We start from the raw sequence: 109,614 nt of genomic DNA, 5'->3' as shown, positions 1-109,614 counted from the left end.
GCTGAAGCTGAACCCCATCCTCGGCTTCCTGATCGCCGGCGTGATCCTGGGGCCGTTCGGCCTGGGCGCGCTGAGCCACACCTTCCCGTGGCTGGACTACGTCACCGTCGACAACCCCCAGGAAATCGCCCAGCTGGCCGAGTTCGGGGTGGTGTTCCTGCTGTTCATGATCGGGCTGGAGCTGTCGTGGGAGCGGCTGCGGCTGATGCGCAAGCTGGTCTTCGGCCTGGGCGCCCTGCAGATGATCGGCTGCTCGCTGGCGCTGGGCGGCATCGCCATGGCGCTGGGCCAGCAGCCGGTCGCGGCCCTGGCGATCGGCGCGGCCCTGACCCTGTCGTCCACCGCCATCGCCGTGCCCGTGCTGGTCGAGCGCAAGCGCCTTCACGCCGAGGGCGGGCGGGCCACCTTCTCGGTGCTGCTGTTCCAGGACCTGGCGGTGGCCCCGATCCTGATCACCCTGGCGATCCTGGGCCGGGGCGACGGCACGTTCGGCCTGCGCGACCTGCTGGCCCTGGGGCCGGCGGTGGTCGGCCTGGGGATCATCGTGCTGTTCGGCCGCCTGGCCCTGCGCCCGATGATGCGCTCGGTCGCCAAGGCCAAGAGCGAAGAGATGTTCATGGCCGCCTGCCTGCTGGTGATCATCGGGGCGGGGCTGGTGGCGTCGCTGTCGGGCCTGTCGATGGCCCTGGGCGCCTTCGTGGCCGGCATCCTGCTGGCCGAGACCGAGTACCGCCACGAGGTCGAGGTCAAGATCGAGCCGTTCAAGGGGCTGTTGCTGAGCCTGTTCTTCGTGTCGCTGGGCATCCGGCTGGACCTGTCGCTGCTGGTCGCCTCGCCGGTCTTCGTGCTGGGCGTCGCCGTGGGTCTGATCGTCGTCAAGGGCGTGATGATCATGGGGCTGGGCCGGCTGTTCGGCCTGTCGAACCGCGCGTCGATCGAGGCCGCCCTGACCCTGGCGGCCGGCGGCGAGTTCGCCTTCGTGATCCTGGACAACGCCATGGCCGCCAGCGTGGTCTCCGACCAGGTCGGCCAGGCCGTGCTGGTGGCCGCGACCCTGACCATGTTCCTGATCCCGGTCCTGTCGGCGGTCGGCGGACGCCTGGCCAAGCGCGCCCCGGCCCCCGTCACCGAGGCGCCCGATCTGGTGGGCCTGCAGAGCGAGGAGCCGGCGGGCCGGGTGCTGGTGGTCGGCTACGGCCGGGTCGGCCGGCTGGTCGGCGACATGCTGGACCGCCACGAGCTGCCCTGGATCGCCATCGACCGCGACCCCAGCTTCGTCCAGCAGGGCCGCCGCGCCGGCCACCGCGTCTATTTCGGCGACGCCTCGCGGGTGGAGCTGCTGGAGCGCTGCGGCCTCGACCATGCCCGCGCGGTGGTGGTGACCATGGATTCGCCGGAAGCCGCCGAGGCGGTGGTGGCCACCGCGCGCGGCCATCGCCCCGACCTGACCATCGTCGCCCGGGCCCGCGACGCCCGCCACGCCGCCCGCCTCTACGAGCTGGGCGCCACCGACGCCGTGCCCGAGACCATCGAGGCCTCGCTGCAATTGTCCGAAGCCGTGCTGGTCGACATCGGCGTGCCCATGGGCCTGGTCATCGCCTCGATCCACGAGCGCCGCGACGAGTACCGCAAGGTGCTGAACCGCCCGGACGCGCTGGGCGGCAAGCGCAAGCGGCTGCGGGACGCGGGCCGGGTCTAGGCGGCGCAGGCCGGACGCGCCACGGCCTCGTCCAGCCGGGTCAGCAACGGATCGGTCACGGGATATATGGTCGGGTTGGGGCTGTAGGTCGTGCGCGCGTCGCGAAACGCGGCGCAGGCGTCGGCCCCGCGTCCCAGCGCGTCCAGGGCCAGGCCGCGCTCCAGCACGCCCTCGGCGATCGCCGTCAGCATATAGCCCTCGATGGGGCCGACGGGCGTGGGGCGCTTGGCCTCGGCGCGCATCAGGACCAGGCCGGCGTCGATCGTCTTCAGCGACACTTCGGGTTCGCCCGCCAGGCGCTGGGCCCTCGCGACCTTGATCAGGTTGACGCCGTCGTCCGGCCTGGCGCGGATCTTGGCCACCTCCGCCCGGAACTCGGCGACGGCCTTCAGGAGAGGGAGGGCCTCGCGCGGCGCGTCGACCCGCATCAGGTCGTCAGCGATCTGCCGGAAGTAGTCGACAGAAAAGCGGGCCGGATAGCCGTCCATCCAGCGGTTGATGGAGATCTCGCCCCGGAACGTTCCGTCCGCGACTGTGAAAGGTTCGTCTTGGGCCAGGGAGACGGCCTTGCTGGCGCTGTCGAGCACGCCGGCGCGATCGCCGGCCGCCGCGGAGACCCTGGCCCCCGAGACATAGGCGTCCATCAGGACGGCCTCGACTCCGTTCTCATCGAAGCCGTCCAGAGGGCGGATGCGCAGCGGGGCGAGCGTGGCCTCGACGCGGGCATAGGTCACGGCGGCGGCCTTGTTGTCGTTCATGCGTTCCTGCGGGGAACCCTGGCGGGCGATCATGCCGGCCAACCGGATGGTCGTATCCGGATCCCGCTGGACTTCGGCCAGGGCGCGCCAATGTTGTTCGCCTCTCCGAAGCAAGGCCAGGGCGGCGGACTGATCGGCGTCACGTTCGACGGTGAGGGACCGGTACATCCGCGCCAGCATCTCTTCGTCGGAGCGTCCCGGAAGAGCCTTTCCGCGCACGATGTCGAGCGCGCCGGTTTCGTCGCCCTTTCGCAGCCGGACCTCCGCCAGTTCCTCCAATGCGGTGTTCGAGGGCGACAGCCGCAAGCGCTCCTCGGCCACGGCCTGGGCTCCGTCCAGGTCGCCCGAAGCGGCCAGCAGGTGCACGGTGAAGGACCAGGCGTTGTCGCGGCGACCGTCGTCGCCGCACTGGGCGATCACCTTTTGCGACATCGCCGCCGCCTCATAGGGGATCGGGCGGTAGTGATCGATGAAGACAGACCAGAAATAGACAGCCATCCGCGCCGACGGGTCGTTCAGCGGCTTGTCGAGGCGCGCGACGCCGGCGGCGCAACGCGTGGCGGCCTCCTTGTCATCCCGGGCCTGGGCCGGACTGGCGAGCACGAGGGCGGCGGCGAGGATCAGGAGGGCGCGCATGCGGTCAAGCTAGACGAGGCGCCACTTCCGGTCGAGCGGATCTCGTCGCTTTGACAACCGGTGATATCCGGATATATAACTGACCCGTCAGTTATATATAGAGCCCCACCATGCAGCCCGGCCAACCCAAGTGGCGACGACGCAGTGAAGCCCGACCCGGCGAGATCATCGCCGCGGCGCTGGTCGTGTTCTCCGAGAAGGGCTTCGCCGCCGCGCGGCTGGACGACATCGCCGCCCGGGCAGGGGTGTCGAAGGGCGCGCTGTATCTCTATTTCGAGACTAAGCAGGACCTGTTCCGGGCGGTGGTGCGCGAGACGATCGCCCCCAACCTGGAGGCCGTCGCCGGCTTCATCGCCCAGAGCCAGATGCCGTTCGGCGACCTGATCCGCCTGGTCTTCGCCCGCATCGCCGAGGTGGTGACCGAGAGCCGGCTGGGGGCGGTGGCCAAGATGGTGATCGGCGAGTCCAGGAACTTCCCGGAGCTGGCCAAGGTCTGGCACGAGGACGTGATCTCGCTGATGCTGGGCGCCATGAGCGGGGCCGTGACCGCCGCCCAGGCGCGCGGCGAGGTGCGGCCCGGCGATCCCCAGCTCTATGTGTTCAGCCTGGCGGGGCCACTGCTGCTGGGCGTGCTGTGGCGCGAGGTGTTCGTGCCGATCGGGGTCAAGCCGGTCGACCTGAAGGCCCTGCTGGCCCAGCACGCCGAGGTGGTCCTGCAGGGCATGCTGGTCGATCCGGCGGAGGGACGCGCATGAGGCCGCGGGTTCGCATCGTCCTGGCCGTCGCGGCGGCCCTTCTGGTCGGGTTCGTCGCCTGGCGGATCTGGGGGCCGGGCTCGGCCCATCCCCGGCGGCTGTCGGGCTATGTCGAGGGCGAGACCCTCTATGTCGGGGCCTCGGTCGCCGGGCCGGTCAGCACGGTGTCGGTGCAGCGCGGCCAGCGCGTGACCGCCGGCCAGCCGCTGTTCGCCCTGGACGCCGCCCAGCTGGTGGCCGCCCGCGACCAGGCCGCCTCCCAGGCCGTGGCCGCCCAGTACCAGGCGCTGGACGCGGAAAAGGGCCAGCGGCCGGACGAGCTGGCGGTCTACGACGCCCAGCGCGCCGCCGCCGCCGCTCAGATGGCCCAGGCCCAGGCCGACTATGACCGCGTCGCGCCCCTGGCGGCCCGGGGCTTCTACGCCCCCGCCCGTCTCGACCAGGCCAAGGCGGCCCTGCGCACGGCCCAGGCCAATGTCCGCACCGTCGAGCAGCAGCGGCGGGTCGGCACGCTGGGCGCGCGGCCGGACGCCATCCGCGCGGCCGAGAGCCAGGCCGCCGCCGCTCGCGACCAGCTGACGGTCGCCCAGGACCGCCTCGATCAGATCAGCCCCAAGGCCCCGGCGGCCGCCCGGGTGCAGGACGTCTTCTACCAGCCCGGCGAGTGGGTGGCGGCCAACCAGCCGGTGGTGGCCCTGCTGGCCGACAACCGGGTGCGGTTGCGGTTCTACGTGCCCCAGTCGCAGGTCGCTCTTTATAAGCCGGGCGCGCGGATCGCCTTCGAGTGCGACGGCTGCAAGAGCGGCCTCGGCGCCCGGATCAATTTCGTCAGCCCCCGGGCCGAGTTCACCCCGCCGGTGATCTACAGCCGCGACGCCCGCGACCGGCTGGTGTTCCTGGTCGAGGCCCTGCCGGACCGTCCGGACGACCTGCCGCCCGGCCTGCCGGTCGACGTGGTTCCGCTGAAGGGCGCGGGCAAGTGAACGCCGCGGTCGCCCAGCCTGCTTCCAAGCGTCTGACCGAGCCGGGCGGCGAGCTGGCCGTCGACGTGCGCGGCCTGGACAAGTCGTACGGCGACAAGCACGTGGTCCAGGACCTGACCATCCAGGTCGGTTCCGGCAAGATCACCGGCTTCCTGGGCCCCAACGGCTCGGGCAAGACCACCACCCTGCGCATGCTGTGCGGCCTGCTGACCCCCGACGCCGGCGAGGGCACGGTGCTGGGCCTGGACTTCCGGCGCCATGCCGAGGAGATCAAGCGCCAGACCGGCTACATGACCCAGAAGTTCTCGCTCTACGAGGACCTGTCGATCCGCGAGAACCTGGACTTCACCGCCCGCATCTACGGCCTGGACCAGCGCCGCCGGCGGGTGGACGAGGCGCTCGAGCGGCTGGGCCTGGCGGGACGCCAGAAGCAGTTGGCCGGCAGCCTGTCGGGCGGCTGGAAGCAGCGCCTGGCCCTGGCGTCGTGCGTGCTGCACGAGCCGCGCCTGCTGCTGCTGGACGAACCCACGGCGGGCGTCGATCCCCAGGCGCGGCGCGAGTTCTGGGACGAGATCCACGCCCTGTCGGCCGAGGGCCTGACCGTGATGGTCTCGACCCACTACATGGACGAGGCCGAGCGCTGCCACGACATCGCCTACATCGCCTACGGCAAGCTGATGGCGCGCGGCACGCTGGACGAGGTGATCGGCCAGTCGGGCCTGACCACCTTCCGCGCCGAGGGACCAGGGGCCGACCGGCTGGGCCGCGAGCTTTCCAAGGCCCCGGGCGTGGCCATGGCCGCGCCGTTCGGCGCCGCCCTGCACGTCAGCGGCCAGGACCGCGCGGCGCTGGAGGCCGCCATCGCCCCCTATCGCAAGCCGCCGTTCGTCTGGAGCGAGGTCTCGCCCACGCTGGAGGACGTGTTCATCCAACTGATGGCGTCGTCGCGGGACAACTTTCAATGAGCGGCGCCCAATCCTCGTCTGGGGCGGCCGACAGGGGCCTGTCCCTGAACCGCATCCTGGCGGTGCTGACCAAGGAGTTCATCCAGCTCACCCGCGACCGGCTGACCTATGCGATGATCCTGGTCATGCCGATCGTCCAGCTGCTGCTGTTCGGCTACGCCATCAACAGCGACCCGCGCGACCTGCCCACGGCGGTGCTGGTGCAGGACCACGGGCCGATGGCGCGCTCGGCCCTCTCGGCCCTGGCCCACAACGGCTACTTCAAGATCGTCCGCGAGGCGTCCTCGCCCGAGGAGCTGGACCAGGCCATAGCCCGGGGCGAGGTGCAGTTCGCCCTGACCATCCCCGCCGACTTTACGCGCCGCGTGGTGCGCGGCGACGACGCCCAGATCCTGGTCGAGGCCGACGCCTCCGACCCCGCCGCCACCGGCGGGGCGATCGCGGCCCTGGCCAATCTTCCGCGTACGGCGTTGTCGCGCGACCTGGTGGGCGCGGCGGCCCCATCTTCCGGCGTGGGGGTCGACAAGGATCCGTTCGAGGTGGTGATCCACCGGCGCTACAATCCCGAGGCCATCACCGCCTACAACATCGTGCCCGGCCTGCTGGGCGTGGTGCTGTCGCTGACCCTGGTGATGATGACCTCGCTGGGCATGACCCGCGAATACGAGCGCGGCACCATGGAGAGCCTGCTGGCCACTCCGGCCAAGCCGATCGAGGTGATGATCGGCAAGCTGTCGCCCTATGTGGTGGTCGGACTGATCCAGACCGTGGTCATCCTGGTGCTGGCGCGGGTGCTGTTCTCGGTGCCGATGGCGGGCGGCTGGGACGCTTTGGCCCTGGGGGTGGTGCTGTTCATCTTCGGGTCGCTGTCGCTGGGCTTTCTGATTTCGACCGTGGCCCGCAACCAGCTGCAGGCGGTGCAGATGTCGTTCTTCTACATCCTGCCCTCGATCCTGCTGTCGGGCTTCATGTTCCCGTTCCGGGGCATGCCGGCCTGGGCCCAGGCCCTGGGCAGCGTGATCCCCGTGACCCACTTCCTGCGAATCGTGCGCGGCTCTTTACTTAAAGGACTGGGTCTGATCGACCTTTGGACTAGTCTTTTCGCCCTGGCGCTATTTGTCGTGGCGATCGCCGCCGCCGCTATGTCGCGTTACCGACGGACCCTCGACTGAGGTAGCGGGCGCCCGCCGCTTCCGACTGTGGAGTTCCTGCACAGGTGCGACATTTTTACACGTTTGCAGGTTGCAAAACGCTCTGAAGGCCTTGCGCTGCGCGGATTCACGTGCGAACCGGTACTATGCTGGCGCTTTTTCCGGGACAGTCAGCCGATACGCTCGGAAGTTGATTTCGTGGGGGCGGTCATGTTTCGCGGCGTCATCTCTAATGGGGCGCTCGAAACCTGACGGGTGTTGCTCTGCTGACACTTTCGCGGATCGTGCGCCTTGGTATAACAATGCTCGGTCGGTCTCGGCCGGTGCAGGGCAATAGAGGGCTCTTGATATGAAACTCCAACTCCTGGCGGGGGTGGCTCTGGCCGCGGTGTTCGCCGCTGGCGCCGCTTCGGCCCAAGAGACCGGCTGGTACGGCGCGGTCGACCTTGGCTACCACTGGCCCGAGGGCATCAACTCCGAATCGGACCTGAGCCTGCGCGATGGCGCGCACGCGCACTGGACCTGGTCGACGGATGAAGACTGGGCCGGCTTCGTCCGCCTGGGCTACCAGTTCAACCCGAACTGGCGCGCCGAAGTCGAAGGCGGCTACCGCCCCGGCGACCTGACCACCGTCATGGGCAACCCGGTCCGTCAGCAGCCGATCGGCCTCTGCACCCCCGGCGTGACCCGTTCGGCCGCCTCGCCGACCTGCGGCGGCCCGTCGGGCTCGATCGACTCCTGGTCGCTGATGGTCAACGTCCTGTACGATTTCGCGCCGGACTCGTGGATCAACCCCTACCTGGGCGCCGGTCTCGGCATCAACCGTCTCGACGTCAGCGCGCTGGGTCAGTTCAGCGGCGTGGGCCCGGTCACCCCGACCAACGCGGCTCAGCAGAACCTGACCGTCGACGACGACGACATCGCCATCGCCTGGCAAGCCATCGCCGGCGCCTCGATCAAGGCGACCGACAAGCTGAAGGTCGACGTGACCTACCGCTGGTTCGCCACCGAAGAGCACGGCTGGCAGTCGACCGGCAACGGCGCGATCCAACCCGGCGCGTTCCAAGGCCAGTACAAGGACCAATCGCTGACCGTGGGTCTGCGTTACTCCTTCGCTTCGCCGCCGCCCCCGCCGCCGCCCCCGCCGCCGCCGCCTCCTCCGCCCCCGCCGCCTCCGCCCCCGCCGCCTCCCCCGCCGCCTCCGCCGGCGTATGAGGCTCGCGAGTTCATCGTCTACTTCCCGTTCGATCAGTACGTCCTGACGCCGGAAGCCCAGTCGGTGGTTTCGGAAGCCGCGAACTACGCGACCTCGGGCAAGGCCACCAAGCTGGTGGTTGTCGGTCACACCGACACCTCGGGTTCGCCGAAGTACAACGCCAAGCTCTCGGAGCGTCGTGCGAAGGCCGTGGCTGACGCCCTGGTCGGCGCCGGTGTCGCCGCCGACACCCTGGCCGTTGACTGGAAGGGTGAAAGCGCCCCGGCCGTCGCCACTGGCGATGGTGTGAAGGAACCGCTGAACCGTCGTTCCACGATCTCGATCAACTTCTAAGATCAAGATCAGGCACTAAGGTTGAGGGCCCGGCGGAAACGCCGGGCCCTTTTCTTTTGGGCCTGCCCAGGAGCGGGACGACGTCGGAAACGGTCGCAAGATGCGCCGTGGACGTCGGATCGCCCGCCGGCCGGGCGCTTGGCGCAGGCAAGTGCTTTTCAGCGCAATCCGGTCCGCGACCGGATCACTTCTTTGTGGCCCGTGACAGGTCGCCGCAGCAGCGTTTGCCTTGGCCGTGCAACCCCTTGATGATGCCCAGCATCTTCCCGGACACCGTTGTTCGTTCACAGCTTGTTAAGAAAAAACTCGCCCGCGAGGCGCATCTCGTCGTTGACGAGTCATTAGCCACTGTGGCCCCATATGTGGGCTGAGGGGGCTCCTCGGCCACAAGATGTAGCGGCTGGACGGGACGTTCCCTTTTCCGGAACACGCTGATTGATTATGGATTTTTGATCATGAACGGCAGTGAAGCGGCGAAGACGACGGCTCTCCCCCTGGTCCGCACCGGCGGCATGAAGGCTGAACGTCCGAAACTGGCGCTGGTGCGCAAGGTCGAGGTCGATCGCTCGCGCGACGCCCTGCTGACCGATTTCGGCAAGACCACCCTGGAAGACCGATATTTGCTGCCCGGCGAATCCTACCAGGACATGTTCGCCCGCGTGTCGACGGCCTTCGCCGACGACGCCGACCACGCCCAGCGCGTCTACGACTACATGAGCAAGCTGTGGTTCATGCCGTCGACCCCGGTGCTGAGCAACGGCGGCGCCGAGCGCGGCCTGCCGATCAGCTGCTTCCTGAACGCCGTCAGCGACAGCCTGGACGGCATCCTGGGCGTCTGGAACGAGAACGTCTGGCTGGCGGCCAACGGCGGCGGCATCGGCACCTACTGGGGCGGCGTCCGGTCGATCGGCGAGAAGGTCAAGGGCCAGGGCCAGACCAGCGGCATCATCCCCTTCATCCGCGTGATGGACAGCCTGACCCTGGCGATCAGCCAAGGCTCGCTGCGTCGTGGTTCGGCGGCCGTCTACCTCGACATCCACCACCCGGAAATCGAAGAGTTCCTGGAGATCCGCAAGGCGTCGGGCGACTTCAACCGCAAGTCCCTGAACCTGCACCACGGCATCTCGATCACCGACGAGTTCATGCACGCCGTCCGCGACGGCCACAAGTTCGGCCTGCGCTCGCCCAAGACCAACGAGGTCCTGCGCGAAGTCGACGCCCGCGCCCTGTGGCAGAAGGTCCTGGAGCTGCGCCTGCAGACCGGCGAGCCCTACCTGATCTTCTCCGACACCGTGAACCGCGCCATGCCGCAGCACCAGCGCGAGCTGGGCCTGAGCGTGCGCCAGTCGAACCTGTGCAGCGAGATCATGCTGCACACCGGCGTCGACCACCTGGGCAACGACCGCACGGCCGTCTGCTGCCTGTCGTCGGTCAACGCCGAGACGTTCCTGGAATGGCGCGACCATCCGATGTTCATCGAGGACATCATGCGCTTCCTCGACAACGTCCTGCAGGACTTCATCGACCGCGCGCCGGACGCCGCCGCCACGGCCGCCTACGCCGCCATGCGCGAGCGTTCGGTGGGTTTGGGCCTGATGGGCTTCCACAGCTTCCTGCAAAGCCAGAACGTGCCGTTCGAGAGCGCCCTGGCCAAGAGCTGGAACATGCGGATGTTCAAGCACCTGCGCCGCGAGGCCGACAAGGCGTCGATCACCATCGGCGAGGAAAAGGGTCCGTGCCCGGACGCCGCCGACCGCGGCTCGATGGAGCGCTTCTCGCACAAGCTGGCCATCGCCCCGACCGCCTCGATCTCGATCATCTGCGGCGGCACCAGCGCCGGCATCGAGCCGATCCCCGCCAACATCTACACCCACAAGACCCTGTCGGGCTCGTTCGCGGTGAAGAACCCCTACCTGGAGAAGCTGCTCGAGGAGAAGGGCCAGAACACCGACGCGGTCTGGGGTTCGATCCTGGAGAACGAAGGCTCGGTCCAGCACCTGGACTTCCTCAGCCAGGACGACAAGGACGTCTACAAGACCGCCTTCGAGCTGGATCAGCGCTGGGTGGTCGAACTGGCCGCCGACCGCACGCCGGAAGTCTGCCAGAGCCAGTCGGTGAACATCTTCCTGCCGGGCGACGTCGACAAGTGGGACCTGCACATGCTGCACTGGCAGGCCTGGGAGCGCGGCGTGAAGTCGCTGTACTACCTGCGCTCCAAGTCGGTGCAACGGGCGTCCTACGCCGGTTCCGACGTCGCGGTGGCGGGGCCCGTCAACGGCTTCGACGCCCCGTCCAAGACCGACTACGAGGAATGCCTGGCCTGCCAGTGAGCCGGCCGGCGCCAGACCTTAAGAATTCCTGAAAATCAAGGGCGTCGCGGGCCTCCGCGACGCCCTTTTTCGTCCGGAACCATACTCAGTGCGAAATGTTCATGACGTGGGGTTTTGTCCCATGGACGCCGTTCGAATTCCGAGTAGGCTTTTCATGGGGAAAGGGTTCTGGGGACCGGAATGCGTGCTTGCACGGCATTTGCTGCGGGATTGGGTCTGAGCGTCCTGGCCATCGCCACGGCGCAGGCCCAACCGAGTCGGTCCGCCAAATCGTCCAGTCCTGCAGATAGGGCGTCTTCCGCCGCCCGCAAGGCCCCGCCCAGCTTTGTCGTCGACATGCGCGCCGCCCGCGCCGCGACCCCCGTCGACCTCGGCGTCCACAACGTGCGCCCCGCCGCCTCGGTCGGTTTCGCCGAGGCGCCCGCCGCCCGGACCGAGCGCGCCAGCGATCCCAGCTTCGCGCTCTCGCCCGCCGGCGCCTATGGCGACGCGGCCCTGCTCGACGCCAACCGCTATTACGAGGGCCGCGGCGCGGTCAATTACCGGTCCAGCGCCGTCGTGGTCGGCGAGGGCGCGCACGCCGTCGACTCGGTCCGCATGTCGGTGGCCAGCGTCGCGCCGGCCGGCCGGACCCGGCCGCTGGCCCTGGTCCGCCCCGACGAGGACAGTTTCGAGGATCGCGACGTCGACGTCACCGTCACTCGCGGCTGGCCGGCCGCCGTCTCGGTCGGCGCCGGCAAGTACGCGCTCGATGTCACGCCGCACGCCGGCTTGGGCTTCGGCGGCGCCGGCGGCTCGGCCGAGGCCGGCGCCACGGTGCGCTTCGGCAAGAAGATGGGAAACCAGGTCGTTGACTCTCTGGGCGTCCAGGACGGCCGCCAGTTCGGTCAGCGGGGACGCTGGTACGTGTTCGCCGCCGCCAGCGGCCAGGCCGTGGGCATGAACATGCTGCGCGGCAGCGAGGGCGACTGGAGCGGGGCCGGCGTCACGTCCGACGCCAGCAGCAAGCTGGTCGGCGACGGCCAGGCCGGCGTCGCCTGGCGCAAGGGCCCGATGCAGGCCTCGTTCGGCTATGTGCACCGCAAGATCAAGGCCAAGGACGTCATCATGGGCATGGCCACCCAGAAGGACGAAATGCTGGCCTTTTCGTTCAGCCTGCGGCCTCACTGGTAGGACGTCTGAGCCGGCGTGATACGCTCGGCGCTTGAGTTTCGGGCCCAGATCATGCAGCTAGCGCCCTTGACCCGCCAAGCCCTTCACCCGAGCCATCAAGCGCCATGAGCGACAGCGAGCCTCCTCGCCCCCGCAAGATCCTGAGCCTGAAGAGCGGCGTCGCCGCGCCGGGCGGGCCGCCGCCGCTGGAGCGCATCCAGCGTCCGGCCGGGCACAAGCGCGTCGTGGTGATGGCGCCCGAGCCCCCGCCCCCGCCGCCGGCTGTCGGCGACTTCAAGTGCAAGCCGTGCGGCACGCGCTTCGATCCGCCGGCCGAGCTGGCCGACGAGGACTCGGTGCGCTGCCCGTCGTGCAACGCCCGGCTGGGCCTGGCTTCGGACTTCCGCGCCGTGCCGCCGAACGTCGACAAGCTGCGCGCCCGCTACCTCAAGAAATAGGCTCTTCCCGGTCGGACACGACGCCCAGCTCGGCGGAGGTTCCCTCCGACAGGGCCAGGCCCGTCGTCGGCGCCAGGATGGGATCCTTGACCGTCCGCCCGCGCGGCGGCTGGCGCTTGAACAGGCCGCGCCACAGGGGCTCGGGCGTCGGGATGGCGCTGGACCACAGCTGACCGCTGATCGCCAGGGCCTCGGCGTCGTCGAAGGTCCGCTTCATCAACGCGGTCTCGAACTTCATCATATTGAAGCCCGAGAAGCTGACCGGGATCGAGGCCGACCAGAGCGGCAGGTTGTGGCGGGCGCAGAAGCCGGCGGCGACGCTCAGCGCCTGGCGGTACGAGAACCGCAGCATGGTCTCGAAACTGCGCCCCATGATCGAGGTCACGCCCGGCGGGGTGGTGCGGGGCGAGGGGTCGAGCACGGTGTTGAAGATCACATAGACCCGGCCGCGCCGCAGGCGCTGGCCCAGCTCGCGCCAGCGCAGCAGGGCGTCGGGCATCAGGAACAGCGGCGCGGCGATGCCGCCGTCGGCGTGCATCTCTTGGTAGTGGGTCATCCCCCCATGGCCGTCGGGGGCCTCGACGTCGATGAGCTTGGGCGGGAACAGGCCGGGCAGGGTGGCCGAGGCCACCAGCACCTCGCGGAACAGCCGCACGGCGTCGTCGCCGCCCTGGGTGGCGATCGCCCCCATGTCCCAGATCGTGACCTTCTGGCTGTCCAGATTGGTGGTGGCGATCAGCAGGCGGCGGCCCTTGGCGTGTTCGCGGGCCACGGCCGCGATCATGTCCAAGTCGATGAACGGCGAAACCAGCCCGTCCAGGCCGTCCCCCCTGAACAGGCTGGGACCCAGGCCGGGGCCCAGGCGCTTGAAGCTGAGCAGGTCGGCCGCGTGGCCGCCGACATAGGCGTCGGCCAGGCGCTCGTCCCACTCCGAGCCCAGGAAGGCGAAGGGGGCGATCAGGGCGCCGGTGCTGACGCCGGTGACGATGGCGAACTCCGGACGGGTCCCGGCCTTGGTCAGGCCCACCAGGGCGCCGGCCCCGAAGGCGCCGCCGGCCGCGCCGCCCGACAGGGCCAGGATGTTGAAGTCGTCGCGGCCCAGCAGCGGCCGCAGCGGGGCCAGGCGGTCGGCGACGTTGCGCAGGGCCTCGTCGGCCTCGTCGACGCTGAGCCGCACGCCGGGAAAGCCGACCGCCTCGACCGTGCTGTCGGCCTGGGTCAGCGGCGCCGGCAGGCGCTTGCCGCGCTGGCCGTTGGCGGCGCGGTCCCAGAAGAAGGTCTGAGCGGTCTTTTTGGAGTCCGGCGGGGTGTTCAAGGCTAGCCCAATTTACGCAAGGTCAGGGGTGACCACTCGAGGCCAGGACCACCCCGACCAGCACCGCGGCGTAGTGCAGGCCGGCGCCGCCGATCACGTGACCGTGCCAGATCGCCCGCCGGAACTTCAGCCGCTTCATCAGGTAGAACACCGTACCTGTCGAATAGATCACGCCACCAAGCGCGAGCAGCAGCAGGGCTGCCCAGCCCATGCCGGCGATCATCGGCTTGACGGCCACCAGGACCAGCCAGCCCAGGGCCAGGTAGAGGCCGACCCAGAAGCGCTTGTCCAGGCCGGGCAGGAACAGCTTGGCGGCGACGCCGACGCCGGCCACCGACCAGACGGCCGTGGTCATGCCGATCGCCCACCAGCCGTGCAGGTTCTGGGTGGTGAAGGGGGTGTAGGACGCGGCGATCATGATGAAGATGCCGGCGTGGTCGAAGCGGCGCAGCAGCGGCCGCCAGCGGGCCTTGGCGAAGTTGTAGGCGGTCGACAGCGACAGCATGGTGATCAGGCCCACGGTGTAGACGCTGATCGCCGCCACCTGACTCAGCGAGCCCAGGCCGAACGCCAGGCCCAGCAGGATGCCGCCGCCCAGCAGGGCGCAGGCCAGGCCGGCCAGATGCACCACCAGGTCGGCGCACTTGGCGCCGGGCGTGGGATAGTGCGTGGTCGGAGGGATCGCCGGAACCGGCGCCGCGTCCGCAACCGGAATGATGCTGGTCGTCTCGCTCATGGCCCCACTCTACGCTCAATCGGTGACATATAAACGCCGATCATCGTGGCGGCGAAAGGGCGTTGGACGCATCTATCGATCAGCCCAGCAGGCCGTGCGCCCCGTCCCAGGCCAGCTTGGCGCCCACGGCGATCAGCAGCACGTAGATGACCTTGTAGAAGCCCTCGGCCGGCACGCGGCGCACCAGCCAGACGCCCGCCCAGGTCGAGGCCAGGGCCAGGGGCAGCAGCACGGCCGCCGTGGTCAGCACCTGGGGCGTGAATTGGCCGAGCGCGATATAGGCCGGCACCTTCATCCAGTTGACGGTGGCGAAGAAGATGGCGCTGGTGCCGATGAACACGTCGCGCGGCAGGCGGCGGGGCAGGACGTAGATCTGGAACGGCGGACCGCCGGCGTGGGCCACCTGGCTGGTGAAGCCGGCGACCGCGCCGCACAGGGCGCCCAGCCAGGGCCGGGCCGGACCGGCCTCGATCGTCTGGGCGACCTTGACCGCCCGCTCGGCCCACAGGCGCTGCAGCGAGAAGGCGATCGAGATCAGGCCGATCGACAGTTCGACCGCCGCGACGGAGACCCGGGCCGCCAGCAGCCAGCCCAGGAAGATGCCGACCGCCGCCGCCGGCAGCATCAGGATCAGCAGGCCCTTGTCCCAGGTCTTGCGGAACGACCAGACGCTGACGACGTCCTGGGCCAGCAGGATCGGCAGGGTGATCGCCGCGGCCAGCACCGGCGAGATGACCAGCGCCATCATCGGCACCGCCACCACCCCGATCCCCGCGAACCCGCCCTTGGCCAGGCCCAGCAGGATCACCGCGGGAATGGCGACGGCGTAGAACAGGGGATCGGTCAGCATGGCCGCTGCTTAGCAGGATCATGGGCGGTTTCCCAAGGGGCGGTGCGGCGACCACTTGCCCCCTACGGGTCGCTTCGCGACCGTCTTCCCCCACAGGGGGAAGAGGACGCCGTGCGACGGTCCTCCGCCCCCTATGGGGGCGGACAGACCGCGCAGCGGTCAGGTGGGGGGCAAGTGCTAGCGGGCAGGGCTCAGGTTCCCGCCGCCCCGTTGCTCTCCCACCCGTCCACGAACGGGAACCGCTCTGCCCAGAAGTCCGCCAGCCTGGGATCGGCGTCCACCCGCCGCACCACCTCGCTCATCCGCGGCGCCACCTCGTAGAACCGCTTGCGGCGCGAGCCCCAGCGGCTCACCACGGCGACATACAAATCCAGGACCGTCAGTTCGTCACCCAGCAGGTACCGGCCCGGCGTCAACTGACTCTCCATCATCGCCCAGCACTCGGCGATGCGGTCGGCCGTCGCCGCCTTGATCCTCGCCCCAGCCTCGACGTCCGGCCCCGCCAACCGCGAGGGATCGTCCCGCACCCAGAACAGCGAGTAGATCGAGGCCGGCACGAACACCATCCAGCGCAGGAACTGGCCGCGCAGGGGCGAATCGAGAGACGGAGCCAGCCGCGCTTCAGGATGCCGGTCGGCCAGCCAGATCAGGATGGCGGCGCTCTCGGTGATCGTCTCGCCGTCGGGCGTGACCAGGGCCGGGATCTGTTTCAGCGGATTGACCCCCGCCACCTTGGCCTGCTGGGCCGCGCCTTCCCAGGTCGGCGCCTCGATCACGGTGTAGGGGCGCCCCAGAAGCGTCAAAACAGCTTCGACCGGCACGGACCCCGAGCCAAGCGCGCCATAGATGGTGTAAGCTTGATTCATCATTCGTTACCCAATTCGCCCACAACATGTTGTGTGCTGCGACCATCTGGCCACTAGATGCGGCCGTGGGAGCCCGATACCAAAAGACTGTAATCGTCCGTCCGATTCGTGTCCGCCTGCCCTGGAGCCGCTCTCGATGTCCGCCAAGCTTGCCACCCTGCCCGGCCTCCTGACCCCTTCCGGCGCCTACAAGCCCTTCCGCTACCCGTGGGCCCACGAGTTCTGGAAGAAGCAGCAGCAGGTCCACTGGATGCCCGAGGAAGTGCCCCTCGGCGAGGACCTCAAGGACTGGGCCGTCAAGCTGAACGATAAGGAACGGAACCTGCTGACGCAGATCTTCCGCTTCTTCACCCAGTCGGACATCGAAGTCGCCGACAACTACATGGAACGCTACGGCCGGGTCTTCAAACCCACCGAAGTGAAGATGATGCTGTCGTCGTTCGCCAATATGGAGACCATCCATATCGCGGCCTACGCCCTGCTGCTTGAAACCATCGGCATGCCGGAGAGCGAATTCGGCGCGTTCATGGAATACCAGGCCATGCGCGACAAGCACGACTTCATGCAGAAGTTCGGCGTCGAGACCAACGCCGACATCGCCCGCACCCTGGCCATGTTCGGCGGCTTCACCGAAGGCCTGCAGCTGTTCGCCTCGTTCGCGATGCTGATGAACTTCCCGCGCTTCAACAAGATGAAGGGCATGGGCCAGATCGTCTCGTGGTCGATCCGCGACGAGAGCCTGCACTGCGAAGGCATCATCAAGCTGTACCACGCGTTCAACGCCGAGACGAAGTGCGTCACCCCCGAGGTCGCCGCCGACATCGTCGAGTGCTGCAAGAGCGTGGTGATCATGGAGGACGCCTTCATCGACCTGGCCTTCGAGGCCGGCGAGATCCAGGGCATGACCCCTCACGACATCAAGCAGTACATCCGGTTCATCGCCGACTGGCGCCTGCGCCAGCTGCACCTGCCGGAAGTCTACGGCATCAAGGAAAACCCGCTGCCCTGGCTGCAGTCGCTGCTGTCGGGCGTGGAGCACGCCAACTTCTTCGAGGCCCGGGCCACGGAATATTCGAAGGCCGCCACCCAGGGCCAATGGCACGGCGCGGAGGGCGTGTGGTCGAGCTTCGACGACATGCTCAAGAAGCGCTCTGAGAACACCCTGCCGGCAGAATAAGAGCAGGCCAAAAGAAGCAGGGAAGCCGGGGATAACATGCCGCCGCCCTCGAAAGGGGGCGGCGTTTCTTTGTTCGGAGTTTGACTATGCGGGTAGCGGTGATCGGACCTGGCGCGGTGGGCGGCGTGATCGCCGCGTGGCTGGCCCAGAACCCGGACCTGACGGTCGAGGTCTGCGCGCGCACCGCGTTCGACCGGCTGGAGGTCGAGACGCCCGGCGGGCCGCTGACGGCGACGCCGCGCGTGCTGACGGCTCCGGACCAGGCGTCTTCGGTCGATTGGGCGATCATCACCACCAAGACCTATGACGCGGCCGCCACCGGCGCGTGGCTGGACCGGCTGGTGGGCGCGGGAACCCGTGTGGCGGTGTTGCAGAACGGCGTGGAGCACGTCGAACGCTTCACGCCCTATGTGGACGCCGAATGGATCACGCCGGCGGTGGTCGACATCCCCGCCGAGCGCAGCGCCCCCGGCCGCGTGCGCCAGCGGCGCGACGGCACGATCCTGGTGCCGCAAGGCGAGGCGGGCGAGGCCTTCGTGTCGCTGTTCGCCGACACGCCGATCCAGGTCGCCACGACGCCGGACTTCAAGACCGCCGCCTGGAAGAAGCTGGCCCTCAACTGCGCCGGGGCGGTCAACGCCCTGACCCTGAAGCCCTCGGGCGTGGCTCGGCGCGAGCCGATCGCCGACATCATGCGGGCCCTGGTCGGGGAATGCGTGGCGGTGGGCCGGGCCGAGGGCGCCGACCTGCCGTCCGACCTGCCCGACACCGTGGTCGAAGGCTATCGTTCCGGACCGGCCGACGGGGTCAATTCCCTGCACGCCGACCGCGCGGCGGGCCGGCCCATGGAGCTGGACGCCCGCAACGGCGTGATCGTCCGCCTGGGCGCGCGGCACGGGATCGCCACGCCGGTCAACGCCATGGTGGTGGCGCTGCTGGAGGCGGCGGCGGAGGGGTGACGGTGTCATCCCGGAAACGGCGAAGCCGTTATCCGGGACCGCCGGAAGCGCCGCGTTCACGCGTCGGTCCCGGATCTTCGCGCTGCGCGCTCGTCCGGGATGACAGTTCTGGTAGGGTCGCCAGCGGGAGGACATCATGAAACACGCCGCGCCCCTGGCCCTGGTCGCCAGCCTGCTGCTCGTCGTTCCGGCCGCCGCCCAGGACTGGAAGCCGGTCTGGACCGACGCGTTCGACGGCTCGGTGCTGGACCTGTCGAAATGGTCCTACGCCGAGGACTGCGGCGGCGGCGGCAACAACGAGCGGCAGTGCTACACCGCGTCACCGGCCAATGTGTCGGTGCGGGGCGGGGTGCTGCGCCTGACCGCCCTGCGCCAGGCGACGACCGGCCTCGCCGATCCCTGGAGCGGCTCCAAGGCGACCCGCACCCTAGACTACAGCTCCGGCAAGATCGTCACCAAGGGCAAGGCGTCCTGGCGCTACGGCCGCGTCGAGGTCCGCGCGCGCGTCCCGGGCGGCCAAGGCGTCTGGCCGGCGATCTGGATGATGCCGGAGACCGGAGTCTACGGCGGCTGGCCGCGCTCGGGCGAGATCGACATTCTCGAGACGATCAATCTGGGCGCGCCCTGCGAGACCTGCGCGGGCGGGCGCGAGAACCGGATCTTCGGCACGATCCATTTCGGCGAGGACGGCGGGGCGGGTCATCGCCACCACGGCGGCTCCATCGCGCCGGCGCCGAGCGCCGACGGCTTCCATGTCTATGCGGTCGAATGGTCGCCGGGCGAGATCGTCTGGCTGGTCGACGGCCAACGCTACTTCCGGGCGGGCCCCGAGGACTGGAAGCCGGCGAACGGCGAGGCGGGAGCCGCGCCGTTCGACCAGCCGTTCCACCTGATCCTCAACCTGGCCTTCGGCGGGGCCTGGCCCGAAGGCGCCAACGCCAAGGGCGTCGACGACGCGGCGCTGCCGGCGGTCATGGAGGTCGATTGGGTGAGGGTCAGCCGGCGCTGAGCGCGCCGGCTGGTCTCGTCTCGATCGCTTACGGCCGGTCCTTCTTGGGGATCGCCGCGATCTCTTCCTTGGACAGCTTGGTGATCTTCTTGGCCATGATCGGCATGGCCATGCCGTAGCCGTCCGACACCCGCAGGTCGAGGTCGAGCGGGCCGCAGACCGTGTCGACGCCGCGCACGATCGACACCAGGTGCACGCCCGGCGAGGTCAGCATGCTGGTGCCGTGCGACAGGTCCACCTGATAGACGTCGCGATTGCGGACCTTCAGATACAGGGTGTCGCGGTCGGGGGCGCTCCAGTTGTCCCAGTCGGACAGCGCGAAGCAGGTGCGCGCCGGGCGGGGCTTGGCTTGAGCGTCGGGCGCGGCCGGATCGGCGAGGGCCGGAGCGGCGGCGGCCAGCAGGACCGTCGACAGCAGACCGGCCCGGATCATGGATTTGGCGTTCATGTCAGTCTTCCTAAACACGTCAGCGCGTCCCCAGGGGAGAGATTGGTCCTCTCCCCCCCGAAGTCAATCGGCGACGCTTGCGGGTTTCAGGCCTTGGCGGGCTCGACTTCGGGCTCCGGATCGTCCAGCTCGCCTTCCCACTTGGCGACGACGGCGGCGGCGACCGAATTGCCGACCACGTTGGTGGCGCTGCGGCCCATGTCCAGCAGGTGGTCGACGCCCAGCACCAGGGCGATCCAGGCCTCGGGCAGGCCGAAATAGGTGAGGGTGGCCATGATCACCACCAGCGAGGCGCGCGGCACGCCGGCGATGCCCTTCGACGTCACCATCAGCAGCAGCAGCATGAAGATCTGCTGCTGGACCGACAGGTGCACGCCGTGCGCCTGCAGGATGAACATGGTGGCGAAGGTGCAGTACAGCATCGAGCCGTCGAGGTTGAACGAATAGCCCAGCGGCAGGACGAACGAGACGATGCGGCGGCGGATGCCCAGCTTGGGCAGGGCGTCCAGGATGCGCGGATAGGCGGCTTCCGAGCTGGCGGTCGAGAAGGCCAGCAGGGCCGGGTCGCGGATCGCGCCGAACAGCGGGACCACCCGCTTGCCCAGCACCAGCCAGCCGGCGATGAACAGAAGAAGCCACAGCGTGCCCATGGTGGCGTAGAAGCCGATCACGAACTTGCCGTAGACCACCAGCATCGACAGGCCCTGGTCGGCGATCGTCGAGGCCAGGGCGCAGAAGATCGCCAGCGGGGCCAGCTTCATCACGAAGCCGGTGACCTTGAGCATGATCTGGGCGCCCTGCTCGGCCAGCTCCAGGATGTGCGGGGCCTTGTTGTCGAGCGAGGCGACGGCGGTGCCGACGAACAGCGAGAAGACGACGATCTGCAGGATCTCGTTCTTGGCCATGGCGTCGAAGATCGAGGTCGGCACCAGGTGGGTCAGGAAGCCCTGCAGGGTGAAGGTCTCGGTCGAGGCGGCGGGGGCCTTGGCGGCCAGGTCGGCGGCTTCGTTCAGCACCAGGCCCGCGCCGGGATGCAGCAGGTGCACCATCAGCAGGCCCAGCAGCAGCGAGACGGCCGAGGCGCTGATGAACCAGCCCATGGTCTTGGCGCCGATCCGGCCCACGGCGGCGGCGTCCTCCATGTGGGCGATGCCGGCCACCAGGGTGGTGAACACCAGCGGGGCGATGATCATCTTGATCAGCCGCAGGAACAGGTCGGTGCCCATCTTGAACCACTTGACCGCTTCGGCGGTCTGGGTCGGGTCGAGATACTGGTTGCAAGCCCAGCCGACCAGGACCCCGAGGACCATGGCGGCGATGATCAGGAAGGCGAAACGTCTATTCATGGGCTCCCCCGACGAGCGCGGGGCTCGTGCGAATTGGTCGAGGCTTTGGGGGCAAGCTTTCCGCCCGCGCGCCCGTCGCCTTGGTCGTTACGACCCTTGTGGCCGACGAAATCGGCTTCGTCCATGCCCCAGGGCCCATGGCAAGCCCACTTCCGGCGTTAGCCTAGAAATGCCCGCGGAACGCTGATATAGGGCGCCATGTCAAACCAAGAAAAAGCAATCGCCGTCGTTGAGCAGCTCAACGTAGAATACGAACGCGCCGTCGACGCCCTGCGGACCGCGCTTCGCGCCTATCTCGAAACCGGAGCCCGCCCCGACCCGCAGACGCGGTTCGACGGCACGTTCGCCTATCCGGAACTGCGCCTGATCTACGATCCCGAGGCCCTGCCGCCCAAGCTGGCGCGCTCGTACGCCCGGGTCAGCCGGCCCGGCGTCTACGCCACCACGATCACCAAGCCCAACCAGTTCAAGGACTACCTGGTCGAGCAGCTGACCCTGCTGCTGAACGACTTCGAGGTCGAGATCGAGATCGACCGGTCCAGCCAGGAGATCCCCTATCCCTACGTGCTGGACGCCACGATCGACCTGAACCAGGCCGACGTGCGCAGCGAGGACATCGCCCGCTTCTTCCCGACCACGGACCTGGCCTTCATCGGCGACGAGATCGCCGACGGGGTCTGGAACCCGGCGATGGAGGAGGCCCGACCGCTGGCCCTGTTCGACGGCCTGCGCACCGACTTCTCGCTGGCCCGCCTGCGCCACTACACCGGCGCCCCGGCCGAGCACGTCCAGCAGTTCATCCTGTTCACCAACTACCATCGCTATGTCGACGAGTTCGTGCGCTGGGGCATCGAGCAGCTGGGCCAGGAAGGCAGCCCCTACGAGGCGCTGTCGTGCTCGGGCGGCCTGATGATCACCGCCAACACCGCCAATCCCGAACTGGCGGTGGCCGAGTCGACCTGGCGCAAGCACCAGATGCCGGCCTACCACCTGATGGCCCCCGGCGGCCGGGGCATCACGCTGGTGAACATCGGCGTCGGCCCATCCAACGCCAAGACCATCTGCGACCACCTGGCCGTGCTGCGCCCGCAGGCCTGGCTGATGATCGGCCACTGCGGCGGCCTGCGCGACACCCAGACCATCGGCGACTACGTGCTGGCCCACGCCTATCTGCGCGACGACCACGTGCTGGACGCCGTGCTGCCGCCCGAGATCCCGGTGCCGTCGATCGCCGAGGTCCAGCGCGCCCTCTACGACGCCGCCAAGGCGATCAGCGGCGACTCGGGTGATCAGCTCAAGAAGCGCTTGCGGACGGGCACGGTGGTCACCACCGACGACCGCAACTGGGAACTGCGCCACAGCCTCTCGGCCCTGCGCTTCAACCAGAGCCGGGCCGTGGCCATCGACATGGAGTCGGCGACGATCTCGGCCCAGGGCTACCGCTTTCGGGTGCCGTACGGGACGCTGCTCTGCGTCTCCGACAAGCCCCTGCACGGCGAGATCAAGCTGCCGGGCCAGGCCAACGCCTTCTACGAGCGGGCCATCAGCCAGCACCTGCAGATCGGCATCCTGACCTGCAAGCTGCTGCTGGAAGAGGGCCCGAACCTGCACTCGCGCAAGCTCCGGGCGTTCGACGAGCCGCCGTTCAGGTGATGGGTTTCAGGGGGCAGGTGGCTCACCCACTTGCCCCCACCTGACCGCTTCGCGCGGTCTGTCCGCCCCCAAAGGGGGCGGAGGTTTGCCGCCGCACAACGTCCTCTTCCCCCTGTGGGGGAAGACGGTCGCGAAGCGACCCGTAGGGGGCAAGCGTTAGCCGCCTCTAGTCCTTCAGAAATTCCGTAATCACCTCCGCCAACGCCGGCTCCATCACCGCGCTCAGGTGGTCCCCCGGAACCCGCGCCCCGCGCGCGTTCCCCATCATCCCCGCCAGCCGCTCGACCGAGCCGTTGTCGTCGTCCCGCTGCCCCGCCACCACCAGGGCCGGCGCGTCGATCGCCGCGATCTCCGCCGCCGACGTCGCCGCGAACGAGGTCAGCACGCCCAGCATCGCCTCCGGCTTCAGCCCGCCCGCCGCCATCATCGCGTGGACCCGCCGGCCGGCCCGGGGGTCCTGGGCCGCGTCGCCGTTCCGGATGCCGTCCTCGAACATCGCCGCCCGCGCGCCGGCCGCCATCAGCCCGCTGTCGCCCATGCCGCCCAGCACCAGCTTCCTGGGCCGCGCCCCGCGCACCAGCATCCGCACGGCCGTGCGCGCGCCCAGCGAATAGCCGACCAGGTCGTAGTCCTTCAGGCCCAGGTGGGCGATCAGCGCTTCCTGGTCCATGGCCAGCACGTCGCGCGGCCAGGCGGCGGGATCGGTCGGGGCGTCCGAGCGGCCGTGGCCGCGCAGGTCGGGAGCGATCACCCGGCGGCCCGTCGCGGCGACGGCGGCGGCGATCCCCGGCAGGAACCAGTTGGTCTCGGCGCTGGCCAGGAAGCCGTGCAGCATCAGGGTCGGCCAGCCCTCTCCAAGCGTGCGGTAGCCCAATGAGACGCCGTCGAAGCTCTGGAAGCGGTGCAGGTCGGTCATCGCGGCACAGTGGCGCGGCCGGGGGCGAACGGTCCAGTCTCTTGACGTCGCGCGGCGGCGTCGCGCAACCTCCGGTCATGGCCAGATACGTTCTCCCCATCGCCCTGTGTGTCGCCGCCGCCGCGTTCGTGGGCGTGGGCTTTGCTTCCGACATGATGGACGACCTCGCGCCCAAGGTGGCGCGGTCCAGCGCCGTCGCCGCCGTGCGCGACGTCTGCTTCGCCCCGGGATCGCACCGCGCCATCCTGCGCGAGGCGCGCCGATCGGACGGCCAGAGCGTCGGCGACGACGCCGTCCCGACCCTCGTGCGCGGCAACGGCGCGATCGACTGGCAGGTGGTCAAGCGGGTGAGCCTGGACGGCCGGCCGGCGTTCATCGCGGTCGGCGAGCTCGGCGGTACGTCGATGTGCCGGGTCTATTTCCAGCAGGACGACGCCCAGGCCATGGCCCGCGCGCTTCCCGGCCAGACGGTCCTGGGCGCGCCGCTGGGCCGGCCCGACGACCAGGGGACCCTGACCCAGCCGGCCGGCTGGCCGTTCGTGGGCTGGCATCTCGACCGCAACGGCGGCTGGAGCGCGGTCGCCTACGCCCACGATCCGCACTCGGCCTGGCGGCAGGTGGAGGTCACGCGCGGGACCTGATGGCGATGCCGTAACGGCCGTCTCGCTTTCGTCACCGCGCGGCGCTAACAAGCCGGCCATGACCCGTCATATCGTCCTGCAAGGCGTCGAGAACTTCCGCGATTTCGGCGACTACGCCGCCGGCGAGGGCCGGCTGAAGAAGGGCGTGCTGTTCCGCGCCGCCCACCAGGCCGAGGCCACCGACGACGACCTGGCCGCCATGGCGGGCCTGAACCTCCGCACCATCGTCGACCTGCGCCGTCCCAACGAGCGCCAGCGCGATCCGTCGCGGCGCTGGGAAGGCTTCGCCGCCGAGGTGATCGACAACGACCTGGGCGTGACCGGCGAGGATCCCTGGCACACCTTCCTGCGGGACTCGGACCTGTCGGTGGAGTCGATCCACGGCTACCTGGTCGACTACTATCGCCGGGCCCCGTTCGCCGAGCGGCACCTGGACCTGTTCCGCCGCTACTTCCAGGCCCTGGCCGCCGGGCGCGGTCCGGTGCTGATCCACTGCGCGGCGGGCAAGGACCGCACCGGCCTGCTGGCCGCCCTGACCCATCACGTGGCGGGGGTGGGCGACGACGACATCGTCGACGACTACCTGCTGACCAACAGCGAGGACTTCTTCGCCCGTCGCGCCCCCCGGATGGCCGACCGCCTCGAGGCCGAGCTCGGCCGCCGCCCGTCCGACGCGGCCATGCGCGCGGCCCTGGGCGTCGAAGCCGAGTACCTGGCCACGGCGATCGCCGAGATGAAGGCCCGGTACGGCTCGCTCGACGGCTACCTGGAACAGGCGCTCGGCCTGGACGCGGCGGGGCGCGAGGCGGTGCGGTCGCATATCCTGCTCTGAGACCCTTCTCCCCTTGCGGGAGAAGGTGGCCTGCGAAGCAGGTCGGATGAGGGGTTGAAAGCCCTGTCCGGACAGTTCTGAGAGACCCCTCACCCGTCGGCCTTCGGCCGCCACCCTCTCCCGCAAGGGGAGAGGGCTCATCAACGGGGCGTGACAAACGCTCGTTTCAAAGCCACGCTCCGCCCAAGCCGCCGCGCAGACGACGGCCCTGTTAACAGGGTGGAACCGCATGAGTGAGTTCTCGGCCGCCGCGGCGGTCCCAGCGAGCGGCGAGCCCGTCGCCCCGCTGAAGTCGGGCCTGCCGCGCGGCGCCCTCGCCTGGATCCTGCAGCAGGGCGCGCGCGACCCCTATGTGATCCTGATCACCATCTACATCTTCTCGCCCTACTTCTCGCGGGTGCTGGTCGGCGACCCAGTGGCGGGCCAGGCCCTGGTGGCCAACATCTCCACGACCTACGGCCTGCTGACCGCCCTGACCGCGCCGCTGCTGGGGGCGATGATCGAGCAGTACGGGCCGCGCAAGCCGATGCTGGGCATCGTGCTGGGGATCATGGTCCCGGCCCTGGTCGCCCTGTGGTGGGCCATGCCGAGCGGCGGCCTGCCGCTGATGGCCACCAGCACGCTGCTGATCGTCCTGGGCCTGGTCTATAACTGGGGCGACGTGCTGAGCAATTCGCTGCTGGGCCGCGCCGCCGGCGACGTTCCCGGCCGCGCCGCCCTGATCTCGGGCCTGGGCTACGCCGTGGCCAACGGCCTGTCGGTGGCCCTGCTGATCTTCATGCTGTGGGGCATGGTGCTGCCCGGCCAGGTCGACTGGCCGGGCGTGCCGCACGCCCCGCTGTTCGGGCTGGACCCGGCCAGGAACGAGCCCAGCCGGATCTCCGGACCCATGGCGGCGGCGGTGATGCTGCTGGGCGCGATCCCGTTCTTCCTGTGGACCCCAGACGCCGTGCGCACCGGCCGCAGCTGGATGACCAGCATGCGGGCCGGGATCGCCATGCTGCGCGACATCTTCGCCAACCTGCGCGGCCACCGCGACGTCGCCGTCTTCCTGGGCGCGCGCATGCTCTACAACGACGGCATGACGGCCCTGCTGGTGTTCGGCGGGCTGCTGGCCGCCGGCCTGATGAAGTGGGGCGCGCTGGAGATGCTGGCCTACGGCATTTCGCTGAGCATCTTCGGGGTGATCGGCGGGCTGGTCGCCCCCTGGCTCGACCGCGTGCTGGGCCCGCGCAAGGCCGTGCAGATCGAGATCGCCGGCTCGCTGGCGGTGCTGGTCGCCACCCTGGGCATGAGCCGCGAGAAGATCCTGTACTTCTGGGCCTACGACCCGGCGGCCCACGCGCCGATCTGGAACGGACCGCTGTTCCGCACCGCGCCGGAGCTGATCTATCTGGGCCTGGGCCTGCTGATCGCGGTGTTCGTCACCGCCCAGTACGCGTCCAGCCGCACCCTGCTGATCCGCCTGTGCCCGCCCGACAAGACCGCGGCCTTCTTCGGGCTGTACGCCCTGTCGGGCACGGCCACGGTGTGGCTGGGCTCGCTGCTGGTGGCCCTGGCCACGGCGATCTTCAAGAGCCAGGTCGGCGGCTTCCTGCCCATCGCGGCCCTGCTGGGGCTGGGGTTCTGCGGGCTGTTTCTGGTGAGGGGCGGCGACCCGGAGACCTGAGCCGGCGGCCCCTAATTCGTAGCTTCCGAGGGCGAGCGGCGGTATCACCCGCCGATGCGTCATGTCGTCCTCATCAGCGCCCCCTGGCGCGACCCGGTCTGGGCCGCGGCCCCCTGGCGGGACGAACCCTTCGCCTGCGCGATGATTTCCGGCGGCCAGGCGGGGCGGTGGTCCTACCTGCTGCGCGAGCCGGACGCGACGCTGGCGGTCACCGCCGACGACCCCCGCGATCCGTTCGCGGCCCTGGCCGAGTTGATCGGACCGCCCCAGGGCATGGACCCCGACGGCCCGCCGTTCCAGGGCGGGGTCGTGGGCCTGGCCGCCTACGAGCTGGGCGACCGGGTCGAGCACCTGGACCTGCCGCGCACCGGCTGGCCCGACCTGGCCTGCGCCCGCTATCCGGCCCTGCTGGCCTTCGACCACCTGCAGCGCCGGGTGCTGGCGATCGGCCGGGGCGGATCGCAGAGCTTCGCGCGGGCCCGCGCCGAGGCGGCCCTGGGCTGGCTGAACGCCGCCTCGCCGGACATGCATGAAGGGACGCTGTGCGACGCCCTGAGCGTCAGCGACGGCGAGGCCTACGAAGCCGCCGTGGCCGAGGTGGTCGAACGCATCGTCGGCGGCGAGATCTTCCAGGCCAACATCGCCCGCGCCTGGACCGGACGCCTGGCCGCAGGCGCCCATCCGTTCGACCTGTTCGCCCGCCTGCGCGCCGACAGTCCCGCGCCGTTCTCGGCCTATCTGCGCCTGCCGGGCCGGGCCCTGGTGTCCAACTCGCCCGAGCGGTTCCTGAAGGTCTCGGGGAGCGACCTGACGATCGAGACCCGGCCGATCAAGGGCACCCGCCCGCGCGGCGCCGACCAGGCCGAGGACGCGCTGCTGATGGCCGAGCTGTCGGCCAGCGCCAAGGACCGGGCCGAGAACCTGATGATCGTCGACCTGATGCGCAACGACCTGGCCCGGGTCAGCCCGCCCGGCAGCGTCGCGGCGCCCGAACTGTTCAAGGTGGAGACCTTCGCCAACGTCCATCACCTGGTCTCGACGGTGACGGGCAAGCTGGCCCCCGGCCTGGCGGCCGCCGACCTGCTGCGCGCGGCCTTCCCGCCCGGTTCGATCACCGGCGCGCCCAAGGTCCAGGCCATGAAGGTGATCGCCGAGCTGGAAACCGCGCGCGGACCCTATTGCGGCTCGCTGTTCTGGGCCGGGGTCGACGGGGCGCTGGAGTCGAGCGTGCTGATCCGCACCGTCGGCCTTGAACAGGATGCGGCGGGATGGCGTTTGGAGGCGAGGGCCGGAGCGGGCATCGTCGCCGACAGCGATCCCCATGCCGAGCGCCTGGAGACCGAAGCCAAGTTCGCCGCCCTGCGCCGGGCCCTGATGGAAGAGCCTCGCGGATGACCTTTCCCCTGGACGATCGCGGGTTGCTGCTGGGCGACGGCCTGTTCGAGACCCTGCTGTGGACCGGCGACGGCTTGCCGCATCTCGACGCCCACCTGTCGCGGATGGCGGCCGGCTGCGAGACCCTGGGCCTTCCCGCCTTCGACCTGGACCAGGCCCGCGCGCTGTGCCTGGCCGCGCCGAACGAGGCGGGGCTGGACGAGGTCCGCGCCGCCGTGCGGCTGACCCTGACGGCCGGCTCGGGCGGTCGGGGGCTGGATCGCCCGGAGGCGCCCGTGCTGCGGCTGGCGGCCAGCGCCGCCGCCGCGCCGCCCGTGACCACGCCGGTCGACCTGGTCCTGGCCAAGACCCGCCGCAACGAGGGCTCGCCCGCCGCCCGGCTGAAGACCCTGTCCTATCTCGACAACGTCCTGGCTCGGGCCGAGGCCAAGGCGGCGGGGGCCGACGAGGCGGTGATGCGCAACAACCACGGCGACCTGACCTGTGCGGCGGCGGCCAATCTGTTCTGGATCGCGGAGGGGCGGCTGTTCACCCCAGCCCTGCATTGCGGCGTGCTGAGCGGCATCGCCCGGGGGCGGGTGCTGGAGGCGGCGCGGACGCTGGACGTCGAGGTCCACGAGGTGGCGACCGGCGCCGAGGCCCTGGACGAGGCCGAGGCGGTGTTCCTGACCAACAGCCTGATCGGCGTGCGGCCGGCCCGGCGTTTCGAGGGCGAGACCTTCGGTCCCCACGCGCTGGTCGAGCGCCTGGCCGACACCGTGCGCGAGGGGGTCAGTTCTTGACCCGGGTCACCTGGTCGGAGAGGCGCGGGCGCAGATAGAAGGTGCGGCGGAAGGTCATGGTCTGGGGGACGATGAGCTTGAACATCGAGTTGAACTCGTAGCTGGCCTTGCTCATGATCACGCTCTGGCTGGCCGGCAGCACCGCGGGCGGGATGGTGATCGGGTCGTTGGCCTTGGGGCAATCGCTCTGCCCGCTCGAGCTTTCCGCCCAGACGACCTTGTCCCTGCCCTGGGCGTCGGAGGCGATGCTGACGATGCACATCTTCAACGAGGACGTCGGGAACGGCGCCATCATCACCTGGCCGGCGACGAAGATGTCGTTCCGGCCGGCGTCGGTGAAGGTCTGCTCGCGCGCCACCACGTCGCCGATCGAGGCGGTCAGGTGGCTCAGGCGCCGCTGGGCCATCATCGCTTCGGTCAGTTCGGCCATGCCGAAATAGAACAGCATCAGCAGCGGCAGGATCAGGGCGAACTCGACGGCCGAAACGCCGCGGCGATCGCGCCAGAAGCGGGAAAGACGGCGGGTCATGTGCATTTGATCGCGACGGGGGTTTCCGAATAGGGCTCGTTGACGAACACGGCCGCGAACATCACCTCGCGATTGCCGTCCGAGCCGCCGACCGCCTCCTGCAGCAGCGGCGTGAAGATCGGCCACTTGTAGTAGCCGCGCACCAGCATGATCGATTTCGGGCCGCCGGTGTCGAAGCAGACGGCGTCGGTCTTGGGCTTGGTCAGGTCCTTGGCCTTGGCGAAGGTGGGCAGGACGCGGACGTCGAGGGTGATCGAGGTTTGGCAGGACGAACCCAGCCAGGACATCTCGTTGCACACCGCCGTGGTGAATTGCGCGCGGGTCGTGGCCTGGTAGTCGCCGGTGCGGATCTTGCGATCGGCGGTCATCATCGCGTTTTCCAGGCTCATCGACACCAGGAAGGTGAGGCCCAGCTCGATGATCGCGAACACCAGGATCAGGAAGGGGATGGCGACGAAGGCGAACTCGATCGCCGCCGCGCCGTCGTCGGCGCGGGTGAAGCGGCGCAGCAGGCCCAGGCGGGCCGGAAGCTGGCGATGGTGTCGGGCTCGATCGGCCATGGCGGCGTCCGCGTCAGCGCCTTTAGGAAACGGCAGGCGGCGCAATCTAGGCCGGGCGTCCCTAATCAGGGGTTTAGGCCGGCGACTTTACGGCGTGGCGGCGGCCGGCGCCGGCGCGGCGGGGGCGGTGGTCGAGCCCAGCAGCGAGCAGCGATCGCCGCAGGCGTAGGTCGCGGCGTTGAGGCCGCGCTGGACCACGACCGCCTGGCTCGGAACGTCGGAGACCACCACGTCGCGGTCGGCCAGGGCCCGTCCACGTCCGTCGAAGGCCAGGACGGTGGTCGCGCCGGCCTTCTTGCCCAGCACCACCAGGGTGCGTTCGTTGATCAGGCTGACGTCGGCCACCGACGGGTCGCCCACCACGATGTCGCGCACCGGGGCGCTCAGCACGATTCGCGCGGCGCTGCCGGCGCTCACCGATAGGGGCGTGGCCGGGCTGTCGGCGAGGGCGGCCGTGGCGGCGGAGAGGCTCAGACCGGCGCAGAGGGCGAGAGTCAGGCGGCGCATGAAGATGTCTTCCCAGGCTTTGTACGCGATGAGATTGCCCCGGAATGGTCAATAAAGAACTAAGCTCGATGCTTGTGTATTCTTTCCGACACTTGAGAAAGCGTTGGCGCACAAGGGGTTTTTCACCCTTTGGCAATGGCATAGTTAAGAGAAGATAATGGTAAACTAAAATAAACCATCGAAAAAATTCGCGAAACTATCCGCTGTTTACTGGGCATTAAGCGAGGTGGGCGAAATTGATCGTGTTTTCGGGGGTGAGCAAGTCGACACGGCTTGAGAGCCCAGATCCACTTACTGACCAGGAGATCCAACATGTCGAAGTTCGTCACCCGCTTCCTGAAAGATGAATCCGGCGCGACCGCCATCGAGTATGGCCTGATCGTCGCCCTGATCGCCGTCGTGATCGCCACGATCGTCACCACGCTCGGCACCAACCTGCGCACCACCTTCGACAACGCCAACAAGAAGGTCGAGGCGGCCAACACCCCCGCCCCGTAAGGCGAGACCTTCCCGAAAAGAGGGCCCCGGCGGAAACGCCGGGGCCTTTTTTTACGTCTGAAGACAGGCGGTTTCCGACCGTTTCAACGATTGCTTCACGCGATTGGCCCAGGGTGGGGCCGATCAACCAGGCTAGGCCGCCATGCAGACCTTTCAGTTCGCCCTGCTGCTCATCTTCCCCGCGCTGGTCGTCGTCGCCGCGCTGAAGGACGCCACCAGCTATACGATCCCCAACTGGATCTCCCTGGCCCTGATCGTCGCCTTCGGGCCGATCGCCTTTATCAGCGGCGCCTCGCTGGCGACCATCGGCGTGTGCCTGGCCGCCGGGCTGATCGCCCTGCTCGCGGGCATGGGCATGTTCGCGGCCGGCTGGATCGGCGGCGGCGACGCCAAGCTGTTCGCGGCCTCGGTCCTGTGGCTGGGCTGGCCCGCGTCCCTGCCGTTCATGCTGACCACCGGCATGGCCGGCGGCGCCCTGACCCTGGGCCTCCTCAGCCTGCGCTCGGGCTGGTTCGAGCCGGTCCTGGCCGGCAGCCCCGCCTGGATCCGCAAGCTGGGCGCCAAGGACGGCGACATCCCCTACGGCGTGGCCATCGCGGTCGGCGCCCTGGCGGCCTTCCCGCAAGGCGCCCTGACCCTGGCCGTCGGCGCCCACGGCTGAGGCGGTCGCGGACCAGGGGCGCCCCGCGTCAGCCTGTCGCGCCCGCCGCCTCGCCTTTCGGAGCGTTGCCTTTAGCCGCTGTTAACCATGGCCGCGCGAGTGTGCGACGCGGCCAGAAGGGCCGTTCGACGATTTGTGCGTGATCGCCTGAAGGCGGCCCGCCTCGACCTGTATCTCCGTCGTTAGAGCCCGGCCGCATGAACCCTCTTCGCGTCATGATCGTTTTGGTCGCCGCCGTCGCGGCCATCGGCCTGGCCGTGGTCATGCAGAAGGCGATGGGCGGCAAGCCCGCGCCCGCGCCGATCGCCGAGGCCGCGCCCTCCAGCAAGCCCATGACCCAGGTGCTGGTCGCCAAGCGCGACCTGGCCATCGGCGACCGCCTGGCCGCCGGCGACGTCGACTGGCAGCCCTGGCCGTCCGACACCGTCAACGCCGCCTTCATCACCAACGGCGCGGCCGCCCCCGTTCCGACCAAGACGACCGCCAAGGCCGCCAAGGCCGTCGGCGACGCGGCCGACCACATGATGGGCGGCGTCACCCCCGAAAAGGCCGTCGAGGGCGCGATCGTGCGCGACCCGATCCTGGCCGGCGAACCCATCACCCCCCGCAAGATCGTCCGCGGCGGCGAAGGCGGCTACCTGTCGGTGGTCCTGGGCCCCGGCAAGCGCGCCATGGCCGTGCCGGTCACCTCCGAGACCGCGGTCGGCGGCTTCATCCTGCCCGGCGACCGCGTCGACGTCATCCAGACCCGCGAGGCGCAGAGCGTCGGCGAGGGCGACGGCGCGTCGGTCAAGCAGATCGTCGCCGAGACCATCATCCAGAACGTCCGCGTCGTGGCGCTCGACCAGAGCACGGCGGCCGAAAAGGACGCCAAGACCATCGTCGCCTCCACCGCCACCCTCGAGGTCGGCCCGATCGAGGCCGAGGCCCTGGCCCGCGCCAAGGCCGGCGGCCCGCTGACCCTGACCCTGCGCGCCTACACCGACCTGGGCGGGCCCTCGGGCCTGGCCGCTCCGTCGCAAGACTCCGCCGTCGTCCGCATCAATCGCGGCGGCCAGACCTCCAGCATCTCGGTTCGCCCATGATCCGCCGGCTCTCATCCGCCTCATTGGCCTCCGCGTCGCTCGCGGCCCTCCTGGTCCTGACGCCGTCGACCGCGGTCCTGGCCGACGGCCCGGCGGCCGGCACCCATCTCTACCGCACGCCGGCCCGCGTCGTGTCGCGCCCCATCGAGACGCCGATCATGGCGCCGCCGGCCGACCAGGTGCTGCGCATCGACCTCACCGCCTCCGGCGCCCAGAGCCTGGCCCTGTCGCGCGGCAAGTCGGCGATCATCGAACTGCCGGTCGACGTGCGCGACATGCTGGTGACCAACCCGGCCGTGGCCGACGCCGTGCTGCGCGGCCCGCGCCGCATCTATGTGCTGGGCATGTCCCTGGGCGCGACCGACGCGGTGTTCTTCGACGCCTCGGGTCGCAAGATCCTGAACCTGGCCATCCGGGTCGAGCAGGACTCCACGGCCCTGGAGGACACCCTGCGCCGCGTGCTGCCCAACGCCAACATCCAGGTGCAGTCGATCCGCGACAGCGTGATCCTGACCGGATCGGTGGCCAACACCGGCGACGCGGGCATGGCCTCGCAGATCGCCGCCCGCTTCGTCGACAAGCCCGACAACGTGCTGAACATGCTGACCATCGCCGGCAAGGACCAGGTGATGCTCAAGGTCCGCATCGTCGAGGTCCAGCGCAACATCATCAAGCAGCTGGGCGTCTCCAGCACCGTGCTGATCAACGACGGCTACAAGAGCTACGGCCTGGGCCAGGGCGCCACGTACGGCGTCAACGGCTCGATGATCGGCGGCGCCGACCTCTGCTACGGCCGCAACAACACCAAGACGACGAACTACACCAACAGCAACGGCTCGACCAACCAGACCGGCTCGAACGGCGGCACCAACGGCGCCTCGTCCAACACGACCGAAACCGTCACGGTGTCGGTCGACCCGGTCACCGGCGGCACGACGACGACGACCGTCACCAACGGGACCGGCGCGTCGAGCGGCACGTCCAACGCCCTGACCAACGCGATCTCGAGCGCGGCCTCTACGGCCTACTCGCTGGCGACCGGCGGCAAGACCAATCTCTGCCTGCAGGCCTTCGAGCGCGTGGGCCTGGTCAAGACCCTGGCCGAGCCCAACCTGACCGTGGTGTCGGGCGAGGCCGGCAAGTTCCTGGTCGGCGGCGAGTTCCCGGTGCCGGTGTCGCAGGACGCGATGGGCCGCATCTCGCTGGAGTTCAAACCCTACGGCGTGGGCCTGGGCTATACGCCGGTGGTGATGTCGGGCGGCCGCATCTCGCTGAAGCTGTCGACCGAGGTCTCGGAACTGACCAGCCTGGGCGCCTTCACCCTGGCCAGCTCCGAGGGCGGCACCAGCCTCAGCGTGCCCGGCCTGACGGTCCGGCGGGCCGAGACCACGGTCGAACTGCCGTCCGGCGGCTCGCTGATGATCGCCGGCCTGCTGCAGCAGCAGACCAAGCAGAACATCGACTCGCTGCCGGGCATGACCAACCTGCCGATCCTGGGCGGGCTGTTCCGCTCGCGCGACTATCTGAACGGCGAGACCGAACTGGTGGTGATCATCACCCCCTACATCGTCGACCCGACCCGGCCCCAGAACCTGCAGACCCCGGCCGACGGCCTGGAGACGGCGGGCGACATGAGCACGGTCCTGCTGGGCCGGCTGAACAAGGTGGTCAAGGCGCCGGCCGGCGCGAACAGCGGGCGCGCTTACCAGGGCCCCGTCGGCTACGTGATCGAGTGAGAACGCGGACATGACGCGACCCAATCCTTCTTTGCATCAAACGGTCTTGAAACTGGCCGCCGCCGGCCTGGTCCTGGCGTCGCTGGCGGGCTGCGCCTCGCCGGGGGGCGGTCCGGAAACGGTCGCCGCCGCGCGCACCGAGACCGCCCAGTGGGCCAATCGCGTCCACGTCGACGCCCAGCCGGACGAGGTCCTGCTGGTCCTGCACGCCGAGGGGCTGTCGGCCAACCAGAACCGGGCCCTGGACGAGCTGATCGGCCGCTGGCTGGCCGCCGAGGGGCGCGAGATCGTGGTCAGCGCTCCTACCGGCGGGACCAGCGGCGAGGTCGCCGGCCGCATGGCCGTGGCCGCCCGCCAGCGCCTGATCGCCATGGGCGCGCCGGCCGCCAAGGTCCGGGTGATGGGCTATGACGCCGCGGGCGCGCCGGGCGCGCCGCTGAAGGTCGGCTTCCTGCACTACGTCGCCCAGGTTCCGCAGTGCGGCGGCTGGGAGAACATCACCGCCACCCGCAACAACACCGCCTACGAGAACTTCGGCTGCGCGGTGACCGCCAACATCGCCGCCCAGGTGGCCAATCCCGAAGACCTGCTGACCCCGCGTCCCGAGGGTCCGATCGACTCCGGACGCCGCGCGACCGTGCTCGACAAGTACCGTCGGGGCGAGGTCACCTCCTCGGCCAAGGACAGCCAGTCCAACGGCATCGTTTCGAAGGCTGTCAACTGATGGTCACGCGCAACGATCACGACCCCTTCGACCTGGGTTTCGAGGCCGACGACGATTTCGCGGCCCCCGGGGCCGCCCCTGGGGCGGCATTGGGTTCCGACCCGTGGCGCGCCGCTCCGGCGGCGCGTTCGGGCGCCGACGACCCGTTCGCCGACTTCCCGCCCGTGCGTCCCCGCGAAGGCGCCACCGCGCCGTTCGCGGACCTGCCGCCGGCCGCCCCGCCCTATACGCCCCAGCCGTCGCCGGCTCCGGCCCAAGCCCCGGCTCCGGCGGTCGCGAAATCGATCCCGATCGACGCCGCCGCCCCGGTCGCGCCCGCCGCCTATCCGGTGGGCGGCGCCCAGGCCATGGTGCAGGAAGTCATCGCCGCCGCCGACGCCGACATGGGCGAGGCGGCCGTGCCGCGCATCACCATCCACGCCTTCTGCGCGCGGCCCGAGACCGTCACCCTGGTCGAGGCCGCCTCGGCCGACCGCCGCATGATCCGCGCCTCGACCACGGCCCGGCCCGGCGGGCTGGAAGCCGCGGTCGAGTACTACCAGAACCAGTCGACGCCCTCGCTGGTGCTGGTCGAGAGCCTGGACGCCGCGCCGCGCATGCTGGCGCTGCTGGACGGCCTGGCCCAGGTCTGCGACCCGGGCACCAAGGTCGTCGTCATCGGCCAGACCAACGACATCGCCCTCTATCGCGAGCTGATGCGGCGCGGGGTCAGCGAGTACATCACCCAGCCCCAGGGCCCGCTGCAGATCATCCGCGCGGTCTCGGGCCTCTATGCCGACCCCTCCGCGCCGTTCGTCGGCCGGCAGATCGCCTTCGTCGGCGCCAAGGGCGGCGTCGGGTCCTCCACCCTGGCCCACAACTTCGCCTGGTCGATGGCCGAGCGCGTCCAGGCCGCCACGGTGATGGTCGACCTGGACCTGCCGTTCGGCACCGCCGGCCTCGATTTCAACCAGGATCCGCTGCAGGGCGTGCTCGACGCCCTGAGCCAGCCCGACCGCCTGGACCCGGTGCTGATGGACCGCATGATGGTCCGCTGCGGCGACCGCCTGTCGCTGTTCGCCGCGCCCGGCACCCTGGACCAGGACTACGAGATCCCGGCCGACGCCTTCGAGGAAGTCACCCAGAAGATCCGCGGCGCCGCGCCGTTCGTGGTGCTGGACCTGCCGCACAGCTGGAGCGCCTGGACCCGCCAGGTGCTGATCGCCAGCGACGACCTGGTCGTGGTGGCCACGCCCGATCTGGCGTCCCTGCGCAACGCCAAGAACATCGTCGACCTGGTCCGCCAGGCCCGGCCCAACGACGCCCCGCCGCGCCTGGTGCTGAACCAGGTGGGCGTGCCCGGCCGTCCCGAGATCCCGGTCAAGGACTTCGGCGAGGCCCTGGGCCTGACGCCGTCCCTGGTGCTGCCCTTCGATCCCAAGCCCTTCGGCCAGGCCGCCAACAACGGCCAGATGGTCGCCGAGGTGGCCCCCAAGTCGAAGGCGGCCGAGGGCATCGATCACCTGGCGCGGCTGATCAGCCGCCGCGAACCGCCGGCGCCGCAGAAGACGTCGGTCCTCTCCAGCCTGTTCAAGAAGAAGTAGGGCATGTTCGGCAAGCGCGATCAGGCCGCCGTCCGCACGGAACAGGCGCCGCCGCCCGTCTCCAACGACGGGCCGGCCATCGCCACGCGCCCGCAGCGCGTCGATCCCGCCGCCAATGAATCGGACGCGCCCGCCGCGCCCGCGCCGGCCAAGACCGCAACGCCCGCCAAGGCGGCCGGTCCCCGCGCCACCAACGGCCTGGAGCAGCTGCGCGCCGCCCAGGGCGCGCCGCCGACCACCAACGTGGTCCGCGAGCAGAGCGACTACTACCACGCCACCAAGACCACGATCTTCAACGCCCTGCTCAACACCATCGACCTTTCCCAGCTGGCCCAGCTGGACCTGAAGGCGGCGGCCGAGGAGATCCGCGACATCGTCGCCGAGCTGGTGGCGATCAAGAACGTCTCGATGTCGGTGTCCGAGCAGGAGCACCTGGTCCAGGACATCATCAACGACGTCCTCGGCTACGGCCCGCTGGAGCCCCTGCTGGCCCGCGACGACATCGCCGACATCATGGTCAACGGCGCGCACCGGGTGTTCATCGAAGTCGGCGGCAAGGTCCAGCTGACCAACGTCCGCTTCCGCGACAATCTGCAGCTGATGAACATCTGCCAGCGGATCGTCAGCCAGGTCGGCCGCCGGGTCGACGAAAGCAGCCCGATCTGCGACGCCCGCCTGCCCGACGGCAGCCGCGTCAACGTCATCGCCCCGCCCTTGGCGCTGGATGGTCCCACCCTGACCATCCGGAAGTTCAAGAAGGACAAGCTGACGATGAAGAACCTGGTCGACTACGCGTCGATCAGCCCGGAAGGGGCGCGGGTCCTGGGCGTGATCGGCGCCTGCCGCTGCAACATCGTCATCTCGGGCGGCACCGGCTCGGGCAAGACCACCCTGCTCAACACCATGACCGCCTTCATCGACCCGACCGAACGGGTGGTGACCTGCGAGGACGCGGCCGAACTGCAGCTGCAGCAGCCGCACGTGGTGCGCCTGGAAACCCGACCGCCCAACCTGGAAGGCCAGGGCGCGGTGACCATGCGCGACCTGGTCAAGAACTGCCTGCGGATGCGTCCCGAGCGGATCATCGTCGGCGAAGTCCGCGGTCCCGAGGCGTTCGACCTGCTGCAGGCCATGAACACCGGCCACGACGGCTCGATGGGCACGCTGCACGCCAACAGCCCGCGTGAAGCCATCAGCCGGATCGAGAGCATGATCACCATGGGCGGCTACGGCCTGCCCTCCAAGACCATCAAGGAGATGATCGTCGGCTCGGTCGACGTCATCGTCCAGGCGGCCCGCCTGCGCGACGGCTCGCGCCGCATCACCCACATCACCGAGGTGGTCGGGCTGGAAGGCGACGTGATCGTCACCCAGGACCTGTTCGTCTACGAGATCAGCGGCGAGGACGCCGACGGCAACGTCGTCGGCAAGCACCGCTCGACCGGCATCGGCCGCCCCCGCTTCTGGGACCGCGCCCGCTATTACGGCCTCGAGCGCGAGCTGGCCGAAGCCCTCGACGCGGCGGAATAGGCGATGCTGTTCATCCTCGCCGGCGTCCTCGGCTTCATCACCATCGCGGGTCTCGGCTTCGTGCTGGCCGGCGGCGGCGACGGCGGCTCGGCCAAGACGGTCAAGCGCGCCCAGCTGATCACCGGCGGCGACCGCACCAGCGTGGCCGCCCGCGCCAAGGCCGCCGCCAACACGCCCGACGCCCGCCGCAAGCAGATTCTCAAGACCCTCAAGGAACAGGATCAGCAGAAAAAGAAGGCGTCGCTGACCATCGCCTCGCGCCTGCGGGCCGCCGGCCTGGGCGACAACGTGCAGATGTTCTGGATCGTCAGCGGCGTGGTCGGCCTGCTGGTCGGCGTGGTGCTGCTGGTGCTGCGCCAGATGCCGATCATCGCCCTGGGCGCGGCCTTCGCCGCCGGCCTGGGCCTGCCGCGCTGGGTGGTCGGCATGATGGCCAAGGCCCGCACCAAGAAGTTCACCGAGGCCTTCTCCGACGCCATCGACATCATCGTGCGCGGCATCAAGTCGGGCCTGCCGGTCCATGATTGCCTGAAGATCATCGGCAAGGAATGCCCCGAGCCCCTGGCCGGCGAGTTCCGCATGCTGACCGAGAACACCGGCATGGGCATGTCGATGGAGCAGGCGCTGGAGCGCATGTACGAGCGCATGCCGACCAACGAGCTGCGCTTCTTCACCATCGTCCTGACCATCCAGGCCAAGACCGGCGGCAACCTGGCCGAGGCGCTGGGCAACCTGTCGACCGTGCTACGGGCCCGCAAGCTGATGGCCGAGAAGATCAAGGCGCTGTCGGCCGAAGCCGTGGCCTCGGCCTTCATCATCGGCAGCCTGCCGCCCGGCGTGGTGGCGCTGATCTCGATCACCGCGCCCACCTACATGGCCCCGATGTTCAGCGACCAGCGCGGCCACTTCATGCTGATGATCGCCGCCTTCTGGATGAGCGTGGGCATCTTCGTGATGCGCAAGATGATCAACTTCAAGTTCTAGGGGAGGCGACCATGATCGAGATGCTCACCAATCCCCAGACCCTGTTCAGCGCCTTCATCGCGATCGTGGTGTTCGCCACCATCGTCACCCTGACCTCGCCGATGTTCAGCAGCAGCGGCCTGGAGGGCCGGCTGAAGTCGGTGGCCAACCGCCGCGAGGAACTGCGCCGCCGCTCGCGCGAGGCCATGTCCCAGAAGGGCGGCGGCAGCCTGCGCCACGCCGACGAGGGGATGTACAAGAACGTCGTCGACCGCCTGCAGCTGTCCAAGCTGCTGGAGGACCCCAAGGTCGTCGACAAGCTGGCCCAGGCCGGCTTCCGCGGCCCCAAGCCGGTCTCGACCTTCTACTTCTTTCGCTTCCTGATGCCGTTCGTGTTCGCGGTGGTAACGGCGTTCTACCTCTACGTCGTCAACGACTTCGGCCTGCTGGCGATGCAGAAGATCGCCGCCTGCTTCTTCGCCGTGGCGGCGGGCTACTATGCGCCCAACATCTATATCTCCAACATCGCCCAGAAGCGCCGCGAGTCGATCGTCTCGGCCTTCCCCGACGCCCTGGACCTGATGCTGATCTGCGTCGAAAGCGGCATGTCGATCGAGGCGGCGATCGCCAAGGTCGGGGCCGAGGTCGGCGGCGCCTCGATCGAGCTGGCCGAGGAGCTCAGCCTGCTGACCGCCGAGCTCAGCTACCTGCCCGAGCGGCGCCTGGCCTATGAGGGCCTGGCCAAGCGGACCAACCACCCGGGCATCCGCTCGGTGGTCACCGCCATGATCCAGGCCGAGCGCTACGGCACGCCGCTGGGCACGGCCCTGCGGGTGATGGCCAAGGAAAACCGCGAGCTGCGGCTGTCGGCCGCCGAGAAGAAGGCCGCGGCCCTGCCGGCCAAGCTGACCGTGCCGATGATCCTGTTTTTCCTGCCCGTGCTGTTCATCGTGATCATGGGTCCGGCGATCATCAAGATCCAGGACGTGATGAAGCATAAGTAGGCTCGGGACGCGGCTTGCGCCGCCCCACCCGCGCCTTGCGCTTGCGCAGCCAGATGACCACGCCGGTCACGCTGAGCGCCGCCACGACCACGCCCGTCAGCGAGATCAGGATCCGGCCGGGCACGCCCAGGATCCGGCCCGAGTGCAGCGGGAACTGCGCCTGGACGAAGATGTCGGCCGCCGTGCCCTTCCACGGCTGGGAGTCGCCCAGCAGGGCCCCGGTCTTGCCGTCGTAGTAGAGGTAGGGCGGGCCAACGCCCGCCGCGCCGTGATCGCCGCCGGGGTCGTGGAAGGCCACGCCGTAGATGCCGAACTCGGGCGAGTAGAAGGCCCCGCCGGCCGGGGCGGTCCAGCCGCGCTTGGTCGCTTCGGCGCGGGCCCTGTCCAGCACCTGGGCGTAGGTGCGGGTCGCGACGATCGGCGAATTGTGATCGACGGGCGTGCGCTGGTCGAAGGGGCCGGGCGTCACCTTCGAGACCTTCGACATCACCGGATAGAACACCTCGGTATAGAGGTTCAGCGAGAAGGCGGTGAAGGCCACGGTGAACAGCACGCCCCACAGCCACAAGCTGAAGGCCCGGTGGATGTCGAAATTGATCCGGTAGGCGCTGGCCGACGTCTTGATCATCCAGGCCGGCTTCCAGCGGGCCCAGAAGCCCTTGCCGGCCTTGGCTCCGACGCCCTTGCTCTTCTGGCGCGGAGGCAGGGTCAGGTAGAAGCCGACGAAGCAGTCCAGCGTCCACAGGATCGCGATCACGCCCAGAAACCAGATGCCCCAGCGGTCGATGCCCCACATCTCCGGGATGTGCAGGCTGTAGTGGAACACATAGAGGAACGAGACGAAGGTCTCGGTGGTGATCGGCCAGACCGCGCCCCATTCGCGCCGGCCCTGCTCGGCGCCGGTCACCGGGTCGATGAAGACCTGATTGTAGCCGACTTCATATAGCTTGCCGGTCGCCGGATCGCGCTTGCCTTCGACGCCGAACGCCAGGGTTCCGCCCGGCTCGGGGGCCAGCGGCAGGTAGGTGACGTGAACCTGCGGATCGCGCGCCTCGATCTGGCGCGCCAGATCGAGGGCCGGCAGGGGAGGGCCGTCCTTGGCCCCCTCCTGGCTGGATCGGGCGAACATCAGGTGTGGATTGAGCACGTCGTCCAGCTCGTGGTCCCACGAGATCACCGCCCCGGTGACGCCCGACACGAACAGGAAGGCGGCCATGAACAGCCCCACCCACCGGTGGATGAAGGTCATCAGGGGCCGCAAGCTGGGCGGCGCGAACCGGGCGAGGCCCGACCGCGCGGGCGCGGGCTCGGCGGCGGGCGCTGGAGAGGCCAGGTCCTGGGTTCGCGCGTCCATGTCCGTCCTCAGAAGCTGAAGTCGAGGCGCAGCGACACGCTGCGCGGCGCGGCGTAGTACGACTGGTTCCACATCAGGCTGGTCAGGTACGTCTTGTCGGCCGCGTTATCGACGTTGAGCGTGGCGCGCACCGTCTCGGTCAGGTCGACGCTGGCCATCAGGTCGACGATTCCGTAGGCCTCCTGCTCGACGGGGACGATGTCGACCATCGAGACCTTGCTCTGCCAGCGCACCGCCGCCCCGACCTTGAGGTTGCGCAGCTCGGGGAAGGTGTAGGTGGTCGTGGCCTTGAAGGTCTTGCGCGGCAGGTAGGTGCGGGTGGGCTGGTCGTTCTCGCCCTCGACCTTCAGCTGGGTCCAGCCGGCGCTGAGCGTCCACTGGTCGGTCAGCGCGCCGCTGGCTTCCAGCTCGTAGCCGGTCACCTCGGTGTCGATCCCGGCGTAGTAGCTCTGGCCATTGGTGAAGTCGCCGGCGTATTCGGCCAGGTCGCCCTGCTCGGACTTGAACACCGCTCCGGTCAGGTACAGGCGGTGGTCGAACCACTCGCTCTTGATCCCGGCCTCGTAGGCCTTGCCATGCGCGGCGGGCAGGGTCCGGTGGTCGATGTCGACTTCGGACTGCGGATTGAAGATGTCGGTGTAGCTGGCGTACAGCGAGACGTTCTGGGTCAGGTCGTAGACGCCGCCGACATAGGGGCTGATCTTCTCCTCGTCGCGCGGGGTTTCCGTGCCGTAGGAATAGCCCTTCGACTTCAGCTTCAGGGCGTTGAAGCCGGCCACGATCTTGAACTGGTCGGTGACGCTGAAGTGGGCGGCGGCGTAGAAGCGCGACAGGCGATCGGTCTGGTCGGAGGCCTGGTACGGACCTGGATAGGTCGGCTCGGCCGGCTGCTGCGCACCCCACAGGTCGACGGCCGGATAGAGGATCGTGTCGGCCGAGAAGTCCTCCCATTCCTTGCCGGTCGACTTGGAGGTCTGCCCGCCGACCACCAGCTGGTGGGTGCGGCCGAACAGCTGGAACGGACCCGAGGCGTAGGCGTCGAGGATGTAGTTCTCGTACTTCGACGGATAGATGCCGCTCATGCCCTTCACGCCCAGGCCGGTGACCGGGTCGGGATTGTCGTAGGCGTAGAGCAGCTTGGCCTTCTCGTTGAAGCGCTTGTAGGTGCCGGTCGCCTTGATCTGCCAGCCGTTGTCGAACTTGTAGTCCAGCTCGGTGAAGGCGGTCTGGTCCTTGACGTTCCAGTAGGTCCAGTCGGCCGAGGTCGAGGCCGAGCGCGGGTAGTCGACGAGGGTCCCGTCCGAATAGTTCAGCGGCAGGGCGCCCCACAGCACGCCGCGCGAGCGGTTGTCCTGCAGCGAATAGCCGGCGGTGGCGGTCAGCTTGGGCGTGACGTCCCAGGCCACCAGGCCCGAATAGACGTTCCGGTTGACGTGGTAGTGGTCGAGGTACGAACCCTTGTCCTCGTTGGCATAGATCAGCCGGCCGCGCACCGTGCCCGCCTTGTTCAGCGGCCCCGCGACGTCGGCCTCCAGGCGGTAGTCGTCCCACGAGCCGTATTGCAGGGCGCCGCTGGCCTTGAACGTGTCGGTCGGGCGCTTGCGCACATAGTTGACGGTGGCCGAGGGATTGCCGGTGCCGGTCATCATGCTGTTGGCGCCGCGCACCACCTCGACGCGGTCGAACAGCACGGTGTCCAGGTCGCCGAACTGGATGCCCCAGATCAGCGGCAGGCCGATCCCGTCGACCTGGAAGTTGGTGATGTCGAAGCCGCGCGAGTTGTAATAGGTGCGGTCGGTCTCGACCTTCTCGACATTGACCCCGGTCACCTGGGCCAGCAGATCGTGGACGCTGGTCAGGCCGAAGTCGCGGATCCGCGTCTGGTTGAGGATCGTCACCGATTGCGGCGTCTCGCGCAGACTCATGTCCAGGCCGGTCACGGCCGAGGTGCGGGTGCGCGCGCCGGTGACGACCACGCCGTCCACCTGGTTCTCCGCGGTATTGGCGTCGGCGGTCGCGGCGGTCGCGACGTCGTCGGCCAGGGCGGAGCCGCCCCATGACACGGCCGCGACAGAGGCGCCGGCCAGGAGCAGGGCGCGCAGGATCGTGGTCATGATATCCCCTCTTGCGATCAATAATGATTCGCAAGAGCAAGTATCGATGAGGGCAACCGGTGTCAAATCCGGAACGCGGCTCGGCGTTCCGGATCACGTGTCGTCAGTCGGAAACTGGAAGGGTGCTAGCCGCCCGCCTTCACGGCGGTCCACGAGCGGGTCGTGCTTTCCTGGCCGATCGCGGCGCGCAGCCAGGCCAGGTTGTTGTCGACCGACTCCGGCGGCAGATCCTGGCGGGCCAGTTTCTCGGCCTCGTCGATGCGGCCTTGCAGGCCGATGACCAGGGCCAGGTTCTGGCGCACCTGGATGGTGGCGGTGGGCAGGGCGACGGCCTGGCGCAGGGCGGCCTCGGCCCCCTTCAGGTCGCCGGTCGAGGCCAGGTGCATGGCCAGATTGGTCAGCGGGACCGCCTCGGTCGGAGCCAGGGCCACGGCCTGGCGGTGGGCGGCCAGGGCCTCGTCGTCGCGCTTGGCCTGCTCGTAGGCCACGCCCAGCAACGACGGCGGACGCCAGTCGCGCGGTTGCAGGGCGGCGGCCTTGCGGCCCGGCTCGATGGCGTAGAAGCCCTGGCCGCGCGCCACGTTGGCCCGCGCCGATTCCATCAGGGCGTCGTAGTTGTCGGGGACGACGATCAGGATGCGGTCGGCCGCCTCGACCGCCTCGTCATAGCGGCCCAGGGCGCGCAGGGCCTGGGACAGGGCGACGCCGGCCTCGACGTCGCGGGGGTCGCGCTCGGCCTCGGTCGACCAGAAGGCCATGCGGGTCAGGGGATCGGCGCGGCGCATCTCGGCCCGCTGGGCGGGCGTGGCCTTGCGCGGCGCCTCGGGCGCGGCGACGGCCGACGCGGCCGGGGCGGGCGCGGACTTCCTGGCGGCCTGCGCCGAGGACGCCGTCAGCACGCCGACGGCGAGGACAGGGGCGAGAACGGTTGCGAGGAGCGCGCGCTTGCGACACATGAAGAAGGATCTCCCGACGGTCCCGCATCCTCGCGCGGGGCCCTCAAGGAATCGTTAAGCATAATTTCCATCGTTCAGGGCCCGCCCATGTCGGAACCGATCATCGCCTCCTCGTCCCGCTCTCCGGAAGACGGCGCGCCGACGCCCATCCACTGCCTGTACGAGTCCGAACTGGCCGCCTTCGTCGAGGCGCGGCCCAGCTTCGTGAAGGGCTTCGTGGCCCTGGAGGACTTCAAGGCCAAGGCCGGCCAGGTGCTTGTTCTCCCTACGCCGCAAGGGGCGGTGGACCGCGTGCTGCTGGGCCTTGGGACCCGGGACAAGGCCGAGGCCATGCTGTTCCGCGCCCTGCCGGGCCGCCTGCCGGCCGGCGACTACCGCCTGGCGGCCGTTCCCGACCACCTGGACGCCGGCCAGATCGCCTTGGCCTTCGCGCTGGGGGCCTACAAGTTCGACCGTTATCGGCCCCGGACCGGTGACGAACCGCGACGACTGGTCGCGGACGAGGCCGTCGATCTGGACGAGGTCCGCAGCCTGGCCCACGCCTGCGCCCTGGCCCGCGACATGGTCAACACCCCGGCCAACGACATGGGCCCGCTGCAGATCGAGACCATCGCCCGCGAGATCGCCGAGCGCTACGGCGCGACCCTGGACGTGGTCACGGGCGACGACCTGCTGGAAGCGAACTATCCCGCCGTCCACGCCGTGGGCCGCGCCGCCGTCCCGGCCCGCGCGCCGCGGATGCTGGAGCTGACCTGGGGCGATCCCTCGCATCCGCGTCTGGCGCTGATCGGCAAGGGCGTCGTGTTCGACACCGGCGGCCTGGACATCAAGCCGTCCGGCGGCATGCGGCTGATGAAGAAGGACATGGGCGGCGCCGCCCACGCCCTGGCCCTGGGCCGTATGGTGATGGCCGCCGGCCTGCCCGTGGCGCTGAGCGTGCTGGTCCCGGTGGTCGAGAACGCCATCGCCGGCGACGCCATGCGGCCCGGCGACGTGCTGGCCACCCGCTCGGGCCTGACCGTCGAGGTCGGCAACACCGACGCCGAGGGCCGGCTGATCCTGGCTGACGCCCTGACCCGGGCCGGCGAGCTGGAGCCGGTGCTGACCATCGACATGGCCACCCTGACCGGCGCGGCGCGCGTGGCGCTGGGGCCGCAGGTCATCCCGTTCTACACCCCCGACGACGACCTGGCCCTGGAGATCGAGGAGGGCGCGCGTGTCGCCTCCGACCCGGTGTGGCGCATGCCGCTGTGGGACGGCTATCGCGAGGCGGTCGAGAGCGACATCGCCGACCTCAAGAACGATCCCGACGGCTGGGCCCAAGCCGGGTCGATGACCGCCGCCCTGTTCCTGCAGCGCTTCGCCCCGACCACCGGCGCGTGGGTCCATTTCGACATCTTCGCCTGGAACCCCAAGGCCCGGCCGGGCTTCGTTTCCGGCGGCGAGGCCCAGGTGATCCGGGGGCTGTACGGCATGCTGAAGTCGCGTTTTCCGAAGGCCTCCGCATGAGCGATCCACGCCTGACCCTCGCGCGCCCCGACCTGGCGGACCTGGACCTGCAAGGCCTGGTCGCCGCCGAGCGCTACGAAGCGCCCAGCCTGCGCCAGGTCGCCGTCCCGACCGCCGCCCTGCGCAAGGTCGCCCATCCGATGGCCGAGCAATGGGACCAGCTGCTGTTCGGCGAGCTGTTCCGGGTGCTGGAGGTGAAGGACGGCTTCGCCTGGGGCCAGGCGGCGCGCGACGGCTATGTCGGCTTCGTGGCCGAGGACGACCTGGCCGCTCAAGGCGCGCCGGCCACCCATCAGGTGGCGGTCCCGCGCACCTACGCCTTCGCCGAGCCGAACATCAAGTCGCGGCCCGTGGGCCTCTATTCGCTGAACGCCCTGACCGCCATCGAGGCGACCGAGGGCCGGTTCGCCAAGGGCGAGGGCACGGGCTGGTTCGTCGCCGGCCATCTGGCGCCGATAGGCGTCGCCCTGACCGACTATGTGGCCGTCGCCGAGGGCTATCTGGGCGCGCCCTATCAGTGGGGCGGCCGCGAATCGCTTGGCCTGGACTGCTCGGGCCTGGTGCAGCAGGCCCTGGCGGCCTGCTGCCGGGCGGTCCCGCGCGACACCGATCTGCAGCTGGCCTTCTTCGCGCCCATCGCCGAGGCCGACCGCCGGCGCGGCGACCTGGTGTTCTGGAGAGGCCACGTGGCCGTCCTGCTGGACGCCGACACCATCCTGCACGCCAACGCCCACCACATGGCCGTGGCGGTCGAACCCCTGGCCGAGGCGATCGCCCGCGTCGAGGCGGCGGGCGGCGGACCGGTCACGGGATGGCGGCGGCCCTAGTGGGCTACTTCGGCCACTGGGCCAGCCAGTCGACGATCGACTGCGGGGTCATGTGGCGGGCGTCGGTCAGGGCGAAGAAGGCGCCTGGATTGACCAGCTTGCCGTTGCCGTCGACCACCAGGAAGCTGGGCACGCCCTTGAGCTTGTCGACGCCGTAGCGGGCCGGGATCTGCATGTTCTTGTCGTAGCGGCCGACGTTCACCGTCACGACCTCGTAGTGCTTGTCGACCCACGGCTTGACGTCGGGCTGCTCGATGACGCCGGCGAAGATCCGGCAGTCGGCGCACCAGTTGCCGCCGAAATCGATCAGGGTCAGCTTGTGGGCCTTCTTGGCGCGCTTCAGCGCGGCGGCGACGTCGGCCTCGGCGTCGGCCGCCTCGTCATAAGGGTAGGGCGGGGTCGGCAGGTCGGCCAGCGACTTCAGGGCCACGGTCGGCGCCTTGGCGGCGAAAGCCGAGACGGGGGCGGCGATCAGCATCGCGGCGAGAGAGGCGGCCAGCAGGCGAGCGGTCATGATCGAACGGTTCCGGTGAAGCGGTACGGTTCGATACTCTACTCACGGAATGGGAAAAGGCCGCAAGGCCAGCTTTGCTGCAGGCGGCCTCACGGCGCCTGCAAACGGGGCAAAGAAAAAGGCCGCGAAGCGAACTTCGCGGCCTTTTGATCTTTCGTCGCGCCTGGGCGCCTTATGGAGCCGCCTAGTGGGCGGGCGCGGCGGCCGGGGCGGTGGCCGGGGCCGGAGCGGTCTCGCCGCCCGAAGCGGCCGTGCCGGCGGCCGGCGCTTCGCCAGCGGCCGGGGCGGCGCCCTCGGCGGCGGGAGCCGCGCCAGCCGGCTTCGGCGCCGGAACCGGCAGCTTGGAGCCCAGGCTGTGCAGGTAGGCGATCACCGCGATGCGGTCTTCCTGCTTCTTCAGGCCGACGAAGGTCATCTTGGTGCCCGAGATGTACTTGCCCGGCGCCTTCAGGAACTGGTCGATATGGTCGTAGTCCCACACCGCGTTCTTGCCGCCGAACTCGGTCATGGCCGGCGAATAGGCGAAGCCGCCGTGCGAGCCGGGCTTGCGGCCCAGGACGTCCCACAGGTCGGGGCCGGTGCCGTTGGGGCCGCCTTGCTCGAAGCTGTGGCACGAGGCGCACTTGGCGGTGACGGCCTTGCCGGCTTCGATATTGGCCGGAACCAGCAGCACGCTGCCCCAGTCGGGCGCGACCTCGGCCACGGCGCCGCCGGGACCCGCTTCCTCGGCGACGGCGATCTCGTAGCCCGGCTTTTCCAGCTCGTGCTTGGCGAAAACGATGTCCGACGCTTCCTTGAGACCGAAAATGATCAGGCCCGTCATAAGGACGCCGCCGAAGATCTTGTTGAACGTCAGGTCGCTCATCTAAAGCCTTACCAGCCTCTTGGGGGCCGTCTGACGACAGGCCCGAATCCGCGCCCGGAGGTTTCCCCCGTGCGCTCCATGTTGCGCTCGCGTCTCTTACACGCTACCGCCCGGGGCGCAACCGGGCAGCAACGGTTTTGACCCGCATCGGCCTTTCATGAACCCCATCGTCGTCATTCCGGCCCGCATGGCGGCCACCCGGCTCCCCGACAAGCCCCTGGCCGACATCGGCGGGGTGTCGATGATCGTGCGCGTGCTGCGCCAGGCCCAGGCTGCGGGAATCGGTCCGGTGGCCGTGGCGGCGGGCGACATCGCCATCGTCCACGCGGTCAAGAAGGCCGGCGGCCAGGCGGTCCTGACCGATCCGGACCTGCCGTCGGGCTCGGACCGCATCCTGGCCGCCCTCGAGGAGCTGGACCCCGAACGCCGCCACGACGCCGTCATCAACCTGCAGGGCGACATGCCGTTCGTGCAGCCGTCGGTTCTGAGCGCCTGCGCCGACCTGCTGAGCGCCCATCCCGGCTGCGACATCGCCACGGTCGTCGCGCCCGAGGCTTCGCCCGCCGACCGCACCAACCCCGACGTGGTCAAGGCCGTGCTGGCCATGGAGCAGGACGGCCTGTCGGGCCGGGCGCTCTATTTCACCCGCTCCACCCTCTATGGCGACGCGCCGATCTGGCGGCACATCGGCATCTACGGCTATCGCCGCGCCGCCCTGGAAGCCTTCAACGCCGCCCCGCCCTCGCCGCTGGAGAAGCGCGAGAAGCTGGAGCAGCTGCGGGCCATGGAGCTGGGCCTTTCGCTGCGCGCCGCCGTGGCCGCCGAGGCCCCGATCTCCGTCGACAACCCCTCTGATCTAGAAGCGGCCCGCGCCTATCTGAACACCATTGGGGCGACCGGAAAGACAGCATGAGCATCCTCAAGAAGATCGCCTTCCAGGGCGAACCCGGCGCCAACAGCCACGAGGCCTGCCGCACCTATTTTCCCGACTACGAGGCCGTGCCCTGCGCCACCTTCGAGGAGGCGTTCGAGGCCATCAAGACCGGCGCCTGCCAACTGGGCATGATCCCGATCGAGAACTCGATCGCCGGCCGCGTGGCCGACGTGCACCACCTGCTGCCCGCCTCGGGCCTGAAGATCGTCGGCGAGCGCTTCAAGCCGATCCGCTTCCAGCTGATGGCCAACAAGGGCGTGACGCTGGAGACGGTGAAGATCGCCAGCTCGATGCCGATCGCGCTCAGCCAGTGCCGCCACAGCCTGAAGAAGCTGGGCCTGGCCCACGAGAGCGCCGGCGACACGGCGGGAGCCGCCAAGGCCCTGGCCCTGAAGCCCGACCCGACCCGCGCCGCCGTGGCCCCGGCCCTGGCCGCCGAGATCTACGGCCTCGACATCCTGGCCCGCGACATCGAGGACGAGCGCAACAACACCACGCGCTTCCTGGTGATGACGGCCGAGAAGCACCCCGAACCGCCGCCGTTCACCCACCGCTGCGTGACCAGCTTCGTGTTCAAGGTCCGCAACCTGCCGGCCGCCCTCTACAAGGCGCTGGGCGGCTTCGCGACCAATGGCGTCAACATGACCAAGCTGGAAAGCTACATGGAGGGCGGGGCCTTCACGGCGACCTTCTTCTACGCCGAGGTCGACGGCCGTCCCGAGGACCGCCCCCTGGCCCTGGCCTTCGACGAGCTGAAGTTCTTCTCGGACAAGTTCGAGGTGCTGGGGGTCTATCCGGCCGATCCGTTCCGCGACCGGGTTTGAATCCTTCTCCCCCTGCGGCAGAGGGATAACGTCACGGCAAGCTTCGCTAATCGGACGTTCGGCGCCTAACCTCTCCGCCAAGGTTCCAGCAAGGGGCCGGGGAGGGAATGACGATGAACACTCTGATCGCGCCTGTGATGGTGCTGGTGGCCTGGTCGCTGCTGATCTGGCTGTGGATGTACGTCCACCGGCTGCCGGCCATGAGCAAGGCCGGGCTCAAGCCGCAGGACGCGGCCTTTCCGGGCAGTTTGAACGCCCTGCCCGCGCCCGCCCGCCAGGCGGCCGACAACTACAACCACCTGATGGAGCAGCCGACGATCTTCTACGCGGCGGCCCTGGCCATCCAGGTCGCCGGCCACGGCGACGGCCTGGCGGTCCACCTGGCCTGGGCTTTCGTGGGGTTGCGGGTGCTGCACAGCCTGATCCAGATCAGCGTCAACATCGTGCTGCTGCGCTTCCTGGCGTTCTCGTCCGCGACGCTGGTGCTGGCGTGGATGGTCGTGCGGGAGCTGGTGAAGCTGTTCGCCGGCTGAGGCTGAACCCATCAAGGCCCTCCCCCCGTGGGGGAGGTGTCGGCGTAGCCGACGGAGGGGGGAGTGACTGGCGGGCGGCCGAATTCCGGATCTTCGATCCTAGAACGCCCCCCACCGATCGCTGCGCGATCGCCTCCCCCACAGGGGGAGGGCCTGTAATCCCTGCGCCTACCCCTCCGCCCAGGCCTTGATCAGCTGGTGGGCGATCGCCAGCGGCGGGGGGGCGAAGAAGCCTTCCAGCTCGCCGGCGATCAGGGCCTTGGCCTCGTCCTTGGTGAACCACTTCACCGCTTCCAGCTCGGTCTGGTCGGGGGCGGCGGTGTCGCTGTCGACGTCGGCCATCAGGCCCATCATCAGCGACGAGGGCCAGGGCCAGGGCTGGCTGGAGTGGTAGCGAACCGCTGTGGCGGTCAGGCCGGCCTCCTCCATCAGCTCGCGGGCGCAGGCCTCCTCGATGGTCTCGCCGGGCTCCAGGAAGCCGGCCAGGGCCGAATACATGCCGGGCGGCCAGCCGGCCTGGCGGCCCAGCAGGCAGCGGCCGTCGTGCAGGGCCAGCATGATCGCCACCGGATCGGTGCGCGGGAAGTGCTCGGCCTGGCAGGACGGGCAATGGCGCTTCCAGCCGCCGTCGCTGACCGCCGTCTCCTGGCCGCAGTTGCTGCACCACTTGTGCTTGCGCCGCCATTCGAACATCGACTTGGCGGTGGCCAGGATGCCGGCGTCGGGCGGCGGCAGGGTCAGGGCGACGCCGCGCAGCTCCTCGAACCGGCCCAGGCCCTGCAACGGCCCCTCGGCCGGATCGGCCCCGCCCTCCAGGTCGACGGCGAACACCGCGATGTCCTTCCACAGGCCCAGGAACAGCAGCCGCTCGGGCGTGGCGGCCAGGTCCTTGGCCATGTCCGCGCGCAAATAGGCGATCTGGGCGCCCGCGACCTTGCCCTCTTCGCCGACGAGGTCCTCGACCAGGGCCTTGCCGTTCCAGATGGCGACCGCCAGCGAGTGCGGATCGTCGGCCTTCTCGGCCAGCCAGGCTTCGTCGCCCCGGCGCTCGCTGGCGCGGTCGAGCGGATTGCCGGCGAAGATGTTGGTGATGATCGAAAGGGCCATGGCGAATCTCTAGAGCATTTTCGAGCGATGTGGATTCCGGTTCGCGCGAAGAAAATGCGGCCCGGCGAAAACCTGCATCCGCGACGAAGAGTCGTCACGCCTCCGGAGCTTGTGTCTTGCATCCGTCTCAATGAGTCGCGATATAGGCCTTGGAGATCGGCGACGGGCGGAGTCCTCGCCAACCTGGTCAGGGCCGAGAGGCAGCAGCCACAACGAGTTTCGCTCCGGGTCGTCTGCCGGTCTCCACCTTTCCCCACATTCTCGCCGGTTCTTTGGCAGCAATGGGCCCTCAAGCACGGGCCGAGCCTTTTGCTGCGCCCTTCGGCGCACTACACTCACGCCATGGCCGACCACGACGACCTCACGACCGATTCCGCGCCGCCGTGGGATGAAGACGCCCCCGAGCGCGACGAGAACACCGCCGACATCTTCGGCGGTCCGCCGGCGGAACCGACTCCGCCCGTCGTCGCGACGCCGCCCGCCGAGCCGAAAGCCGCCCCGGTCGCCGAGACGCCTAGCGATCCCGACGCCGCCTACACCGTGCTGGCGCGCAAGTACCGGCCGCGCACCTTCGAGGACCTGATCGGCCAGGAGGCCATGGTCCGCACCCTGGCCAACGCCTTCGCCACGGGCCGCATCGCCCACGCCTTCATGCTCACCGGCGTGCGGGGCGTCGGCAAGACCACGACCGCCCGCCTGCTGGCCCGGGCCCTGAACTACGAGACCGACACCGTCCACCAGCCGTCGGTCGACCTGACCGTCGACGGCCGCCACTGCAAGGCCATCGTCGAGGGCCGGCACATGGACGTGCTTGAGCTGGACGCCGCCAGCCGCACCAAGGTCGACGAGATGCGCGAGCTGCTGGACGGGGTGCGCTACGCCCCGGTCGAGGCGCGCTACAAGGTCTACATCATCGACGAAGTGCACATGCTGTCGACGGCGGCGTTCAACGCCCTGCTGAAGACGCTGGAAGAGCCGCCGCCGCACGCCAAGTTCATCTTCGCCACCACCGAGATCCGCAAGGTGCCGGTGACGATCCTGTCGCGCACCCAGCGCTTCGACCTGCGCCGGGTCGAGCCGGACGTGCTGGTCAAGCACTTCGCCAAGATCGCCGCCAAGGAAGGGGCCAAGGTCGAGGAAGACGGCCTGGCCCTGATCGCCCGCGCCGCCGAGGGTTCGGTCCGCGACGGCCTGTCGCTGCTGGACCAGGCCATCGTCCAGGGCGAGCGCGGCTCGACCGTCACCGCCGCCGTGGTCCGCGACATGCTGGGCCTGGCCGACCGCGGCCAGACGATCGCCCTGTTCGAGAACGTCATGAGCGGCAAGCCGGGCGACTCGCTGACCGGCTTCCGCGCCCTGTGGGGCTTCGGCGCCGATCCGGCGGTGGTCATGCTGGACCTGCTGGACCACTGCCACGGCGCGTCGGTGGCCAAGGCCCTGGGGCCGGACGCCCTGTCGATGCCCAAGGAGCAGGCCGCGCGCCTGACCTCGATCGGGGCCCAGACCTCGGCCGGGACCCTGTCGCGCCTGTGGCAGATGCTGCTGAAGGCCCACGAGGAAGTGCGCCGCGCGCCCGACGCCATGGCCGCGGCCGAGATGGCGATCATCCGCCTGTGCTACGCGGCCGACCTGCCCGGTCCGGAAGAAGCCCTGAAGGCCCTGCGCGACGGTCAGCCGGTCGGCGGTGGTCCCGGCGGAGGAGGCGGCGGTTCGATGGGCGGCGGCGGAGGCGGCGGGGCCGTCAACGCCCAGGCCCGGGTGATGGCCGCGCCGGCCGCCCAGGCCGCGCCGACTCTTGCCTCGTTCGAAGACGTCGTGAAGCTGATCGCCGAGAAGCGCGACATCGGCCTGCGCCTGGACGTCGAGCAATATGTCCGCCCGATCAGCTTCCGGCCTGGGGCGATCACCTTCGAACCGGCCCCCGGCGCGCCCGGCAACCTGGCCGGCCGGCTGGTGCGGGCGCTGAAGGAATGGACCGGCCAGCCCTGGCTGGTGGCCGCCGAGGGCGGCGGCGGGGCCGAGAGCCTGCTGGAACGCCAGAAGCGCGAGGACCGCGAGGAGCTTGCTTCGATCCGAGCGGACCCGTTCGTGGCCTCCGTGCTGGACGCCTTCCCCGGCGCCGAGATCGTCGAGGTCCGCAAGATGATGACGCCCGAGGCGCCGCCGATCGAGCCTGATGAAGTCGAGGACCTCTAGGGTCCCTATATCCGTCTTCCCGGCCAAGGCCGGAATCCCACGTTATGGAGCTTGAACCATGAAAGACCTCGGCGGCCTGATGAAGCAGGCCCAGGCCATGCAGCAGAAGCTGGCCGACGCTCAGGCGCGGATCGTCGAACTGACCGTGGAGGGGACCGCCGGCGGCGGCATGGTCACCGTCACGCTCAAGGGCTCGGGCGAGCTGGTCAAGGTGGTGCTGGACGAGAGCCTGGTCGAGCCGGGCGAGGGCGAGGTGATCGCCGACCTGGTCGTCGCCGCCCACGCCGTCGCCAAGTCCAAGCTGGACGCCCAGCGCGACCAGATGCTGCAGGAAGCCGCCGGTCCGATGGCCAGCATGATGGGCGGCTTGCCCGGCATGAAGTTCTAGCCCTTCTCGTTCGGAGACTCCGATGCTCCACCTTCGCACCGCCCCGATCGCCCTGGGAATGTTCGCCCTGGCGCTGACCGCTCCGGGGGCCGCGTTCGCCGCGCCCTTGCCGGCCGACCTGGCCGCCGCCGCCCATGCCTATGACGCGGCCCAGGTGAACGGCGACCGCGCGGCGCTGGAGCGGCTGGTGGCTGACGACTACGTGCTGGTCAACGGCGCGGGCCAGGTCCAGGACAAGGCCAAGCTGATCGCCGACTACGTGACGCCCGGCTTCAAGCTGGACCCGTTCACGATCGAGGAGCCGGTCGAGAAGGTGTTGGGCGACACCGCCCTGCTGGGCGGCCGGGTCAACATGACGGGCGTGGACGGCGGCCAGCGCTTCGCCCTGGTAGTCCGGTTCGTCGACACCTGGGCCAAGCGCGACGGCCAGTGGCGGGTGGTCTATTCGCAGGTCACGCGGGTCGCCAAGCCCTGATGGCCGCCTCCGCGGGACCCGAGATCGAGCGCCTGATCGCGCTGCTGTCCAAGCTGCCGGGCCTGGGTCCGCGTTCGGGTCGGCGCGCGGCCCTGGCCTTGCTGAAGAAGCGCGACACCCTGCTGGCGCCGCTGACGGCGGCGTTGGTCGACGCCCAGGCCAAGGTGCGCACCTGCTCGGTGTGCGGCTCGCTCGACACGTCCGATCCCTGCGCCATCTGCTCGGACGCCACCCGTGACAACCGCCTGCTGTGCGTGGTCGAGGAGGTCGGCTCGCTGTGGGCCATGGAGCGCGGGGGCTCGTTCAAGGGCCGCTACCACGTGCTGGGCGGCCTGCTGTCGGCCCTGGACGGGATCGGTCCCGAAGCGCTGCGGGTCGGCGAGCTGCTGGGCCGGGCGAACGCGAGCGAGATCGCCGAGGTCATCCTGGCCCTGCCGGCCACCGTCGACGGCCAGACCACGGCCCACTACCTGGCCGACCGCCTGGCGCCGACCGGCGTGTCGGTGACCATGCTGGCGCGCGGGGTGCCGGTGGGCGGCGACCTCGACTGGCTGGACGACGGGACGATCGCCCAGGCGTTGCGGGCGCGGCGGCCGGCTTAGGTCACTCTCATTTCAGCCGTCATTCCGGGCCTTGCGCCCGGAATGACGGTGGATGAGGTTAGGTCGTGAGAACTTTCTCCACCCCCGCCAGATTCAGCTCCGGCGTCTTCCTTTGCGCCAATCCCACCGTCCGCCGCCCCAGCGCCTGATAGAGCCCGGCCAAATCCGCATCCACGGCCGAGATCGCCTCGATTTGCGCCTCCACCGTCACGGCGTCCCCCCGCGCGATCGGACCCGTCAGGGCCTGGACCGGTCCGCGGTCCAGGATCGCGGCCAGGGCGTCGCGCAGGATGGGCGTCAGGATGCGCAGGCTGGCCGCCTCGTCGATCGCCGCCGCCGCGTGGCAGTCCAGCGCCGACTGGACCAGGGCCGCCAGGTAGTTCGACGAGAACACCGTCCCCGCGTGATAGAGCCGCCGGTCGACATCCTGCGGCAGGACGACCGGATCGCCGCCGACGGCCGTCACCGCTTTCGCAAGCCGCGCCACGACCTCGGCGTCGCCCTGCAGGGTGCAGACCACCCCGTCGAAGGTGGCGATCTCGCGGGCAGGGTCGGCGAAGGCCTTGACCGGATGCAGGGCCGCGACCGCCGCCCCGGCCTGGCGCAGGGGCTCCAGCGGGGCCAGGTCCCGCGCGCCGCTGCAATGGAAGACGACCAGGCCCGCCGGGTCGACGGTCCGCGCCAGCCAGGCGGCCGTCTCGTCGATCGCGCCGTCGCCGACCGAGATCATGACCACGTCGCCCGCCTCGATCGCGATCGGATCGGCGAAGGTCAGGGCCTGGCCCTGGCCGATGAAGCCCCGCGCCGCCTCCACGCGGTCCAGGTCTCGCCCGATCAGGCCGGCGATCTCGAAGCCGGCGCGGTCGTGGAGCAAGCGGCCCAGGGTCCGGCCGACCGCGCCCGGTCCGATGATCCAAAGCCGGGACATGAAGGACCTCTCTCGTAGCGAAGCCGAGGGTCTAGACCGCCCGCGCCCGGATTTCGAGGCCGCGCGACCTTACTTCCTAGAACCGGCGACTCCCGCTAAGAACGGAGCATGAACTTCTCCGATCCGTTCCTGATCCTCGCCCTGGTCCTGCTGGTCGTGGCGCTCGCCGCCGCGGCGGTCGCCGTCTGGGCCATGCGCCGCGCCGCCGCCGCCGAGGCCAAGGCCTGGGAGCTGAACGCCAGGCTGGTCCAGGCCGACGAGCGGGCCCGGCTGCTGGAGGACCAGACCGCCACCCAGGGCGAGCTGATCCGCGCCCAGGCCGCCCAGCAGGCGACCATGACCGCCAACACGGTGGCGGAGGCGCTGATCAAGCGCACCGAAGAGAATTTCAAGAGCCGCGAACTGCTGAGCCAGCAGCGCCTGGAAGCCCAGCTCAAGCCCGTGGCCGAGACCCTGGCCAAGTTCGAGGCCCAGGTCACCGCCGTCGAGAAGGCCCGCGCCGAGGAGACCGGCGGCCTCAAGGCACAGATCGCCGCCCTGATGGAGGCCTCGACCGCCACCCAGTTCGAGGCCCGCAAGCTGTCGGCCGCCCTGCGGCGCGGGGCCGGCGTCCAGGGCCGCTGGGGCGAGCAGACCCTGCGCAACGTGCTGGAGGCCGCCGGCCTCAACAACCGCTTCGATTTCGAGGAGCAGTTCAGCGTCGAGAGCGACGAGGGCCGCCGCCGCCCCGACGTGAAGGTGAAAATGCCCGGCGGCGGGGTGTTCGTGATCGACGCCAAGTGCTCGCTGAACGCCTTCCTCGAGGCCCAGGAGGCCGTCGAGGAGCACCTGAAGGAAAGCGCCCTGGCCCGCCACGCCGCCAGCGTCCGCGCCCACATGCAGAGCCTGTCGGCCAAGGCCTATTGGGACCAGTTCGCCGGCGAGGGCTCGCCCGACTTCGTGGCCATGTTCGTGCCCGGCGACGGCTTCCTGGCCGCGGCCCTGGACCGCCTGCCCGACCTGATGACCGAGGCCATGGACCGCCGCGTGCTGCTGGTCACCCCCACCACCCTGTTCGCCCTCTGCAAGGCCGTCGCCTATGGCTGGCGGGCCGAGGACCAGGCCAAGAACGCCGCCGCCATCGTCGCGGTGGGCCGCGAGCTCTACAAGCGCATCGCCGTGATGGGCGCCCACGCCGGCTCGGTCGGCAAGGCGCTGGAGGCGGCGGTCGGCCGCTACAACCAGTTCGTCGGGTCACTGGAGAGCCAGGTCCTGACCCAGGCTCGCCGCTTCGAGGACCTGTCGGTCGATCACGAGGGCAAGGAGATCGGCGAGCTGGGGCCTGTCGAGGGCTCGGTGCGGCCGCTGATCAAGCTGGCGACGAGCGAAGCGGCGGATGAGGCGCCGGTTGCGCGCCTGCAAGCTAAGCCATAGCCTGACGGCATGATCTTCCTGGCCTGCGCCGGCGCCGTCATCGCGTCGCTCTACATGCTGCTGTCCCAAGGCCTGACCGTGCTGAACGCGCGGCGCACGGGTGTCCTGATCAGCACGTCGTACGGCAAGGCCAGGATCGAGCGGGCGGTGGACGCCGAGCGCTTCGACAAGCTGCTCAGCGCACGCACCAAGGCCCTGGGCGGTCCGGCCTTGATCCTGCTCGGCGCGATCGGCGTGTCGGCCTATCAGGTCCTGGCCATGGTCCTGACCGCCTGAGGCCGGCCGGGCCGCGCCCTTCCGTCGCCTTGACGCTGAACCGCGCGGACCTTACCTGACTGTCGTTATGGCCATCCGTCGCATCCTCACCGTCGATAACGCCGCCGATCTGGCGATTCTGAAGCAAGTCTCCAAGGACGTGTCCGCCGTCGACGACGCCCTGCGCGCGCTGATGGATGACATGCTGGAGACGATGTACGACGCCCCCGGCATCGGCCTGGCGGCCGTGCAGGTCGGCGAGCTGGTCAATGTGATCGTCATGGACCTGGCCCGCGAGGGCGAGGAGCCGGCCCCCCGTTACTTCGTCAATCCGAAGATCACCTGGGAGTCCGAGGAGCTGTTCTCGTACGAGGAAGGCTGCCTGTCGGTGCCCGAGGTCTACGACGCCGTCGAGCGTCCGGCCAAGGTCAAGATCGCCTACCTGAACTACAAGGGCGAAGCGGTCGAGGAAGACGCCGAGGAGCTGTTCGCGGTCTGCATCCAGCACGAGATGGACCACCTGAAGGGCGTGCTGTTCATCGACCACCTGTCGCGCCTGAAGCGCGACCGGGCCATCACCAAGGTCAAGAAGGCGCGCCGGGCGGCTTAACCGCCGGGGACATGCACTCGTGCGTGTCCCCAAACCGTGGCGCTGGCGCCGGGACTATTCTCCAAACCACCGTGAACGCGATGGGGACACGCACGAGTGCATGTCCCCGGCCTGAGCCTTATCGCGTCGCCTCGTGGACTTCCTTCTTGGCGTTCGAGCCGGCCTTCTTGGCGTCGGCGTTGATGTCGGCCGCCGCTTCCTTGGTTTCCTGGCCGGCCTTGGCGCCGGCTTCCTTGGCCTTGTCGACGGCCTCGCCGGCCGCGACCTTGGCGTCGGCGGCGGCTTCCTCGGTGCTTTCCTTCAGCGCCGTGCCGGCTTCCTTCACGTCGGGGTCGTTCTTGATGTCGGTGGCGGCTTGCTTGATCTCGCTGCCGGCGGCCTTGGCGCCTTCCTTGATCTGGGTGGCGTGCTCGTCCGAGCAGGCGGCCAGCGAAAGAGCGGCCAAGCCGGCGGCGGCGATCAGGGTGATGGAGCGCATGGCGTTTCCTCCTGGAAATAGGGGTCGTTCATAGAACGGCGATCCATGGTGAAGGTTCCGACTCTGTCGCACCCCGCCTTCCTAATGAGGGCCGGGCCGTCTAAACGTCCGCCATGCGCCTCGCCTTCCTCGGAACCCCCGATTTCTCCGTCGCCTGCCTGGCCGAGCTCGTCGCCGCCGGCCACGAGATCGCCTGCGTCTATTCCCAGCCGCCCGCCCCGCGCGGCCGTGGGCAGGACCTCAAGCCCTCGCCGGTCCACGCCTTCGCCGAGAGCCTGGGCCTGCCGGTGCGGACCCCGGTCTCGATGAAGACGGCCGAGGAGATCCAGGCCTTCCAGGCGCTCGACCTCGACGCCGCCGTGGTGGTGGCCTTCGGTCAGATCCTGGTCGCCGAGGTGTTGGACGCCCCGCGCCTGGGCTGCTTCAACCTGCACGCCAGCCTGCTGCCCCGCTGGCGCGGCGCCGCGCCGATCCAGCGCGCGATCATGGCCGGCGACGCGGTGACCGGCGTCCAGGTGATGCGGATGAGCGTGGGCCTCGACGAAGGTCCGGTGCTGATGGGCGAGCAGGTGCGGATCGACGCCCTGGAGACCGCCGGGACCCTGCACGACAAGCTGGCCGCCGTCGGCTCGCGCCTGCTGCCCATCGCCCTGGCCGCCATCGAGCGCGGCGGGGCCCGCGAGACGCCGCAGAGCGAAGAGGGGGTCACCTACGCCAAGAAGATCAAGGCCGCCGAGGCCCGCATCGACTGGACTCGTCCCGCCGCCGAGGTCGACCGCCACATCCGCGGCCTGTCGCCGTTTCCGGGCGCGTGGTTCGAGGCTCCGTCGGAAAAGGGGCCAGTGCGGGTGAAGGCCCTGCTGTCGCGGGTCGAGGACGGCGAGGGGGCTTCCGGCCAAGCGTTGGACGACGCCCTGCTGATCGCCTGCGGAGACGGCGCCGTCCGCCTGCTCAAGGCCCAGCGCGAAGGCAAGGGCGCCCAGGACGCCGAGGTGTTCCTGCGCGGCTTCCCCGTTTCCGCCGGAACGGTCCTGGCCTGATGCCCCGCTACCGCCTGACGATCGAATATGACGGCCGGCCCTATAACGGTTTCCAGGCCCAGGCCTCGCAGCCGTCGGTGCAGGGGGCGATCGAGGCGGCGGTGAAGGCCTTCACCGGCCAGGAGATCCGTATCGCCGCCGCCGGCCGCACCGACACCGGGGTCCACGCCACGGCCCAGGTGGTGCATGTCGATCTGGAACGCGACTGGCCGGCCGAGACGGTGATGAACGCCCTCAACGCCCACCTGGTGCGCGAGGCGGTCAGCGTGCTCGACGCCGTGGTGGTGTCAGGCGACTGGCACGCCCGGTTCTCGGCCAACGAGCGGCGCTATCTCTACCGCATCCTCAACCGCCGCGCCCCGCCGGCCCTGGAGGCGGGCAAGGTCTGGCACGTCAAGAAGCCGATCGACGCCGAGGCGATGCATGCGGCGGCCCAGGCGCTGGTGGGCCTGCATGACTTCACGACGTTCCGCGACATGGCCTGCCAGGCCAAGTCGCCGCTTAAGACCCTGGACATGGCCCGGGTGTTCCGCGTCGGCGACGAGGTCCACCTGGTGTTCGAGGCCCGCTCGTTCCTGCATCGCCAGGTGCGGTCGATGACCGGCACCCTGGCCGAGGTCGGGGTGGGGCGCTGGACGGCTCAGGACGTGCGGGACGCGCTGGAGGCCAAGGACCGCACGGCCTGCGGGCCGGTGGCCCCGGCGGACGGGCTGTATCTGACGGGGGTTGGGTACGAGGGGGAGTAGTGCGGCTAGCACTTGCCCCCTACGGGTCGCTTCGCGACCGTCTTCCCCCAGAGGGGGAAGAGGACCCGCGCCTTCGTCCTCCGCCCCCTATGGGGGCGGACAGACCGCGAAGCGGTCAGGTGGGGGCAAGTGGGTGAGCTAAAGCACTGAACAATTGGTCAGCTGCGTGAACCGCTCCAGCGCCACCGTCCCCACGACCGAGGTCCCGAACCGGTCCAGCTCCGGCGACCACACGGCGATCGCCGCCTTGCCCGGGACGATCGCCACGATCCCCCCGCCGACCCCGCTCTTGGCCGGCAGGCCCACGCGGTAGGCGAAGCTGCCGACGCTGTCATAGATGCCGCAGGTCAGCAGCAGGGCGTTCAGGCGGCGCGACAGGCGTTCGGGGAAGATCGTCTCCTCGACGATCGGCGAGAAGCCGCCGGCCGCCAGGGGCAGCATGGCCCGGGCCAGCTGGCGGCAGCTCATGGTCAGGGCGCATTGGCGGCAATAGGCGGCGACCACGGCCTCGGGATCGTGGCTGATCGTGCCCTTGCCGCGCATCAGGTTGGCGATGGCCCGGTTCTGCCAGGCGTTGGCCAGCTCGGACGCCGCCACCGCCTCGTCGATCTCGACCTTCTCGCCCGCCAGGAAGCCCGCGAAGCCGCGCACCAGGGCCGGCGGGTCCTTGAACACGTCCATCAGCTGGTCGCAGATCGCCAGGGCCCCGGCGTTGATGAACGGATTGCGCGGCACGCCCTCCTCGGATTCCAGCTGGGAGAGGTGGTTGAACGGCGTGCCCGACGGCTCCTTGCCGACCCGGGTCCAGACCTCGTCGCCGAAGCGGTTCAGGGCCAGGCCCAGCGAGAACACCTTGGTGATGCTCTGGACCGAGAAGCCCTCGTCGGCGTCGCCGACCACCGCCTCCTCGCCCGAGACCAGGCGCACGGCCATGCCGAACTTGCCGGGCGGAACGTCGGCCAGCTCGGGGATGTAGTCGGCGGTGCGGCCCCGGCCGAAGTACGGCTTCACCAGCACGGCCACCTCGGCCAGCACGTCGGCGATCGAAAGCTCGTCCATCGCTAGATCCGCACCGCCACAAGCACCGCCCCGGCCGCGATCAGGGCCACGCCCAGCCAGTTCACCGGCGACAGCTTCTCGCCCAGGAACACGGCGGCGATGATGGCCACGAACACCACGGAAAGCTTGTCGACCGGCGCGACCTTGGCGGCCTCGCCCAGCTTCAGGGCGCGGAAATAGCACAGCCACGAGGCCCCGGTGGCTAGGCCCGACAGCACCAGGAACAGCCAGGAGCGCGGGGCGATCGAGCCCGGGGCGCGCCACTCGCCCGCCACGGTCAGGATCAGGCCCGCGAAGCCCAGGATCACCACCGTGCGGATGAAGGTGGCAAGATTGGAGCCGACCCCGTCGATTCCGACCTTGGCCAGGACGGCGGTCAGGGCCGCGAACACCGCCGAGGCCAGCGCCCAGAAGGGCCAACTCGCCAGGGCGGCGCGCCCCATCAGGCGAAGGCCGCGAAATAGCGACCGATCAGGGCCTGGTAGATGTTGGCCAGGTCCTGGATCTCCTGGACCGGCACGCGCTCGTCGACCGCGTGCATGGTGGCGCCGACCAGGCCGAACTCGACCACCGGGCAGAGGCTGCGGATGAACCGCGCGTCGCTGGTGCCGCCGGTGGTGGAGAGCTCGGGCACGCGGCCGGTGGCGTCGCCGACGGCGGCCACGATCACGTCGGTGAAGGCCCCCGGCTCGGTCAGGAAGGCCTCGCCGCTGATCTTGCACAGCGCCTCGACCCGGCCCGAGAAGCCCTCGGCGGCCTCGCGGCACTCGTGCTCGATCCAGGCCTGCAGGTCCTTGCCCTTGTGGGCGGGGTTGAAGCGGATGTTGATCCGGGCCTTGGCGCTCGCGGGGATGACGTTGGTGGCGGTGTTGCCGACGTCCACCGTGGTGACTTCCAGATTCGAGGGCTGGAAGCCGGTATAGCCTTCGTCCAGCACCCGGCTCTGCAGGCGCGAGAGGATGTCGACCATCACCGGGATCGGGTTGGCGGCGCGGTGCGGATAGGCCACGTGGCCCTGCTTGCCGTCCACGGCGATCCAGGCGTTGATGCTGCCACGCCGGCCGATCTTGACCATGTCGCCCAGCAGGTTGGCGCTGGTGGGCTCGCCGACGATGCAGTGATCGATGACCTCGCCCTCGGCGGCCAGGGCCTGGACGACGCGGACGGTGCCGTCCTCGGCCACGCCCTCCTCGTCTCCGGTGATCAGGAAGCTCAGCGAGCCGGGCAGGTCGCGCGGCAGGTTCGACACGGCGGCGACGAAGGCGGCGATGGCGCTCTTCATGTCGACCGCGCCGCGGCCGTAGAGCACGCCGTCCTTGATCTCGGCCTCGAACGGCCCGGCGGTCCAGGCCGCGTCGTCGCCGACCGGCACCACGTCGGTGTGGCCCGCGAAGCAGAGGTTGGGGCGGGCGGTCCCACGCCGGGCGTAGAGGTTCTCGATCTCGCCGAACTTCATGCGGCGGCAGGTGAAGCCCAGGGCCTCCAGCTGCCGCTGCAGGACGTCCATCGCCCCTTCGTCGGCCGGGGTGACGGACGGACGGCGGATCAGGGCCTGCGCGAGCGCAACGGGATCGAGAGCGAGGGAGAGGCTGTTGTCAGTCATTGTCCTGGCTTTAGGCTCCCCTGGCGCCCGACGCAAACCCGAGAACGCCGCCATGCCCAAGATCGACATTTCCGCCGAACCCACGCGAGTCGGAAGCGACTATCCCTCGCCCCATGACGCGCCATGCCAGGGCCGGCGGCGCTGGGCCCTCGGCGACCTCGCGGGACTCGACCAGTTCGGCGTCAACCTGATGCGCCTGCCGCCCGGCCAATGGAGCAGCCAGCGTCACTGGCACTCCGCGGAAGACGAGTTCGTCTGGGTGGTCGAGGGCGAGGTGGTGCTGGTCGAGGACGGGGCCGAGACGATCCTGCGGCCCGGCGACTGCGCGGGGTTCAAGGCCGGCGTCGCCAACGGCCATCACCTGGAGAACCGCTCGGACCGCGAGGCGGTGCTGCTGGAAATGGGCTCGCGCCGGCCCGACCAGGACACCTGCACCTATTCCGACATCGACATGGTCGCGCGGGCCGGCGAGGACTTCTACCGCCATCGCGACGGGACGCCCTATCCGGCGGAATAGGGCTGGGGACACGCCGCAAGGGCATGTCCCCAGCCATGGCTCAGGTCGCCTTCAGAACATCCAAGGCGTGCGCCAGGTCCGGCCGGGTTCGAACGTCGGGGCTGAGGCAATCGGCCAGCAAAGCTTCGACGGAGGACGGTGCGGGACCGTCGACCAACTCCAGCAGTTCGCCCAGCAGCCGGCCCCAGGCCAGGACGTCCAGGCGGGCCAGCCCGTCGCCGGGACCGTCCGGCAGGAACGAGGCCGCGCCGAAGTCGCTGAGCACCGCCGCGCCGGTCCGTCCGTCCCACAGCGTGTTGTGGGCGTAGAGGTCGCCGTGCGACAGGCCGCCGGCGTGCAGGTGGGCCGCGCCGATCCCGATGTCGCGGGCGATCCGCAGGGCGACGTCGAGGTCCAGGCGAAGGCCGGGGGCGTAGACGTCGCGGCTGCAGGTTTCCAGGCTGGGCGGTCCGGCCAGGACACGCCAGTCGGCCGGCAGCAGCCGCATCAGCAGGCCCTGGGTCTGGTCGGGGTGATCGACAAGCCGGCCCAGGGCGCCGGTCAGGTTCGGATGTTCGCCGGCGGCGAGGCAGGCGGCCATCTCGCGCTCGGGCAGGCCGTCGCTGGTCATCTCGCCCTTGAACAGCTTCAGGGCGACGGACCGGGTTTCGCCGTCGTCCGCCCACAGCGCCTCATGAACCTGGCCCGAGGCGCCTTCGCCCAGCAGGCGGGCCAGCTGCAAGGCCGACCAGGCGACCGATCGGCTGGAGGCGGGCTCGCCGTGATCGAAGGGATTGCCGGCCCAGGCCAGCCAGGCCAGGCGCGGCATCTCGGCGAACCAGCCGGGCAGCGACGCGAGGCGATTGGCCGACAGGCGCAGCAGTTCCAGGTTGCCGGCGTCGGCCAGGCTGTCGGGCAGGGTCTCGAGCCGGTTGCCCGCCAGCATCAGCTTCTGCAGGGCGGGACGCCGGCCGATCGCCTCGGGCAAGGCCTCGACGGCGTTCTCGGTCAGGGTCAGCCAGCGCAGCTGGGGCGGCAGGGCCTCGGCCGGGACTTCGCGCACGCCGCAGGCCCGAAAGCCGACCTGGCTCAGCGCCGCGCAGTCGCCCAGGCTGGGCGGCAGGCGACCGAACCGGGCGCCCGAGCAGAACATCGCCCGCAGCTTGCCCAACCGGCCCAGGTCGTCGGGCAGGCTGGTCAGGACGCTGCCGCTGAGGTCGAGCACCTCCAGCGTATCGGCCAGATCGAAGACCTCGCGCGGGAATTCCGTCACGGGCTCGCGCAGCCGAAGCTCGCGCGCGCCCGCCAGGTCGCCGCGGCGCAGGGCGTTCAGGGTCTGGGTCATGGGCGTTCCGTCCGAAGCCGGCGGATCAGTCGCGCAGCAGGTCGTTGATGCTGGTCTTGGAGCGGGTCTTGGCGTCGACCGTCTTGACGATCACGGCGCAGGACAGGCTGGGGCCGCCCTTGGGGTCGGGCAGGCTGCCGGGCACGACGACGCTGTAGGGCGGCACCTTGCCCATGTGGACCTGGCCGGTGGCGCGGTCGACGATCTTGGTCGAGGCGCTGATGAACACGCCCATCGACAGGACCGAGCCCTCGCCGACCACCACGCCCTCGACCACTTCCGAACGGGCGCCGATGAAGCAGTCGTCCTCGATGATGGTCGGGTTGGCCTGCAGGGGCTCCAGCACGCCGCCGATGCCCACGCCGCCCGACAGGTGGACGCGCTTGCCGATCTGGGCGCACGAGCCGACCGTCACCCAGGTGTCGACCATGGTGCTGTCGTCCACGTAAGCGCCGATGTTCACGAACGACGGCATCAGGATGACGTTCTTGCCCACATAGGCGCCGCGGCGGACGATCGAGCCGGGCACGGCGCGGAAGCCGGCGGCCTCGAACTGCGGAGCGTCCCAGCCGTCGAACTTGTTGGGGACCTTGTCCCACCACGGGCCCACCGCGCCGCCCAGCGTACCGGCGTGCATGACCTTGTTGGGGTTCAGGCGGAACGACAGCAGCACGGCCTTCTTCAGCCACTGGTGGGTGGTCCACTCGCCGTCGATCTTTTCGGACACCCGCACCTTGCCGGCGTCGATCATCAGCAGGGTCTCCTCGACCGCCGTGCGCACCGGGCCGGTGGTGGCGGTGGAGACGCCGTCGCGGGCGTCCCAAGCGGCTTCGACTTCGGTCTGCAGGTCGGCGAGGGTCAGGACGGTCATCTTAGGCTTCCTTCAGGCGCGCCGAGGTCAGGAACCCGGCGAGGTCGTGCGTGCGGTGATGGACGAAATCGGCGGTCGAGGCGGCCGCGTGGGCGCCGACCAGGACAGTGGTCATGCCCAGCAGGGCGGCCGGGGCGAGGTTCTTCTCGCTGTCCTCGAAGAAGGCCGTGGCGGGCGGGCCGAACGCGTGGCGGGCGACGATCTTCTCGAAGGTCGCCATGGCCGGCTTGGGCAGGTAGTCGGCCGTCTCGATCGCGAAGACGTCCTCGAACAGATGGTCCAGGCCCAGGTGTCCCAGCACCCGCTCGGCATGACCCAGCGAACCGTTGGTGAAGATCAGCCGGCGGCCGGGCAGGGCGTCGATCGCCGCCCGCAACGCCGGATCGGGCGTCAGGCGGTCCATCGAGACGTCGTGCACCTCGTCCAGGAACGCCTTGGGCTCCAGGCCGTGATGCATCATCAGCCCGGCCAGGGTGGTGCCGTGCTCGGTGTAGTAGCGCTTCTGGATGGCCCGGGCCTCGTCACGGGGCAGGCCGGTGGTCCGCTCCATGAAGTCGGTCATCTTGCCCTCGATCAGGGCCATGAACTCGCACTCGGCCGGATAGAGGGTGTTGTCCAGGTCGAACAGCCACGTCTCGACGTGAGTCAGGTCGGGCGCGCTCATTTCGAGATGAGCGTACCCGCGCCGTGCTCGCTGAACAGTTCGACCAGCATGGCGTGGGGACGGCGTCCGTCCAGGATGACCACGGCCTCGACGCCGTTCTCCACGGCGTGGATGGCGTTCTCCAGCTTGGGGATCATGCCGCCGCTGGCCACGCCGCTCTCGATCAGGCCGCGGGCCTCGGCGATGGTCATCTGGCGGATCAGCTGGCCGTCGCCGTCCAGCACGCCGGCGATGTCGGTCAGCATCAGCATCCGCTTGGCCTTCAGGGCGCCGGCGAGCGCGCCGGCCACGGTGTCGGCGTTGATGTTGAAGGTCTGGCCCGAGGTCGAGACGCCGATCGGGGCGATCACCGGGATGTAGTCGGTTTCCGAGGTCAGCAGGGCCTGGATGATGTGCGGGTCGATCTTGGTCGGCTCGCCCACGAAGCCCAGGTCGACCGCCTGCTCGATGTTGCTGTCCGGATCCTTGCGGGTGCGGGTCACCTTCTCGGCGGTGATCATCCGGGCGTCCTTGCCCGACAGCCCCACGCCGCGCACGTCGGCTTCAGCGCCCGCCAGCGTGATCCAGTTGGCGATTTCCTTGTTGATGGCGCCCGACAGCACCATCTCGGCCACTTCCATCGTGGCTTCGTCGGTGACGCGCAGCCCGTCGACGAAGGTCGACTTGACGCCCGCCTTGTCGAGCATGCGGCTGATCTGCGGGCCGCCGCCGTGCACCACCACGGGGTGGACGCCCAGCAGCTTCAGCAGCACGGCGTCGGCCGCGAACAGCTTGGCCACCTGCTCCTGGCCCATGGCGTGACCGCCGTATTTGATCACCACCGTCTCGCGGTCGTAGATCTGGATGTAGGGCAGGGCTTCGGCCAGGGTCTTGGCGGTGGCCCAGCCCGCTTCCTCGGCGACGTCGGTCAAGGCGGCGGTCCTGTAAGGCGAAAGGCGCGCCTCGATAGCGGACCCCGCCCCCCCTGTCACGCGTTCAGCGTCACTTACCGTGCCGGCTGAACCGCCACTTCAACGCAAGCACCGCCCCCGACATGAGCAGGCAGGCGGTGTTGGAGGCGATCACGGGCCAAGCCTTGATCAGCACGCCGTAGACGATCCAGCAGGAAAAGCCGGTGACGGTGACGATATAGGTCCGCAGCGACACCGACGAGGCGTCCTTTTCGCGCCAGATCTTGACGATCTGCGGGGCGAAGCTGGTGATCGACAGCAGGGCGGCGGCCGTGCCGACGGCCGAGACGGCGAGATTGGCGCTCACGCTCTAGACGGCGTGCGGCAGGGCGTTCAGGCCCCAGCGCTCGGCATAGGCCGGCGACAGCTCCAGCCCGATCGGCGGCGGGCCGGGCGCTTGGCCTTCGCGCAGGCAGATCGTCAGATAGGACAGGGCGGTCTTCACGCCGTGCTCGGAATAGGGCTTGCCGATCACCCCGCAGGCGCCGGCGAAGTCGTCGGGCAGGCGCTTGACGTTGGCGGTCATGAATAGCGCCACGCCGCCGCAATCGTCGTGGATCTTGCGCACCACCTCGACGCCGGTGGGACCGTCGCGCAGGTGGACGTCGACTAGGGCCAGGTCCGGGCGCAGGTCGTTGGCCATGGCCACCGCTTCGTCGGAACTCATGGCCAGGCCGACGGCGTTGCAGCCGACCTCCTCGACCAGGAACTCCAGCTCGGTGGCCAGCAGAACCTCGTCTTCCACGATCAGGACGTCGAGCGGACGCTCGTTCATCACCAAATCCTGCCTTTCTCAGTGATGAACACCATTGACCGGCAGGTGCACCACGACACGGGTTCCAGGATCGGCGGGCGTGGTCTGGGAGCGCGCCTTCAGCTGCTGGCAAAGCAGCTGGACAATGGTCAGACCGAATCCGCCCGACGATGCGGAATTCTGCACACCAACGCCGTTGTCCGTGATTTCGATCCGGAATTCAGCGTCTTGGCGGCTGATCCCGACGAAGACCTCGCCCGTCCGGCCCTCCATCGCTTCCGGCGGAAAGGCGTGGCGCAGGGCGTTGGAGAACAGTTCGCTGATCACCAGGGCCAGGGGCGCGGCCTTGGACGCGGCGATGTCGATCCGCTCCAGATCCAGGCGCACCGTGATGTCGTCGCGCCGCGTCGCGCCCATCATGTCGCTGACCAGATCGCGCACGAAGGCCGAGACGTCGAAGCGCTCGACGTCCTCGCTCTGGAACAGGCGGCGGTGGACGGTGGCGATGGCGCTGACCCGCTCCAGCATGCCGCGCAGGCTGCTCTTGACCGCCGGGTCGGTGACGCGGCGGTTCTGCAGCAGCAGCAGGGACGAGATGAGCTGGAGGTTGTTCTTGACCCGGTGGTCGACCTCGTGGAGCAGGGCGGTCTTCTGCTGCAGGGCGTGGGTCAGGTCGGCGGTGCGGGCCGCGACGGCAGCCTCCAGCCGCTCGCGGGTGTCGCCCAGTTCGAACTCGACGCGCTTCTTGTCGCTGATGTTCAGTTGCGAGCCGAAGAAATAGACGATCTCGCCGGTCTTGCCGCGCACCGGAGACAGGTAGAGGGCGTTCCAGAAGGTGGAGCCGTCCTTGCGGTAGTTGAGGATGTCGAGGGCCACATCCTCGCCGTCGGCGATGGCCCGCCGTATCGCCTCGACACTGGTGGGATCGGTGTCGGGCCCCTGCAGGAAGCGGCAGTTGCGGCCGATGACCTCGTCGCGATGATAGCCGGTCAGGGCCAGGAAGGCGTCGTTGGCGAAGATGATCGGGTTGTCGGCCTGGCGCGCGTTGGTGACGATCATCGCCATGCGGGCGGCGCGGATCGCCGCCGCGAACGGATCGCCGACCCCATGCTCGGCCGCCAGTTCTTCCGCCGCGCGTTCCGACCGCAATATGTCCGTCATTCGTAAGACGCCCGACTTGCTGACATGCCCCGTGGTTTCCCTGAACGCCGCCTGGCGGGTCGGGTTCCAGACATTGGCCCAAATGCACAACGGCGGAAACCTCGCAGGAGGTTTCCGCCGCCATGGTCTTCAGGTCCGAAGGACGCTGGAGGTTCGCGCTACTTGGGTTTGTAGATCTTGTCGAACAGGCCGCCGTCGGCGAAGTGCGTGGCCTGGGCCTTCTTCCAGCCGCCGAACGTGTCGTCGATGGTGACCAGCGGGATCGACTTGAACTTGCCGGCGTACTTGGCGGCCGCTTGGGCGTTGCGCGGGCGGTAGTGGTTCTTGCCGATCAGGTCCTGGGCGATGGGGCTGTAGAGGAAGTTCAGATAGCCCTCGGCCGCGACGCGGGTCTTGTGGCGGTCGACGTTCTTGTCGATCAGGGCCACCGGCGGTTCGGCCAGGATCGACAGCGACGGATAGACGATGTCGAACTTGCCCGGCAGTTCTTCCTGCGCCAGGTACGCCTCGTTCTCCCACGACAGCAGGACGTCGCCCAGGCCGCGCTGGGTGAAGCTGGTGGTCGCGCCGCGCGCGCCGGTGTCCAGCACCGGCACGTGCTCGAACAGCGTCTTGACGAAGGCCTCGGCCTTGGCGGGGTTGCCGCCCGGCTGCTTCAGGGCCCAGGCCCAGGCGGCCAGGTAGTTCCAGCGCGCCCCGCCCGAGGTCTTCGGGTTGGGGGTGATCACGTCGATGCCCGGCTTCACCAGGTCGCCCCAGTCCTTGATCTTCCAGGGATTGCCCTTGCGGACCAGGAACACGATCGTCGAGGTGTAGGGGGTCGAGTTGTTGGGCAGGCGCGACTGCCAGTTGGCCGGCAGCAGCCTGGCCTTGGCGGCGATCTCGTCGATATCGTAGGCGAGCGCCAGGGTGACGACGTCGGCCTGCAGGCCGTCGATCACCGACCGGGCCTGCTTGCCCGAACCGCCATGGCTCTGGTTGATGGTCAGGTCCTGGTTGACCTTGCCCTTCCAGTACTTGGCGTAGGCGGCGTTGATGTCCTTGTAGAGCTCGCGGGTCGGGTCGTAGCTGACGTTCAACAGGGTCAGCGGCTTGACGCCCTGGGCGTGGGCCGAGCCGGCGAAGGCGGCGGGAACGGCCAGGGCCGCGGCCCCGGCGGTGGCCGAGCCCAGCAGGCCGCGACGCGTGGGGGTCTTGAAATCTTGGGTCATGGCGATGTCGCTCGCGTGAGAAGTGGGTCGTGAAAAGGGTTAAACGCCGGGTTTGTAGATCTGGTCGAACACGCCGCCGTCGGCGAAGTGCCGGGCCTGGGCCTTGGCCCAGCCGCCGAACTGGCCGTCGACGGTGACCAGGGGAATCTTGGGGAACTTGCTGGCGTACTTGGCGGCCGCCGCGGCGTTGCGCGGGCGGTAGTTGTTCTTGCCGATCAGGTCCTGGGCGACGGGACTGTAGAGGAAGTTCAGATAGCCCTCCGCCACCGTCCGGGTCTTGTGCCGATCGACGTTGCGGTCGACCACGGCCACGGACGGCTCGGCCAGGATCGACATCGACGGATAGACGATCTCGAACTTGTCGGCGCCGAACTCCTGGCGGGCCAGGTGGGCCTCGTTCTCCCAGGTCAGCAGGACGTCGCCGATGCCGCGCTGGACGAAGGTGGTCAGCGAGCCGCGCGCGCCGGTGTCGAGCACCGGCACCTGGCGGTACAGCTGCTGGACATAGGCGCGGGCCGTCGCGTCGTTGCCGCCAGGCTGCTTCAGGGCCCAGGCCCAGGCGGCCAGATAGGCCCAGCGCGGCGCCCCGCCGGTCTTGGGATTGGGGGTGACGATGTCGATCCCCGGCTTCACCAGGTCGCCCCAGTCCTTGATCCTCCAGGGATTGCCCTTGCGGACCAGGAAGATGATCGTCGAGGTGTAGGGGGCGGAGTTGTCGGGCAGGCGCGATTGCCAGTTCTTGGCGATCAGGCCGCGCTTGGCGATCTCGTCGATGTCGTTGGACAGGGCCAGGGTGACGACGTCGGCCTGCAGGCCGTCGATCACCGACCGGGCCTGCTTGCCCGACCCGCCGTGGCTCTGGTTGACGACCAGATCCTGGCCGACCTTGTCCTTCCAGTACCTGGCGTAGGCGGCGTTGATGTCCTTGTAGAGCTCGCGGGTCGGATCGTAGCTGACGTTCAACAGGGTCAGCGGCTTGGCGGCGGCGCTGGCGCCGCCCAGCAGGCCCAGGCCGGTGGCGGCCCCGGCTCCCGCCGCGACCAAGTCGCGACGGGAGAGGTTGCGCCGCCGAGCTTCGGAAAGCTTGGTCATGCCTGAGGCCTTAGAACGCGTACTGGCTGCGCAGGTTGACGGCCTTGTAGCTCTGGCCGATCAGCGTGCCGGTTCCGTCGCGGCGGTCGACGTCGACGTCCAGATAGTCCAGCGAGAACTTGGTCACCGAATTGGGGAACCAGTTCACGCCGACGGTGGCGATTTCCTGCACGCCGCCGCGGACGCGGTCGGCCGCGACCGTCGCATATTCGTGGTGGTTGACGTCGAGCACCGAGTAGCGCGCCGCCAGTTCCCAGGCGCCCCACTGGCCCTTCTTCGGGTCGAACGGCTTGTCGATGGCGGGGGCGTCGAAGGCGAAGTTGGCGGCGTTGTACTTGCGGGCCTCGCCGGTGATCACCCAACCGCCTTCGACGTACCAGCCCGAGAACTTCGGATCAGTGAGGTTGGCGGGCTTGTTGCGGCGGTCCAGGGCGATGTCGAAATACTCGCCCTGGATCAGGAAGTTCTGCTTCTGGGCGGCCAATTCGAAGCCGTAGTGGCGGGCGCCCGACGAATCGATGGCGCCGGAGCTGACCAGGCGGGTGCCGTCGGTGCGCAGCTCGGGACGGTCCTCCACGGTGATCGGATAGGCGCCGGCCACGGCGATCTGGGCGGGCTGGGCGATCCGGCTGGCGTTGAAGCCGACATGGGTCAGCCAGTCATAGCCCTTGAACGGGATGAAGGCGACGCGGCCCACATAGCCCAGCTGCTCGTCGAAGGTCGCGCCGTCGCCGGCCTTGGCGCCGGTCACGGCGCCCGAGATGATCCAGCGCTCGCCGACGGCCTGGGCCTGCAGCGAGATGCGGCGGTCGGCGCCGGCCAGGCCGCGGGCGGCCTCGGCGGCGGCCGGGCGCTCGGGGAACAGCGAGCCGTTGGTCGAGGCGGCGTCTTCCAGGCCCAGGTTCGGGGCGAAGGCGCCGACCTTCACCTTGAACGGCGCGTAGTTGTACTGGAGGTAGATTTCCTGCAGCTGGCCGGCGCCGTCGGTGCCCGAGCCGCCGAAGTCCAGCAGCACGCCGTAGTCGAAGTTCTTGAAGGCCTTGCCGTCGACGCCCAGCCGGGCGCGGCGGAAGTTGGTGCCGCTGTTCAGGTCGCGACCGACGGTCGAGGCCGGCAGGTTGCTGTCCTGGTTGTACCAGGTGGCGTCCAGCTGCATCACGGCGTGGATGTTGGCGCTGAAGGCGCCGTCGCCCGAGGCAATCGTCGGCTTGCCGTTGGCGACGCTGACCACGGTGGCGGCCTGGGCGGTGCGCACGTCCTTCAGGCTGGCGGCGGTGGCGGCCTTCAGGTCGGCGATCTGGCTGGACAGGGCTTCGAGCTGGGCCTCGAGCGCCTCGATGCGGGCCTGCTGCTGCTCGGGCGTCTGAGCGGTCTGGGCATGCGCCGCGCCGGTCATGGCGATCAGCGAGGCCCCGGCGATCAGGGCCGTGCGTAGGGCGGTCTGGGTCTTGGTCATGGTCTTCCCCTCTCGACGCCTTGGTCGGCGTCGCCGTTGACTGGGACAAAAGCCGATTATTCCTACGTGTTAAATAGAGATAAGGGCGCGGGGCTTTGAGTTTTCCTTCAGCCCCTTACGTCGTGCATGGTCAAGCTACTGGAATCCAAACGAAAAAGGGCCCGCGCCGAAGCGCGGGCCCTATTGATCAGTGTTCGTTGTATTCGCCGCTGAAGTCCAGAGGCGGCCGTGAGGCTAGAACATCGCCCGGCCGGTGAGCTTCAGATTGTAGCGCTTCTGCTTTTTGGCGGCTTCGGCGTTGGCCTCGATGGCCAGATAGGACATCGGCGTGCCGGCCCGCAGGGCCAGGCCCAGGGTCACCGCGCCGTCCTTGTCGCCGGCCGCGGCCAGGGTGAAGGGGGTGCCGCCGCCCGTGTACTGGGCCACGGTGTCGCCGATCTCGCCGGCCAGGACCTGGCGATAGCCGACCCGGACTTCCGGACGCCACCACAGGTCGCGGCCGTAGTCGGCCCCGAACACCAGCCCGACGTCGCCGGTCAGGGCGCTGGACTTGCGCTTGTGGACGATCTGGTCGAAGCCGTCGCCGCCGCCCGATTCCTTGCGCTGGCCCTCGTTCAGATAGAGGTAGTCGAGATAGGCTTCGGGACGGGCGAAGTAGCGGCCGAACTTGGCCTCGTACGCCGTGCCGGCGAAGGCGTTGAACGTGTAGCCGTTCCACTTGGCGCTGTTGTGGCGCTGGACGTCCGCGGCGCCGTCGCCGTTCAGGTCTCCGGTGTTGAACGTCCGGTCGCCGTCGTACCAGCCGTAGCCGCCGCCGCCGCCGATGTTCATGCGCCAGCCGCCGATCGCCCGACGCCAGTAGCCGCCCAGCTGGACGAAGTTGCCGGTGGTCTGTTCGCCCACCTTGGCGGCGATGTCGTGCTCTTCGATGCTGACATAGGCCAGGGTCAGACCCAGCGCGCCGCCGGCGTCGCCCATGGCCTCGTAGCCGCCGACGAAGCCGAAGGCCTGGGTGTCGGAACCCATGGTGTCTTCGGTGTCGCGCCGCACCAGGGTGTTGATTTCCTGGATCCACAGGCTGTCAGGCCCGTAGCGGTCGCCCGGATCGGGACGGAAGGACGTGGCCTGCGAGATCGCGTGGGTGACGTCCTGCATCGCCGCGAAGAAGCCCTCGCCCTGGCTGGGCATCATCTGGTCGTAGAGGCCGAGGAACCCGTCCTTGGTCGTCTGGGTCAGATAGGCCGAGGCGATGTCCTTGTCCTTGCTCAACGCCGCGAAGGTCGCGTCGTAGGCCGAGGACTGGGCTTGGTTCATGCCGATCTCGGACGAGGTGCGGCGACGGACGTCGAGATAGACGTTGTTGGTGTCGACCCGGCTGCTGGCCACGTACAGGTACGGCGTGCCGCCCAGCAGGTCCTGGTTGATCGTGCCGGCCGTCAGCGAGCCGCCAGTGATGACGGTGTAGCTGGTCGGGGCCGTCAGCAGGCTGGTCAGCCGCAGGCCCAGCTGGGCGCCGGAAGCGATGTTCACCGCCCCGGAGACCACGATGTGGGTGTTGGCGCCCGCGCCGTTGTTGGCGGACGGGTCGGCGGTGAACACCACCCGGCTGTCCGCGCCGATGTTCAGGCTGCTGGCGTTGATGGTCTCGGCGTTGGTCAGGCCCAGCGAGCCCTTGGTGACGTTGATCGCCAGTTGGCCGTCCGAATCGCGCAAGCCGCCCAGCACGGTGCCGCCGCCGGTGATGTTCAGGACGTCCGCCCCGGCGCCGAAGGCGATGTCGCCGACCACGATGCCGTTCTGGACGTTGAAGGTGTCGGCGCCGGAGCCGAAGTTGACGTTGCCGAGGATGGACGGTTCGTCCGCGTCGTCCACGCCGTCGCCGTCGGCGTCCGCGTCGGCGATCCCGTCTTTCCCGTCGTCGCCGTCGTTGACGCCGTTCTGGGTGATGGTGACGCCGGTGGTGTTCTTGCTGACGTCGATGGCGATCGCCTTGCCGGTGACCACTTCGTTGCTGGCCAGGTTGTCGGCGTCGTCCTTGTCGTCGGCGTCGTCGGTCGGAACGACCGAGGCCGAGATGCGGCCGGTGTTCTCGATGGTGGTCAGCGTGCCGGCGTTGTCGATCACGCCGTACGCATTGCCCTTTTCGCCGCCCATGGTGGACGTGATCGAACCGGCGTTGCGCAGGGTGGTGACGTTGGAGCCGGCGTCGATGGCGATGGCGCGCGAGTCGAACTGGCCTTCCGAGATGCTGAAGGCCGAGATCACGCCCTTGTTCCACACGGTCGGCGCGTTGGCGCCGGCCTTGAACTGCAGGCCGGTGGAGGTGGCTTCGTAGGCGGTGGCGGTGACCGAGCTGTCGATCCGCACGCCGCCGGCGACGGTGGTCGTCTGGTTGGCGTTGCCGCCGATCTGGATCGCGGTGGCGGCGATGCCGTCGTACACGCCGTTGGCGGTGACGCCGCCCTTGGTGATCAGGCCGTAGGCGTTGTCGCCCGTGCCCACCGCGCCGATGGTCACCGCATGGTCGTTCGAGCCGATCAGCAGGGCCGGGGCCGCGCCGTAGGTGACCAGGGCCGCGGTGCCTTCGCTGGCGTCGGGCACGCCGTCGCCGTCCTCGTCGGTCTTGGTGGTGTCGGTGTCGAGCGGGGGCGCGTCCAGCAGGATGCCGCCGCCGACATTGGCGGTCACCCGCACCGCCGGGCCGCCTTGCAGCAGGTCGTCGGCGTCGAGGATCGCGCGCAGTTCCTTGGTGCCGGGGCGCGTCGTGTAGCGATAGCCGGTCGTGGTCACGCCGCCCTGGACGACGAAGGCGCCGCTGACGTCGCCGTCGATCGCCACGCCGGTGGCGTTCAGGCCGGTCACCGTCGTGCCGCCGTTGATCGAGACCTTGCCGGTCACCGGGCCCGTGACATGGACGCCATAGGTGTTGTCGCCGAGGACGCTGATCGTGCCGCCGGTGGTCAGGTTGCCGACCAGGCCGGTCTCCAGCGAGATGCCGGCCGAATTGTTGCCCTCGACGGTGATCGCGCCGGTCGAGCCCTGGGTGATGTCGCCGGTGAAGACGCCGGGGCCGACCAGGCGGATGCCGTAACGGTTCTGGCCCTTGGCGAACGGACCGTCCAGGTCGCCGTCCGGCTTGGCCGCGCCGGCCGCGTCCTTGTCGTCGTCGGTCGGGGTGTAGTCTTCGGTCAGGTTGATGGCGGCGTTGTTGGTCACCGAGCCCGTCGTGCCGCCCTGGATCAGGACGCCCGTCGAGCCGTCGACGCCGACGCTGGTCAGGCCGTTGCCGCCGATCGTGACCTTGTTGTTGCTGTTCAGCGTGATCAGCGGACCGGTCGTGGTCAGGGTGATGCCCCCGCCCGTGTCGATCTTGACGTCGTCGGCCGTGCCGCCGGTCGTCGCCGTCGCGGTGGCGATCGGCGTCGTACGGGCGGTGGTGATGACCGTCTCAGCATAAGCGCCGAACGCCATGGCCAGTAGAGGAGCGGTTGCGACTGTCGCGACCAGGACCTTGCGCTGCATTACGAACGACACCTCGGAGATAAACCCAGACCCCAGATTGCGGCACGTTGCGGCGAAATTGCGGTGCTTTCCGCCGCCGTCGTGCTTCCAGGCGTTTGACGGTCTATCGCAAGCGTTCCCGGGGCGCCATATCTGGTTCGCCGAATCCTCCCTTCGTTGAAATCGAGACTGCCGCATGCCGATGGCCTCGCCGTCCTCGTCAGCCCGTCGCGACGGGCCCGTCAGCACGCCCCTGGGCGTCTGGGGAGCCGTGCTCGCGGGGCCCGGGGCCCTTCTGGCGCTGGCGGCGGCGGGCGGGGCCAACACCGCGGCGGCCGTTCCGCTGGCCCTGATCAGCGGCGTGACCGGCTATGTCCTGGCGCGCCGGGTGTTGAACAGGTCCGTCGACTCGGCCGCCCCGGCCCCCGCGCCGGCCCTGGTCGACCAGCCGCCGCCCTTCGGCCTGATTCTCGAAACCCTGCCCGATCCGCTGATGGTGATCGCCGCCGAGGAGGCCGACGACCTGACCGGCCGGCGGTTCGTGTTCGCCAACGCCGCGGCGCGGGACCTGTTCAAGCTGCAGCCGCGCGGCGGCCTCTTGGTCTCGGCCCTGCGCAGCCCGCAGGTGCTGGAGGCGGTGGACGAAAGCCTGTTCGGCGGCGTGCGGCGCTCGGTCGACTATGTGGGCGGCGGAGCCCAGGGGCGGGAATGGGCGGCGCACTGCGCGCCGCTGGGCGCCGACGAGCGTGGATCCCGCCTGGCCCTGCTGGTTCTCAGCGACGAGACCGACGCCCGCCGCAGCGAGCGCACCCGCGCCGACTTCCTGGCCAACGCCAGCCACGAGCTGCGCACGCCCCTGGCCTCGCTGTCGGGCTTCATCGAGACCCTGCGCGGCCACGCCAAGGACGACGTCGGCGCGCGCGACAAGTTCCTGGGCATCATGCAGGCCCAGGCCGAGCGGATGGCGCGGCTGATCGACGATCTGATGAGCCTGTCGCGAATCGAGCTCAACGAGCACATCGCGCCGCTGGGCCGGGTGGACCTGGGCATGGCGACGGTCGACGTCCTGGACGCCCTGGCCCCGCAGAGCAAGGAGAAGGCCGTGACCTTCGACCCCGTCCTGCCGCCGCGCGGCGCGGCCGTGGTCGAGGGCGATCGCGACCAGATCGTCCAGGTGATCCAGAACCTCGTCGACAACGCCATCAAGTACACCCCGGCCAACGGCGTGGTGCGGGTGGAGATTTTCTCGGGCCTGACCGCCGACATGGCCGCCGCGCCGCGCGACCCGGCCGCCGCGCGCATGTCGCTGCTGACCCCCGACCACGCCGTCGAGGAGCGCTACGCGTCGCTCTGGGTCAGCGACCGGGGGCCGGGCATGGCCCGCGAGCACCTGCCGCGCCTGACCGAGCGATTCTACCGGGTCGAGGGCCAGAAGAGCGGCGAGCGCTCGGGCACGGGCCTGGGGCTGGCCATCGTCAAGCACATCATGAACCGCCACCGGGGCGGCATGACGGTGGAAAGCGTGCAGGGCGAAGGGGCCACGTTCGGGGTCTATTTCCCGATGGCCCGGGTGGTTTCCGAGCCCTCGCGCCCGGCTCCCGAGCTCGCCTCGCCGGACGCTGTCGCAAAACTGTCGTGAAAACGTCGCATAAGGTCGGCGCCCGCCCGGCATAGATCGGATGGGCGGTACGGCGCGCTGTGCGCCGTCATCGCATCCCTTCGCGCAAGACCCCGCCGCACGCATGCTGACCTGGCTCTCGCTCCTCTTTCTCGTCCTGTTCTCGAGCGCGGCCTTCATGGCCGGCCGAAGCCGCGCGCTGAAGTCCTCCGGCGGCTCCGCCGCCAAGCTTCACTCGCTGCCGAACTATTACGGCATGTACGCCGCCCTGTGGGCCGGCGCTCCCGCGGCGCTGCTGCTCCTGCTGGGCGCCACCTTCGGCGGCCGGGTCGAGGACGCCATGCTGCAGGCCGAGCGCCCGGCGGCGGTCCAGGCCCTGACCCCCGATCGTCAGGACGTGTTCTTCAGCGACGTCAACGCGGTCGCCACGGGCCAGGCCGCCAGCGAGGTCAGCTACGACGGCCCGCTGCGGGCCGCCTTCGACGCCAAGGTCGTCGAGGCCAAGCGCATCGACGGCATCGTCAGCTATTCGGTCCTGGGCCTGGCCGGCCTGCTGGCCCTGGCCGGCTTCATGCTGGCCACCCCGCGCATCAACACCGAATTCCGGGCCCGCAACCGGGTCGAGGGCTGGATCGCCGGCGTGCTGATCGCCTGCTCGGTCGCCGCCGTCCTGACGACCCTCGGCATCGTGATGTCGCTGATCTACGAAAGCTGGCGCTTCTTCGAGAGTGTCTCGCCGCTCAGCTTCCTGTTCGGCACCGAGTGGGCCCCGCAGATCGCCATGCGCAGCGACCAGGTGGCCTCGTCGGGCGCCTTCGGCGCCGTGCCGCTGTTCGCCGGCACCTTCCTGGTGATGATGATCGCCATGCTGGTGGCCGCGCCGATCGGCCTCTACTCGGCCATCTACCTGTCGGAATACGCCAATCGCGGCCTGCGCTCGACGATCAAGCCGCTGCTCGAGATCCTGGCTGGCGTGCCGACCGTGGTCTACGGCTTCTTCGCGGCCCTGACCGTCGGTCCGATCTTCCGCGCCTTCTTCAACGGCATCGGCGAGAAGCTGGTCGGCGGCCCCTTCGACAACCTGGCCCAGTACCTGATGCAGGTGCAGAACCAGATGGCCCTGGTGGCCGGGGTGGTGATGGGCATCATGCTGATCCCCTTCGTCTCCTCGCTGTCGGACGACATCATCAACGCCGTGCCCCAATCGCTCCGCGACGGCAGCTACGCCATGGGCGCGACCAAGTCCGAGACCGTCAAGAAGGTGGTCCTGCCGGCCGCCCTGCCGGGCATCATGGCCGCCATGCTGCTGGCCGTGTCCCGCGCCGTCGGCGAGACCATGATCGTCACCATGGCCGCGGGCCTGCAGGCCAAGCTGACCGCCAACCCGCTGGACACCGTCACCACCGTGACCGTCCAGATCGTCACCCTGCTGACCGGCGACCAGGAATTCGACAGCCCGAAAACCCTGTCGGCCTTCGGCCTGGGCCTGACCCTGTTCGTGGTCACCCTCGGCCTCAACATCATCGCCCTGCGCATCGTCCAGAAGTACCGGGAACAATATGACTGACGCCGCCATCAATCCCGGCGCGCCGGCCGCGCGCCCGGCCCTGTCGGCCCGTGACGCCCTGCTCAGGAAGCGCCACCGCTCCGAGAAGCTGTTCCGCGCCCAGGGCATCGCGGCGATCGTCATCGCCATGATCTTCCTGGTGGTGCTGGTCGGCCGGATCGTCACCCAGGGCTACTCGACCTTCGAGACCCACACCCTGACGGTGCCGGTCTATCTGAACCCCGAGCGCATCGACGTGAACGCGCTGGAGGGGGTCAACTACGACTACATCGTCGCCGAGGCGATGATGAAGAAGCTGGGCGTCCAGGACGACGACCTGGGCACGACGTCGGGCAAGATCATGGACCTGACCTCGCGCGACTTCGGCAACCAGCTGCTGCAGATGATCAAGAAAGATCACTCGCTGATCGGCAAGACCGTCAACGTCACCGGCTCGGTCAAGGCCGACGCCGACCTCTACTACAAGGGCGAGATCAAGCGCTCGACCGCCGAGGAAGACCGCAAGCTCGACAACCAGCAACTGGACTGGCTGGACCGCCTGAGCAAGGACGGCACGGTCAAGGCCGGCTTCAACACCAAGTTCTTCACCAACTCCGACTCGACCGAGCCCGAACAGGCCGGCGTCTGGGGCGCGGTGATCGGCTCGGCCATGATGCTGATCATCACCGCCATGATCGCCATCCCGGTCGGCGTGCTGGCCGCGGTCTATCTGGAGGAGTTCGCTCCCAAGAACCGCTGGACCGACGTCATCGAGGTCAACATCAACAACCTGGCCGCCGTGCCGTCGATCGTCTACGGCCTGCTGGGCCTGGCCCTGTTCATCAACTGGCTGCACGTGCCGCGCGGCTCGCCGCTGGTCGGCGGCCTGGTGCTGGCCCTGATGGCCCTGCCGACCGTGATCATCGCCACCCGCAGCTCGCTGAAGGCCGTGCCGCCCTCGATCCGCGAAGCCGCCCTGGGCGTCGGCGCCTCCAAGGCCCAGACCGTCTTCCACCACGTGCTGCCGCTGGCCATGCCCGGCGTGATGACCGGCGCCATCCTGTCGCTGGCCCACGCCCTGGGCGAGACCGCGCCGCTGCTGATGATCGGCATGGTCGCCTTCGTGCCCGGCGCGCCGGAAACCTTCACCAGCTCGGCCACCGTGCTGCCGGTCCAGGTGTTCATCTGGGAGAACGCGTCGGAACGCGCCTTCCACGAACGCACCGCCGCGGCCATCATCGTGCTGCTGGTCTTCATGATCGTCATGAACGCCGCCGCCGTGATCCTGCGCCGCCGCTTCGAACGCCGGTGGTAGACTGATGACCTTCCTCAATCCCCTCGCTTCATCCCTTTCGCTGGGACACGCCATGCCGACCGAAAACCGCGACGACACGATCGCCGCTCATGCTCCGACCCTGGCCTCGGCCATCCCCGCCGGCCACGGCCACGTGACCACCAGCGAGTTCAAGATCCGGGCCCGCGACGTCAACGTCTTCTACGGCGAGAAGCAGGCGCTGTTCGACGTCAGCCTGGACGTGCCGGCCAAGTCGGTCACCGCCTTCATCGGCCCGTCGGGCTGCGGCAAGTCGACCTTCCTGCGCTGCATCAACCGGATGAACGACACCATCCCCTCGGCCAAGGTCCAGGGCTCGATCGAGATCGACGGCGCCGACGTCAACGCCAAGAGCGTCGACCCGGTGGTGCTGCGCTCGCGGGTCGGCATGGTGTTCCAGAAGCCGAACCCCTTCCCCAAGACGATCTTCGAGAACGTCGCCTACGGCCCCAAGATCCACGGCCTGGCCACCGGCAAGGCCGAGCTCGAGGCCATCGTCGAGGCCAGCCTGAAGAAGGCCGGCCTGTGGAACGAGGTCGCCGATCGCCTGCACCAGGCCGGCACCGGCCTGTCGGGCGGTCAGCAGCAGCGCCTGGTCATCGCCCGCGCCATCGCGGTCAGCCCCGAAGTGATCCTGATGGACGAGCCCTGCTCGGCGCTGGACCCGATCGCCACGGCCAAGATCGAGGAACTGATCGACGAACTGCGCAGCCAGTTCTGCATCGTCATCGTCACCCACTCGATGGCCCAGGCCGCCCGCGTTTCGCAGAAGACCGCCTTCTTCCACCTGGGCAAGCTGGTCGAAAGCGGTCCGACCGAGGAGATGTTCACCAATCCTCGCGACACCCGCACGCAAGACTACATCACCGGCCGCTTCGGCTAACCGGCAGGATCGACAAGCGATGACCGAACATACCGTCAAGTCCTACGGCGAAGAGCTGAACCACCTCACGGCCGAGGTCACCCGCATGGGCGGCCTGGCCGAGGCCCAGGTCGCCGACGCCATCGACTGCATCGCCCGCCGCGACGCGCCCCTGGCCCAGCAGGTCGTGGCCCGCGACGAGCGGCTCGACACCCTGCAGGGCGAGATCGAGCGCAAGGCCTTCAGGCTGATCGCCTTGCGCCAGCCGATGGCCGTGGACCTGCGCCACGCCGTCGCCGCCTTGAAGATCTCGATGAGCCTCGAGCGCTGCGGCGACATGGCCAAGAACATCGGCAAGCGCGCCCTGATCCTGACCGAAGCCGACCCGATGACCGCCCTGACCCGCTCGATCGAGCGCATGGGCCGCCTGGTCCAGGGCCGGCTGAAGGACGTGCTGGACGCCTACACCTCGTCGGACCTGCAGCGCGCCATCGGCGTCTGGGGCCGCGACGAGGAGGTGGACGAGCACTACAACGCCATCTTCCGCGAACTGCTGACCTACATGATGGGCGATCCCCGGACGATCAATCCGTGCGCCCACCTGCTGTTCGTCGCCAAGAACCTCGAGCGCATCGGCGACCACGCCACCAACATCGCCGAGATCATCCATTTCGAGCTGACCGGCGAGGAGATCATCTCCCAGCGGCCCAAGCTCGAGCTGTCGAAGTAAGCAAAGAGGGCCGGCCGAAGTGACTCCGTACGTTCTGGTGGTCGAGGACGAAGACGCCCTGGCCACCCTGCTGCACTACAACCTCGACAAGGAAGGCTACGTCGTCGGCGTGGCCGGCGACGGCGAGGAGGCCCTGACCATGGCCTCCGAGCGCGCGCCCGACCTGGTGATCCTCGACTGGATGCTGCCCAAGGTCTCGGGCATCGAGGTCTGCCGCCGCCTGCGCGGCCGCTCCGAAACCCGCAACGTGCCGATCATCATGCTGACGGCGCGCGGCGAGGAGAGCGACCGGATCCGCGGTCTCGACACCGGCGCCGACGACTATGTGGTCAAGCCGTTCTCGATGATCGAGCTGACCGCCCGCGTCCGCGCCGTCCTGCGCCGCATCCGTCCGGGCCTGGCCGACGACCGCATCACGGTCGGCGACATCGTCATCGACCGCGTCGCCCACCGCGTGAAGCGCCAGGGCAAGGAAGTCCACCTCGGCCCGACCGAGTTCCGCCTGCTCGACTATCTGATGCAGCACCCGGGCCGGGTGTTCAGCCGCGAACAGCTGCTGGACGCCGTCTGGGGCTCGGACGTCTATGTCGAGGCGCGGACGGTGGACGTGCACATCGGCCGGCTGCGCAAGGCCCTGAACGGGGACGTGGACGGGGATCCGATCCGGACCGTGCGTTCGGCGGGGTATTCGCTGGATCTCGACGCGGCGTAAGCGGCGGCGGATCAGTTTTGAAAGATGCGACAGCCCCGGCCGAAAGGTCGGGGCTGTTGGCGTTTTGGGGGCACCGAGGCCAGCTTCGGCTTTCGACCCGTTGCGAACTGCAGCCTCCTCAACAGCGCCCACTGGCGCGCCGAATGGGTGGAAGTTTGAACGCCCTCCATATTCTTGGGGCAGAGCGTTCAGCACATATGGGTCATCGAGAGGATCGCGCTGCAGGCGTTTCTATTAGACGCCGCCACGGAAGTTTCTCGTTCATTTGTTCCAAGAACGGATATTTCTTTCGATCTCTTGTCGCCTGAGGAAATTCTTGCCTGAATAAATTCCCCAAGGTCCAGCCGCCGTTATCTGGTTTGCTGGCGACTTCTATGGTTGCTAGAAATTCATCTGGTTTCGCCATAGCGAGTAGGTCTTCGAAGTCCTCGATTGAGCCGAACGCGATCTGATGTTTATCAGCTTCAAGAATATCTGGATCCGAAGCTATCAACTCGTTAGCGGCTTCTAGTACTCGAGCGCTGAATCCAACGGTCATGTCCATCCAGGGGTCAAGCGTGAGGACTAGCCCCTTGGCATCCTTGGACAAGGTGATTTGGTTCACCCTTCTCAGTCGAACATCGGCAATGAAGCGCCAAATTTGAGCGACCGCCTTCACTAGGTCGTCAAAGCCACGGTGGCCGGCTGTCAATGGTTCAAAGCCAAATCGAGTGACCACATTCATTTTGGTCGCCTTGCATTCGATGATGAGCGACACGTCGCCACCTCTTGATGCAAGTATGTCGGGACTTTTAACAGTGTTTCCGCGCCGCCTATAGTTGACTTCGCCGGAAATTTTCATGTCTGGCATCATAGCTCTAAGAATATCCAGCGAGTAATTCTCAAAATTAGTGCCGATTTCGTTTGCAATCGCGCTGCCTCCGCCAATTACATCGTAGTATAAGCCGGCAGTTACGCGGTATAAAATTAGTTCTGGAAGCGGAGAAAATATGGAGTTGCGAACAGGTTCACTGAATAAGCAGGGAAATTTTCTCAGAAAGCTAGGCGAGTAGGCCGGATCGGTTCGTCCCGCTCGAAGCGATTTCGCTTCCGACCTAGCGTCGGATATGGAGCAAGCTATCCGCGCCAACACCGCTTTTGCCTGCTCACGAGTTACATCGACTGCAGTCAGATCAAAGTTAGCTTGGATGTATCTCATCTGACCGAAGGTGCCATACAAGCCAAGCCCGATCGCAGACAAAGCGTTGAGTGTGAGACCGCTCAGCGCCAGATGATCGGTTGCCAATGGCCCGCCGTACAGCACTGCGGTTCTATAAAAATCGGGTAGATTGAGCCAGCCACGTTGCCATGGAAATTGGTGTCTACCGATACGACCAAGGTGATGAATGACGTTTTCTTGGGTTGTTATAAGCGCAGATTCTTCATTTTCCCATTCGTTGAGCTGGTTTAGCAACGTTGTGAGTGTATTGAAGCGATCATAATCTAAAGTGTGAATGATCCTTCCGCCTTTGATGTGCGCTTGGTCTGCCGTAAATGTTTCGTTGACTAGACTTTCTAGGCGCCATGGAAAGCAATAATATTCCGACTGGACGCCCTTTTTGCGGGCATCTTTTGGAATATCGTATGATGATAGGGGCGCGGTGCTGCCGCGAGCCTGCACTTCTGAAACAGCCCATACCAGTCCGCACAACTGCTCTTCGTCAGCCAAGCGAATTGTATTCAGAAAGCGCCTTTTTCGAAGGTCGCGTTTGAGGCTGCTCATGTCGGTTCGTTGCCTCGCAGTCTCGTTCACCCAATTGCGCTAGCCGATAGGAGCTTTCACGTCGATCGATGATGCTCCAGATTACCTCGTAAGCTTGGCAAGGTTTGTTCCTCATCCCTTGCCGAATTTCAGAACGTCCCCTTGGCGCGGCCTCGCCGCTAGCGGAAGACGTCAGGGGCGTTTCAGGATGGGGCGCATTCTTGAACCCTCTCCCGGAGGGGAGAGGGAGGGACCCGCGACGAAGTCGTGGGAGGGAGAGGGGTGACGCCCTGTCCGATTTCACACCGGCGCCCTGCCGGCACGCCGTCTGACGGTTTACCCCCTCACCCTCCCATTGCTGCGCAATGGGCCCCGCCCTCTCCCCATGGGAGAGGGTTGAAGACGCGTCCATGCTCTGCGTTCAGCGAGCAAATATCCATGATTTCAAAGCCTTAAAAATTCTCGACCCAAACTTGTCCCCACCCTCCAAACCGCGCGCATACTTCTCCTCGCCCTGTCGCAGGGGAGGACGTCCGGCCGGCGACCTCGACGTGCGGCCGGGGCGGTCGAGCGGGAAGCGCTCGTCGTTGGTCTTCGGTGACGACCTTCGCGACGGTCCTGGGCAGGTTCCTTGAAACACAGGACGAAACCCAGGCGGTGGAGGGATCGGCGAACGCGGCAGGCGCGGGCTGAAATCGCCCGCGTGGTCCGGACGGGGTCGTCGCCCCTCCGCCCGCCGGGGGCCTCCATCGGAGCGGGTTAAGAATCCGCGATCCGAAGGCTTCTGGAAGACGGCCGCGCGGAGCGCCCGTGACGTGTCGAAACGGTATTCTCCAAACCTCTACACCGGGCGCGCCCCGGACGCTCCGCCGCCTCCCCAACCCGCCGGTCATCCCGGCCGGGGACATGCGCTCGCGCGTGTCCCCAAGACTGTCGGTGCGTCGGTTGGGGACACGCCCAAGGGCATGTCCCCGGCTCGATCTCACAAAGAAACAGCCCCGGCCGTGAGGCCGGGGCTGCTGACGTTTGGACCTTTGTAGGGCGGCCTAGTACCGGAAGCGCAGGCCCATGAAGTACTGGGGCCCGCTCTCGCTGACCTCGGTGATCGAGTCCTCGCCGGCCTTGTACATGATGTCCCGGGCGCTGGTGACGTTCAGCGCCTGCAGCTTCAGCTGGATGTTCTTGGTGATGTCGTACTGGGCCGACAGGTTCAGGATGCCCGAGCCCCGGACGCTGCGGTTGGTGCTGCTGTTGGGCTTGGAGTAGTCGGTCCGGTAGCGGTAGGAGGCGCGCAGCTGCAGCCGTTCGCCTTCCCAGTAGAGCGAGCCGTTGACGTTGTGCTTGGACAGGCCGCGCAGGTTGGCCGGCTCGGTGTAGGGCGCGACCGTCGACGGGTCGGGGAATTCGAAGTCGGCCTTGGCGTAGTTGTAGCCGATGGTCGTGCCCATGCCGTTCCACGGCGCGGGCAGGCCGCTGAACACGTAGCTGGCGCTGGTCTCGAAGCCGTAGAGGTGACGGGTCTCCGGGTCGTTGGCCGGGGCCACGGCGTTGAACTCGACCAGCGAGCCGTTGGCGACGATCGAGGTGGTGAAGGGCTGCACCGCGTCGAAGGCCGCGTTCTTGATCCACTTGTAGTAGGTGGCGAACGAGAAGGCGGTGTCGCTGTTCAGGTAGAACTCGAGCGAGGCGTCCAGATTCCAGCTTTCCAGCGGCTTGAGCTGGGGGTTGCCGGTGGTCGAGTTGGCCAGAACGCCCTGGACGGTGGTCGCCGTCGCGTCGACGACCGGGGTGATCCCGACGTTGAACTCCTCGATCCCGACCCGCGAAATGGCGCGCGAGCCGGCCAGGCGCAGCCGGGTCTTTTCGTTGAGGTCGAAGTTCAGGTTCAGGCTGGGCAGCCAGTAGTGGTAGTCGCCCTCGCCCTCGATCTCGGACAGCGAGCCCGGCACGGTGACGATCGTCGCCACCGAACCGCCCACGGACGGGGTCACGGTGACGGCCGAGCGGTAGCCGGTCGATTCCACCTTGGTGGTGACATAGCGCAGGCCGACATTGCCGCTGACCGGGACGCTGCCCAGGTCCGACCCGAAGGATCCCATCACGTACAGCGCGCCGATCGTCTCGGTGACGTTGGTGTCTTCCGGGCCGCGGGAATCGGCCAGCAGCGGGTTGCTGTCGCGGCCGGTGTAGGTGCGGAACAGGCAGGCGTTGTCGAACTGGGCCCACGAGCGGACGTTGGTCGACGACTCCTTCATGAACTCGCTGGACGCGAAGGGCGTGCGGCAGTTGGTGTTGGCCTGGGCCACCAGCTGGGCGGCCGTCAGGCCGTCGCGGGCGATGGGGATGGCCACGTCGGCGTTGTTGTTGGCGTCGGTCTTGCGGGTGTGTTCCGAAAGACGGAAGCCGGCGCTGAGGCTCTTGAAGAAGCCGTCGCCCAGGTCGTACTTGCCGTCGACGCGCACGGCGCTGATGGCGTCCTTGCGGTCGGTGACCAGGCGGTAGCGGGCGTAGTTGGTGTTGCTGGCCGGCACGGCGGTGACGAAGTTGGCCGGGTCGTTGATGTCGAAGCCGATGAAGTCGACCGTCGGCACCACGTCGTCGGACCCGTCCAGCGTGTAGACCACGCGGCGGCCCGACCGCATGTTCGTCGCCTTCTGCAGCTCGGTGCGGTGCGACTGCGAATAGGAGACGTCGCCGTTCACCGTCAGGCGGTCGCCGGTCCAGCGCGTGGCCAGGCCGCCCCCGATGTATTCCTCCTCGCGCAGGCGGTCTTCCAACTGGATCTCGATGTTGGAGTTGCCCGTGTACTTGATCAGGGCGCCGTCGCTGAAGTCGTTGCCTTCGCCGCCGATGATCTGGGGCTTGATGCCGCGGGCGGCTTCGGTGATGGCCAGCTGGTTGCGGTTCTCCAGGCTGCTGCGCTTGGAGTACTGGCCGTCCAGGACGAAATCGAGCCGCTGGTTCGGGCGCCATTGCAGGGCGCCGATCAGGCCGTCGCGGATTTCGCTGGTGTTGATCTGGCGGAAGGTGCGCGAGGTCGTGGCGAAATAGAGCGGCGACTGGGTCGTGCCGGCCTGGTTGGCGGCGCTGAGCGTCGGGCGCATGGCGCAGTTGAAGCTGGTGCCGGCCGCCGTCTGGGCCGCCGCCGTGCCGGTGATCAGGTTGGCGTTGTTGGCCGAGGTGTTGCAGGGGATGAAGGCGGAGTTGGTGGCGTAGTAGTCCTCGGGCGCGGCCTGGTCCTGGTGCTGGTAGCCCAGGCTGGCCCCGATCTCGCCGATCTTGGTCTCCCATTGGCGGGTGACCGAGATGTTGGCGCGGTAGCCCAGGCCGTCGCGGCCGCGGATGGCGCCGTCCTTGGGCAGGTAGACCTCGCGCCATTCGGCCTGGATGCGGGGCTTGGCGTCCAGCGGACGGATCGAGCGCAGGTCGATGACGCCGGCGATGCCGCCTTCGGCGAAGTCGGCCTGCTGGGTCTTGTAGACCAGCACGCCGTTGACGAGCTCGGACGGGAACTGCTGGAACGCCACCGAGCGGTCCGGTCCGGCGGTGCTGACTTCGCGGCCGTTGAACGTGGAGAAGCTGAGCGTCGGGCCCAGGCCCCGCACCGACAGTTCGTTGGCGTTGCCCTTGAACCGGTCGGCCGTGACGCCGGTGATCCGCTCCAGGGTGTCGCCGACCGAGTTGTCGGGCAGGGCGCCGATCTCGTCGTTGACGATGGCGTCGACGACCGTCTCGGAGCTGCGCTTGACGTTGATCGAGTTGCGCTGCGTGGCGCGCATGCCGGTGACGACGACTTCCTCGACCTGCTCGGTGGTAGGCGCCGGCGTTGCCGGGGCGGTGGTCTGGGCCAGGGCGGCGGCGGGCGCGACGGCGGCGATGGCGGCCGAGGCCATCAGGCCGATGCGCAGTGAACGAACGGACGTGTTGAGCAAGGTTCCCCCCAAAGGTTGATCAGGCGCGCTCGTGAACCGAGCGTCAGCATGGAACAGGTTAGACCGATCATGACACCGGTGGCAAGATTGGTATGACCAGATTGCAAGGCGGCTACACCAGTCCGTCGGCTTGTGTGGCTTGGGCGCCAGCTTTCATGGCCCCGATTGCCATAACCCGGATCTCGGAAACGCTGTTTAGGGCATGACATGCCGCGAATTAGCGGTTGTTGACAGCTGCGCTCGGAAATTCTGGTATGACAAATGTCCCTTTGAGGTCAAAATTGGCCTAGCCACCGATCCGGGACGATGAGCGGCGCGGCGGGCCATGGGTGCTCCCACGGCTTTCACGCTCCGGAGGCGACCTGCTAAGGCAGGGCCATGGCCCAGCTCGACGACTCCTATGATCCCCTGACGCCCGTGCCGTCCGAACGCCGGGCGTTCGGGGCGTTCGACGCCTTCTCGCTGTGGTTCAGCCTGGGGATCGGCCTGCTGGTGCTGCAGGCCGGGGCCTTCCTGGTTCCGGGTCTCAGCCTCGGCGCGGCGCTGGCGGCGATCGTCACCGGCTCGGTGCTGGGCGCGCTGCTGCTGGCCGCCGCGGGGGTGGTCGGGGCCGACACCGGGCTATCGGCCATGGGATCGCTGAGGCCGGCCCTGGGCGCGCGCGGAGCGGCGATTCCGGCGGTGCTGAACGCCGTCCAGCTGACCGGCTGGGGCGCGTTCGAGATCATCGCCATGCGCGACTCGGCCGACGCCCTGGCCCGGCAGACCTTCGGAATCTCCAATCCGCTGCTGTGGACGCTGCTGTTCGGCGCCCTGGCCACCGGCCTGGCGATCCTGGGGCCGGTGTCGTTCGTGCGTCGGTTCCTGCGCGCCTGGGGGCTGTGGCTGCTGCTGGCCGGGGCCGGCTGGCTGACTTGGCGGCTGCTGGCCGACCACGACCTGTCAGGCCTGATGGCCAAGGCCGGAACCGGCCAGATGAGCTTCGCGGCCGGGGTCGACCTGGTGGTGGCCATGCCGCTGTCGTGGCTGCCGCTGATCGCCGACTACACCCGCTTCGGACGCTCGCCGCGCGGCATGTTCTGGGGCAGCGCCGCCGGCTACCTGTTGGCCAACGTCTGGTTCATGGCCCTGGGCGCCGGCTACGCCCTGGCGGCCGGGGGCGGCGAGGGCATGCTGCTGTCGGCCCTGGCGGCCAGCGGCGGCGGGATCGCCCTGCTGCTGATCGTCATCGACGAGACCGACAACACCTTCGCCGACATCCATTCGGCGGCGATCTCGACCGCGACCCTGGTGCGGGTCCGCTCGACCCGGCTGGCGCTGGTCTTCGGCGCGGTCTGCACCGTCGTGGCCCTGCTGGCCCCGATGGCTCGGTACGAGACCTTCCTGCTGTTGATCGGCTCGGTGTTCGCCCCGCTGTTCGGCGTGCTGCTGGCCGACCACTTCATCGTGCGCCGGCGTCGGCCGGCGTCCTCAGGGCCGGCCGCGAGCGACCTGAACCTGTCGGGCCTGGCCGCCTGGGCGGTCGGCGTCGGCGCCTATCAGGCGCTCAGCCGGGCGGCGCCCGACGTGGGCGCCACCCTGCCGGCCTTCGCGGCCGCCGCTGTGGTCTATCTGGCGCTGCGGCTGGCGCGGCGGCGCGCGGCCTAGGGCTTTCGCGGTCAGACCGCCGCCGGCCCAGGTTCGACGGTCCAGAAGTTGCCGTCCTTTTCGGTGGTGATCCACTCGCCCATGAACCACCGGCTGTCCTGCGTCAGGCGCTGGTCGCGGAAGTGCTGGTTCTGGAGGTGGATCCGCTCGCCGTAGCGGAGCGGCCCGCCCGGATTGTCCAGCTTGTTGATCACCCAGGTCTGCTTGTCGCGATTGACGCCCTCGAGGTACTCGTCGTGATAGTAGCAGTCGTGGGAGTCGGCCCAGGCCCCCAGGATGTTGCGGGCCCCGGGGCCGGGCTCGCGCGAGACCAGCAGGACCCGCGACCCGTTGTGGATCTCGGTCGGCGGATCGGTCGCCTGGGTGACGAACGACACCGGGGCCTTCTTGTCGTCCAGGCGCGGGAAATAGGCGGCGATGTCGAAGGCCACCAGCAGGTCGAGGATCGCCTGGGACAGCACCGAGCCGCCGCCGGCCACCTTCAGCGTGCAGTAGGCCGGGGCCAGGTACTTTCCGTGCTGGTTCTTCAGGTGGAAGGTCTGGCCGTACAGCACCGGGTCGCCGTTCTTGCGCCGGACGTCGACGAACGGCAGCACCGGATCGGTGCGCGGGGTGGTCAGGGTCACCGCGTGCTGGAAGCTGGGCGCGTTCTTGGCCCGCTCGCCGAACTGGGGCAGCAGGTCCGGACGCTTGATCTTCTCCAGCATGGTGGTGATCACCGAGGCGTGGTCGAAGGGCGTGTCGGTCTTCGAGCGGAACACCGACCCCTTCTGGACATAGGGCGAGACCACGATGGTCGGCACCCGCGCGCCCAGGCGGTCGAACTTGAAGCCGGCCTTGTTCTGGTAGGGGGGCTTGCCGGCGCCCCATGGCGGCTTGACTTTGCCTTCCTTCAGGTCGGCGGTCTGGTGGTCGAACGAACCCACGAACTCGTCGAAGGTGATCAGCAGGAGGGTCTTTTCCCAGGCCGCCTTGTTGGCGATCAGGCTGGTATAGACCTCCTTCACCAACTGCTCGCCGGCCAGGACGCTGCCGGGCGGGTGGTAGTCGTTGCCCAGGGCCGAAAACAGGTTCTCATAGCCCTTGTTGTCGACGGTGCTGTGCGCGATCGACCAGAAGGGCTCGATATAGCTGAACTTCGGCAGTCGGCCGGCCCGCGCCAGATAGTGGAAATCGCTGGTCTTGCGGAAGCGGGCGGCCGCGCCCGGGATCTTGTCCTTGATCTGCGGGAACAGGCGCCACGTATAGCAGGAATCCAGGTTTCCCGAGGTCAGGCCCTTCAGGTAGTCGGTGTAGGGCGCCAGCGCGTTGAAGATGTCACGGATGCCCGGGATGAACGCCGCGATGGTCGTGATCTCGTTCAGCAGGGTCGAGATCTTCTGCGGCAGGTAGCTTGTCTCGTAGAAGACGGCCCAATCGGCTCCGGCGGTGGCCAGAGCGTTGAAGATGGTGGGGGCGTTGACCCGATCGTCGCCGATCGCCATGCCGACGATCCTCTGGATCTCCTTGGCGCGCGGATCGGTCTCCAGGTCGCCGTTGTTGATCATGCCGTTCGAGGTGCCGCACATCAGGAACGAGCGGTTGGGATTGGTCTGGGACGGCACCGAGGCGTGCCAGGCGTCGCTGACGGCGTAGTGGCGCGCCAACTGGTTCAGCACCGGGGCCTGGGACTGGGTGAAGCTCTGCATCACCATCGGCGCCAGGCGACGGATGTCGGCCTCGGGCACCTTGCGTTCCTTGAGCACCTCGACGAAGTCGGCCAGCACGCCCTTCATGGTGGCCGGCGCGCCGGGCGCGGGGGTGCGGGTGTTGTAGAACTGGGTCAGGACCTGCTGGAAGGATTCCCCGGGCGCGAAGTCCGGCACCGTGAAGCCCGTCACGCCGCGCGTGGGCTTGGCGCTCAGCGAGCCGTTCAGGGCCGTGTTGACGAAATCATTGAGATTGACCCCCTGCAGCCCGCGATAGGGCGCGGTGGCCGGCGGGATGAAGGTCGGCGTGTCCCGTTCGTAGGTCCAGCCCAGCAGGCTGTCGAACGTGCGGTTCTCCAGCATCAGCACGACGACGTGTTCAATCTTATCAAGCGACATGGCGACCTCCCCTGCGACTTATGGTGGTGGCGCGGACGTTGCCCTTCCAGGGAGAGTGATGTCAATATTCAACTTATAAGCGTTAATGCCGAAGCCCTGGGCTCGCATGGGCCGCACCGTCATTCGTCTTGACCCCGCGCGCTCGCCACGCGACACCCCGGCCTCATGGAAAAGCTGAACATCCTCCTCGTCGGGTCTGGTGGGCGCGAGCACGCCCTGGCCTGGAAGATCGCCCAGTCGCCGCTGTGCGGACGCCTGGTGGCGGCGCCGGGCAACCCCGGGATCGCCCAGGTCGCCGAGCTGCGCGCCGTGAAGGTCACCGACGTGGCGGGCCTGGTGGCCCTGGCCCGGGAGATCGCCGCCGACCTGGTGGTGGTCGGTCCGGAATCGGCGCTGGAGGTCGGCCTGGCCGACGAACTGGCCAAGGCCGGGATCCCCTGTTTCGGCGGCAGCGCCCAGGCTGCGCGCCTGGAGACCTCCAAGGCGTTCACCAAGGACTTCTGCCAGCGCCACGACCTGCCGACGGCGGCCTATGGCGTGTTCACCGACGCGGCCTCGGCCGGGACGTTCCTCGACACGCTGGAAGCGCCGTTCGTGATCAAGGCCGACGGCCTGGCGGCCGGCAAGGGCGTGGTGATCGCCGCCGACCGCGCCGAAGCCGACGCCGCCGTGCTCGACATGCTGGGCGGCCGTTTCGGCTCGGCCGGCGCGCGGGTGGTCATCGAGGAGTTCATGCACGGCGAGGAAGCCTCGCTGTTCGCCATCTGCGACGGCAAGACCGCCGTGCTGTTCGGCGCGGCCCAGGACCACAAGCGCGCCTATGACGGCGACGAGGGCCCCAACACCGGCGGCATGGGCACCTATTCGCCGCCGCCCGTCCTGACCCAGGCCCTGGTCGACCAGGCCTGGCGCGAGCTGGTCGAGCCCACCGTGGCCGGCATGGCCGCCGAGGGCTGCCCCTATGTGGGCGTGCTCTATGCCGGCCTGATGCTGACGCCCACGGGTCCCAAGCTGGTCGAGTACAACGCCCGCTTCGGCGATCCCGAATGCCAGACCCTGATGCTGCGGCTGGAAAGCGATCTGGTCCCGCTGCTGCTGGCCGCCGCCAAGGGCGAGCTGGCCTCGGCCGACAAGCCGGTCTGGCGCGACGAGGCGGCGATCTGCGTGGTGCTGGCCGCCGAGGGCTATCCCGACGCCCCCAAGACCGGCGGCCTGATCCAGGGCGCCGACAGCGAATTCGGCGGCGAGGCGGTGATCTTCCACGCCGGAACGACCCGCGACGCCGACGGCCGGCTGGTGGCGTCCGGCGGCCGGGTGCTGAACGTCTGCGCTCTGGGCGCGACGCTGCACGAAGCCCGCGACGTGGCCTATGCGGCCCTGGGCACGGTGTCGCTGGAGGGCGGGTTCTATCGCTCCGACATCGGCTGGCGGGCGCTGAGCCAGCACGCTTAGCGGTTCAATTTCAGCACCGTCATCCTCGGACTTGTTCCGAGGATGACGGTCGTAAGGGTAGCTGCGAACCAGGCTTGCACCCTTCGCCCCACCCTCTAAACTCCCTTTCAAACAAGCGTTGGGGAGTTAAGCGCATGGCCGTGGCCGAACAGTCCGCTCAGGATCTGAATTCCGGGACCAAGCCCGTCGACCCGCGCCACGCCATCGACGAGGCCAAGCTGGCGACCTGGCTGGAGGCCAATGTCGAGGGCTATCAAGGTCCGCTGGAGGTGCGCCAGTTCAAGGGCGGCCAGTCCAATCCGACCTATCAGCTGGTCACGCCGTCAAAGAAGTACGTCCTGCGCCGCAAGCCGCCGGGCAAGCTGCTGCCCAGCGCCCACGCCGTCGACCGCGAGTTCAAGGTGATTTCGGGCCTGAACAAGGCCAGCTTCCCCGTCGCCAAGGCCTACGCCCTGTGCATGGACGAGGAGGTCATCGGCACGATCTTCTACGTGATGGACAATGTCGAAGGCCGGATCCTGTGGGACGGCACCCTGCCCGACTACCAGCCGGCCGAGCGCCGGGCGATCTACGAGGCCGAGATCGCCACCCTGGCCGCCCTGCACAATGTCGACTACGCCGCCGTCGGCCTGGCCGACTACGGCAAGCCGGGCAACTACTTCGCCCGTCAGATCGACCGCTGGACCAAGCAGTACAAGGCGTCCGAGACGAAGGTGATCGAGGACATGGACCGGCTGATCGCGTTCTTGCCGACCAGCTGTCCTACCGACGACGTCACCTCGATCGTCCATGGCGACTACCGCCTGGACAACATGATCCTGCACGCCACCGAGCCGAAGGTGGTGGCCGTGCTGGACTGGGAGCTGTCGACCCTGGGCAATCCGCTGGCCGACTTCAGCTACTTCTTGATGAACTGGGTGATGCCGTCCGACCAGCGCGGCGGCCTGGCCGAGATCAAGGACCTGACCGCCTACGGCGTGCCGACCATCGACGAGGCCGTGGCCCAGTACTGCAAGGCGACGGGCCGCGACGGCCTGCCGAACCTGGACTGGTACTTCAGCTACAACCTGTTCCGGCTGGCGGGGATCTGCCAGGGGATCGTGGGCCGGGTGCGGGACGGCACGGCGGCCAGCGCGCATGCCGAGATCATGGAGGCGCGGGTGCCTGTTCTCGCCAGAGGCGCCTGGGAGTTCGCGAAGAAGGCCGGGGCTTAGGCGGCGAACGCTTGCCCCCTACGGGTCGCTTCGCGACCGTCTTCCCCCACAGGGGGAAGAGGCTACGCCGCTGGCGCGGTGCTCGTCCTCCGCCCCCTCGCCGCGACAGACCGCGAAGCGGCCAGGTGGGGGCAAGTGGGTGAGCTACAGCCCCACCGACTCCAACACCGCCGCCAGCACGTCCTCTTCCTCGAACCGCGCCCGCACCGGCCACGCCGTGACCTTGTCGCGCCATTCCTGCGGCAACCGCACCCAGTCCTTCTCGGTCGTGACCAGCCCGGCGCTATAGGCCTGGGCCCGGTCCCACAGGAAGTTCAGCGTCGCCTCGTCGTATTCGCCGTGATCCGGATAGGGCGCGAAGTCGACCAGGTGGCAGCCGGCGGCCTGCAGGGCGCGCTCGACCTTCCAGGGTTTTCCGATGCCGGCGAAGCCGACCTGGCGGCCCTTGGGCGGCGGGGCGGCGGGCTCCAGCCGGGCGATCAGCACCGGGGTGTCGCCGAACAGGGCCAGCAGCGCGGGATCGGCGGCCGGCAGGTCGTCGGGCAGCAGGACGATCACCGCGTCGGTGCGCGCCAGGCTGACCTTCAACGGCTCGCGCATCGGCCCGGCCGGGAACACCTTGCCGTCGCCGAACGGCCACTCGTCGTCGCGGGTCTCGCCGTCGACCACCACCAGCGACAGGGTCTTGCGCAGGTCGGGGTTCTGGTGGCCGTCGTCCATGACCACCACCTCGGCGCCGGTCGCCGCGGCCTTGCGGGCCCCCAGCACCCGGTCGCGCGACACCCACATCGGAAAGTCCTGGGCCAGCATCAGCGGCTCGTCGCCGACGTCCTTGGCGGTGTGGCGCGCCACGTCGACCCGAACAGGGCCCTTCAGCTTGCCGCCATAGCCGCGCGACAGGCCGTGGGCGCGGCGGCCGCGCTGGGTCAGGGTCAGCAGCAGTTCGCGGACGATCGGCGTCTTGCCCACCCCGCCGACCGTGAAATTGCCCACGCAGATCACCGCGCAGTCGGCGCCGCGCGGCTGGGTGCGGGCGATGCGCCGGGCGGTCTGGGCGGCCCAGATCCACGACAGCGGGGTCAGCAACAGGCGTGTGAGGGGGCTGGGCGCGCCTTCACGGCGGTACCACCAGCGCGGCGTGGCCAGCTTCATGCCCCGATCTCCGCGTCCAGCAGATCGAGGATGCGGTCAAGGCCGGTGCGGGCCTCGGTGTCGCGCCGGGCGACGAAGGCTCGGGCGCGGACCGCCCGCAGCTTCAGCATCTCCGGCCCGGCCAGCAGGTCGGCCAGGCGCGCGCCCAGCACCGGGGCGTCGGCGAAGGCCACGCCCTCGGCGTCGCGCAGGTCGGCATAGGCGGTCAGCCAGTTCTCGACGTGGGGGCCCGAGACGATCGGGCAGTCCAGCCGCGCCGGCTCCAGCGGATTGTGGCCGCCGATCCCCGCCACCAGGCTGCCGGCCACCAGGGCCAGGTCGGCCAGCCGGTACCAGAGGCCGAGTTCGCCCAGGGTGTCGGCGACGATGACCTCGGTGGAGGCGTCGGGCTCCCGGCTGCGCAGGCTGACCGTGGCGCCGGTCGCCTGGGCCAGGTCGACGATGGACGGGCCGCGTTCGGGATGACGCGGGACGATCACCAGGCGCGGTCGCCCGTAATCTTTATTGGCGTCCAGGGCGCGCCAGGCGTCCAGGACGATCTCGTCCTCGCCCGGATGGGTGCTGGCGGCCAGCAACATCGGCCGGTCGCCGAGCCGCGCGCGCAGGCCGGCGAGCGCCGCCTCGTCGACCGGCAGAGGGTCCGAGCCGAACTTCAGGTCGGCCTCGCCGGCCACGGTCCCGCCCAGGGCGGTCAGGCGGTCGGCGGCCCGGCCGTCCTGGGCCAGGATCAGGTCGAAGCCGCTGAACAGCTCCCAGGCCGCGAACGGCCGGGCCTGCCAGCCGGCATAGCTCTTGTCCGACAGCTTGGCCGAGACCAGGGCCAGCTTCACGCCGCGCGCCTTGGCGGTCAGCAGCAGGTTGGGCCACAGCTCGCTTTCGACGAAAACCGCCAGGTCCGGCCGCCAGTGATCGAGGAACCGCCGGGCGCCGCCGGGCGTGTCGACCGGCAGGAACTGGTGGATCGCACCAGCGGGCAGGCGGCGGGCCAGGAGCTCGGCCGAGGTGACGGTGCCCGAGGTCACCAGCACCCCGACGTCGGGACGCTCGGCCCGCAGGCGCTCGACCAGGGGCAGGATCGACAGGCTCTCGCCGACGCTGGCCCCGTGCAGCCAGATCAGACGGCCTTCAGGACGCGCGGTCGTCGGCCGGGCCAGCCGCTCGTGCAGCCGCGCGCGGTCCTCCTTGCCGGCCTTGGCGCGACGGTCCAGCAGCAGGGGCGCGAACGGCTCCAGCGCGGTGGTCGCCGCGCGATAGAGCTGCAAGGACAGGGGAAGGCTCACACCGCGTCCGCGCCGGCCAGGTGGCAGGTGGCGACGCCGCCCGACTCGACCTGGATGGTGACGTGGCCGATCTTGAACCGCTTGGCCATCTCGCCGCAGATGTCGTGCAGGAACTGGTCGTTGTCGGGGTTTTCGGGACGGACCAGGTGAGCGGTCATGGCCGTCTCGGTGGTGCTCATCGCCCAGATGTGCAGGTCGTGCACCTCGGTGACGCCGGGACGTTCGGCCAGCCAGGTCTTGACCGCCTTGGGGTCGATGCCGCGCGGCGCTGCGTCCAGGGCCAGGTCCAGCGAGTCGCGCAGCAGGCCCCAGGTGCCCAGAACGATCACCGCCACGATGGCCAGGCTGACCACCGGGTCCAGCCACAGCCAGCCGGTGAACCACATGGCGGCGGCGGCCACCACCACCCCGGCCGAGATGGCGGCGTCGGCGGCCATGTGCAGGAAGGCCCCGCGGATGTTCAGGTCGTCCTTGGAGCCCTTCATGAACATCAGGGCCGTGGCGGTGTTGATGACGATGCCGATGCCCGCGACGATCATGACCGGCCCGGTCTCGATCGGCTGCGGATCGGCGAAGCGGCGCACGGCCTCCCAGGCGATGGCCCCGATCGCCACCAGCAGCACCACGGCGTTCGTCAGCGAGGCCAGGATCGTGCCCTTGCGCAGGCCGTAGGTGTGGCGGCCGCCCGGCGCCTTCTTGGCCAGGATCACCGCGCCCCAGGCCATGAACAGGCCCAGCACGTCGGAAAGATTGTGGCCGGCGTCGGCCAGCAGGGCCAGCGAATGGGTCATCAGGCCGGCGACGGTCTCGGCCGCGACGAAGCCGATGTTCAGCGCCGCGCCGATCGCGAAGGCCTTGCCGAAGTCCTTGGGCGCGTGGCTGTGGCCGCCGGGACCGTGGTGGTGATGGTGGTCGTGGCCGTGCGCGTGACCATGGTCATGATCGTGGCCATGGCCGTGGTGATCATGGTCGTGCTTGTGGTCGTGATCGTGCGGCATGGGGTCTTCTCCCACCAAGGGCGGGACGGATCAACTTCCCAGCCTTCAGGCGCGGCGCTTTCGTCGCGGAACCGCGATAAAGGTGGGGCGTAGTCCTGGCGATGGGAGAGCGCGCGACATGATCCGACTTCACGAGCGACCCGCGGCATGGGCGGCTTTGCTCGCCGCCTGTGTCCTGACGGCCTGCTCCGAGCCGAGCGCTTCAGATCCGGCGCCGGCTCCCGGTCCGACCGAAGTCAGGACGCCGGCGGCGTCGCCGCCGCGCTCCGCGCCGGTGGCCGCCGAGCCCAGCGCGCCGGCGGAAAGCCCGACCGAAAGTCCGACCGTCGGAGGCGACGGCTCGGCGATCCAGCTTTCGCCCCTGGCCTCCGCCGACCTGCAGGCCGAGCCGTTGCAGGGCGAGCTGGCGTGCAGCTTCGCCACCGGGGACGCCGCGCCGCTGCTGTTCGCCCAGGGGAACGTCGCGTCGAAGGAGGCCGCTCAGGGCGTGGTCAAGGTGGGGAACTATGTCGAGCGGGTGGCCGCGCCGGGCGGTTTCGACGGCATGCTGAAGGGCGTGGTCTTCACCGGAGCCGGCAAGACGATCCGCATCACGCTCACCGGGCCGGCCATGGGCGGCGGCGAGTCTCCGCCGCGTCCCGCGACCCTGACCTACGACCGCGCCGACGGCGCCAGCCGGACCATCGCCGGCCGCTGGACGTGCGGTCCCTAGACCGGCTGCGTCTCGCCCACGATCGCCTCGGCCCGCCGGTTCACGGCCGACAGCCGCGCGGCCCAGGTCTGGACCAGCACGTCGGGGTCGTCGTCGCGGGCCATGACCACCGGCTCGTCCCAGACCATGGCGGCCTTGGCGAAGGGCAGGGGGATGATGGTGCGGTCCCAGGTGTTGAGGCGGATGCACGGCTTCATGGCCACGCCGACGAACAGCACGGGCGCGCCGGTCATCCGGGCCAGGGCCAGGGCGCCCTTCTGCATTTCCTCGACCGGACCGCGCGGGCCGTCGGGCGTGATGGCCATGGCCCCGCCGTCGCGCACCCACTTGACCATGTCGCGGAAGGCCTGCTCGCCGCCCTTGTTTTTTGCGGTGTCGGTCTTCTTGACCGACGAGCCGCGGATCGAGGGCAGGCCCAGCTTGCTGATCGTGCGGGCGATGAACTCGCCGTCGCGCGACTGCGAGACCAGCACGCGGATTTCCGGCTTGTCCGGGCCCTGGGGCCAGGTCGTCGGCCCGACCGGCACGCGCGAATGCCACAGGGCCAGGATCGCGCCGGACTTGTCGCGCAGGCTTTGCGCCCACACCGCCTGGGCGTGCTCCTGGCCTTCGCGGGTCCAGCGCAGGGTGGCGTAGACCAGGCGCAGATAGCCGACCATCAGGTTGGTCATCAGGATCATGACCCAGGGCGAACGCAGGGGCCTCAAGCGCCGATCTCCGAAGGGGTCTCCGGCAGTTGATCCAGGTCCTGGGCCTTGGCCAGGCGGGCGTAGAGGCCCTTGTGGCGGACCAGCGAGGCGTGGGTCCCGGTCTCGACCACCCGGCCCCTGTCGATCACATAGATGCGGTCGGCGTCCTTCACGGTCGACAGGCGGTGGGCGATGACGATGGTGGTGCGGCCGGCCATCAGCCGTTCCAGCGCCGCCTGGACCTGGGCCTCGCTCTCGGTGTCCAGGGCGCTGGTGGCCTCGTCCAGCAGCAGGATCGGGGCGTCCTTGAGGAAGGCGCGGGCGATGGCGATGCGCTGGCGCTGGCCGCCCGACAGCCGCGTGCCGGCCTCGCCGACGATCGTGTCGTAGCCCAGCGGCAGCTCGCCAATGAAGTCGTGCGCCGCCGCCTGGCGGGCCGCCGCCTCGATCTCGTCCTCGGCGGCGCTGGGCCGGGCGTAGGCGATGTTGGCGCGGATGGTGTCGTCGAACAGGAACGGCTCCTGGGTGACCAGGGCGATGCGGTCGCGCAAGGACGCCAGGGTCACGCTGCGCACGTCATGGCCGTCGATGGTCACCGACCCGGCGGTCACGTCGTAGAAGCGCGGGATCAGGTTGAGGATCGAGCTCTTGCCGCCGCCCGAGGGGCCGACCAGGGCGACGGTCTCGCCCCGGCAGGCGGTCAGGCTGACGTCGGACAGGGCCGGGGCGTTGTCGCCATAGGCGAAGCTGACGCCGTCGAAGGCGATGGTCGCCTCGCCGGCCGGCAGGGCCTTGGCGTCGGCGGGGTCGACGATGGCGGCCTCGACGTCCAGTTGCTCGAACAGGCGGCGGGCGGCCGTCAGGCCTTCGCTGAACACGGTCTGCAGGTTGGCGACCTGCCGGAGGGACTGGAGGGCCATGGCCAGAGCGCCGATGAAGGCCGTGAACACCCCGGCGGTCATGCCGCCCGTGCCCGCCCGCCAGCCGGCATAGGCGAAGACGCCCGCCGTGACCAAGGCCCCGAAGGTCTCGGTGGCCGGCGCGGCCATCGCCTTGGCGTTGGAGCCCTTGATCAGGTGGCGCTGGCGGCGCTCGACCACCACGGCCACGCGGCCCTCCTCATAGGCCTCGCGGTTCTCCATCTTGACGATCTTGACGCCGTCCAGGCTCTCCATGATCGCGGTCGACAGGTTCGAGGTCTCGCCCATGGCCCCCTTGGCGGCCTTGGTCGTCTTCCTGGAGAACCGGCGGATGAACAGGCTGGCGACAGGGGCGATGACCAGGACGCCGGTCGCCAGCATCCAGTCCAGCCGGAACATCACGGTCAGCGCGCCGATCACGGTCAGGAATTCGCGGGTGTAGTTGACCACGCCGCTGGTCGCCGCCTCGCGGATCAGGGTGGCGTCGTAGAGCATCGACGAGACGTAGGAGCCGGAATGGGCGCCGCGCAGGCGGGCCAGGTCCGAGCGCACCAGCTTGCCGAACAGCCGCACCTGCATGTCGCCGACCACGGCGTTGCCGATGCGGTTGATCGAGGTCGTCTGCAGCACCTGGAACAGGCCGCGGGCGATGGCGATCGCGGCGATCAGCAACGGGATGCGCACCAGGGCGCCGGGCACGGGATGGGTGATCAACTGGTCGACGGCCGGCTTGAGCACCTCGATCAGGGCGGCGCTCAGGCCAGCGATGAGCGCGGCGCTGAGCAGCGCCACCGCCAGCCTGTTCTTGCGGGGCTTGAGGTACTCGCGCCAGATCCGCGCGGCGAGGGCGCGGTTGGTCACTTGCGGCGCGGCGGGATCGGTCATGGAGGCAGGGGTCGGATTTCGGGGTGGCGCTGTCAAGCTCGGCTATGGGTTGTCATTGCGGCGGGGGTGCGGCGCTGTGGCTTTTGCATTACAGGGCTGTGGCGCCTAATTACGCCTCTTCACCGAAGGACCATCCCTTGCCCGGCTATGACACCACGACCCGCTGGGGGCGGTTCAAGACCTACCTCTCGTACCTGTGGAACGACCACGCCTATCTGCGCCTGGGCTTCAAGAACGACCACTGGATCAGCCCCGAGCTGGTGCGCACCAACCAGCCGTGGCCGCACCAGCTGGCCGAGTGGAAGAAGAAGGGCGTCAAGACCGTCATCAACCTGCGCGGCGGGTTCGACGGCAGCTTCTACGCGCTGGAGAAATACGCCTGCGAGAAGGTCGGCCTGAAGATGGTCGACTTCGTGATCACCTCGCGCGAGGTGCCGATCAAGGAACGGGTGCTGGGCGCCCGCGACCTGTTCGAGAGCATCGAATATCCGGCCCTGATGCACTGCAAGTCCGGCGCGGACCGGGCCGGCATCATGAGCGTGCTCTACGCCCACTACCGCCTGGGCCTGCCGATCGAGGAGGCCTTGGAGCAGCTGTCGTTCAAGTACCTGCACATCAAGCAGGGCAAGACCGGCGTGCTGGACTACACCTTCGAGCGCTACCTGAAGGACGCAGCCCCCAAGGGCCTGACCTTCACCCAGTGGGTGGAGAGCCCCGACTACGACCCCGTGAAGATCAAGGCCGACTTCCGGGCCGGGATGATCGGCGGGATCGTGACGGAAGGGATCTTGCGGCGGGAATAGGTGGCTCTCCCACTTGCCCCCACCTGGCGGCTTCGCCGCCTGTCCGCCCCCATAGGGGGCGGAGGGTAGTAAGCGCGCGACCTCTTCCCCCTATGGGGGAAGACGACCGCGAAGCGGTCCGTATGGGGCAAGTCCCCGCCGCTCAAGCCTTAGTCCAGGCTGGGATCCAGCAGCTTGTGGGCGTGGATGATGAAGTACCGCGCGTGGGCGTTGTCGACCGTGGCCTGGGCCTTGGCCTTCCAGGCCTTGTGGGCGTCGCCGTAGTTGGCGTAGGCGCCGACGAACTCGACCTGGCTCAGGTCGCGGAACTCGATATCGGAAACGTTCTTCAGTTCACCGCCGATCACGAGGTGAAGAAGCTGCTTGTCGCTCATGGCGTGGAATTTCCTGCGCGGAAGTTATCGTTGCGGCAGGTCGATATGCCCGACGCGTGACAGGATCAACGGGTGAAGCGCCTTATTGGCGCAAACGACGCTCGGAAGCAGCGGATTTGCCCGATTGTAGGTGAAGCCGCGACCCTTGTGGTCCGTCAGCACCGCCCCGGCCTCGGCGCAGATCAGGTCGGCGGCGGCCAGGTCCCACTCGTTCTTGGGCGACAGGGCGACGGCCGCGTCGAAGGCTCCGGCGGCCACCAGGCACAGGCGGTAGGCGATCGAGTTGCGGCTCTCCACCCGCATCGGCGGCCAGGGGGTCACCCAGGCGGGATGCACGAACATCTTGGCGTCGCCGAGCATGGCGGCGTCCTCGAGGTCCTCGGTGTCGCTGGGGCTGATCGCCGTCCCGTTGAGGCTCGCGCCGCCGCCCAGGGTGGCGACATAGGTCTCGTCCAGGGCCGGGGCATGGACCACGCCGGCGATGGGGCGGCCGTTCTCGACCACGGCGATCGACACGGCGAACCAGGGCTTGCCCTTCATGAAGGCCACGGTGCCGTCGATCGGGTCGACCACGAACTGGCGCGGCGTGGCCAGGCGCGCCGGGGCGTCGGCCGTCTCTTCCGACAGCCAGCCATAGTCGGGGCGGGCCGCGCCGAGGGTCGTCTTCAGCAGCGTGTCGACCGCCAGGTCGGCGTCGGTGACCGGCGAGCCGCCGTCCTTGGACCAGATCTTCAGTCCGCCCTCGCGGGCCGAGAGCGCCAGGGCTCCGGCTTCGCGCGCCGCGGCGAGGATCAGGTCCAGATCGGTCATTTTCCGGCGATCGCCAGGGCGTCGACCAGCAGGGACGGACTGTTGCTGGCCCCGCGCAGCTCCAGGTCCGAACCGGGGACCAGGCGGGCGTAGATGTCGATCAGGTTGCCGGCCACGGTGATCTCGGTGACGGGACCGGTCGAGACGCCGTTCTCGAACCAGAAGCCCGAGCAGCCCACCGACCAGTCGCCGGTGTTGCCGTTCAGCGAGGGGCCGAACATCGAGGTCACCAGCAGGCCCGTCCCGGCGTCGGCCATCAGGCCGGCCAGATCGCGCTCGCCCGGCTGCATCGTCAGGTTATGGGTCGAGACGCCCGACGGGCCGGCCAGGCCGCGCGAGGCGTGGCCGGTGCTCTCCAGGCCCAGCTGCTTGGCCGAGCTGATGTTCATCAGCCAGGTGGTCAGCACGCCGTCGTCGATCAGGGCGCGTTCCTGGCAGGCCACGCCCTCGTCGTCGAACGGGGCCGAGCCCAGGCCGCGCAGGCGGAACGGGTCGTCCAGCAGGCGCACGCCCTTGGCGAAGATCCGCTGGCCCAGCTTGTCCTTCAGGAACGAGGTCCCCCGGGCGATCGACGGGCCCGAGATCGCGCCGATCAGCGGGCTGATCAGCGACATGGCCAGGCGGTTCTCGAAGATCACCGGGGCGGTGGTCGAGTCCAGCTTGCGGGGGTTCAGCTTGGAGACCGCCTGCGCGCCGGCCTTGGCGCCGATGCTTTGCGGGGTCGGCAGGTCGGCGGCGTGGCGGGTCGAGCGGCCTTCGCCGCCGCGCTCCATGCCCGCGCCCTCGCCGGCGATGGCCGAGGCCGAGACGCCGAAGCCGCTGGCCTGGTGCAGGCCGGAAAAGCCCTCGCTGGTGACCAGCCGCCAGGTCGAGGCGCTCCATGACGACGAGCCGCCGTCGGAATTGGTCACGCCCTCGACGGCGCGGGCGGCGGCCTCGGCCTCGCGGGCCTGGGCCTCCAGGGTCTCGGCCGAGGGCTCGGTCGGGTCGTAGAGGTCCAGGTCGCGGAACGGACCGCGCGCCAGGCGCTCGGCCGGGGCCAGGGCGGCGTAGGGATCCTCGGGGGCCAGGCGGGCCATGGCCACGGCCCGGTCGATCAGCTTGGCGCGGCCCTCGGCCGAGATGTCCGAGCCCGACACCGTGGCGCTCTGCTTGCCGACGAACACCCGCAGGCCGATGTCGCGGGACTCCTCGCGCTCGACCTCCTCCAGCTCGCCCAGGCGGACGCTGACGGAAAGGGATTGGCGCTGCGCGAACACGGCTTCGGCGGCGTCGGCGCCAGCGGTTCGCGCGGCGGCGAGCACGTCATGCAACAGATTTTCGTCCATGCGGTCTTATGGACGAGGCGGCGGGGCGGGGGCAAGGCGGGTTTGAGCCGCCCCCGCCGCCATCCTGGATCAGGCCTTCGACTGAACTTTCCTGAAGGTGGCGATCCAGTTGGCCTCCCAGGTCTTGCCGCCGTCGGCCGAGAACGCCTGCTCCAGGGCGAAGGTCCTGTCGGTCACGTCGGAAAAGATGAAGCGGACGAAGATCGACCGACCGCCCAGGGTTTCCTGGTTGTAGAACTCGCCGCGACCGTCCCTGAAGCCGCCGACCATCGGAACGCCCAGGTCACCGTCCCGGCCGTTGGCGAAGCGGATGAACCATTGGCGGGTCGCCGGATCGTAGAGCCGTAGGCTCAGGCCCTGGATGCGGCCGGCCGGGCCGCTGACGTCGATCTCGCCGAGGTTGGCCTGGCCGCCCCAGACCTTCCGGACGATCGAACTGCCGTCGTATTCGACCCAGCTGGTCGAGCCGGTCAGGGGGCGCTCCAGACGCCGGATGTGCGTGGTCCAGTCGCCGAACTCGAAGTCGAAATCGTGCTGGCCGTCAGGGCGAGGCGCCGGCGCGGCGGCGGCCGGCGGCTCGGCGCGGGCGAACCCGGCGGCGGGGGGCAAGGCGAGCGCCAGGCCAAGCAGCAACGGGCGGAAGGGTCGGAATACACGCATCTTGGCTCTCGGCTCCAGAGTGGGCTCGAGAAATCCCTGCGCGCTTTCCTAGCGCGAGTAGAGGTCCAGTTTGCTCGAAAAAGACCTAGCCAATCGCGTAGAACAGCAGCGCCACCGCGCCGAAGATGTAGGCCAGCCAGGTGCAGATCATGCCCAAGGCGCGCGGGATCGAGGCGCCGCCGCTGTTGGACAGGCCCACGGCGTGGATCAGTCGGCCGGCGAACAGCACCAGCCCCACCACGTGGATGGCCAGCGGCGGAGCGCCGACCAGGGCCAGGACGATGATCGCCGCCAGGCCGACGGGGATGTACTCGCTGGCGTTGCCGAAGGCGCGGATGGCGCGGGCCAACTCCGGAATGCCTTCATCGCCAAGAGCGACCTTATGCTTCTGCCGCAGGCGCACGACCAGCAGCGACAGGGTCAGCAGGAGCAGGACGTGCAACCCCACCCACAGGGCGGCGGCGTGTCCGGAGGCGATGGTGTCCATCGGTAGTCACTCGTGAAACTGGTCGAACGTGGGCCGCATAAGGTTCAGCGTTCGCGAGAGCTGGCAAGCCGGATCGTCGGGGAGGCGACTAAGGGGCGGGGAGCCACGCCGGCCGCCGTTCCGGCGCGCCTGTCCAGGTCCAGTCCGCGAGGAGCTCGATGAGGTCTTGCCTCGAAAGCTGGATTCCGGCCGCAGGCGGCCGGAATGAAGAGGCGGTGTAGCCTGCGGCGCGCAACGCTTCGCCATGCGGCTCGATCGCGTCGTAGTCCGAAACGATGGCTGTTCCCCTGGGGGCGCCGAAGTCCCGGACCAGCAGATCGACCCGCATGACGCCCGTGGCCAGAATGAGCTCCATCGGCCCTTCGAGGTCGAGACCCAACCCCTGGGCGGCGTCGCGCCAGCTGTCGACGTGACCCCAGACCATTGGCTTACAGCTCCCGGCCGACCGGATAGAGCTTGTAGTGGTCGTCGTAATACGGCGTGCGCGCGTAGAACCAGCCCAGGCGGGCGTCTGGATCGGCCGCGAACTTCGGGTCCGCCGCCAGCTTGGCCTCGAACTCGGCCTTCAGCGCAGGATCGGCGGCCAGCATCTTCTCGGCCAGGGGGGCGATGGCGTAGCCCTCGATGTATTCGACGCGCTGCAGCACCTCGGGGAACATGCCCCAGGCGAAGAAGCTCTCGTCGCTTTCCGGCTCCAGCAGCAGGGTCACCATCTCGCCCAGCGGCTGATCAGTGGAAATGCGCACCGAGCCGGCCGGGAAGGTCACCGTGCGGGTCTCGTGGGTGACCGGCCCGGCGGCGATCTCGACATGGCCCTCGCTGGCGCGGGTGGCGATCTTCGGCGCGGTGAAGCGGATCATGTCGACCGACACCGTCTTCGGCGCCGCCAGGGTCTCCATCGCCACGCCGTGGACGCGCAGGCGCTCGATCACGTCGGGCTTGGCCGACGAGATCCAGTAGGCCTTGGCCGGGGTCAGGTCGAGCGCCGGCTCGCTGGTGTAGAGCGGCAGCGACCAGGGCTTGGGATCGGGCTTGCCCAGCCAGCGCACCTCCTTGCCGCCCGAGGCGGGGGAGTCGTAGGTCTCGTACTGCACGCCCAGGAAGCTGACGGTGTGCAGCGCCTTGCCGCCGCCCCCGAAGCTGGTCCCGAAATTGGCCTTGATCACGGCGGGGCGCTCTGCGCGGTCCTTCTCCTCGGCGGCGCGCAGGGCGGCGCCGTCCTTGGCCAGCACCTTCAGGGTCTCCTCCAGCAGGACGTAGGTGCCCAGCACCCGCTGCCGGTAGGGTTTCAGCGAATGGTTCTCGACCAGCACCGTGGCGATATGGGCCGCGTCGCCGTAGCCGTTGGAGTAGCGCAGCGACGCCGGCGAGGCGCCGAGCCCCTTCTTGGGGTCGCGGTCGTCAAGGGCGAAGACCAACTGGCCGGGGATGTGCCCCGCCGCCTTCAGGCCCGCCGAGGTGGCCGGCAGGTAGGTCTTGTCCAGCCAGGCGCTGGTGGCCTTGGAGCGCGCGAAATCGCCCTGGTAGCCGGCCCAGCCGTAGGTGACGTCGTACTGGTAGTCCTCGCCGTCGGTGACGTGGATGTCCATGTAGAGGTCGGGCTTCACGCGATCGATCAGCGTGATCATCGCCCGCATTTCCGGCGCGTCCAGCTTGCCGTAGTCGCGGTTCAGATTGAGGTTCTGGGCCGTGTGCCGCCAGCCCTGGATCGCCGGGCCGCGCTGGTTGGGGCGGCTGTAGGGCGAGGCGCGCTCGTGGCCATCGACGCTGAAGATCGGCACGAAGACCAGGTTCACGCCGTCCAGCAGCTTGTCCTTGCCGTGGAACGTCATGTCGCGCAGCAGCATCATGCCGGCGTCCTTGCCGTCGATCTCGCCCGGATGGATGCCGGCCTGGACCAGCAGCACGGGCTTTTTGGGATCGAACTTTTCGCCGTCCTTGGAGACGTACAGCACCAGCAGGTCGCGGCCCTCGGGCGATTTGCCAAAGGTCTCCATGCGGATCAGCGGCGAGGCCGCGGCCAGCTTTTCCAGCCAGGCGCGGGTCTCTTCGTAGTTCGGCGAGGCGGTCAGGCCGGTCAGCTCCGACGGCGTGATCCAGGGATCGGACGGCTTGGCGATCAGCTTTTCGCTGGCGCCGCGCCAAGCCAGGGCGGGCGGAAGGATTTCCGAGTCCCAGGGAGCCTTAGGAGTTTCCGCCATGGTCATGCTCGCCGTCATCGCGACGGCCAGAGCCGCCAGACACGTCTTCAACATCTTTACGCCCCCACGGAAACGCCGTGCGTCCTTCGAGGCTCGCCTTATGGCTCGCACCTCAGGAAGAGGAAATCAGCAATAGCTCCTCATCCTGAGGCGCCCGCGCAGCGGGCCTCGAAGGACGCACGGCGTGAACGCTATTTCCG

At 69.0% G+C, this 109,614-nt stretch carries 102 protein-coding genes and 1 other RNA gene (2 of these 103 running past the window's edge); 54 read left to right on the top strand and 49 right to left on the bottom strand.

What is annotated here, in order from left to right; genetic code table 11:
• Positions 1-1,699, top strand: partial view of a cation:proton antiporter domain-containing protein gene (locus tag AC1DMQ_RS07215; protein WP_477032910.1) — the 3' portion only. Its footprint begins 74 nt before the window's first position; the window shows 1,699 of its 1,773 coding nt (coding positions 75-1,773); the start codon falls outside the window, past its left edge; the stop codon is at positions 1,697-1,699.
• Here AC1DMQ_RS07215 and AC1DMQ_RS07210 read toward each other — a convergent pair.
• Positions 1,696-3,093: a hypothetical protein gene (locus tag AC1DMQ_RS07210; protein ID WP_477032870.1), complete on the bottom strand. Its 1,398-nt coding sequence runs from the start codon at positions 3,091-3,093 to the stop codon at positions 1,696-1,698. The genes AC1DMQ_RS07215 and AC1DMQ_RS07210 overlap by 4 nt on opposite strands.
• Before the next feature lie 110 nt (positions 3,094-3,203).
• On the opposite strand from AC1DMQ_RS07210, the gene AC1DMQ_RS07205 reads away from it, so the two are divergent.
• From AC1DMQ_RS07205 to AC1DMQ_RS07170, 8 genes are all read left to right on the top strand, one after another.
• On the top strand, positions 3,204-3,848 hold the full coding sequence (locus tag AC1DMQ_RS07205) for a TetR/AcrR family transcriptional regulator (protein ID WP_477032869.1): 645 nt from the start codon (positions 3,204-3,206) through the stop codon (positions 3,846-3,848).
• Positions 3,845-4,831: an HlyD family secretion protein gene (locus tag AC1DMQ_RS07200; protein WP_477032868.1), complete on the top strand. Its 987-nt coding sequence runs from the start codon at positions 3,845-3,847 to the stop codon at positions 4,829-4,831. Before AC1DMQ_RS07205 ends, AC1DMQ_RS07200 begins: the two co-directional genes overlap by 4 nt.
• The gene (locus AC1DMQ_RS07195) at positions 4,828-5,796 is read left to right on the top strand and encodes an ABC transporter ATP-binding protein (RefSeq protein WP_477032867.1); all 969 of its coding nucleotides are present in this window, start codon (positions 4,828-4,830) and stop codon (positions 5,794-5,796) included. The genes AC1DMQ_RS07200 and AC1DMQ_RS07195 overlap by 4 nt, the downstream gene beginning before the upstream one ends.
• Entirely contained in the window at positions 5,793-6,968 is a 1,176-nt protein-coding gene (locus tag AC1DMQ_RS07190) for an ABC transporter permease (RefSeq protein ID WP_477032866.1), read from the top strand. The genes AC1DMQ_RS07195 and AC1DMQ_RS07190 overlap by 4 nt, the downstream gene beginning before the upstream one ends.
• Positions 6,969-7,296: 328 nt before the next feature.
• Entirely contained in the window at positions 7,297-8,496 is a 1,200-nt protein-coding gene (locus AC1DMQ_RS07185; RefSeq protein WP_477032865.1) for an OmpA family protein, read from the top strand.
• A gap of 449 nt (positions 8,497-8,945) precedes the next feature.
• A complete protein-coding gene (locus AC1DMQ_RS07180) occupies positions 8,946-10,826 on the top strand; it encodes a ribonucleoside-diphosphate reductase subunit alpha (RefSeq protein ID WP_477032864.1) in 1,881 nt (626 codons plus the stop codon).
• A 180-nt stretch (positions 10,827-11,006) separates the two neighbouring features.
• The gene (locus AC1DMQ_RS07175) at positions 11,007-11,999 is read left to right on the top strand and encodes a lipid A-modifier LpxR family protein (protein ID WP_477032863.1); all 993 of its coding nucleotides are present in this window, start codon (positions 11,007-11,009) and stop codon (positions 11,997-11,999) included.
• Between the two features lie 104 nt (positions 12,000-12,103).
• Positions 12,104-12,436, top strand: coding sequence for an FmdB family zinc ribbon protein (locus tag AC1DMQ_RS07170; protein WP_477032862.1), 333 nt, complete (start codon positions 12,104-12,106; stop codon positions 12,434-12,436).
• Here AC1DMQ_RS07170 and AC1DMQ_RS07165 read toward each other — a convergent pair.
• The 4 genes from AC1DMQ_RS07165 to AC1DMQ_RS07150 form a co-directional block, all read right to left on the bottom strand.
• Entirely contained in the window at positions 12,426-13,751 is a 1,326-nt protein-coding gene (locus tag AC1DMQ_RS07165; RefSeq protein WP_477032861.1) for a patatin-like phospholipase family protein, read from the bottom strand. The genes AC1DMQ_RS07170 and AC1DMQ_RS07165 overlap by 11 nt on opposite strands.
• A gap of 22 nt (positions 13,752-13,773) precedes the next feature.
• Complete coding sequence (trhA, locus tag AC1DMQ_RS07160; RefSeq protein ID WP_477032860.1) at positions 13,774-14,487, bottom strand: PAQR family membrane homeostasis protein TrhA; 714 nt, start codon at positions 14,485-14,487, stop codon at positions 13,774-13,776.
• Positions 14,488-14,566: 79 nt separating this feature from the next.
• Positions 14,567-15,337 carry a sulfite exporter TauE/SafE family protein gene (locus AC1DMQ_RS07155; RefSeq protein WP_477032859.1) on the bottom strand — a complete coding sequence of 257 codons (771 nt, stop codon included), beginning with the start codon at positions 15,335-15,337 and terminating at the stop codon, positions 14,567-14,569.
• 191 nt (positions 15,338-15,528) lie between these two features.
• The gene (locus tag AC1DMQ_RS07150; RefSeq protein ID WP_477032909.1) at positions 15,529-16,203 is read right to left on the bottom strand and encodes a glutathione S-transferase family protein; all 675 of its coding nucleotides are present in this window, start codon (positions 16,201-16,203) and stop codon (positions 15,529-15,531) included.
• A gap of 136 nt (positions 16,204-16,339) precedes the next feature.
• On the opposite strand from AC1DMQ_RS07150, the gene AC1DMQ_RS07145 reads away from it, so the two are divergent.
• From AC1DMQ_RS07145 to AC1DMQ_RS07135, 3 genes are all read left to right on the top strand, one after another.
• Entirely contained in the window at positions 16,340-17,380 is a 1,041-nt protein-coding gene (locus AC1DMQ_RS07145) for a ribonucleotide-diphosphate reductase subunit beta (protein WP_477032858.1), read from the top strand.
• Between the two features lie 86 nt (positions 17,381-17,466).
• Positions 17,467-18,339 (top strand): 2-dehydropantoate 2-reductase, encoded by an 873-nt coding sequence (locus AC1DMQ_RS07140; protein ID WP_477032857.1) that lies wholly within the window; start codon positions 17,467-17,469, stop codon positions 18,337-18,339.
• 136 nt (positions 18,340-18,475) lie between these two features.
• Positions 18,476-19,348, top strand: a complete 873-nt coding sequence (locus AC1DMQ_RS07135; RefSeq protein ID WP_477032856.1) for a glycoside hydrolase family 16 protein — start codon at positions 18,476-18,478, stop codon at positions 19,346-19,348.
• A gap of 28 nt (positions 19,349-19,376) precedes the next feature.
• Here the strand turns inward: AC1DMQ_RS07135 and AC1DMQ_RS07130 are convergent, their stop codons facing one another.
• Complete coding sequence (locus tag AC1DMQ_RS07130; protein WP_477032855.1) at positions 19,377-19,796, bottom strand: DUF6491 family protein; 420 nt, start codon at positions 19,794-19,796, stop codon at positions 19,377-19,379.
• A gap of 86 nt (positions 19,797-19,882) precedes the next feature.
• The gene (locus AC1DMQ_RS07125; RefSeq protein ID WP_477032854.1) at positions 19,883-21,142 is read right to left on the bottom strand and encodes a dicarboxylate/amino acid:cation symporter; all 1,260 of its coding nucleotides are present in this window, start codon (positions 21,140-21,142) and stop codon (positions 19,883-19,885) included.
• Positions 21,143-21,340: 198 nt separating this feature from the next.
• Between AC1DMQ_RS07125 and AC1DMQ_RS07120 the strand changes: the two genes are divergently transcribed.
• Positions 21,341-22,795 carry an AMP nucleosidase gene (locus tag AC1DMQ_RS07120; protein ID WP_477032853.1) on the top strand — a complete coding sequence of 485 codons (1,455 nt, stop codon included), beginning with the start codon at positions 21,341-21,343 and terminating at the stop codon, positions 22,793-22,795.
• 166 nt (positions 22,796-22,961) lie between these two features.
• On the opposite strand, the gene AC1DMQ_RS07115 is transcribed toward AC1DMQ_RS07120, so the two are convergent.
• The gene (locus AC1DMQ_RS07115) at positions 22,962-23,711 is read right to left on the bottom strand and encodes an alpha/beta fold hydrolase (RefSeq protein WP_477032852.1); all 750 of its coding nucleotides are present in this window, start codon (positions 23,709-23,711) and stop codon (positions 22,962-22,964) included.
• A gap of 77 nt (positions 23,712-23,788) precedes the next feature.
• On the opposite strand from AC1DMQ_RS07115, the gene AC1DMQ_RS07110 reads away from it, so the two are divergent.
• The 5 genes from AC1DMQ_RS07110 (at position 23,789) to AC1DMQ_RS07090 (ending at position 29,030) form a co-directional block, all read left to right on the top strand.
• Positions 23,789-24,352, top strand: a complete 564-nt coding sequence (locus AC1DMQ_RS07110) for a hypothetical protein (protein WP_477032851.1) — start codon at positions 23,789-23,791, stop codon at positions 24,350-24,352.
• A gap of 58 nt (positions 24,353-24,410) precedes the next feature.
• Positions 24,411-25,184, top strand: a complete 774-nt coding sequence (locus AC1DMQ_RS07105; protein WP_477032850.1) for a tyrosine-protein phosphatase — start codon at positions 24,411-24,413, stop codon at positions 25,182-25,184.
• Between the two features lie 229 nt (positions 25,185-25,413).
• Complete coding sequence (locus AC1DMQ_RS07100; protein WP_477032849.1) at positions 25,414-26,853, top strand: MFS transporter; 1,440 nt, start codon at positions 25,414-25,416, stop codon at positions 26,851-26,853.
• Between the two features lie 54 nt (positions 26,854-26,907).
• A complete protein-coding gene (gene pabB, locus AC1DMQ_RS07095) occupies positions 26,908-28,248 on the top strand; it encodes an aminodeoxychorismate synthase, component I (RefSeq protein WP_477032848.1) in 1,341 nt (446 codons plus the stop codon).
• The gene (locus tag AC1DMQ_RS07090) at positions 28,245-29,030 is read left to right on the top strand and encodes an aminotransferase class IV (RefSeq protein ID WP_477032847.1); all 786 of its coding nucleotides are present in this window, start codon (positions 28,245-28,247) and stop codon (positions 29,028-29,030) included. The genes pabB and AC1DMQ_RS07090 overlap by 4 nt, the downstream gene beginning before the upstream one ends.
• Here AC1DMQ_RS07090 and AC1DMQ_RS07085 read toward each other — a convergent pair.
• The 3 genes from AC1DMQ_RS07085 to AC1DMQ_RS07075 form a co-directional block, all read right to left on the bottom strand.
• Complete coding sequence (locus AC1DMQ_RS07085) at positions 29,020-29,559, bottom strand: TadE/TadG family type IV pilus assembly protein (RefSeq protein WP_477032846.1); 540 nt, start codon at positions 29,557-29,559, stop codon at positions 29,020-29,022. The two genes, AC1DMQ_RS07090 and AC1DMQ_RS07085, sit on opposite strands and share 11 nt — an antisense overlap.
• On the bottom strand, positions 29,556-30,119 hold the full coding sequence (locus tag AC1DMQ_RS07080) for a TadE/TadG family type IV pilus assembly protein (RefSeq protein ID WP_477032845.1): 564 nt from the start codon (positions 30,117-30,119) through the stop codon (positions 29,556-29,558). Before AC1DMQ_RS07080 ends, AC1DMQ_RS07085 begins: the two co-directional genes overlap by 4 nt.
• Positions 30,120-30,206: 87 nt before the next feature.
• Positions 30,207-30,626 carry a pilus assembly protein N-terminal domain-containing protein gene (locus AC1DMQ_RS07075; protein ID WP_477032844.1) on the bottom strand — a complete coding sequence of 140 codons (420 nt, stop codon included), beginning with the start codon at positions 30,624-30,626 and terminating at the stop codon, positions 30,207-30,209.
• A 312-nt stretch (positions 30,627-30,938) separates the two neighbouring features.
• Between AC1DMQ_RS07075 and AC1DMQ_RS07070 the strand changes: the two genes are divergently transcribed.
• The 9 genes from AC1DMQ_RS07070 (at position 30,939) to AC1DMQ_RS07030 (ending at position 40,410) form a co-directional block, all read left to right on the top strand.
• Positions 30,939-31,124, top strand: coding sequence for a Flp family type IVb pilin (locus AC1DMQ_RS07070; RefSeq protein WP_477032843.1), 186 nt, complete (start codon positions 30,939-30,941; stop codon positions 31,122-31,124).
• A gap of 142 nt (positions 31,125-31,266) precedes the next feature.
• Complete coding sequence (locus tag AC1DMQ_RS07065) at positions 31,267-31,785, top strand: A24 family peptidase (protein ID WP_477032842.1); 519 nt, start codon at positions 31,267-31,269, stop codon at positions 31,783-31,785.
• 197 nt (positions 31,786-31,982) lie between these two features.
• The gene (cpaB, locus tag AC1DMQ_RS07060) at positions 31,983-32,870 is read left to right on the top strand and encodes a Flp pilus assembly protein CpaB (RefSeq protein WP_477032841.1); all 888 of its coding nucleotides are present in this window, start codon (positions 31,983-31,985) and stop codon (positions 32,868-32,870) included.
• Positions 32,867-34,606 (top strand): type II and III secretion system protein family protein, encoded by a 1,740-nt coding sequence (locus AC1DMQ_RS07055; protein WP_477032840.1) that lies wholly within the window; start codon positions 32,867-32,869, stop codon positions 34,604-34,606. The genes cpaB and AC1DMQ_RS07055 overlap by 4 nt, the downstream gene beginning before the upstream one ends.
• Before the next feature lie 10 nt (positions 34,607-34,616).
• Entirely contained in the window at positions 34,617-35,330 is a 714-nt protein-coding gene (locus tag AC1DMQ_RS07050; RefSeq protein WP_477032839.1) for a CpaD family pilus assembly protein, read from the top strand.
• Positions 35,330-36,913, top strand: a complete 1,584-nt coding sequence (locus tag AC1DMQ_RS07045; protein WP_477032838.1) for a CpaE/TadZ family protein — start codon at positions 35,330-35,332, stop codon at positions 36,911-36,913. Before AC1DMQ_RS07050 ends, AC1DMQ_RS07045 begins: the two co-directional genes overlap by 1 nt.
• Positions 36,914-36,916: 3 nt before the next feature.
• Entirely contained in the window at positions 36,917-38,443 is a 1,527-nt protein-coding gene (locus tag AC1DMQ_RS07040; RefSeq protein ID WP_477032837.1) for a CpaF family protein, read from the top strand.
• A 3-nt stretch (positions 38,444-38,446) separates the two neighbouring features.
• Positions 38,447-39,427 carry a type II secretion system F family protein gene (locus AC1DMQ_RS07035; RefSeq protein ID WP_477032836.1) on the top strand — a complete coding sequence of 327 codons (981 nt, stop codon included), beginning with the start codon at positions 38,447-38,449 and terminating at the stop codon, positions 39,425-39,427.
• Between the two features lie 11 nt (positions 39,428-39,438).
• Positions 39,439-40,410, top strand: coding sequence for a type II secretion system F family protein (locus tag AC1DMQ_RS07030; protein WP_477032835.1), 972 nt, complete (start codon positions 39,439-39,441; stop codon positions 40,408-40,410).
• Here the strand turns inward: AC1DMQ_RS07030 and AC1DMQ_RS07025 are convergent.
• The 3 genes from AC1DMQ_RS07025 to AC1DMQ_RS07015 form a co-directional block, all read right to left on the bottom strand.
• A complete protein-coding gene (locus tag AC1DMQ_RS07025; RefSeq protein ID WP_477032834.1) occupies positions 40,379-41,764 on the bottom strand; it encodes a PepSY-associated TM helix domain-containing protein in 1,386 nt (461 codons plus the stop codon). The genes AC1DMQ_RS07030 and AC1DMQ_RS07025 overlap by 32 nt on opposite strands.
• 8 nt (positions 41,765-41,772) lie before the next feature.
• Complete coding sequence (locus AC1DMQ_RS07020; RefSeq protein WP_477032833.1) at positions 41,773-43,878, bottom strand: TonB-dependent siderophore receptor; 2,106 nt, start codon at positions 43,876-43,878, stop codon at positions 41,773-41,775.
• A gap of 125 nt (positions 43,879-44,003) precedes the next feature.
• Positions 44,004-44,834: a tetratricopeptide repeat protein gene (locus AC1DMQ_RS07015; RefSeq protein ID WP_477032832.1), complete on the bottom strand. Its 831-nt coding sequence runs from the start codon at positions 44,832-44,834 to the stop codon at positions 44,004-44,006.
• 87 nt (positions 44,835-44,921) lie between these two features.
• Here AC1DMQ_RS07015 and AC1DMQ_RS07010 point away from each other — a divergent pair, with 87 nt between their 5' ends.
• Together AC1DMQ_RS07010 and AC1DMQ_RS07005 are read left to right on the top strand one after the other, a co-directional pair.
• Positions 44,922-46,343 carry a leucyl aminopeptidase family protein gene (locus AC1DMQ_RS07010; protein WP_477032831.1) on the top strand — a complete coding sequence of 474 codons (1,422 nt, stop codon included), beginning with the start codon at positions 44,922-44,924 and terminating at the stop codon, positions 46,341-46,343.
• Positions 46,340-47,170, top strand: coding sequence for a C40 family peptidase (locus tag AC1DMQ_RS07005; RefSeq protein WP_477032830.1), 831 nt, complete (start codon positions 46,340-46,342; stop codon positions 47,168-47,170). Before AC1DMQ_RS07010 ends, AC1DMQ_RS07005 begins: the two co-directional genes overlap by 4 nt.
• Before the next feature lie 4 nt (positions 47,171-47,174).
• Here AC1DMQ_RS07005 and AC1DMQ_RS07000 read toward each other — a convergent pair whose 3' ends face one another.
• Together AC1DMQ_RS07000 and AC1DMQ_RS06995 are read right to left on the bottom strand one after the other, a co-directional pair.
• Positions 47,175-47,684 (bottom strand): thioredoxin family protein, encoded by a 510-nt coding sequence (locus tag AC1DMQ_RS07000; RefSeq protein ID WP_477032829.1) that lies wholly within the window; start codon positions 47,682-47,684, stop codon positions 47,175-47,177.
• 184 nt (positions 47,685-47,868) lie between these two features.
• Entirely contained in the window at positions 47,869-48,549 is a 681-nt protein-coding gene (locus tag AC1DMQ_RS06995) for a c-type cytochrome (protein ID WP_477032828.1), read from the bottom strand.
• A gap of 157 nt (positions 48,550-48,706) precedes the next feature.
• Between AC1DMQ_RS06995 and AC1DMQ_RS06990 the strand changes: the two genes are divergently transcribed.
• From AC1DMQ_RS06990 to AC1DMQ_RS06980, 3 genes are all read left to right on the top strand, one after another.
• The gene (locus AC1DMQ_RS06990; RefSeq protein WP_477032827.1) at positions 48,707-49,462 is read left to right on the top strand and encodes a 3-deoxy-manno-octulosonate cytidylyltransferase; all 756 of its coding nucleotides are present in this window, start codon (positions 48,707-48,709) and stop codon (positions 49,460-49,462) included.
• Positions 49,459-50,307, top strand: coding sequence for a prephenate dehydratase (locus AC1DMQ_RS06985; RefSeq protein ID WP_477032826.1), 849 nt, complete (start codon positions 49,459-49,461; stop codon positions 50,305-50,307). Before AC1DMQ_RS06990 ends, AC1DMQ_RS06985 begins: the two co-directional genes overlap by 4 nt.
• A gap of 113 nt (positions 50,308-50,420) precedes the next feature.
• Positions 50,421-50,840: an MAPEG family protein gene (locus AC1DMQ_RS06980; RefSeq protein ID WP_477032825.1), complete on the top strand. Its 420-nt coding sequence runs from the start codon at positions 50,421-50,423 to the stop codon at positions 50,838-50,840.
• Between the two features lie 168 nt (positions 50,841-51,008).
• Here AC1DMQ_RS06980 and nudC read toward each other — a convergent pair whose 3' ends face one another.
• Entirely contained in the window at positions 51,009-51,947 is a 939-nt protein-coding gene (gene nudC, locus AC1DMQ_RS06975; protein ID WP_477032824.1) for an NAD(+) diphosphatase, read from the bottom strand.
• A gap of 153 nt (positions 51,948-52,100) precedes the next feature.
• Here nudC and ffs point away from each other — a divergent pair.
• The 5 genes from ffs (at position 52,101) to recR (ending at position 55,608) form a co-directional block, all read left to right on the top strand.
• Positions 52,101-52,193: signal recognition particle sRNA small type (ffs, locus tag AC1DMQ_RS06970), an RNA gene on the top strand.
• A gap of 96 nt (positions 52,194-52,289) precedes the next feature.
• Positions 52,290-54,143: a DNA polymerase III subunit gamma/tau gene (locus AC1DMQ_RS06965; RefSeq protein WP_477032823.1), complete on the top strand. Its 1,854-nt coding sequence runs from the start codon at positions 52,290-52,292 to the stop codon at positions 54,141-54,143.
• Positions 54,144-54,201: 58 nt separating this feature from the next.
• Complete coding sequence (locus tag AC1DMQ_RS06960; protein WP_477032822.1) at positions 54,202-54,531, top strand: YbaB/EbfC family nucleoid-associated protein; 330 nt, start codon at positions 54,202-54,204, stop codon at positions 54,529-54,531.
• A 22-nt stretch (positions 54,532-54,553) separates the two neighbouring features.
• Positions 54,554-55,006, top strand: a complete 453-nt coding sequence (locus tag AC1DMQ_RS06955) for a nuclear transport factor 2 family protein (protein WP_477032821.1) — start codon at positions 54,554-54,556, stop codon at positions 55,004-55,006.
• Positions 55,006-55,608: a recombination mediator RecR gene (gene recR, locus AC1DMQ_RS06950; protein ID WP_477032820.1), complete on the top strand. Its 603-nt coding sequence runs from the start codon at positions 55,006-55,008 to the stop codon at positions 55,606-55,608. The genes AC1DMQ_RS06955 and recR overlap by 1 nt, the downstream gene beginning before the upstream one ends.
• Positions 55,609-55,666: 58 nt before the next feature.
• Here recR and AC1DMQ_RS06945 read toward each other — a convergent pair whose 3' ends face one another.
• The gene (locus AC1DMQ_RS06945; RefSeq protein ID WP_477032819.1) at positions 55,667-56,536 is read right to left on the bottom strand and encodes a Rossmann-like and DUF2520 domain-containing protein; all 870 of its coding nucleotides are present in this window, start codon (positions 56,534-56,536) and stop codon (positions 55,667-55,669) included.
• A gap of 108 nt (positions 56,537-56,644) precedes the next feature.
• Between AC1DMQ_RS06945 and AC1DMQ_RS06940 the strand changes: the two genes are divergently transcribed.
• The 3 genes from AC1DMQ_RS06940 (at position 56,645) to def (ending at position 58,814) form a co-directional block, all read left to right on the top strand.
• Entirely contained in the window at positions 56,645-57,949 is a 1,305-nt protein-coding gene (locus tag AC1DMQ_RS06940) for a DNA recombination protein RmuC (protein ID WP_477032818.1), read from the top strand.
• Between the two features lie 9 nt (positions 57,950-57,958).
• The gene (locus AC1DMQ_RS06935; RefSeq protein WP_477032817.1) at positions 57,959-58,225 is read left to right on the top strand and encodes a hypothetical protein; all 267 of its coding nucleotides are present in this window, start codon (positions 57,959-57,961) and stop codon (positions 58,223-58,225) included.
• A 67-nt stretch (positions 58,226-58,292) separates the two neighbouring features.
• Positions 58,293-58,814 (top strand): peptide deformylase, encoded by a 522-nt coding sequence (gene def, locus AC1DMQ_RS06930; protein ID WP_477032816.1) that lies wholly within the window; start codon positions 58,293-58,295, stop codon positions 58,812-58,814.
• Between the two features lie 118 nt (positions 58,815-58,932).
• On the opposite strand, the gene AC1DMQ_RS06925 is transcribed toward def, so the two are convergent.
• The gene (locus AC1DMQ_RS06925; protein ID WP_477032815.1) at positions 58,933-59,292 is read right to left on the bottom strand and encodes a cell surface protein; all 360 of its coding nucleotides are present in this window, start codon (positions 59,290-59,292) and stop codon (positions 58,933-58,935) included.
• Between the two features lie 113 nt (positions 59,293-59,405).
• Here AC1DMQ_RS06925 and fmt point away from each other — a divergent pair, with 113 nt between their 5' ends.
• Together fmt and truA are read left to right on the top strand one after the other, a co-directional pair.
• On the top strand, positions 59,406-60,332 hold the full coding sequence (fmt, locus tag AC1DMQ_RS06920) for a methionyl-tRNA formyltransferase (protein WP_477032814.1): 927 nt from the start codon (positions 59,406-59,408) through the stop codon (positions 60,330-60,332).
• Positions 60,332-61,078 carry a tRNA pseudouridine(38-40) synthase TruA gene (gene truA, locus AC1DMQ_RS06915; protein ID WP_477032813.1) on the top strand — a complete coding sequence of 249 codons (747 nt, stop codon included), beginning with the start codon at positions 60,332-60,334 and terminating at the stop codon, positions 61,076-61,078. The genes fmt and truA overlap by 1 nt, the downstream gene beginning before the upstream one ends.
• A 138-nt stretch (positions 61,079-61,216) precedes the next feature.
• On the opposite strand, the gene AC1DMQ_RS06910 is transcribed toward truA, so the two are convergent.
• The 3 genes from AC1DMQ_RS06910 to dapE are packed head-to-tail and all read right to left on the bottom strand — an operon-like array spanning position 61,217 to position 63,740.
• The gene (locus AC1DMQ_RS06910) at positions 61,217-62,137 is read right to left on the bottom strand and encodes a glutaminase (protein WP_477032812.1); all 921 of its coding nucleotides are present in this window, start codon (positions 62,135-62,137) and stop codon (positions 61,217-61,219) included.
• A gap of 2 nt (positions 62,138-62,139) precedes the next feature.
• Positions 62,140-62,580, bottom strand: coding sequence for an EamA family transporter (locus AC1DMQ_RS06905; protein WP_477032811.1), 441 nt, complete (start codon positions 62,578-62,580; stop codon positions 62,140-62,142).
• Positions 62,580-63,740 (bottom strand): succinyl-diaminopimelate desuccinylase, encoded by a 1,161-nt coding sequence (gene dapE, locus AC1DMQ_RS06900; RefSeq protein WP_477032810.1) that lies wholly within the window; start codon positions 63,738-63,740, stop codon positions 62,580-62,582. The genes AC1DMQ_RS06905 and dapE overlap by 1 nt, the downstream gene beginning before the upstream one ends.
• Before the next feature lie 52 nt (positions 63,741-63,792).
• On the opposite strand from dapE, the gene AC1DMQ_RS06895 reads away from it, so the two are divergent.
• Entirely contained in the window at positions 63,793-64,257 is a 465-nt protein-coding gene (locus AC1DMQ_RS06895; protein WP_477032809.1) for a cupin domain-containing protein, read from the top strand.
• A 40-nt stretch (positions 64,258-64,297) separates the two neighbouring features.
• Here the strand turns inward: AC1DMQ_RS06895 and AC1DMQ_RS06890 are convergent, their stop codons facing one another.
• From AC1DMQ_RS06890 to AC1DMQ_RS06840, 11 genes are all read right to left on the bottom strand, one after another.
• The gene (locus AC1DMQ_RS06890; RefSeq protein WP_477032808.1) at positions 64,298-65,581 is read right to left on the bottom strand and encodes a leucine-rich repeat-containing protein kinase family protein; all 1,284 of its coding nucleotides are present in this window, start codon (positions 65,579-65,581) and stop codon (positions 64,298-64,300) included.
• A 25-nt stretch (positions 65,582-65,606) separates the two neighbouring features.
• On the bottom strand, positions 65,607-66,452 hold the full coding sequence (gene dapD, locus AC1DMQ_RS06885; RefSeq protein ID WP_477032807.1) for a 2,3,4,5-tetrahydropyridine-2,6-dicarboxylate N-succinyltransferase: 846 nt from the start codon (positions 66,450-66,452) through the stop codon (positions 65,607-65,609).
• A gap of 1 nt (position 66,453) precedes the next feature.
• On the bottom strand, positions 66,454-67,116 hold the full coding sequence (locus AC1DMQ_RS06880) for a pyrimidine 5'-nucleotidase (RefSeq protein WP_477032806.1): 663 nt from the start codon (positions 67,114-67,116) through the stop codon (positions 66,454-66,456).
• The gene (argB, locus tag AC1DMQ_RS06875; RefSeq protein WP_477032805.1) at positions 67,113-68,027 is read right to left on the bottom strand and encodes an acetylglutamate kinase; all 915 of its coding nucleotides are present in this window, start codon (positions 68,025-68,027) and stop codon (positions 67,113-67,115) included. Before argB ends, AC1DMQ_RS06880 begins: the two co-directional genes overlap by 4 nt.
• A gap of 70 nt (positions 68,028-68,097) precedes the next feature.
• Positions 68,098-68,373, bottom strand: coding sequence for a SemiSWEET family sugar transporter (locus AC1DMQ_RS06870; protein WP_477032804.1), 276 nt, complete (start codon positions 68,371-68,373; stop codon positions 68,098-68,100).
• Positions 68,374-68,376: 3 nt separating this feature from the next.
• Positions 68,377-68,841, bottom strand: coding sequence for a response regulator (locus AC1DMQ_RS06865; protein ID WP_477032803.1), 465 nt, complete (start codon positions 68,839-68,841; stop codon positions 68,377-68,379).
• A gap of 18 nt (positions 68,842-68,859) precedes the next feature.
• On the bottom strand, positions 68,860-69,981 hold the full coding sequence (gene lovK / locus AC1DMQ_RS06860) for a photosensory histidine protein kinase LovK (RefSeq protein WP_477032802.1): 1,122 nt from the start codon (positions 69,979-69,981) through the stop codon (positions 68,860-68,862).
• Between the two features lie 158 nt (positions 69,982-70,139).
• Positions 70,140-71,192, bottom strand: a complete 1,053-nt coding sequence (locus AC1DMQ_RS06855; RefSeq protein WP_477032801.1) for a sulfate ABC transporter substrate-binding protein — start codon at positions 71,190-71,192, stop codon at positions 70,140-70,142.
• Positions 71,193-71,231: 39 nt separating this feature from the next.
• Positions 71,232-72,284, bottom strand: a complete 1,053-nt coding sequence (locus AC1DMQ_RS06850; RefSeq protein WP_477032800.1) for a sulfate ABC transporter substrate-binding protein — start codon at positions 72,282-72,284, stop codon at positions 71,232-71,234.
• A gap of 10 nt (positions 72,285-72,294) precedes the next feature.
• Complete coding sequence (locus AC1DMQ_RS06845) at positions 72,295-73,740, bottom strand: OprO/OprP family phosphate-selective porin (protein WP_477032799.1); 1,446 nt, start codon at positions 73,738-73,740, stop codon at positions 72,295-72,297.
• Positions 73,741-73,974: 234 nt separating this feature from the next.
• Positions 73,975-77,262, bottom strand: a complete 3,288-nt coding sequence (locus AC1DMQ_RS06840) for an autotransporter outer membrane beta-barrel domain-containing protein (protein ID WP_477032798.1) — start codon at positions 77,260-77,262, stop codon at positions 73,975-73,977.
• 175 nt (positions 77,263-77,437) lie between these two features.
• Between AC1DMQ_RS06840 and AC1DMQ_RS06835 the strand changes: the two genes are divergently transcribed.
• The 6 genes from AC1DMQ_RS06835 (at position 77,438) to phoB (ending at position 84,042) form a co-directional block, all read left to right on the top strand.
• Positions 77,438-78,880 carry a sensor histidine kinase gene (locus tag AC1DMQ_RS06835; protein ID WP_477032797.1) on the top strand — a complete coding sequence of 481 codons (1,443 nt, stop codon included), beginning with the start codon at positions 77,438-77,440 and terminating at the stop codon, positions 78,878-78,880.
• Between the two features lie 103 nt (positions 78,881-78,983).
• Positions 78,984-80,426 (top strand): phosphate ABC transporter permease subunit PstC, encoded by a 1,443-nt coding sequence (gene pstC, locus AC1DMQ_RS06830; protein ID WP_477032796.1) that lies wholly within the window; start codon positions 78,984-78,986, stop codon positions 80,424-80,426.
• The gene (pstA, locus tag AC1DMQ_RS06825; RefSeq protein ID WP_477032795.1) at positions 80,419-81,720 is read left to right on the top strand and encodes a phosphate ABC transporter permease PstA; all 1,302 of its coding nucleotides are present in this window, start codon (positions 80,419-80,421) and stop codon (positions 81,718-81,720) included. Before pstC ends, pstA begins: the two co-directional genes overlap by 8 nt.
• 52 nt (positions 81,721-81,772) lie before the next feature.
• Positions 81,773-82,621, top strand: a complete 849-nt coding sequence (pstB, locus tag AC1DMQ_RS06820) for a phosphate ABC transporter ATP-binding protein PstB (RefSeq protein ID WP_477032794.1) — start codon at positions 81,773-81,775, stop codon at positions 82,619-82,621.
• A gap of 19 nt (positions 82,622-82,640) precedes the next feature.
• Positions 82,641-83,330, top strand: coding sequence for a phosphate signaling complex protein PhoU (gene phoU / locus AC1DMQ_RS06815; RefSeq protein ID WP_477032793.1), 690 nt, complete (start codon positions 82,641-82,643; stop codon positions 83,328-83,330).
• Positions 83,331-83,349: 19 nt separating this feature from the next.
• Complete coding sequence (phoB, locus tag AC1DMQ_RS06810) at positions 83,350-84,042, top strand: phosphate regulon transcriptional regulator PhoB (protein WP_012288542.1); 693 nt, start codon at positions 83,350-83,352, stop codon at positions 84,040-84,042.
• Between the two features lie 202 nt (positions 84,043-84,244).
• Here the strand turns inward: phoB and AC1DMQ_RS06805 are convergent, their stop codons facing one another.
• Both AC1DMQ_RS06805 and AC1DMQ_RS06800 read right to left on the bottom strand, forming a co-directional pair.
• Positions 84,245-85,804: a hypothetical protein gene (locus AC1DMQ_RS06805; protein WP_477032792.1), complete on the bottom strand. Its 1,560-nt coding sequence runs from the start codon at positions 85,802-85,804 to the stop codon at positions 84,245-84,247.
• Positions 85,805-86,829: 1,025 nt separating this feature from the next.
• A complete protein-coding gene (locus tag AC1DMQ_RS06800) occupies positions 86,830-89,715 on the bottom strand; it encodes a TonB-dependent receptor (protein WP_477032791.1) in 2,886 nt (961 codons plus the stop codon).
• A gap of 378 nt (positions 89,716-90,093) precedes the next feature.
• Between AC1DMQ_RS06800 and cytX the strand changes: the two genes are divergently transcribed.
• Positions 90,094-91,362: a putative hydroxymethylpyrimidine transporter CytX gene (cytX, locus tag AC1DMQ_RS06795; RefSeq protein ID WP_477032790.1), complete on the top strand. Its 1,269-nt coding sequence runs from the start codon at positions 90,094-90,096 to the stop codon at positions 91,360-91,362.
• Positions 91,363-91,373: 11 nt separating this feature from the next.
• Here the strand turns inward: cytX and AC1DMQ_RS06790 are convergent, their stop codons facing one another.
• A complete protein-coding gene (locus AC1DMQ_RS06790) occupies positions 91,374-93,449 on the bottom strand; it encodes an alkaline phosphatase family protein (protein ID WP_477032789.1) in 2,076 nt (691 codons plus the stop codon).
• A 165-nt stretch (positions 93,450-93,614) separates the two neighbouring features.
• Between AC1DMQ_RS06790 and purD the strand changes: the two genes are divergently transcribed.
• Positions 93,615-94,901: a phosphoribosylamine--glycine ligase gene (gene purD / locus AC1DMQ_RS06785; protein WP_477032788.1), complete on the top strand. Its 1,287-nt coding sequence runs from the start codon at positions 93,615-93,617 to the stop codon at positions 94,899-94,901.
• 134 nt (positions 94,902-95,035) lie between these two features.
• Positions 95,036-96,115: a phosphotransferase family protein gene (locus AC1DMQ_RS06780; protein ID WP_477032787.1), complete on the top strand. Its 1,080-nt coding sequence runs from the start codon at positions 95,036-95,038 to the stop codon at positions 96,113-96,115.
• Positions 96,116-96,259: 144 nt separating this feature from the next.
• Here the strand turns inward: AC1DMQ_RS06780 and lpxK are convergent, their stop codons facing one another.
• From lpxK to AC1DMQ_RS06765, 3 genes are read right to left on the bottom strand one after another with little or no spacing between them, the layout of a single operon-like run.
• The gene (lpxK, locus tag AC1DMQ_RS06775) at positions 96,260-97,267 is read right to left on the bottom strand and encodes a tetraacyldisaccharide 4'-kinase (protein WP_477032786.1); all 1,008 of its coding nucleotides are present in this window, start codon (positions 97,265-97,267) and stop codon (positions 96,260-96,262) included.
• Positions 97,264-98,547: a 3-deoxy-D-manno-octulosonic acid transferase gene (locus AC1DMQ_RS06770; protein ID WP_477032785.1), complete on the bottom strand. Its 1,284-nt coding sequence runs from the start codon at positions 98,545-98,547 to the stop codon at positions 97,264-97,266. Before AC1DMQ_RS06770 ends, lpxK begins: the two co-directional genes overlap by 4 nt.
• Complete coding sequence (locus AC1DMQ_RS06765) at positions 98,544-99,545, bottom strand: cation diffusion facilitator family transporter (protein ID WP_477032784.1); 1,002 nt, start codon at positions 99,543-99,545, stop codon at positions 98,544-98,546. Before AC1DMQ_RS06765 ends, AC1DMQ_RS06770 begins: the two co-directional genes overlap by 4 nt.
• A 118-nt stretch (positions 99,546-99,663) precedes the next feature.
• On the opposite strand from AC1DMQ_RS06765, the gene AC1DMQ_RS06760 reads away from it, so the two are divergent.
• Positions 99,664-100,257, top strand: coding sequence for a hypothetical protein (locus AC1DMQ_RS06760; protein ID WP_477032783.1), 594 nt, complete (start codon positions 99,664-99,666; stop codon positions 100,255-100,257).
• Here the strand turns inward: AC1DMQ_RS06760 and AC1DMQ_RS06755 are convergent.
• Positions 100,254-100,964, bottom strand: a complete 711-nt coding sequence (locus AC1DMQ_RS06755; protein WP_477032782.1) for a lysophospholipid acyltransferase family protein — start codon at positions 100,962-100,964, stop codon at positions 100,254-100,256. The genes AC1DMQ_RS06760 and AC1DMQ_RS06755 overlap by 4 nt on opposite strands.
• On the bottom strand, positions 100,961-102,751 hold the full coding sequence (locus AC1DMQ_RS06750) for an ABC transporter ATP-binding protein (protein ID WP_477032781.1): 1,791 nt from the start codon (positions 102,749-102,751) through the stop codon (positions 100,961-100,963). The genes AC1DMQ_RS06755 and AC1DMQ_RS06750 overlap by 4 nt, the downstream gene beginning before the upstream one ends.
• A gap of 137 nt (positions 102,752-102,888) precedes the next feature.
• On the opposite strand from AC1DMQ_RS06750, the gene AC1DMQ_RS06745 reads away from it, so the two are divergent.
• The gene (locus AC1DMQ_RS06745; RefSeq protein WP_477032780.1) at positions 102,889-103,554 is read left to right on the top strand and encodes a protein tyrosine phosphatase family protein; all 666 of its coding nucleotides are present in this window, start codon (positions 102,889-102,891) and stop codon (positions 103,552-103,554) included.
• A gap of 149 nt (positions 103,555-103,703) precedes the next feature.
• Here AC1DMQ_RS06745 and AC1DMQ_RS06740 read toward each other — a convergent pair whose 3' ends face one another.
• The 8 genes from AC1DMQ_RS06740 to folE all read right to left on the bottom strand — a co-directional run.
• The gene (locus tag AC1DMQ_RS06740) at positions 103,704-103,928 is read right to left on the bottom strand and encodes a DUF4170 domain-containing protein (protein ID WP_477032779.1); all 225 of its coding nucleotides are present in this window, start codon (positions 103,926-103,928) and stop codon (positions 103,704-103,706) included.
• A 24-nt stretch (positions 103,929-103,952) separates the two neighbouring features.
• Positions 103,953-104,738 carry a 3'(2'),5'-bisphosphate nucleotidase CysQ gene (locus AC1DMQ_RS06735; protein ID WP_477032778.1) on the bottom strand — a complete coding sequence of 262 codons (786 nt, stop codon included), beginning with the start codon at positions 104,736-104,738 and terminating at the stop codon, positions 103,953-103,955.
• Positions 104,735-106,066 (bottom strand): TldD/PmbA family protein, encoded by a 1,332-nt coding sequence (locus tag AC1DMQ_RS06730; RefSeq protein WP_477032777.1) that lies wholly within the window; start codon positions 106,064-106,066, stop codon positions 104,735-104,737. Before AC1DMQ_RS06730 ends, AC1DMQ_RS06735 begins: the two co-directional genes overlap by 4 nt.
• A gap of 69 nt (positions 106,067-106,135) precedes the next feature.
• Positions 106,136-106,726: a hypothetical protein gene (locus AC1DMQ_RS06725; RefSeq protein WP_477032776.1), complete on the bottom strand. Its 591-nt coding sequence runs from the start codon at positions 106,724-106,726 to the stop codon at positions 106,136-106,138.
• Positions 106,727-106,811: 85 nt separating this feature from the next.
• Positions 106,812-107,213 (bottom strand): MAPEG family protein, encoded by a 402-nt coding sequence (locus AC1DMQ_RS06720; protein WP_477032775.1) that lies wholly within the window; start codon positions 107,211-107,213, stop codon positions 106,812-106,814.
• A gap of 88 nt (positions 107,214-107,301) precedes the next feature.
• Entirely contained in the window at positions 107,302-107,637 is a 336-nt protein-coding gene (locus AC1DMQ_RS06715) for a hypothetical protein (RefSeq protein WP_477032774.1), read from the bottom strand.
• A gap of 4 nt (positions 107,638-107,641) precedes the next feature.
• A complete protein-coding gene (locus AC1DMQ_RS06710) occupies positions 107,642-109,468 on the bottom strand; it encodes a M14 family metallopeptidase (RefSeq protein ID WP_477032773.1) in 1,827 nt (608 codons plus the stop codon).
• 137 nt (positions 109,469-109,605) lie between these two features.
• On the bottom strand, positions 109,606-109,614 hold the final stretch of the coding sequence (gene folE / locus AC1DMQ_RS06705) for a GTP cyclohydrolase I FolE (RefSeq protein ID WP_477032772.1). Its footprint extends 633 nt past the window's final position; only the last 9 of its 642 coding nucleotides appear in the window; its start codon lies beyond the right edge, outside the window; it ends in the stop codon at positions 109,606-109,608.

Source organism: Caulobacter sp. 05L422 (assembly GCF_056397765.1).
Note: the sequence above shows the minus strand (reverse complement) of the source record. Positions and strands in the feature narration are given on the sequence as shown.

Excerpts from the sequence above, each read along its gene's own strand:
- purD (WP_477032788.1), top strand. The coding sequence starts at position 93,615 with ATGGAAAAGCTGAACATCCTCCTCGTCGGGTCTGGTGGGCGCGAGCAC.
- trhA (WP_477032860.1), bottom strand. The coding sequence starts at position 14,487 with ATGAGCGAGACGACCAGCATCATTCCGGTTGCGGACGCGGCGCCGGTT.
- AC1DMQ_RS06720 (WP_477032775.1), bottom strand. The coding sequence starts at position 107,213 with ATGGACACCATCGCCTCCGGACACGCCGCCGCCCTGTGGGTGGGGTTG.
- AC1DMQ_RS07130 (WP_477032855.1), bottom strand. The coding sequence starts at position 19,796 with ATGAACGCCAAATCCATGATCCGGGCCGGTCTGCTGTCGACGGTCCTG.
- AC1DMQ_RS07190 (WP_477032866.1), top strand. The coding sequence starts at position 5,793 with ATGAGCGGCGCCCAATCCTCGTCTGGGGCGGCCGACAGGGGCCTGTCC.
- AC1DMQ_RS06965 (WP_477032823.1), top strand. The coding sequence starts at position 52,290 with ATGGCCGACCACGACGACCTCACGACCGATTCCGCGCCGCCGTGGGAT.
- AC1DMQ_RS06855 (WP_477032801.1), bottom strand. The coding sequence starts at position 71,192 with ATGACCCAAGATTTCAAGACCCCCACGCGTCGCGGCCTGCTGGGCTCG.
- AC1DMQ_RS06910 (WP_477032812.1), bottom strand. The coding sequence starts at position 62,137 with ATGGACGAGCTTTCGATCGCCGACGTGCTGGCCGAGGTGGCCGTGCTG.
- AC1DMQ_RS06905 (WP_477032811.1), bottom strand. The coding sequence starts at position 62,580 with ATGGGGCGCGCCGCCCTGGCGAGTTGGCCCTTCTGGGCGCTGGCCTCG.
- AC1DMQ_RS06935 (WP_477032817.1), top strand. The coding sequence starts at position 57,959 with ATGATCTTCCTGGCCTGCGCCGGCGCCGTCATCGCGTCGCTCTACATG.
- dapD (WP_477032807.1), bottom strand. The coding sequence starts at position 66,452 with ATGACCGTCCTGACCCTCGCCGACCTGCAGACCGAAGTCGAAGCCGCT.
- AC1DMQ_RS06840 (WP_477032798.1), bottom strand. The coding sequence starts at position 77,262 with ATGCAGCGCAAGGTCCTGGTCGCGACAGTCGCAACCGCTCCTCTACTG.
- AC1DMQ_RS07085 (WP_477032846.1), bottom strand. The coding sequence starts at position 29,559 with ATGACCCGCCGTCTTTCCCGCTTCTGGCGCGATCGCCGCGGCGTTTCG.
- AC1DMQ_RS06850 (WP_477032800.1), bottom strand. The coding sequence starts at position 72,284 with ATGACCAAGCTTTCCGAAGCTCGGCGGCGCAACCTCTCCCGTCGCGAC.
- AC1DMQ_RS07080 (WP_477032845.1), bottom strand. The coding sequence starts at position 30,119 with ATGGCCGATCGAGCCCGACACCATCGCCAGCTTCCGGCCCGCCTGGGC.
- AC1DMQ_RS07185 (WP_477032865.1), top strand. The coding sequence starts at position 7,297 with ATGAAACTCCAACTCCTGGCGGGGGTGGCTCTGGCCGCGGTGTTCGCC.
- AC1DMQ_RS06895 (WP_477032809.1), top strand. The coding sequence starts at position 63,793 with ATGCCCAAGATCGACATTTCCGCCGAACCCACGCGAGTCGGAAGCGAC.
- AC1DMQ_RS06865 (WP_477032803.1), bottom strand. The coding sequence starts at position 68,841 with ATGAACGAGCGTCCGCTCGACGTCCTGATCGTGGAAGACGAGGTTCTG.
- AC1DMQ_RS07170 (WP_477032862.1), top strand. The coding sequence starts at position 12,104 with ATGAGCGACAGCGAGCCTCCTCGCCCCCGCAAGATCCTGAGCCTGAAG.
- AC1DMQ_RS07025 (WP_477032834.1), bottom strand. The coding sequence starts at position 41,764 with ATGGACGCGCGAACCCAGGACCTGGCCTCTCCAGCGCCCGCCGCCGAG.
- AC1DMQ_RS07030 (WP_477032835.1), top strand. The coding sequence starts at position 39,439 with ATGATCGAGATGCTCACCAATCCCCAGACCCTGTTCAGCGCCTTCATC.
- AC1DMQ_RS07070 (WP_477032843.1), top strand. The coding sequence starts at position 30,939 with ATGTCGAAGTTCGTCACCCGCTTCCTGAAAGATGAATCCGGCGCGACC.
- phoU (WP_477032793.1), top strand. The coding sequence starts at position 82,641 with ATGACCGAACATACCGTCAAGTCCTACGGCGAAGAGCTGAACCACCTC.
- AC1DMQ_RS07155 (WP_477032859.1), bottom strand. The coding sequence starts at position 15,337 with ATGCTGACCGATCCCCTGTTCTACGCCGTCGCCATTCCCGCGGTGATC.
- AC1DMQ_RS07135 (WP_477032856.1), top strand. The coding sequence starts at position 18,476 with ATGAAACACGCCGCGCCCCTGGCCCTGGTCGCCAGCCTGCTGCTCGTC.
- AC1DMQ_RS07210 (WP_477032870.1), bottom strand. The coding sequence starts at position 3,093 with ATGCGCGCCCTCCTGATCCTCGCCGCCGCCCTCGTGCTCGCCAGTCCG.
- lovK (WP_477032802.1), bottom strand. The coding sequence starts at position 69,981 with ATGACGGACATATTGCGGTCGGAACGCGCGGCGGAAGAACTGGCGGCC.
- AC1DMQ_RS07000 (WP_477032829.1), bottom strand. The coding sequence starts at position 47,684 with ATGACCGCTCGCCTGCTGGCCGCCTCTCTCGCCGCGATGCTGATCGCC.
- AC1DMQ_RS07145 (WP_477032858.1), top strand. The coding sequence starts at position 16,340 with ATGTCCGCCAAGCTTGCCACCCTGCCCGGCCTCCTGACCCCTTCCGGC.
- AC1DMQ_RS07115 (WP_477032852.1), bottom strand. The coding sequence starts at position 23,711 with ATGACCGACCTGCACCGCTTCCAGAGCTTCGACGGCGTCTCATTGGGC.
- AC1DMQ_RS06980 (WP_477032825.1), top strand. The coding sequence starts at position 50,421 with ATGAACACTCTGATCGCGCCTGTGATGGTGCTGGTGGCCTGGTCGCTG.
- AC1DMQ_RS07005 (WP_477032830.1), top strand. The coding sequence starts at position 46,340 with ATGAGCGATCCACGCCTGACCCTCGCGCGCCCCGACCTGGCGGACCTG.
- AC1DMQ_RS06880 (WP_477032806.1), bottom strand. The coding sequence starts at position 67,116 with ATGAGCGCGCCCGACCTGACTCACGTCGAGACGTGGCTGTTCGACCTG.
- AC1DMQ_RS07010 (WP_477032831.1), top strand. The coding sequence starts at position 44,922 with ATGTCGGAACCGATCATCGCCTCCTCGTCCCGCTCTCCGGAAGACGGC.
- AC1DMQ_RS06890 (WP_477032808.1), bottom strand. The coding sequence starts at position 65,581 with ATGACCCAGACCCTGAACGCCCTGCGCCGCGGCGACCTGGCGGGCGCG.
- AC1DMQ_RS06740 (WP_477032779.1), bottom strand. The coding sequence starts at position 103,928 with ATGAGCGACAAGCAGCTTCTTCACCTCGTGATCGGCGGTGAACTGAAG.
- AC1DMQ_RS06845 (WP_477032799.1), bottom strand. The coding sequence starts at position 73,740 with ATGACCAAGACCCAGACCGCCCTACGCACGGCCCTGATCGCCGGGGCC.
- def (WP_477032816.1), top strand. The coding sequence starts at position 58,293 with ATGGCCATCCGTCGCATCCTCACCGTCGATAACGCCGCCGATCTGGCG.
- pabB (WP_477032848.1), top strand. The coding sequence starts at position 26,908 with ATGCGTCATGTCGTCCTCATCAGCGCCCCCTGGCGCGACCCGGTCTGG.
- AC1DMQ_RS07055 (WP_477032840.1), top strand. The coding sequence starts at position 32,867 with ATGATCCGCCGGCTCTCATCCGCCTCATTGGCCTCCGCGTCGCTCGCG.
- AC1DMQ_RS06765 (WP_477032784.1), bottom strand. The coding sequence starts at position 99,545 with ATGCCGCACGATCACGACCACAAGCACGACCATGATCACCACGGCCAT.
- AC1DMQ_RS06760 (WP_477032783.1), top strand. The coding sequence starts at position 99,664 with ATGATCCGACTTCACGAGCGACCCGCGGCATGGGCGGCTTTGCTCGCC.
- AC1DMQ_RS07120 (WP_477032853.1), top strand. The coding sequence starts at position 21,341 with ATGTCAAACCAAGAAAAAGCAATCGCCGTCGTTGAGCAGCTCAACGTA.
- AC1DMQ_RS07105 (WP_477032850.1), top strand. The coding sequence starts at position 24,411 with ATGACCCGTCATATCGTCCTGCAAGGCGTCGAGAACTTCCGCGATTTC.
- pstA (WP_477032795.1), top strand. The coding sequence starts at position 80,419 with ATGACTGACGCCGCCATCAATCCCGGCGCGCCGGCCGCGCGCCCGGCC.
- AC1DMQ_RS07205 (WP_477032869.1), top strand. The coding sequence starts at position 3,204 with ATGCAGCCCGGCCAACCCAAGTGGCGACGACGCAGTGAAGCCCGACCC.
- recR (WP_477032820.1), top strand. The coding sequence starts at position 55,006 with ATGGCCGCCTCCGCGGGACCCGAGATCGAGCGCCTGATCGCGCTGCTG.
- AC1DMQ_RS07035 (WP_477032836.1), top strand. The coding sequence starts at position 38,447 with ATGCTGTTCATCCTCGCCGGCGTCCTCGGCTTCATCACCATCGCGGGT.
- pstB (WP_477032794.1), top strand. The coding sequence starts at position 81,773 with ATGCCGACCGAAAACCGCGACGACACGATCGCCGCTCATGCTCCGACC.
- AC1DMQ_RS06925 (WP_477032815.1), bottom strand. The coding sequence starts at position 59,292 with ATGCGCTCCATCACCCTGATCGCCGCCGCCGGCTTGGCCGCTCTTTCG.
- cytX (WP_477032790.1), top strand. The coding sequence starts at position 90,094 with ATGGCCCAGCTCGACGACTCCTATGATCCCCTGACGCCCGTGCCGTCC.
- AC1DMQ_RS06735 (WP_477032778.1), bottom strand. The coding sequence starts at position 104,738 with ATGACCGATCTGGACCTGATCCTCGCCGCGGCGCGCGAAGCCGGAGCC.
- dapE (WP_477032810.1), bottom strand. The coding sequence starts at position 63,740 with ATGACTGACAACAGCCTCTCCCTCGCTCTCGATCCCGTTGCGCTCGCG.
- AC1DMQ_RS07015 (WP_477032832.1), bottom strand. The coding sequence starts at position 44,834 with ATGTGTCGCAAGCGCGCGCTCCTCGCAACCGTTCTCGCCCCTGTCCTC.
- AC1DMQ_RS07140 (WP_477032857.1), top strand. The coding sequence starts at position 17,467 with ATGCGGGTAGCGGTGATCGGACCTGGCGCGGTGGGCGGCGTGATCGCC.
- truA (WP_477032813.1), top strand. The coding sequence starts at position 60,332 with ATGCCCCGCTACCGCCTGACGATCGAATATGACGGCCGGCCCTATAAC.
- AC1DMQ_RS06835 (WP_477032797.1), top strand. The coding sequence starts at position 77,438 with ATGCCGATGGCCTCGCCGTCCTCGTCAGCCCGTCGCGACGGGCCCGTC.
- AC1DMQ_RS06790 (WP_477032789.1), bottom strand. The coding sequence starts at position 93,449 with ATGTCGCTTGATAAGATTGAACACGTCGTCGTGCTGATGCTGGAGAAC.
- AC1DMQ_RS07110 (WP_477032851.1), top strand. The coding sequence starts at position 23,789 with ATGGCCAGATACGTTCTCCCCATCGCCCTGTGTGTCGCCGCCGCCGCG.
- AC1DMQ_RS06940 (WP_477032818.1), top strand. The coding sequence starts at position 56,645 with ATGAACTTCTCCGATCCGTTCCTGATCCTCGCCCTGGTCCTGCTGGTC.
- AC1DMQ_RS06730 (WP_477032777.1), bottom strand. The coding sequence starts at position 106,066 with ATGGACGAAAATCTGTTGCATGACGTGCTCGCCGCCGCGCGAACCGCT.
- AC1DMQ_RS06995 (WP_477032828.1), bottom strand. The coding sequence starts at position 48,549 with ATGAGCGACCTGACGTTCAACAAGATCTTCGGCGGCGTCCTTATGACG.
- AC1DMQ_RS07045 (WP_477032838.1), top strand. The coding sequence starts at position 35,330 with ATGGTCACGCGCAACGATCACGACCCCTTCGACCTGGGTTTCGAGGCC.
- AC1DMQ_RS06985 (WP_477032826.1), top strand. The coding sequence starts at position 49,459 with ATGAGCATCCTCAAGAAGATCGCCTTCCAGGGCGAACCCGGCGCCAAC.
- AC1DMQ_RS07050 (WP_477032839.1), top strand. The coding sequence starts at position 34,617 with ATGACGCGACCCAATCCTTCTTTGCATCAAACGGTCTTGAAACTGGCC.
- AC1DMQ_RS06805 (WP_477032792.1), bottom strand. The coding sequence starts at position 85,804 with ATGAGCAGCCTCAAACGCGACCTTCGAAAAAGGCGCTTTCTGAATACA.
- AC1DMQ_RS07150 (WP_477032909.1), bottom strand. The coding sequence starts at position 16,203 with ATGAATCAAGCTTACACCATCTATGGCGCGCTTGGCTCGGGGTCCGTG.
- AC1DMQ_RS06750 (WP_477032781.1), bottom strand. The coding sequence starts at position 102,751 with ATGACCGATCCCGCCGCGCCGCAAGTGACCAACCGCGCCCTCGCCGCG.
- AC1DMQ_RS07090 (WP_477032847.1), top strand. The coding sequence starts at position 28,245 with ATGACCTTTCCCCTGGACGATCGCGGGTTGCTGCTGGGCGACGGCCTG.
- lpxK (WP_477032786.1), bottom strand. The coding sequence starts at position 97,267 with ATGAAGCTGGCCACGCCGCGCTGGTGGTACCGCCGTGAAGGCGCGCCC.
- pstC (WP_477032796.1), top strand. The coding sequence starts at position 78,984 with ATGCTGACCTGGCTCTCGCTCCTCTTTCTCGTCCTGTTCTCGAGCGCG.
- AC1DMQ_RS06780 (WP_477032787.1), top strand. The coding sequence starts at position 95,036 with ATGGCCGTGGCCGAACAGTCCGCTCAGGATCTGAATTCCGGGACCAAG.
- AC1DMQ_RS06715 (WP_477032774.1), bottom strand. The coding sequence starts at position 107,637 with ATGGTCTGGGGTCACGTCGACAGCTGGCGCGACGCCGCCCAGGGGTTG.
- AC1DMQ_RS07175 (WP_477032863.1), top strand. The coding sequence starts at position 11,007 with ATGCGTGCTTGCACGGCATTTGCTGCGGGATTGGGTCTGAGCGTCCTG.
- AC1DMQ_RS07075 (WP_477032844.1), bottom strand. The coding sequence starts at position 30,626 with ATGCGCCGCCTGACTCTCGCCCTCTGCGCCGGTCTGAGCCTCTCCGCC.
- AC1DMQ_RS07020 (WP_477032833.1), bottom strand. The coding sequence starts at position 43,878 with ATGACCACGATCCTGCGCGCCCTGCTCCTGGCCGGCGCCTCTGTCGCG.
- AC1DMQ_RS06710 (WP_477032773.1), bottom strand. The coding sequence starts at position 109,468 with ATGTTGAAGACGTGTCTGGCGGCTCTGGCCGTCGCGATGACGGCGAGC.
- fmt (WP_477032814.1), top strand. The coding sequence starts at position 59,406 with ATGCGCCTCGCCTTCCTCGGAACCCCCGATTTCTCCGTCGCCTGCCTG.
- AC1DMQ_RS06945 (WP_477032819.1), bottom strand. The coding sequence starts at position 56,536 with ATGTCCCGGCTTTGGATCATCGGACCGGGCGCGGTCGGCCGGACCCTG.
- AC1DMQ_RS07040 (WP_477032837.1), top strand. The coding sequence starts at position 36,917 with ATGTTCGGCAAGCGCGATCAGGCCGCCGTCCGCACGGAACAGGCGCCG.
- AC1DMQ_RS07100 (WP_477032849.1), top strand. The coding sequence starts at position 25,414 with ATGAGTGAGTTCTCGGCCGCCGCGGCGGTCCCAGCGAGCGGCGAGCCC.
- AC1DMQ_RS07200 (WP_477032868.1), top strand. The coding sequence starts at position 3,845 with ATGAGGCCGCGGGTTCGCATCGTCCTGGCCGTCGCGGCGGCCCTTCTG.
- AC1DMQ_RS07065 (WP_477032842.1), top strand. The coding sequence starts at position 31,267 with ATGCAGACCTTTCAGTTCGCCCTGCTGCTCATCTTCCCCGCGCTGGTC.
- AC1DMQ_RS06990 (WP_477032827.1), top strand. The coding sequence starts at position 48,707 with ATGAACCCCATCGTCGTCATTCCGGCCCGCATGGCGGCCACCCGGCTC.
- AC1DMQ_RS06725 (WP_477032776.1), bottom strand. The coding sequence starts at position 106,726 with ATGCGTGTATTCCGACCCTTCCGCCCGTTGCTGCTTGGCCTGGCGCTC.
- cpaB (WP_477032841.1), top strand. The coding sequence starts at position 31,983 with ATGAACCCTCTTCGCGTCATGATCGTTTTGGTCGCCGCCGTCGCGGCC.
- AC1DMQ_RS06955 (WP_477032821.1), top strand. The coding sequence starts at position 54,554 with ATGCTCCACCTTCGCACCGCCCCGATCGCCCTGGGAATGTTCGCCCTG.
- AC1DMQ_RS07125 (WP_477032854.1), bottom strand. The coding sequence starts at position 21,142 with ATGAATAGACGTTTCGCCTTCCTGATCATCGCCGCCATGGTCCTCGGG.
- nudC (WP_477032824.1), bottom strand. The coding sequence starts at position 51,947 with ATGGCCCTTTCGATCATCACCAACATCTTCGCCGGCAATCCGCTCGAC.
- AC1DMQ_RS06960 (WP_477032822.1), top strand. The coding sequence starts at position 54,202 with ATGAAAGACCTCGGCGGCCTGATGAAGCAGGCCCAGGCCATGCAGCAG.